Annotated in this window: 114 protein-coding genes and 1 pseudogene (2 of these 115 cut by a window edge); 66 read left to right on the top strand and 49 right to left on the bottom strand. The window is 68.1% G+C overall.

Features of this window, described 5'->3' with window-relative positions:
- The 4 genes from J2X58_RS05995 to J2X58_RS05980 all read right to left on the bottom strand — a co-directional run.
- Window positions 1-105, bottom strand: partial view of a carbohydrate-binding protein gene (locus tag J2X58_RS05995; protein WP_310046983.1) — the 5' portion only. 1,188 nt of this gene lie to the left of the window's left edge; the window shows 105 of its 1,293 coding nt (coding positions 1-105); it begins with the start codon at window positions 103-105; the stop codon falls past the left edge of the window.
- Window positions 106-448: 343 nt separating this feature from the next.
- Window positions 449-1,171: a DUF1080 domain-containing protein gene (locus tag J2X58_RS05990; RefSeq protein WP_310046982.1), complete on the bottom strand. Its 723-nt coding sequence runs from the start codon at window positions 1,169-1,171 to the stop codon at window positions 449-451.
- A gap of 217 nt (window positions 1,172-1,388) precedes the next feature.
- A complete protein-coding gene (locus tag J2X58_RS05985) occupies window positions 1,389-3,704 on the bottom strand; it encodes a YadA-like family protein (RefSeq protein WP_310046981.1) in 2,316 nt (771 codons plus the stop codon).
- 23 nt (window positions 3,705-3,727) lie between these two features.
- Window positions 3,728-5,602: a S8 family serine peptidase gene (locus tag J2X58_RS05980; protein WP_310046979.1), complete on the bottom strand. Its 1,875-nt coding sequence runs from the start codon at window positions 5,600-5,602 to the stop codon at window positions 3,728-3,730.
- Between the two features lie 314 nt (window positions 5,603-5,916).
- Here J2X58_RS05980 and J2X58_RS05975 point away from each other — a divergent pair, with 314 nt between their 5' ends.
- Window positions 5,917-7,686: an ATP-binding protein gene (locus J2X58_RS05975; protein WP_310046978.1), complete on the top strand. Its 1,770-nt coding sequence runs from the start codon at window positions 5,917-5,919 to the stop codon at window positions 7,684-7,686.
- On the opposite strand, the gene J2X58_RS05970 is transcribed toward J2X58_RS05975, so the two are convergent.
- The 6 genes from J2X58_RS05970 to J2X58_RS05945 form a co-directional block, all read right to left on the bottom strand.
- Window positions 7,676-8,407 carry a response regulator transcription factor gene (locus tag J2X58_RS05970; RefSeq protein ID WP_310046977.1) on the bottom strand — a complete coding sequence of 244 codons (732 nt, stop codon included), beginning with the start codon at window positions 8,405-8,407 and terminating at the stop codon, window positions 7,676-7,678. The two genes, J2X58_RS05975 and J2X58_RS05970, sit on opposite strands and share 11 nt — an antisense overlap.
- A gap of 69 nt (window positions 8,408-8,476) precedes the next feature.
- Window positions 8,477-9,370 (bottom strand): bestrophin family protein, encoded by an 894-nt coding sequence (locus J2X58_RS05965; RefSeq protein WP_310046976.1) that lies wholly within the window; start codon window positions 9,368-9,370, stop codon window positions 8,477-8,479.
- A gap of 9 nt (window positions 9,371-9,379) precedes the next feature.
- Entirely contained in the window at window positions 9,380-9,730 is a 351-nt protein-coding gene (locus J2X58_RS05960; RefSeq protein WP_310046973.1) for a 2-hydroxyacyl-CoA dehydratase, read from the bottom strand.
- Window positions 9,731-9,952: 222 nt separating this feature from the next.
- Window positions 9,953-10,471, bottom strand: a complete 519-nt coding sequence (locus J2X58_RS05955) for a hypothetical protein (protein WP_090053247.1) — start codon at window positions 10,469-10,471, stop codon at window positions 9,953-9,955.
- Window positions 10,472-10,487: 16 nt separating this feature from the next.
- Window positions 10,488-10,856 carry a BON domain-containing protein gene (locus J2X58_RS05950; RefSeq protein WP_310046971.1) on the bottom strand — a complete coding sequence of 123 codons (369 nt, stop codon included), beginning with the start codon at window positions 10,854-10,856 and terminating at the stop codon, window positions 10,488-10,490.
- A gap of 115 nt (window positions 10,857-10,971) precedes the next feature.
- Entirely contained in the window at window positions 10,972-11,709 is a 738-nt protein-coding gene (locus J2X58_RS05945) for a 2OG-Fe dioxygenase family protein (RefSeq protein ID WP_090178794.1), read from the bottom strand.
- Between the two features lie 147 nt (window positions 11,710-11,856).
- Between J2X58_RS05945 and J2X58_RS05940 the strand changes: the two genes are divergently transcribed.
- The gene (locus J2X58_RS05940; protein WP_090053251.1) at window positions 11,857-12,354 is read left to right on the top strand and encodes a YetF domain-containing protein; all 498 of its coding nucleotides are present in this window, start codon (window positions 11,857-11,859) and stop codon (window positions 12,352-12,354) included.
- A gap of 5 nt (window positions 12,355-12,359) precedes the next feature.
- Here the strand turns inward: J2X58_RS05940 and J2X58_RS05935 are convergent, their stop codons facing one another.
- Window positions 12,360-14,078: a L,D-transpeptidase family protein gene (locus J2X58_RS05935; RefSeq protein ID WP_310046970.1), complete on the bottom strand. Its 1,719-nt coding sequence runs from the start codon at window positions 14,076-14,078 to the stop codon at window positions 12,360-12,362.
- Between the two features lie 146 nt (window positions 14,079-14,224).
- Between J2X58_RS05935 and J2X58_RS05930 the strand changes: the two genes are divergently transcribed.
- The 4 genes from J2X58_RS05930 to J2X58_RS05915 all read left to right on the top strand — a co-directional run bounded on the left by J2X58_RS05930 (window position 14,225) and on the right by J2X58_RS05915 (window position 15,970).
- Window positions 14,225-14,947 carry a murein L,D-transpeptidase catalytic domain family protein gene (locus J2X58_RS05930; protein ID WP_310046969.1) on the top strand — a complete coding sequence of 241 codons (723 nt, stop codon included), beginning with the start codon at window positions 14,225-14,227 and terminating at the stop codon, window positions 14,945-14,947.
- A 52-nt stretch (window positions 14,948-14,999) separates the two neighbouring features.
- Window positions 15,000-15,338, top strand: coding sequence for a hypothetical protein (locus J2X58_RS05925; protein WP_090053254.1), 339 nt, complete (start codon window positions 15,000-15,002; stop codon window positions 15,336-15,338).
- Window positions 15,339-15,429: 91 nt separating this feature from the next.
- Window positions 15,430-15,660: a hypothetical protein gene (locus tag J2X58_RS05920; RefSeq protein WP_090053256.1), complete on the top strand. Its 231-nt coding sequence runs from the start codon at window positions 15,430-15,432 to the stop codon at window positions 15,658-15,660.
- A gap of 94 nt (window positions 15,661-15,754) precedes the next feature.
- Window positions 15,755-15,970, top strand: coding sequence for a hypothetical protein (locus J2X58_RS05915; protein WP_090053257.1), 216 nt, complete (start codon window positions 15,755-15,757; stop codon window positions 15,968-15,970).
- A gap of 5 nt (window positions 15,971-15,975) precedes the next feature.
- Here J2X58_RS05915 and J2X58_RS05910 read toward each other — a convergent pair whose 3' ends face one another.
- Both J2X58_RS05910 and J2X58_RS05905 read right to left on the bottom strand, forming a co-directional pair.
- Complete coding sequence (locus J2X58_RS05910; RefSeq protein ID WP_090053259.1) at window positions 15,976-16,365, bottom strand: hypothetical protein; 390 nt, start codon at window positions 16,363-16,365, stop codon at window positions 15,976-15,978.
- Between the two features lie 37 nt (window positions 16,366-16,402).
- Entirely contained in the window at window positions 16,403-16,807 is a 405-nt protein-coding gene (locus J2X58_RS05905; RefSeq protein WP_090053261.1) for a hypothetical protein, read from the bottom strand.
- 144 nt (window positions 16,808-16,951) lie between these two features.
- Between J2X58_RS05905 and J2X58_RS05900 the strand changes: the two genes are divergently transcribed.
- The 7 genes from J2X58_RS05900 to J2X58_RS05870 all read left to right on the top strand — a co-directional run bounded on the left by J2X58_RS05900 (window position 16,952) and on the right by J2X58_RS05870 (window position 21,726).
- Window positions 16,952-17,356, top strand: coding sequence for a hypothetical protein (locus tag J2X58_RS05900; protein ID WP_090053262.1), 405 nt, complete (start codon window positions 16,952-16,954; stop codon window positions 17,354-17,356).
- 71 nt (window positions 17,357-17,427) lie between these two features.
- Entirely contained in the window at window positions 17,428-17,667 is a 240-nt protein-coding gene (locus J2X58_RS05895) for a hypothetical protein (protein WP_310046967.1), read from the top strand.
- A 104-nt stretch (window positions 17,668-17,771) separates the two neighbouring features.
- Window positions 17,772-17,996, top strand: a complete 225-nt coding sequence (locus J2X58_RS05890; protein WP_090178820.1) for a hypothetical protein — start codon at window positions 17,772-17,774, stop codon at window positions 17,994-17,996.
- Window positions 17,997-18,064: 68 nt separating this feature from the next.
- Window positions 18,065-20,482 (top strand): DEAD/DEAH box helicase, encoded by a 2,418-nt coding sequence (locus J2X58_RS05885; RefSeq protein ID WP_310046966.1) that lies wholly within the window; start codon window positions 18,065-18,067, stop codon window positions 20,480-20,482.
- Window positions 20,479-21,357 (top strand): ribonuclease H-like domain-containing protein, encoded by an 879-nt coding sequence (locus J2X58_RS05880; RefSeq protein ID WP_310046965.1) that lies wholly within the window; start codon window positions 20,479-20,481, stop codon window positions 21,355-21,357. The genes J2X58_RS05885 and J2X58_RS05880 overlap by 4 nt, the downstream gene beginning before the upstream one ends.
- Window positions 21,358-21,403: 46 nt before the next feature.
- Window positions 21,404-21,562, top strand: coding sequence for a hypothetical protein (locus J2X58_RS05875; protein WP_175472758.1), 159 nt, complete (start codon window positions 21,404-21,406; stop codon window positions 21,560-21,562).
- 14 nt (window positions 21,563-21,576) lie between these two features.
- Window positions 21,577-21,726, top strand: coding sequence for a hypothetical protein (locus J2X58_RS05870; protein ID WP_175472759.1), 150 nt, complete (start codon window positions 21,577-21,579; stop codon window positions 21,724-21,726).
- A gap of 88 nt (window positions 21,727-21,814) precedes the next feature.
- Here J2X58_RS05870 and J2X58_RS05865 read toward each other — a convergent pair whose 3' ends face one another.
- Entirely contained in the window at window positions 21,815-22,396 is a 582-nt protein-coding gene (locus J2X58_RS05865; RefSeq protein WP_310046964.1) for an FMN-dependent NADH-azoreductase, read from the bottom strand.
- Window positions 22,397-22,525: 129 nt separating this feature from the next.
- Here J2X58_RS05865 and J2X58_RS05860 point away from each other — a divergent pair, with 129 nt between their 5' ends.
- The 3 genes from J2X58_RS05860 to J2X58_RS05850 are packed head-to-tail and all read left to right on the top strand — an operon-like array spanning window position 22,526 to window position 25,500.
- On the top strand, window positions 22,526-23,554 hold the full coding sequence (locus J2X58_RS05860; RefSeq protein ID WP_090053273.1) for a LysR substrate-binding domain-containing protein: 1,029 nt from the start codon (window positions 22,526-22,528) through the stop codon (window positions 23,552-23,554).
- Window positions 23,555-23,563: 9 nt separating this feature from the next.
- Entirely contained in the window at window positions 23,564-24,709 is a 1,146-nt protein-coding gene (locus J2X58_RS05855; RefSeq protein ID WP_310046963.1) for a pyridoxal phosphate-dependent aminotransferase, read from the top strand.
- The gene (locus J2X58_RS05850) at window positions 24,697-25,500 is read left to right on the top strand and encodes an amidohydrolase (RefSeq protein WP_310046961.1); all 804 of its coding nucleotides are present in this window, start codon (window positions 24,697-24,699) and stop codon (window positions 25,498-25,500) included. Before J2X58_RS05855 ends, J2X58_RS05850 begins: the two co-directional genes overlap by 13 nt.
- A 128-nt stretch (window positions 25,501-25,628) precedes the next feature.
- Here the strand turns inward: J2X58_RS05850 and J2X58_RS05845 are convergent, their stop codons facing one another.
- Genes J2X58_RS05845 through J2X58_RS05830 form a run of 4 tightly spaced genes read right to left on the bottom strand, consistent with a single transcriptional unit; the run spans window position 25,629 to window position 28,598 of the window.
- Window positions 25,629-26,666 (bottom strand): C13 family peptidase, encoded by a 1,038-nt coding sequence (locus J2X58_RS05845; RefSeq protein WP_310046959.1) that lies wholly within the window; start codon window positions 26,664-26,666, stop codon window positions 25,629-25,631.
- Complete coding sequence (gene mtnC / locus J2X58_RS05840; protein WP_310046958.1) at window positions 26,650-27,333, bottom strand: acireductone synthase; 684 nt, start codon at window positions 27,331-27,333, stop codon at window positions 26,650-26,652. The genes J2X58_RS05845 and mtnC overlap by 17 nt, the downstream gene beginning before the upstream one ends.
- 54 nt (window positions 27,334-27,387) lie before the next feature.
- A complete protein-coding gene (locus tag J2X58_RS05835; RefSeq protein ID WP_090178837.1) occupies window positions 27,388-27,957 on the bottom strand; it encodes an acireductone dioxygenase in 570 nt (189 codons plus the stop codon).
- On the bottom strand, window positions 27,954-28,598 hold the full coding sequence (locus tag J2X58_RS05830; RefSeq protein WP_090053283.1) for a methylthioribulose 1-phosphate dehydratase: 645 nt from the start codon (window positions 28,596-28,598) through the stop codon (window positions 27,954-27,956). The genes J2X58_RS05835 and J2X58_RS05830 overlap by 4 nt, the downstream gene beginning before the upstream one ends.
- Before the next feature lie 159 nt (window positions 28,599-28,757).
- On the opposite strand from J2X58_RS05830, the gene J2X58_RS05825 reads away from it, so the two are divergent.
- Window positions 28,758-29,084: a high-potential iron-sulfur protein gene (locus J2X58_RS05825; protein ID WP_090178839.1), complete on the top strand. Its 327-nt coding sequence runs from the start codon at window positions 28,758-28,760 to the stop codon at window positions 29,082-29,084.
- A gap of 316 nt (window positions 29,085-29,400) precedes the next feature.
- Here J2X58_RS05825 and J2X58_RS05820 read toward each other — a convergent pair whose 3' ends face one another.
- The 3 genes from J2X58_RS05820 to J2X58_RS05810 form a co-directional block, all read right to left on the bottom strand.
- On the bottom strand, window positions 29,401-30,840 hold the full coding sequence (locus tag J2X58_RS05820; RefSeq protein ID WP_310046957.1) for an amino acid permease: 1,440 nt from the start codon (window positions 30,838-30,840) through the stop codon (window positions 29,401-29,403).
- Window positions 30,841-30,934: 94 nt separating this feature from the next.
- Window positions 30,935-32,422 (bottom strand): amino acid permease, encoded by a 1,488-nt coding sequence (locus J2X58_RS05815; RefSeq protein ID WP_090053288.1) that lies wholly within the window; start codon window positions 32,420-32,422, stop codon window positions 30,935-30,937.
- Between the two features lie 215 nt (window positions 32,423-32,637).
- Window positions 32,638-33,594, bottom strand: coding sequence for a hypothetical protein (locus J2X58_RS05810; protein WP_310046956.1), 957 nt, complete (start codon window positions 33,592-33,594; stop codon window positions 32,638-32,640).
- A 153-nt stretch (window positions 33,595-33,747) separates the two neighbouring features.
- Here J2X58_RS05810 and J2X58_RS05805 point away from each other — a divergent pair, with 153 nt between their 5' ends.
- Window positions 33,748-34,308 carry an NUDIX hydrolase gene (locus J2X58_RS05805; protein WP_310046955.1) on the top strand — a complete coding sequence of 187 codons (561 nt, stop codon included), beginning with the start codon at window positions 33,748-33,750 and terminating at the stop codon, window positions 34,306-34,308.
- A 68-nt stretch (window positions 34,309-34,376) separates the two neighbouring features.
- Here the strand turns inward: J2X58_RS05805 and J2X58_RS05800 are convergent, their stop codons facing one another.
- Window positions 34,377-34,901 (bottom strand): 3-hydroxyanthranilate 3,4-dioxygenase, encoded by a 525-nt coding sequence (locus J2X58_RS05800; protein ID WP_090053293.1) that lies wholly within the window; start codon window positions 34,899-34,901, stop codon window positions 34,377-34,379.
- Window positions 34,902-35,084: 183 nt separating this feature from the next.
- Between J2X58_RS05800 and J2X58_RS05795 the strand changes: the two genes are divergently transcribed.
- Together J2X58_RS05795 and J2X58_RS05790 are read left to right on the top strand one after the other, a co-directional pair.
- Window positions 35,085-36,359 (top strand): FAD-binding oxidoreductase, encoded by a 1,275-nt coding sequence (locus J2X58_RS05795; RefSeq protein ID WP_310046952.1) that lies wholly within the window; start codon window positions 35,085-35,087, stop codon window positions 36,357-36,359.
- A gap of 1 nt (window position 36,360) precedes the next feature.
- Window positions 36,361-36,696, top strand: a complete 336-nt coding sequence (locus tag J2X58_RS05790) for a tRNA-binding protein (protein ID WP_090178851.1) — start codon at window positions 36,361-36,363, stop codon at window positions 36,694-36,696.
- Between the two features lie 26 nt (window positions 36,697-36,722).
- Here the strand turns inward: J2X58_RS05790 and J2X58_RS05785 are convergent, their stop codons facing one another.
- From J2X58_RS05785 to J2X58_RS05770, 4 genes are all read right to left on the bottom strand, one after another.
- A complete protein-coding gene (locus tag J2X58_RS05785; protein WP_310046949.1) occupies window positions 36,723-37,646 on the bottom strand; it encodes an MBL fold metallo-hydrolase in 924 nt (307 codons plus the stop codon).
- Between the two features lie 150 nt (window positions 37,647-37,796).
- Window positions 37,797-39,005 (bottom strand): acetyl-CoA C-acyltransferase, encoded by a 1,209-nt coding sequence (locus tag J2X58_RS05780; RefSeq protein WP_090053299.1) that lies wholly within the window; start codon window positions 39,003-39,005, stop codon window positions 37,797-37,799.
- A 50-nt stretch (window positions 39,006-39,055) separates the two neighbouring features.
- Entirely contained in the window at window positions 39,056-41,425 is a 2,370-nt protein-coding gene (locus J2X58_RS05775; protein WP_310046946.1) for a 3-hydroxyacyl-CoA dehydrogenase/enoyl-CoA hydratase family protein, read from the bottom strand.
- 33 nt (window positions 41,426-41,458) lie between these two features.
- Window positions 41,459-42,121 (bottom strand): TetR/AcrR family transcriptional regulator, encoded by a 663-nt coding sequence (locus J2X58_RS05770; RefSeq protein WP_090053301.1) that lies wholly within the window; start codon window positions 42,119-42,121, stop codon window positions 41,459-41,461.
- Between the two features lie 250 nt (window positions 42,122-42,371).
- Here J2X58_RS05770 and ndk point away from each other — a divergent pair, with 250 nt between their 5' ends.
- The 8 genes from ndk (at window position 42,372) to moeB (ending at window position 50,360) form a co-directional block, all read left to right on the top strand.
- Window positions 42,372-42,797, top strand: a complete 426-nt coding sequence (gene ndk, locus J2X58_RS05765; RefSeq protein WP_090178861.1) for a nucleoside-diphosphate kinase — start codon at window positions 42,372-42,374, stop codon at window positions 42,795-42,797.
- A complete protein-coding gene (gene rlmN, locus J2X58_RS05760; protein ID WP_090053304.1) occupies window positions 42,794-43,930 on the top strand; it encodes a 23S rRNA (adenine(2503)-C(2))-methyltransferase RlmN in 1,137 nt (378 codons plus the stop codon). The genes ndk and rlmN overlap by 4 nt, the downstream gene beginning before the upstream one ends.
- Entirely contained in the window at window positions 43,920-44,690 is a 771-nt protein-coding gene (gene pilW / locus J2X58_RS05755) for a type IV pilus biogenesis/stability protein PilW (RefSeq protein WP_090053306.1), read from the top strand. Before rlmN ends, pilW begins: the two co-directional genes overlap by 11 nt.
- Before the next feature lie 89 nt (window positions 44,691-44,779).
- Window positions 44,780-45,745, top strand: a complete 966-nt coding sequence (locus J2X58_RS05750) for a RodZ domain-containing protein (RefSeq protein ID WP_090053307.1) — start codon at window positions 44,780-44,782, stop codon at window positions 45,743-45,745.
- Window positions 45,746-45,896: 151 nt separating this feature from the next.
- Window positions 45,897-46,547: a tetratricopeptide repeat protein gene (locus J2X58_RS05745; protein ID WP_090053309.1), complete on the top strand. Its 651-nt coding sequence runs from the start codon at window positions 45,897-45,899 to the stop codon at window positions 46,545-46,547.
- On the top strand, window positions 46,544-47,743 hold the full coding sequence (gene bamB / locus J2X58_RS05740) for an outer membrane protein assembly factor BamB (RefSeq protein WP_090053310.1): 1,200 nt from the start codon (window positions 46,544-46,546) through the stop codon (window positions 47,741-47,743). The genes J2X58_RS05745 and bamB overlap by 4 nt, the downstream gene beginning before the upstream one ends.
- A 23-nt stretch (window positions 47,744-47,766) precedes the next feature.
- Window positions 47,767-49,164: a ribosome biogenesis GTPase Der gene (der, locus tag J2X58_RS05735; RefSeq protein WP_090178868.1), complete on the top strand. Its 1,398-nt coding sequence runs from the start codon at window positions 47,767-47,769 to the stop codon at window positions 49,162-49,164.
- A 26-nt stretch (window positions 49,165-49,190) separates the two neighbouring features.
- Window positions 49,191-50,360, top strand: coding sequence for a molybdopterin-synthase adenylyltransferase MoeB (moeB, locus tag J2X58_RS05730; protein WP_310046942.1), 1,170 nt, complete (start codon window positions 49,191-49,193; stop codon window positions 50,358-50,360).
- A 16-nt stretch (window positions 50,361-50,376) separates the two neighbouring features.
- Here the strand turns inward: moeB and J2X58_RS05725 are convergent, their stop codons facing one another.
- On the bottom strand, window positions 50,377-50,955 hold the full coding sequence (locus J2X58_RS05725; RefSeq protein ID WP_310046941.1) for a GNAT family protein: 579 nt from the start codon (window positions 50,953-50,955) through the stop codon (window positions 50,377-50,379).
- A 218-nt stretch (window positions 50,956-51,173) separates the two neighbouring features.
- Between J2X58_RS05725 and folD the strand changes: the two genes are divergently transcribed.
- From folD to guaA, 3 genes are all read left to right on the top strand, one after another.
- Window positions 51,174-52,028: a bifunctional methylenetetrahydrofolate dehydrogenase/methenyltetrahydrofolate cyclohydrolase FolD gene (gene folD, locus J2X58_RS05720; RefSeq protein WP_310046940.1), complete on the top strand. Its 855-nt coding sequence runs from the start codon at window positions 51,174-51,176 to the stop codon at window positions 52,026-52,028.
- A 100-nt stretch (window positions 52,029-52,128) separates the two neighbouring features.
- Window positions 52,129-53,583: an IMP dehydrogenase gene (gene guaB / locus J2X58_RS05715; RefSeq protein ID WP_090053318.1), complete on the top strand. Its 1,455-nt coding sequence runs from the start codon at window positions 52,129-52,131 to the stop codon at window positions 53,581-53,583.
- A 123-nt stretch (window positions 53,584-53,706) separates the two neighbouring features.
- Entirely contained in the window at window positions 53,707-55,263 is a 1,557-nt protein-coding gene (gene guaA / locus J2X58_RS05710) for a glutamine-hydrolyzing GMP synthase (RefSeq protein ID WP_090053319.1), read from the top strand.
- Between the two features lie 115 nt (window positions 55,264-55,378).
- Here guaA and J2X58_RS05705 read toward each other — a convergent pair whose 3' ends face one another.
- Window positions 55,379-55,945 carry a TetR/AcrR family transcriptional regulator gene (locus J2X58_RS05705; protein ID WP_310046938.1) on the bottom strand — a complete coding sequence of 189 codons (567 nt, stop codon included), beginning with the start codon at window positions 55,943-55,945 and terminating at the stop codon, window positions 55,379-55,381.
- 149 nt (window positions 55,946-56,094) lie between these two features.
- Between J2X58_RS05705 and J2X58_RS05700 the strand changes: the two genes are divergently transcribed.
- The 4 genes from J2X58_RS05700 (at window position 56,095) to J2X58_RS05685 (ending at window position 59,224) form a co-directional block, all read left to right on the top strand.
- Window positions 56,095-57,009: an SDR family oxidoreductase gene (locus tag J2X58_RS05700; RefSeq protein ID WP_310046937.1), complete on the top strand. Its 915-nt coding sequence runs from the start codon at window positions 56,095-56,097 to the stop codon at window positions 57,007-57,009.
- A 96-nt stretch (window positions 57,010-57,105) separates the two neighbouring features.
- Window positions 57,106-57,555 (top strand): MarR family transcriptional regulator, encoded by a 450-nt coding sequence (locus J2X58_RS05695; RefSeq protein ID WP_310046935.1) that lies wholly within the window; start codon window positions 57,106-57,108, stop codon window positions 57,553-57,555.
- Window positions 57,503-58,375, top strand: a complete 873-nt coding sequence (locus J2X58_RS05690; protein WP_310046934.1) for an NAD(P)-dependent oxidoreductase — start codon at window positions 57,503-57,505, stop codon at window positions 58,373-58,375. Before J2X58_RS05695 ends, J2X58_RS05690 begins: the two co-directional genes overlap by 53 nt.
- 117 nt (window positions 58,376-58,492) lie before the next feature.
- On the top strand, window positions 58,493-59,224 hold the full coding sequence (locus J2X58_RS05685; protein ID WP_310046933.1) for a DUF72 domain-containing protein: 732 nt from the start codon (window positions 58,493-58,495) through the stop codon (window positions 59,222-59,224).
- A 13-nt stretch (window positions 59,225-59,237) separates the two neighbouring features.
- On the opposite strand, the gene J2X58_RS05680 is transcribed toward J2X58_RS05685, so the two are convergent.
- On the bottom strand, window positions 59,238-59,990 hold the full coding sequence (locus J2X58_RS05680) for an SDR family oxidoreductase (protein ID WP_090053328.1): 753 nt from the start codon (window positions 59,988-59,990) through the stop codon (window positions 59,238-59,240).
- 136 nt (window positions 59,991-60,126) lie between these two features.
- Between J2X58_RS05680 and J2X58_RS05675 the strand changes: the two genes are divergently transcribed.
- Window positions 60,127-61,125, top strand: a complete 999-nt coding sequence (locus J2X58_RS05675) for an AraC family transcriptional regulator (RefSeq protein ID WP_310046931.1) — start codon at window positions 60,127-60,129, stop codon at window positions 61,123-61,125.
- On the opposite strand, the gene J2X58_RS05670 is transcribed toward J2X58_RS05675, so the two are convergent.
- Window positions 61,067-61,969 (bottom strand): LysR substrate-binding domain-containing protein, encoded by a 903-nt coding sequence (locus J2X58_RS05670; protein WP_310046929.1) that lies wholly within the window; start codon window positions 61,967-61,969, stop codon window positions 61,067-61,069. The genes J2X58_RS05675 and J2X58_RS05670 overlap by 59 nt on opposite strands.
- A 103-nt stretch (window positions 61,970-62,072) precedes the next feature.
- Here J2X58_RS05670 and J2X58_RS05665 point away from each other — a divergent pair, with 103 nt between their 5' ends.
- The 4 genes from J2X58_RS05665 (at window position 62,073) to J2X58_RS05650 (ending at window position 66,302) form a co-directional block, all read left to right on the top strand.
- Window positions 62,073-63,017 carry an amidohydrolase family protein gene (locus J2X58_RS05665; protein WP_310046928.1) on the top strand — a complete coding sequence of 315 codons (945 nt, stop codon included), beginning with the start codon at window positions 62,073-62,075 and terminating at the stop codon, window positions 63,015-63,017.
- 109 nt (window positions 63,018-63,126) lie between these two features.
- Window positions 63,127-63,909: an alpha/beta hydrolase gene (locus tag J2X58_RS05660; protein WP_310046927.1), complete on the top strand. Its 783-nt coding sequence runs from the start codon at window positions 63,127-63,129 to the stop codon at window positions 63,907-63,909.
- A gap of 86 nt (window positions 63,910-63,995) precedes the next feature.
- The gene (locus J2X58_RS05655) at window positions 63,996-65,216 is read left to right on the top strand and encodes an MFS transporter (protein WP_310046926.1); all 1,221 of its coding nucleotides are present in this window, start codon (window positions 63,996-63,998) and stop codon (window positions 65,214-65,216) included.
- Window positions 65,217-65,315: 99 nt separating this feature from the next.
- The gene (locus J2X58_RS05650) at window positions 65,316-66,302 is read left to right on the top strand and encodes an alpha/beta hydrolase (RefSeq protein ID WP_310046925.1); all 987 of its coding nucleotides are present in this window, start codon (window positions 65,316-65,318) and stop codon (window positions 66,300-66,302) included.
- A gap of 49 nt (window positions 66,303-66,351) precedes the next feature.
- On the opposite strand, the gene J2X58_RS05645 is transcribed toward J2X58_RS05650, so the two are convergent.
- Complete coding sequence (locus J2X58_RS05645) at window positions 66,352-67,101, bottom strand: glucose 1-dehydrogenase (protein ID WP_310046923.1); 750 nt, start codon at window positions 67,099-67,101, stop codon at window positions 66,352-66,354.
- A 76-nt stretch (window positions 67,102-67,177) separates the two neighbouring features.
- Here J2X58_RS05645 and J2X58_RS05640 point away from each other — a divergent pair, with 76 nt between their 5' ends.
- Complete coding sequence (locus tag J2X58_RS05640) at window positions 67,178-67,750, top strand: helix-turn-helix domain-containing protein (RefSeq protein ID WP_310046922.1); 573 nt, start codon at window positions 67,178-67,180, stop codon at window positions 67,748-67,750.
- 215 nt (window positions 67,751-67,965) lie between these two features.
- Window positions 67,966-68,883 carry an MBL fold metallo-hydrolase gene (locus J2X58_RS05635; RefSeq protein ID WP_310046921.1) on the top strand — a complete coding sequence of 306 codons (918 nt, stop codon included), beginning with the start codon at window positions 67,966-67,968 and terminating at the stop codon, window positions 68,881-68,883.
- Between the two features lie 10 nt (window positions 68,884-68,893).
- Here J2X58_RS05635 and J2X58_RS05630 read toward each other — a convergent pair whose 3' ends face one another.
- Both J2X58_RS05630 and J2X58_RS05625 read right to left on the bottom strand, forming a co-directional pair.
- Entirely contained in the window at window positions 68,894-69,310 is a 417-nt protein-coding gene (locus J2X58_RS05630) for a RidA family protein (protein WP_310046919.1), read from the bottom strand.
- Window positions 69,311-69,372: 62 nt separating this feature from the next.
- Entirely contained in the window at window positions 69,373-70,224 is an 852-nt protein-coding gene (locus J2X58_RS05625) for an SDR family oxidoreductase (RefSeq protein ID WP_310046917.1), read from the bottom strand.
- A 100-nt stretch (window positions 70,225-70,324) separates the two neighbouring features.
- On the opposite strand from J2X58_RS05625, the gene J2X58_RS05620 reads away from it, so the two are divergent.
- Window positions 70,325-71,224 (top strand): LysR family transcriptional regulator, encoded by a 900-nt coding sequence (locus J2X58_RS05620; protein ID WP_310046915.1) that lies wholly within the window; start codon window positions 70,325-70,327, stop codon window positions 71,222-71,224.
- A gap of 36 nt (window positions 71,225-71,260) precedes the next feature.
- Here the strand turns inward: J2X58_RS05620 and J2X58_RS05615 are convergent, their stop codons facing one another.
- Window positions 71,261-72,154 (bottom strand): SDR family oxidoreductase, encoded by an 894-nt coding sequence (locus J2X58_RS05615; protein WP_310046914.1) that lies wholly within the window; start codon window positions 72,152-72,154, stop codon window positions 71,261-71,263.
- A 92-nt stretch (window positions 72,155-72,246) separates the two neighbouring features.
- Here J2X58_RS05615 and J2X58_RS05610 point away from each other — a divergent pair, with 92 nt between their 5' ends.
- A complete protein-coding gene (locus J2X58_RS05610) occupies window positions 72,247-73,092 on the top strand; it encodes a helix-turn-helix transcriptional regulator (protein WP_090053346.1) in 846 nt (281 codons plus the stop codon).
- On the opposite strand, the gene J2X58_RS05605 is transcribed toward J2X58_RS05610, so the two are convergent.
- The gene (locus J2X58_RS05605; protein WP_310046911.1) at window positions 73,080-73,949 is read right to left on the bottom strand and encodes an aldo/keto reductase family oxidoreductase; all 870 of its coding nucleotides are present in this window, start codon (window positions 73,947-73,949) and stop codon (window positions 73,080-73,082) included. The genes J2X58_RS05610 and J2X58_RS05605 overlap by 13 nt on opposite strands.
- 116 nt (window positions 73,950-74,065) lie before the next feature.
- Here J2X58_RS05605 and J2X58_RS05600 point away from each other — a divergent pair, with 116 nt between their 5' ends.
- Window positions 74,066-74,950, top strand: coding sequence for a LysR substrate-binding domain-containing protein (locus tag J2X58_RS05600; RefSeq protein WP_310047895.1), 885 nt, complete (start codon window positions 74,066-74,068; stop codon window positions 74,948-74,950).
- A gap of 9 nt (window positions 74,951-74,959) precedes the next feature.
- Here the strand turns inward: J2X58_RS05600 and J2X58_RS05595 are convergent, their stop codons facing one another.
- Entirely contained in the window at window positions 74,960-75,877 is a 918-nt protein-coding gene (locus tag J2X58_RS05595; RefSeq protein WP_310046909.1) for a LysR family transcriptional regulator, read from the bottom strand.
- A gap of 195 nt (window positions 75,878-76,072) precedes the next feature.
- On the opposite strand from J2X58_RS05595, the gene J2X58_RS05590 reads away from it, so the two are divergent.
- The 5 genes and pseudogenes from J2X58_RS05590 (at window position 76,073) to tadA (ending at window position 80,204) form a co-directional block, all read left to right on the top strand.
- Window positions 76,073-77,083 carry an aldo/keto reductase gene (locus J2X58_RS05590; RefSeq protein ID WP_310046908.1) on the top strand — a complete coding sequence of 337 codons (1,011 nt, stop codon included), beginning with the start codon at window positions 76,073-76,075 and terminating at the stop codon, window positions 77,081-77,083.
- An 86-nt stretch (window positions 77,084-77,169) separates the two neighbouring features.
- Window positions 77,170-78,243: pseudogene (locus J2X58_RS05585) on the top strand (NADH:flavin oxidoreductase/NADH oxidase); the annotation flags it as partial.
- A 311-nt stretch (window positions 78,244-78,554) separates the two neighbouring features.
- A complete protein-coding gene (locus J2X58_RS05580; RefSeq protein WP_090053356.1) occupies window positions 78,555-79,016 on the top strand; it encodes a nuclear transport factor 2 family protein in 462 nt (153 codons plus the stop codon).
- Between the two features lie 77 nt (window positions 79,017-79,093).
- On the top strand, window positions 79,094-79,645 hold the full coding sequence (locus J2X58_RS05575; protein WP_310046907.1) for a DNA-3-methyladenine glycosylase I: 552 nt from the start codon (window positions 79,094-79,096) through the stop codon (window positions 79,643-79,645).
- A gap of 127 nt (window positions 79,646-79,772) precedes the next feature.
- A complete protein-coding gene (gene tadA, locus J2X58_RS05570; RefSeq protein ID WP_090055695.1) occupies window positions 79,773-80,204 on the top strand; it encodes a tRNA adenosine(34) deaminase TadA in 432 nt (143 codons plus the stop codon).
- Here the strand turns inward: tadA and J2X58_RS05565 are convergent.
- Both J2X58_RS05565 and J2X58_RS05560 read right to left on the bottom strand, forming a co-directional pair.
- Window positions 80,201-81,034, bottom strand: a complete 834-nt coding sequence (locus tag J2X58_RS05565; protein ID WP_310046906.1) for an NAD-dependent protein deacetylase — start codon at window positions 81,032-81,034, stop codon at window positions 80,201-80,203. The two genes, tadA and J2X58_RS05565, sit on opposite strands and share 4 nt — an antisense overlap.
- Window positions 81,031-81,867, bottom strand: coding sequence for a hypothetical protein (locus J2X58_RS05560; RefSeq protein ID WP_310046905.1), 837 nt, complete (start codon window positions 81,865-81,867; stop codon window positions 81,031-81,033). The genes J2X58_RS05565 and J2X58_RS05560 overlap by 4 nt, the downstream gene beginning before the upstream one ends.
- A gap of 92 nt (window positions 81,868-81,959) precedes the next feature.
- On the opposite strand from J2X58_RS05560, the gene J2X58_RS05555 reads away from it, so the two are divergent.
- The 9 genes from J2X58_RS05555 to J2X58_RS05515 all read left to right on the top strand — a co-directional run bounded on the left by J2X58_RS05555 (window position 81,960) and on the right by J2X58_RS05515 (window position 91,230).
- Window positions 81,960-82,598 (top strand): response regulator transcription factor, encoded by a 639-nt coding sequence (locus J2X58_RS05555; protein ID WP_310046902.1) that lies wholly within the window; start codon window positions 81,960-81,962, stop codon window positions 82,596-82,598.
- A gap of 190 nt (window positions 82,599-82,788) precedes the next feature.
- Window positions 82,789-84,432, top strand: a complete 1,644-nt coding sequence (gene pgm / locus J2X58_RS05550) for a phosphoglucomutase (alpha-D-glucose-1,6-bisphosphate-dependent) (RefSeq protein ID WP_090178960.1) — start codon at window positions 82,789-82,791, stop codon at window positions 84,430-84,432.
- A 62-nt stretch (window positions 84,433-84,494) separates the two neighbouring features.
- Window positions 84,495-85,058, top strand: coding sequence for an inosine/xanthosine triphosphatase (gene yjjX / locus J2X58_RS05545; protein WP_310046900.1), 564 nt, complete (start codon window positions 84,495-84,497; stop codon window positions 85,056-85,058).
- A gap of 155 nt (window positions 85,059-85,213) precedes the next feature.
- Entirely contained in the window at window positions 85,214-86,707 is a 1,494-nt protein-coding gene (gene zwf / locus J2X58_RS05540; RefSeq protein ID WP_310046898.1) for a glucose-6-phosphate dehydrogenase, read from the top strand.
- A gap of 107 nt (window positions 86,708-86,814) precedes the next feature.
- Window positions 86,815-87,273, top strand: coding sequence for a peptide-methionine (R)-S-oxide reductase MsrB (gene msrB, locus J2X58_RS05535; protein ID WP_090053369.1), 459 nt, complete (start codon window positions 86,815-86,817; stop codon window positions 87,271-87,273).
- Window positions 87,270-87,779 (top strand): peptide-methionine (S)-S-oxide reductase MsrA, encoded by a 510-nt coding sequence (msrA, locus tag J2X58_RS05530; RefSeq protein WP_310046896.1) that lies wholly within the window; start codon window positions 87,270-87,272, stop codon window positions 87,777-87,779. Before msrB ends, msrA begins: the two co-directional genes overlap by 4 nt.
- A 182-nt stretch (window positions 87,780-87,961) precedes the next feature.
- On the top strand, window positions 87,962-88,984 hold the full coding sequence (locus tag J2X58_RS05525) for a histidine kinase (RefSeq protein ID WP_310046895.1): 1,023 nt from the start codon (window positions 87,962-87,964) through the stop codon (window positions 88,982-88,984).
- Window positions 88,981-89,736 (top strand): LytTR family DNA-binding domain-containing protein, encoded by a 756-nt coding sequence (locus J2X58_RS05520; RefSeq protein WP_310046893.1) that lies wholly within the window; start codon window positions 88,981-88,983, stop codon window positions 89,734-89,736. The genes J2X58_RS05525 and J2X58_RS05520 overlap by 4 nt, the downstream gene beginning before the upstream one ends.
- Before the next feature lie 123 nt (window positions 89,737-89,859).
- The gene (locus J2X58_RS05515) at window positions 89,860-91,230 is read left to right on the top strand and encodes a serine hydrolase (RefSeq protein ID WP_310046892.1); all 1,371 of its coding nucleotides are present in this window, start codon (window positions 89,860-89,862) and stop codon (window positions 91,228-91,230) included.
- A 67-nt stretch (window positions 91,231-91,297) separates the two neighbouring features.
- Here J2X58_RS05515 and J2X58_RS05510 read toward each other — a convergent pair whose 3' ends face one another.
- The gene (locus tag J2X58_RS05510) at window positions 91,298-91,957 is read right to left on the bottom strand and encodes an HAD-IA family hydrolase (RefSeq protein WP_310046889.1); all 660 of its coding nucleotides are present in this window, start codon (window positions 91,955-91,957) and stop codon (window positions 91,298-91,300) included.
- A 27-nt stretch (window positions 91,958-91,984) separates the two neighbouring features.
- The gene (locus J2X58_RS05505) at window positions 91,985-92,674 is read right to left on the bottom strand and encodes a TetR/AcrR family transcriptional regulator (RefSeq protein WP_310046888.1); all 690 of its coding nucleotides are present in this window, start codon (window positions 92,672-92,674) and stop codon (window positions 91,985-91,987) included.
- Between the two features lie 109 nt (window positions 92,675-92,783).
- Here J2X58_RS05505 and J2X58_RS05500 point away from each other — a divergent pair, with 109 nt between their 5' ends.
- A complete protein-coding gene (locus J2X58_RS05500) occupies window positions 92,784-94,331 on the top strand; it encodes an MDR family MFS transporter (protein WP_310046886.1) in 1,548 nt (515 codons plus the stop codon).
- Here J2X58_RS05500 and J2X58_RS05495 read toward each other — a convergent pair.
- Complete coding sequence (locus tag J2X58_RS05495) at window positions 94,328-95,392, bottom strand: thioredoxin-like domain-containing protein (RefSeq protein WP_310046885.1); 1,065 nt, start codon at window positions 95,390-95,392, stop codon at window positions 94,328-94,330. The genes J2X58_RS05500 and J2X58_RS05495 overlap by 4 nt on opposite strands.
- Window positions 95,393-95,472: 80 nt before the next feature.
- A complete protein-coding gene (locus tag J2X58_RS05490) occupies window positions 95,473-95,811 on the bottom strand; it encodes a hypothetical protein (protein ID WP_090053385.1) in 339 nt (112 codons plus the stop codon).
- 177 nt (window positions 95,812-95,988) lie between these two features.
- Here J2X58_RS05490 and J2X58_RS05485 point away from each other — a divergent pair, with 177 nt between their 5' ends.
- Window positions 95,989-97,098: a histidine kinase gene (locus J2X58_RS05485; protein ID WP_310046883.1), complete on the top strand. Its 1,110-nt coding sequence runs from the start codon at window positions 95,989-95,991 to the stop codon at window positions 97,096-97,098.
- Window positions 97,095-97,880 carry a LytTR family DNA-binding domain-containing protein gene (locus J2X58_RS05480; protein WP_090178997.1) on the top strand — a complete coding sequence of 262 codons (786 nt, stop codon included), beginning with the start codon at window positions 97,095-97,097 and terminating at the stop codon, window positions 97,878-97,880. Before J2X58_RS05485 ends, J2X58_RS05480 begins: the two co-directional genes overlap by 4 nt.
- On the opposite strand, the gene J2X58_RS05475 is transcribed toward J2X58_RS05480, so the two are convergent.
- Window positions 97,877-98,719: an SAM-dependent methyltransferase gene (locus tag J2X58_RS05475; protein ID WP_310046880.1), complete on the bottom strand. Its 843-nt coding sequence runs from the start codon at window positions 98,717-98,719 to the stop codon at window positions 97,877-97,879. The two genes, J2X58_RS05480 and J2X58_RS05475, sit on opposite strands and share 4 nt — an antisense overlap.
- Before the next feature lie 113 nt (window positions 98,720-98,832).
- Window positions 98,833-99,882 carry an alpha/beta hydrolase gene (locus J2X58_RS05470; RefSeq protein WP_310046878.1) on the bottom strand — a complete coding sequence of 350 codons (1,050 nt, stop codon included), beginning with the start codon at window positions 99,880-99,882 and terminating at the stop codon, window positions 98,833-98,835.
- Window positions 99,883-100,087: 205 nt separating this feature from the next.
- Between J2X58_RS05470 and J2X58_RS05465 the strand changes: the two genes are divergently transcribed.
- Window positions 100,088-100,921: an SAM-dependent methyltransferase gene (locus J2X58_RS05465; protein WP_310046876.1), complete on the top strand. Its 834-nt coding sequence runs from the start codon at window positions 100,088-100,090 to the stop codon at window positions 100,919-100,921.
- A gap of 99 nt (window positions 100,922-101,020) precedes the next feature.
- Complete coding sequence (locus J2X58_RS05460; protein WP_310046873.1) at window positions 101,021-102,784, top strand: GGDEF domain-containing protein; 1,764 nt, start codon at window positions 101,021-101,023, stop codon at window positions 102,782-102,784.
- 34 nt (window positions 102,785-102,818) lie between these two features.
- Here the strand turns inward: J2X58_RS05460 and J2X58_RS05455 are convergent, their stop codons facing one another.
- The 5 genes from J2X58_RS05455 to J2X58_RS05435 all read right to left on the bottom strand — a co-directional run bounded on the left by J2X58_RS05455 (window position 102,819) and on the right by J2X58_RS05435 (window position 108,632).
- A complete protein-coding gene (locus J2X58_RS05455; RefSeq protein WP_310046870.1) occupies window positions 102,819-103,538 on the bottom strand; it encodes a 4'-phosphopantetheinyl transferase superfamily protein in 720 nt (239 codons plus the stop codon).
- 59 nt (window positions 103,539-103,597) lie between these two features.
- A complete protein-coding gene (locus tag J2X58_RS05450; RefSeq protein ID WP_310046868.1) occupies window positions 103,598-105,790 on the bottom strand; it encodes a TonB-dependent siderophore receptor in 2,193 nt (730 codons plus the stop codon).
- 729 nt (window positions 105,791-106,519) lie between these two features.
- Window positions 106,520-106,792, bottom strand: coding sequence for a DUF3325 domain-containing protein (locus J2X58_RS05445; protein WP_310046866.1), 273 nt, complete (start codon window positions 106,790-106,792; stop codon window positions 106,520-106,522).
- Window positions 106,789-108,342, bottom strand: coding sequence for a PepSY-associated TM helix domain-containing protein (locus J2X58_RS05440; protein WP_310046864.1), 1,554 nt, complete (start codon window positions 108,340-108,342; stop codon window positions 106,789-106,791). The genes J2X58_RS05445 and J2X58_RS05440 overlap by 4 nt, the downstream gene beginning before the upstream one ends.
- Complete coding sequence (locus tag J2X58_RS05435; RefSeq protein WP_310046862.1) at window positions 108,339-108,632, bottom strand: DUF3649 domain-containing protein; 294 nt, start codon at window positions 108,630-108,632, stop codon at window positions 108,339-108,341. Before J2X58_RS05435 ends, J2X58_RS05440 begins: the two co-directional genes overlap by 4 nt.
- 230 nt (window positions 108,633-108,862) lie before the next feature.
- On the opposite strand from J2X58_RS05435, the gene J2X58_RS05430 reads away from it, so the two are divergent.
- Together J2X58_RS05430 and J2X58_RS05425 are read left to right on the top strand one after the other, a co-directional pair.
- Window positions 108,863-109,402, top strand: coding sequence for a YaeQ family protein (locus tag J2X58_RS05430; RefSeq protein ID WP_090055706.1), 540 nt, complete (start codon window positions 108,863-108,865; stop codon window positions 109,400-109,402).
- 183 nt (window positions 109,403-109,585) lie between these two features.
- Window positions 109,586-110,318: the 5' portion of an epoxide hydrolase gene (locus J2X58_RS05425; protein ID WP_310046860.1), read on the top strand. Its footprint extends 593 nt past the window's final position; 733 of the gene's 1,326 nt are visible here — the first part of the coding sequence; its start codon is at window positions 109,586-109,588; its stop codon lies beyond the right edge, outside the window.

The raw sequence follows: 110,318 nt of genomic DNA, 5'->3' as shown, positions 1-110,318 counted from the left end.
CGCCTCGTGGACGGGAACGAAGGACGACAGCGCGATGGCGATGGCGACACCGAGCGTGCCGGTGCCGGCACGGGCCGCGATGCGGAACGATGGACGAGTGAACATGGGAGCGCCTCCAGATCGAAGTGAATGGAAGGGGCTTCTCCGGTACGCGTCGCGCGGATCCGTTCGGTCCCCTTGCAACCCTGCCGTACTGCCGACTGCGAAAGCGGCTCCGGTTTAATCCCGGGATGACAACGTTGTCTATCGGCTGCGAGGCGAAGTGTGACCGGCGGCGTGAATGTCCACTGGACAGGAAATGGCGCGTTGCGGTGCGGTTGACGAGTCGGATAGCCGACAGGCGATACATGGCGGTTGACGCGCCGCGACATGCGCGGCGCGTGCCATTTGTCCGCCGGTCGTCGTGAATGACAACGAAGGACAGGCGACTCCTGCCGAAAAGGTGCCCTTACGGCAGTTCCTTGATGCGCAGGTTGCGGTACACGAACGTGATCGGTTCGACGCCCTTGTCCTCGCCGCCCTGCAGCGCGATGTGGCCCTTATGGAAGCGGGCGAAGTCCGGCATCTTCGCGAACTTGGTCTTCGCGACGAGCGCGTTCCATTCCGGCGTCCACAGCGTCGTGTCCACCGTGGTGTGGCCGTTCTGGATGAAGCGGACGTGGCCGTGATCGACGATGATCTCGACCGCGTTCCAGTTACCGGCCTCCCTGACGTTTTCGATGTCCGAGGAGATGAGGTCGAAGAGGTCGCCAGAGCGTTCGTAGAGGGTGTAGCTGTCGGGCTTCGTGCAGACCAGGTCGGCGATCTGCATCTCCGGACCGGTCTCCCAGGTCTGGTGGTACTTCGGCGACTCCTGCACGTTGAACATGATGCCGGCGTCGGCGCAGGGGGTCATCTTCCATTCGAGCTTCAGATGGAAGTTCTCGTATTCCTTGTCGGTGACGAGATCCGCGACATCTTGCGCATCGGCCTTCCGGTTGCGCTGGAAGTGGATCATGCCGTCGACGACGGTCCAGCCCTTCGCCGCGCCTTTCTGCCCGAACGAATGCCAGCCGGTGAGCGTCTTGCCGTCGAAGAGCGAGGTGAACCCCGCTTCGTCGGTGGCGGCGTGGGCGGGCAGCGCGGCGATGCAGCAGGCGAGGACGATCGCTTTCACGTGAGCTCGAATCATGGCGGACTCCGGGGGCAAAGCCCCGAGGGTAGCGCGTTCCGTCATGGCAGCGACGAGACCATCGTCGATTCGTGACGCGCGTCGGGTCGTGCGTCCGGCCTCGTCGCGACGACCGACCGCCTCGCCGCGGGCACCGGCGTGCGCCGGTGCGACGTGAGGGGCTCGTGGAAACCCTCACCATCGCCCCGGCGCACGATGTCACCGCGTGCGAGCGGACTTACCAGCTCACGCCCGCGCCCACGCCGACCGTGCTTTCCGAGCCCGAGCTCGACGCGCCGATCGACACGCTCGCGCGGTTTCGGCTGAAAGCGCGTTGGTAGCCGATCGCGAGGGCCGACTGGCCGCCGTAGTTGCCCGCGCCCACGCCCAGACGGTTCTCGCCGGAAAGTCCCGACGTGTTCATGCTCATCTGCGACAGCGCGGTGCCCATCGCACCGACGCGGTCGAGGCGCTGGTTGACCTGGTGGAAGCGGTCGTCGACGCGGTTGCGGAACGTGTCGAAGTCGCTGCGGCTCACGCCGTTGTTGATCTTGCTGTCGGTGTACGCGTTGGCGCGTGCGAGGGTCTGCTGGTCGCCGTTGTCCGCATAGGACTTGGCCGTGGCGAGTGCCTGGTCGACCTGGCTGACGTTCGCGGCGTCGGTGGGAGCGGTGCCGGCGGCTACGTTCACCACGCGGCGCTGGTTCGCGGCCGTGCCGACCGACACGGTGTTCGCCTGGTCCGCGACGGATCCCGCACCGAGCGCGACGCTGTTGGTCGCGGTGGCCGACGCCGCCTGACCGATGGCCGTGCCCGATGCCGCGGTCACCGACGTGTCGGCTCCCACCGCCACGGCGTTCGTGGCCGACGCGGTGATCGTGGCGTTGCTGCCGACGGCGGTGCTGCCATCGGCGCCGATGGTGGCGTGATCGCCGATGGCCGTGTCGCGCGGATCGGTGGCGACGCTGCCGCCGCCGACCGCGAGGCCGTTGCCGCTGCCGGACGGTACCGACGGATTCCCCGGCTGGCCGCCGCCGGGCGCGTTGCCGAGTTGCTGCCGGATATCGTCGATGCCCTGCAGCGCGCTGGAGAGCACGCCGTCGACGGCGGCGAACGCGTCGCCCACGTTGTCATAGCTACCGCCCTGGATGGCGTACGTGGGCGGGACGAAACCCGCCATGCCCATCGAGGCGCCACCACCGAACGCGCTGGCGAAGGCGGCGTTGACCGCGGAATCGCCGACGGTGACCTGGCCGATCGCCGCCTGCAGCTGGCCGACGTTGACGGCGTCGTTGGCATCGACGCCGGCGCCGAGGTTCGTGATGCGGCGCGTGAACTGCGGGATCTTTTCGCCCCAGCGGTTCGTCAGCGTGCCGTCGCTGCCGACGGAAACCACGTTGCTGTCTCGCGTGGCGGAGTTGGTGCCGAGCGCGACGCTGTTGGTGCCGTCGTCGCTGACGGTGGCGAAGTGGCCGATCGCCACCGACTCGTCGCCCTTGGCCAGCGCGAGGTCGCCCATCGCGATGCTGTTCGTGCCGTACGCCCAGGTGGACGAGCGGTTGTCGCCGCCGATGGCGATCGCGTTGATGCCCGTGGCCGCGGCGTTGTAACCGATGGCCGTGTTGTTGTTCTCCTGCGCGTAGGCGTTGTTGCCGATCGCGATGGCCGCCACGCCCTCGGCACGCGCATGCGCGCCGACGGCGGTGGCGCTGTCGTTCAAGGCCATGGCGGCGGCGCCGATCGCGGTGGCTTCGTAGCCGGACGCCGTCGTGAGGTCGAACACGCCCGGGAAGACCTGCGACGCACCGCCGATCGCGGTGGCGCCTTCGGCGGTACTGTGCGCGCCGTTGCCGATGGCCGTGGAGTCGTCGCCCTGCGCGGTCGACTCGTTGCCGATCGACGTCGCGCCGAAGCCGTAGCTCGAGGTGAGCGAGCCCAGCGCGATGGCGCTGTCGCCGTTGGCCTGGGCGCTGCCGCCGATCGCCATGGCGAGATTGCCCGTGGCGGTGGTGACCTCATCGGACAGCGGCGTGCCGCCGCTGTCGACGGCGACGCCGCCGATCGCGATGGTGCCGGCGTTGGCGGCGGTGGCGCCCGTGCCGAACGCGATCGCGTTGGCACCCGACGCGGCGGCGCCGAAGCCGACCGCGGTGGCGTAATCGCCGGCGGTGTTGGCGGCCTGCCCGAGGGCGATGCTGCCGGCGCCCTGCGCGATGGCGGCAGTGCCGATGGCGGTGCTGCCGGTGTCGAGCGCGACGGAGCCCGAGCCGATGGCCGTGGCATCGTCGGAGGCGGCGAGCGCGCTCGCACCGATGGCGACGCTGTGGAAACCATCGGCGTAAGCATCGTCGCTGCCGTCGGACGCGCCGTTGGCGGCGAAGTAGCCGCCCGGCGCGATGTCGGAGGCGCTCAGCACGCGGTGCGCGGCATCGAGGCGCGGCGCGGTGGTCAGCGGCGCGGCCGCCTGTGCCGAGGTGCAGGCGACGCCAAGCGCGATGGCGGCGGCGATCGCGCGTCGCGCGGGGAGCAGGGTGGTGCGGGTGAAACGATTCATGGGTGTCTCCGTGGAGAAGTGGGTCAGGGGGCGACGAAGCTCGCCTGCACGCTGAGGTTCGGGGCGTCCTTGACGCCGAGGACGCGGAGGAAATACGTGCCCGCCGCCGGGCGGGCCAGGACGACGGACTCCGCGTTGCCCGCATGCGCGGACACGTAGTCGTAGGCGCCGTCGGCCGGACGCGCGCCGACCTTCACCTGGAGGGTGACGTCGCCCGAACCGCCGAAGGTACGGATGACGAGACTCTTCGCGCCGGCCGGCACGTCGATCTGGTAGTAGAGCGACGTACCCGCGTAGCTCGCGACGTTCGTGAGCAGGCCGCCGTTGGTCAGTTCCGGCGTGTAGTTGTCGCCGAGAAGGGCGAGCTTCACCGCCGCCGTCGCATCGACGATGCCCGCGCCGGCCGGCGTCGCGGTCGGGAACGGAACCTTCGGCTTGTGCGCCGTCTGCTTCAGCGCGCTGACCACCGCGGCGGGCGTCATCAGCGGCTGGCCCGCGGCGAGGCGCGCGCTCTGCATCAGCGCGACCGTGCCCGCGACGTGCGGCGTCGCCTGCGACGTGCCGGCGTAGCCGCCGTAGGTCGGTTCGGCCGGCACGGTCTCGCCGCCGTTGATCGCCTGGTAGACGAAGCCGCTCGTGACCGGGGAGCCGCTGGTACCGTCGTTGGCGTAGATGCCGCCACCGGGTCCCGCGATCGCCACCGGCTTGCCGTAGTTCGAATAGAAGGCCAGACGGCTGGTGATGCCGACCGAGGCCACGGTGATCGCACCGGGGCAGCTCGCGGGTGAGTAATACGCCGAATCGTCGCCGGAATTGCCGGCGGCGACGACGACGACCGCGCCGCGCGCGTTGGCCGCCGCGATGGCCTGCGCCATCGGGTCGTCGGGCACGCACTGGCCCTGGCCGCCGAGGCTCATGTTGATGACCTGCGCGGGATGCGTGTTGTCGGGCACACCGTCGACGTGGCCGCCCGCGGCCCAGACGATGCCGTCCGCGATGTCGCTGTCGTAACCGCCGCAGTGGCCGAGCACGCGGACCGGCAACACCTTCGCGCGGGACGCCACGCCGGCCATGCCGAGCCCGTTGTTCGTCAGTTCGGCGATGGTGCCGGCGACGTGCGTGCCATGCCACGAACTCGGTTCGGGCTGGCAGCTGTCCGACCACGGTGCCTCGGTCGTCCAGTCGCCGGTGTCCCATCCGCCCGGCGCGCGCCCGTCGCTGGCGCGGCCGGAAACGAACGCGTCGGTGATGAAGTCGTAACCGGCGTCGGCGAGCGAGGTGTCGAGGTCGGGATGCTGCGTGATGCCCGTATCCACGACGGCGACCGTGATGCCGTCGCCGTCGGCGAGGCTCCAGGCGCCGGGAAGGTTCGCGCCGCCCTGGTTCGGCACCGCGAGATCGGTATCGGGCGTGCCGTCGGGCGCGCGCAGGTGCCACTGGTCCTTGGCGTAGTACTCGTCGTCTGGAGTCACCACGTCGTCGGCGCGGAAGTCGCGCACGGCCTGGCGCATGCGGTCGGGCACGATCGACTTCACCGCCGGGTCGGCCGCCATGCGGGCGAGGAACGCGGCCGTCTCGTTGGCATCCAGCTTGCGCGACAGCTTCAGCACACGGCTGCCGATGGCGAGTTTGCGCAGGTGGGTCACCGTGGGCGGCGCCAGGCGCGCACCCTTCGCCGAGGCGAACGTCATGCGCGACAGCGCGACGCTGGCGGTCTGCGTCGCGGCGAGCGCATCGCCGTCGTTGCGATAGGTGACGATGAACCGGTCGAACGACGGCTGCGTCGTGGTGGCGACGTCGATGGTCCGAAGGGGATGTGACGCGGGCTGCGCGGCGAACGCCGGGACGGCGGTGGCCACGGCGAGGACGCCGATGAGGCGCAAGGACAGGCGAGGCATGGTGCGGGTATCTCCCCGGTGGTGTTGGCGTTGGCGGACGCGATGCATTCCCCTGCGTTTGCCCGTGATCCCCATGGCCGGTGCATGACCGGCCCTGCATCGCGTCGATGATCGTCGGCGTGTCGCACGACGAGCGGCGAACGTATGACAAACGCGTTGCAGGATCACGCACCGTCTCTGTCGGAATCTGTCAAAACCTCACGGTTGGGATGACGCGAGGCATGGCATGGCGTCGATTGACAGTTTTGGTGCGTGAATCGCGAAGCCATCGCGCCTATAAAGGTCGCCTGTCATGAAACTTCGCGGGAGAACGCGTGACGAAGACGATTTTCAGGCCGGCGATCGGCTGGCTGCGCGACATTCCGTTTGGCGACGAGACGTCGCGCGGCAACGGCGTCGCGTTGCAGCTCCTGCTTTTCATGATCGGCATCACACTTCCGTTGATCTGGCCCTACCGCATCGCGGTGCTGACCAACCCGCTGACCTTCGCCGACTGGATGGACCTCGGTGGCGACGTGCTCGTGGTGGCGGCTGCGTGGGCCGGTATCGTGAAGATCCGCCGGGGCAAGGTGGAGTCGGCGACGCGCCTGTTCGTGGCCACGATGCTCCTGTCGCTGTTCGTCACCTATGCCGACCGCGGCCTGATGAACGCCATGCTCGACCAGACGTACGTGGTGCTGAGCATCGTGCTCGGGGGACTCGTGCTAGGGCGCCGCACGCTGTGGCGGCTCTATGGCGTGCTCGTCGTGCTGTTCGCCGTGGGCGCCGGCTCTGATGTCCTGCGGTTGTCGGCGCACGGCGCGAACCATCCGCTGATGGGCGCGGTGAACCTGCTGCCCCTGGCCCTGAGCTACCTCGCCATCACCCTGGTGCTCGACCAGTGCGTGTCGACGTTGCGCGGCAGCGTGCAGAGCGCGGAGCGGCGCGGCATGCGCCTGGCCGAGACGAACCGGGTGCTGGAAGAGGAGATCGCGGCCCATCGCAAGTCGCGCGAGCAGCTGATCCATGCGCAGAAGGTCGAGGCCGTGGGGCGCCTCGCCGGTGGCGTGGCGCACGATTTCAACAACATCCTCAGTGTGATCGAAGGCTACGCCGAGGTGCGCGAGGACAGCGACGATCCGGCCGTGCTGCGGACCGCTCTGTACGGGGTGGCCGCGGCCGCGCGGCGCGGTGCCGCCATCAGTCGCAAGCTCCTCAGCTTCGGGCGGCGCGACGTCGCGCGCGTCGAGGTGATCGACCTGCGCCGGTCGCTGCGCGACGTGAAACACGTGCTGCGCCAGCTCTTCAGCCATGCGACCACGCTCGGTGTGGAGGTCGCGGACGACGCCCGGTACATCCGCTTCGATCCGGAGCAACTGGAGCTGATGATCCTCAACATCGCGGCGAACGCGCGCGACGCCATGCAACCGGACGGCCGCTTCGACATCCGCGTGGTGCCCGCCGCCGGCGGGCGCGTCCGCATGACGTTCCGCGACGACGGTCACGGCATGCCCGAGCGCGTGCGCCAGGAGGTGTTCGAGCCGTTCTTCACCACGAAACCCGCCCACGCCGGCAGCGGCCTGGGCCTCGCGGTCGTCCGCGATCTGGTGCGTGACAGTGCCGGCACCATCGAGGTGGAGAGCGAGGAAGGGCATGGCACGACGATCGTCATCGAACTGCCCGGTGTGCCGCGCCACGCGGGGGACGATCTCTCGCAGGCGCCGCTCGTGCAGACGCTGCTGGTGGAGGACGAGGACATCCTCCGCGAGATGTGGCGCAAGCGGCTCGAGGGCGACGGCTTCCTGGTGATGGAGGCGGGCAGCGCGGCGCAGGCGCTGCGGCTCGCCGCCGAGTTCGCGCACTCGATCGAACTGGTGATCACCGATCTGCGCCTCGGTGACAACGATCCTTCGGTATGGGTCGACGATCTGCGCCTGCTGATGCCCGACACGCCGCTGCTCGTGGTCTCGTCGCATTTCCCTCCGACGATCGCGCAGGTCGACGGCATCGCCATCCTGCACAAGCCTTGCTCACCCGACATGCTGGTTTCGGAAGCCACGCGCCTGCTGGAAGGTGTCCGGCGCGCGCCCGCGCTTACATCGTGAACACGTAGCCGCTGCCGCGTACCGCGCTGAGCGGGAGCACGACCCCGGCCTTCGTGCCGACCTTGCTGCGCAGCCGGTACACGAGCACCTCGATGCGGTGCGGGTCGAACTGTTCGTCGCCGCCGACCGCGGCGATGAGCGTCTCACGGCTCACCGGTTCGCCAGGCACGTCGAGCAGGGCGCGCAGCATGGCCCGTTCGTGGGCCTTCAGCGCGATCGACACGCCATTCGGCGCGACGAGGCACCAGCCCTGGCTGTCGAGTCGCCACGCGGCCGCAGTCACGCTGCGCAGGGGCGGTGGCCGCAGGCGGCGCATGAGATTGCGCAGGGTCGCGGCGAGTTCGTGCATCACCACGGGCTTGGCGAGGTAGGCATCGGCGCCGTTGCTGAGGCCGCGTACGCGGTCCTCCTGCGTGTGCCTTCCCGAGAGCATGACGATGCCGATGCGTGAACTCAGGTGAAGGCGTTCCGCTAGGGAGAATCCGTCGCCGTCGGGCAGGCCGACGTCGAGGACGACGATATCCGGCTCGTCGGTGCTCAGCACCTGCTCGAGTTCCTTGACCGTCCCCACCGCGGACACGCGGAATCCGAAGTCGCGGAGGCCGGGGGCGACCAGGCGGTCGCGCAGCAGGTGGTCGTCTTCTACGAGCGCGACATGCGGTGGCGGGACGTGGTCCGCGGCGGCGGCTCCGTCCTGCGCCTGCGGCTGTCGATTCATCATGGTGTACGTGGTCCGGAGCGATAAAACCCGCCATCGTTGATAGCAGGTCTTCCGCCCGATGGATAGGACTTAGTGTGCGTCGCCCTGGTCTTGCCGCCGCAGCGTCATGAGGTCGCGCTCGACGGTCGCGCAGTACGCGTCCAGCGGCAGGTCGTTCGGCATGAGGTCGAACGGGTCTTCGATCTGGTCGCCCAGCGCGTCGAGCCCGAAGAACGTGTACGCGAGCACGCCAACGACGAGCGGGGTGAACCAGCCCATGAGGCCGACCAGACAGAAGGGCAGCAGGAAACAGTAGATGTGCACGGTCCGGTGCAGGAGCAGGATGTACGCGTACGGTATGGGCGTGCCGTGGATCCGCTCGCAACCGCCGAGCACGTGCGACAGCGTACCCAGCTCGCGATCCATCGCGGCAAGAAGGATCGGGTCGTCGTGGCGCGCGCGCATGGCCTCGCCGAGCGCCGCGCCCGTTCGCGAAAGGATCGCGGCCGGTCGGTTGGGGGTGGCGAGGATCCCGGCTCGCTCCCGCTCGTCGCGGATCCACGTCGTGATCTCGTCGGCCGCGTCGGTGCCGCGAAGGTGATGTCGCAGGGCGTGCGTGAACGCGATCAGCCGGGAGGCCATGCCCTCGCGTGACGCGGCGCTTTCGCCGGGCAGGAAGGTGACCGCCTGACGGGCGAGGTTGCGCATGGCGATGATCAGCTCGCCCCAGAGCGTACGGGCCTCCCACCAGCGCTGATAAGCCACCGTGTTACGGAATCCCAGGAAGATCGCGAGGGTGAGGCCCATCAGGGTAAGCGGCGCGGCGTTGAGGCCGACCTTCATGGACACGACGTGGTAGTCGATCCAGACCACCGCGGCGGACAGGAGCATGGTGTAGAGCACGCGCGGCCAGATCACGGGAATGATCGAGCCCTGCATGGCGAACAGCAGCGATCGGACGCTGGGCGTGCGGGAACGATGCATGGCGCCGCCTCACTCGTCCGTGGGCGGGACGTCCGTGGCGGCGCTTTTCCGCCGTCGGCGGGGCTTCGGCTCGCTGGCCGCGATCAGGGACTGCAGGTAGGCGATGCCTTCCTCGGGCGGAAACCATGCGACCACGTCGGCGACCGAGAGGTTGTAGCGCTGGCGCAAGGCGTCGAACTCGGCGCGCGCAGGAGCGAGCGGATCGACCTTCGGCGGCCGGCCCCGGCGCTTCGGCGTGGCGGGCGCCGGCGCGGCGCTGGCCGTCTTCGGCGGCGCGGTCTCCGTCTTGCCGGACTGGCGATCGAGGGCGGCCAGCTCTTCCTGGAACTGCCTGAAATCGTATTTGCCGGACGAGTTCATCGCGGTACGTGCTACGGAGGGGTCACCATTGTGGCACGGTCGACGCGGAAGGGTTTGAGAATGAAGGACATACCCTTCCGCGAGCACCGATCGCGGCCGGGTGCGCTCCAACCGGTGGGCGGTGAATGTGTGACCAGTGAAACGCAAGTCCGCGCCGCGCAAGGCGGCGACGGACTTATCCACACGGTTATGCAGGAACTTTCCACAATCCCTGTGGATAGATCAGCGGACGCTTGCTTCCGAACCCGTCGAGATGTCGTCGGCGTTGTTGCGCTTGAAGATGTCGCGCGCGGCGTCGCGCTGGTTGCCGCTCTCGGTGTGGACAGAGATCAGGATGCTGCCGTCGCGAACCTTGGTGTCGAAGCGCTTGGCCTCGAATTCCGGGATGCCCATGCCGACCAGCGCGCCGACGATGCCACCCGTCGCCGTGCCGACGGCCGCGCCGCCGAGCGCGGCCATGATCGGACCGGCGGCGATGAACGGGCCGACGCCCGGAATGGCGAGCGCGCCGATGCCGGCGAGCCAGCCAAGGCCCGCGCCCAGGCCGAGCCCGACAACGCCGCCGGTGGTCGCCCCTTCCGGGGCCTTCGTGTTGTGCTCGTGCGCGAAATCGCGGGTGCCCCGGCGATCGGGCAGCAGCGCGGAGATATCGTCGCTGGTGAAGCCGGCCTGCTTAAGTTCGAGCACGATGTGCTCGGCCTGTTCCACGGTGCGGGCGGTGCAGTAAACGGATGCTTTCATCGGGGGCCTCGTCGGGTCAGTGCTTGGTGTCGAGCTGGTTCTGTACGGTGGCGACGCCGGGCACGCTCTTCGCGATCGCCTCGATGCGGGCTTTCTCGGCGTCGTCCTTCACGGGACCGCGCAGGGTGACGATGCCCTTGGCCGCGATCAGCTTGACGTTCTGGCCCATCGTCGAGAGGGAGTCGTCCGCGACGATGGCCTTGCGGACGGCGGCCGCGAGGCGGATGTCGGCGGCATCGTTCGGCTGGTCCATCGGCGTCGCGCTTTCGGCGTGGCGATCGCGCTGGTTGATGGCGGTGTTGTCGACCTTCGACGTGTCCTGCGCGAACGACGGCGATGCCGCCGCGACGGCCAGGAGGAGGAGGGCGGGGTAGCATGGATTCACGGGTGTTCACCGGTGGCTGCGACGATGCGCAGTACGCCGCCGGACCCGTGAACCGGCGGTGCAGGGTTAGCGACGGTGCATTCGCGAGACCGGCTGGCGGCTGAAGATCGCCGACTCAGCCCGTGGCCTGGCGGAACGTGACGACGAGCACGTCGCGATGCGAGGCCTTGCCCGGATCGGTGGGCGTCACCGGCGTCACGCCGTGGAAGACGCGGGGATCGTGTACCAGCGCGGCATCGAAGGGTTCGGTGAGGGTGAATTCGCCGAGGGGACGCCCTTCGGGCGAATGGATCGTCGTCGTTCCGCTGGCGATGTTCTCGCGATCGATGAGCAGGACCAGGACGTAGTCGACGCCGTCGCGATGACTGCCTTCCGGCGTGGGCTCACCTGCCGCCCCCGCGGTCGCCTCGATCCGGAACTGGTGCACCTCGATATGCCACTGCGCGATCTCCGGCGACAGGCCGCCGAAGAAATCGTGGCAATACTCGAGGATGGCGAGCATCGTCGGCCCGTGGGCGATCTCCTCCAGCACCGGCGCGAACCAGCGCTCGATGTCGCCCTGCAGGCTGTTGTAAGCCAGCGTCTGGTAGTGCGCCTGGTGCGGACGTGGCTCGACGCGGCCGAAGCGGCTGGCGGCGTAGGTCGCGTGGCGACGCCGGCGGAAACGGCCGGTCGCCGCCAGATAGGTATCGGGTTCCAGCGCGTTCCAGCTCGCCACGAAGGCGTCGAGGTCGCTCAGCCTGCCCGCGTGCTCGATCAGACCGCGCATCTCTTCGCCATGAACGAAGGCGAAGCCCTCGTCCCGGACCCGGTCGTGAAGGGCGCTGTCGTTCGGCTCGGCGGATGCGTTCATGGCCGCAGTATAAGGCCGCCATCGCACACGGCGGTGCGGCAAACCGCCCCGTAGGACATCCCGTCAGCGGCCGGAGGACGCCTTTCACTCCGTCGTTGCGGCCGCGCGGTCACAACGGGAGCAGGTGAAGGCGCAGAGGGTGCGGTCATGAGCGAGTGGTTCGAACTGTCGGAGCCGTGGTGGCATTTCGCCGGCCGCGGCGTGTTGACCTACCTCGGACTGCTGGTGCTGATGCGCCTGGCGGGCAAACGAAGCTTCGGGGAAATGTCGGCGTTCGACGTCCTGGTCATCGTGCTCGCCGGCGGCACGCTGCGTACGGCGATCATCGGCGACGACCACAGTTATCTGGGCGCTTTCATCGGCGTCGCGAGCATCCTCGTCACGAACAAGGCGCTTGGCTGGGTCTGCACACGCTTCCCGTGGTTCAACCGGCTCGTCGAAGGCATGCCGGCGATCCTGGTCCGCGACGGGCGTCGCGACGAGGCCGAGCTGCGTCGCCAGTCGGTGCCCGACGCCGCGTTCAACCGCGCCCTGCATGCGGCGGGCATGGAGCACGAGGGCAGCGTGGTGATCGCGCGGCTGGAGCCCAACGGCAAGATCACCTTCGTCCGGCGGGAGGACGCGTCGGTCCCCGGTCCAGGCTGAGACGTCTATGGCACCCGCAGCGGTTGCGGCCGGTCGAGCGCGGCGATCAGGCCAGGGTCGCGATCGTAGACGTCGGGTTTGTAGGTGAGCTTGCCGTCCGCGCCGATGTCGACGGTCCAGTAGGCGAGCAGCACGGGCACGGCCGTGGGCAGCGTGACGTTCTGGGTCTTCTTCGTCGCGATGCGTTCGTCGATCGCGCCACGGCTCCAGGTCTGCGGGTCGTTGAAGAGCAGCTCGACCAGTTCAAGCGGCTTCTCCACGCGGATGCATCCGGAACTCGTGTCGCGCTTGGCCTTCTCGAACAGTTCCTGGTGCGGCGTGTCGTGGAGATAGACGGCGAAGCTGTTGGGAAACCGGATCACCACCTGGCCCAGCGAGTTGCCCGGGCCGGCGTCCTGGCGCAGCGTGATGCCGCGCGGTCGCGACCAGTCCACCTGCGAGGGCGGGATCACGCGGCCGCTGCTGTCGAGCACGCGAATGCGGTTGCTCGCGAGGTAAGAGCCGTTGCGGCGGATCTTCGGCAGGACGTCGTTCTTGAGGATCGTGGGAGGAATCGTCCAGGTCGGGTTGAACGTGACGTAGGTGATCTGCGAACGGAAGATCGGCGTGCTCCGGTACGGCTTGCCGACCTGCACGCGCGAGGTCCACACCTTCTGGCCGTCCCGGTAATAGCTGATCTTGTACCCGGCGACGTCCACGACGACGAAGGTGCCCTGCAGCGAGTGCAGGAGCCAGCGGGCGCGCTCCAGGTTGGCGCGTACCTGACCGATGCGGGTGGCGATCGGGACGTTCAGCGCGGCGAGCGTTTCCGCCCCGACCGCGCCGTCGGCTTCGAGGTACTGATCGGCCTGGAAGCGCTTCACCGCGTCGGTCACGGTGTTGTCGTATCGATCGCCGTGGGCGAGGGTGGGTGCCAGGTAGCCGCCGGCGACGAGTCGCGCGCGAAGCGGGCCGACGCGCGGGTCGGTCATGCCGGGTTTCAGCGAGGGGCCTTCCGGCACCGACGGCCAGCCCCCTTCGGCGGCCGTCTTGCGCAACTGCGCGAGTGCGTCGCGCAGTTCCGCGTACAGCGGGTTCTGCGGGCGTGCCATCGCGAAGGCCTGTTCGACGCTGCGTTCGTCGATCGACGTCTGCAGCATGGACATGCCTTGCGCGGGATCGATGACGGCGGGATCGAAATTCCAGGTCGGGTCGAGCCGGGCGGGATCGACCTTGCCCCGGGCCAGCTGGACGAGCGCCGTGATGTACGCGCTGGTCGCGTCGATCTCGAAGTTCGCGCGCGCGACCGGGTCGTCCGACGCGTAGGCGTGCGAGTCGACCTGGGTCGTGAGTGCGGCGAGATGGTAGTCCTCGGGAAGGAGACCGTCGCCGTCCATCGAGGCCAGCCCCGCGAGCAACTGGCGTGCGTTCGCTTCGTCCGACCACGCGGCGGTGTAGTGGCGCTGCACGTAGAAGTCGGCCACCGCCCGTCCGATGGATGCGTCGGAACGGGGGAGGGGGCCGGCGCCTATTGGCGTCATCTGCTGCAGGCGCGCATAGATCGCCTGCGCGAGCGGATCGTCCAGCGCGGGCGGCGCCAGCGCCGCGCTCGCACTGCCGGCAGGGTCGACCGCGACGATCGGGGGTGGCGAGGCGGCCGAAGCCGCGGGGGAAGCGTCCTGCGCGGAGAGCCGACCGGTCGTGGCCGCGAGGGCCACCCACGCGACGATGCGAAGCGGCCTCATGTCCATAGTCATTCCCTATCAATTCCTTAATAACTTGCGATTTTGCTTAATGCTTCACGTATATGAATGGCACGGATGTGACGGCGTTGTGGTCAATAAATGATCAGCGCGTTAGCATGCCCCGGATACTTCTTCTGGCTGGTGGCATGATTCGACCGCTTCGCACGCTTTTCGCGTCCGCGCCGCTCCTTGGTGCCTTCTTCTTCCTTCCCTGTCCCGTCCATGCCGCCGACTCGCTCGGCGACGCCCTCGCGCGCCTGGCGCCGTCGGCGGACCCGAAAGTGATCGGCCTCGCCGTCCAGGCCGCCGAGTGCGCCCAGACGCAGAGCGGGCAGCCGTCGGACCGCCTCGCGGTGATCGACTACAGCAAGCCCTCGTCGCAGCCGCGCCTGTGGGTGTTCGACACGGTGAACCGCAAGCTGCTTTTCCAGGAACTGGTGGCGCACGGCAAGAACAGCGGCGACGCCAATGCGACCCGATTCTCCAACGCGCCCGAAAGCCTCGCATCCAGCATAGGCCTGTTCCGCACGTCGGATACCTACAACGGCAAGAACGGGTATTCCCTGCGCATGAACGGGCTCGAGCCCGGCGTGAACGACAAGGCGCTGGCCCGCGCGATCGTGATCCACGGCGCCGCCTACGTGAACGACGCGATGGCGAAGGTCGCGGGCCGCATCGGCCGCAGCTGGGGCTGCCCGGCGGTGCGTACGGCGATCGCCCACCAGCTGATCGACGCCCTGAAGGGCGGCCAGATGGTCTTCTCGTACTACCCGGACAAGAAGTGGCTCGCGTCGTCGAACTACCTGAAGTGCTCGAACGGCCAGCTTGCGAAGGCCGGGGCCAACACCATCGCTCGGGCCGGCGGCTGATTCGCCCCGGGCCTCGCGCTAGAATCCCCGGACTCTCACCGTGGAATCCAGCATGAAACACGTTCTTGCGATCGCCGCCTGCACCCTCCTCGCCGGGTGTGCCACCAGCGGCATGACCGACACCCTGCCCAAGCTCAGCAGCAAGACGGGCAAGAGCGTGACGGCCTATGTCCAGTGCGTGGAGCCGAAGTGGCAGGCGCTGACGAAGAACGCCAAGGGCGACGCGAAGGACGACAAGGGCCGCGTGACCGCGAACGACGACGGCAAGCACGAGCGCCTCGACGTCACCGCCAACGGCGCCGGCGCCCAGGTCGTCATGTACGAGATCCAGAAGGTCAAGGGTGGCGAGTACGACGATCGCTATCGTCAGGAAGCCGTTTCCTGCCTCTGAGGCACGATCCCGATTTTCCAACGCGCTTTTCGCGGTCCGTTTATGGCCGCCTTGGTTGCATCGGTATCCCCGATGCCAGCCGGAGCGTGCCATGGGACATGACCCTGACGAAGAAGACCGGATCGACGTGGAGTGCATGCGCGACAGCCGCGATGGGGAGGCACCCCGTTTCACCTGGGACTACCGCGTGTTCGCCCGCGACATGACCACGATCATCGACACCAGCGACAGCGGTGGCGTGAGCTACGACTCCGAAAAGATGGCGCTGTCCGAGGGCCGGCGCATGGCGCGCGAGGCGCTCGAGCGCCTCGATCGGCGGTGAATCCCGAACTGTGAACCGTGTCGCTTACTTGCGACGCGGTTCCGGGCATACATCGCGACAATCCGGCGCGTGCCGGGCGCTAGCGGAGGGACGCATGGAATCGTTGCGGTACCAGCGTAAGCAGGGCCTGCAGGCGACCTACCTGGTCGAGTATGGCCCAGAGGGTTACCAGATCAGCCGCGACGGACGGCTGCGAAGGGCGAAGGACCTGGGGCCCGCCTGCAACGCGATGGGACGCCGGGAACGCGAGCGGGTCGCGCGTCAGTTCGCGATCGACGACATCGAGAAACTCATCGGTATGGACGAGTAGGGCGCTCAGCCCGGGCTGCGCGCCGCACGCGCCTGGTCGATGGCCTCGAGCAGCCGCGCACGGTCGAACGGCTTTTCCAGGAACACGGCGCTGCGCGGGAAGGGCGCCAGGTCCTGCGGAAGGCGACTGGATACCACGACGATCGCGGTACCCGGGCGATCGCGGATGGCGGCCTGGAGCAAGGCGCCGCCCCGGCGCTCGCCGGGGGTGTCGGCGTGGACCACGAGCACGGACAGATCCGGCAATTCGTGAAAGCTCCGCTTCGCGTCGCGGTAGGTCACCGTCGGGACGGTGCGATACCCCTCCAGGTCGAGAACCAGCGCGATGGTCTCCGCCACGAAATGGGCGCGATCGAAGACGAGCGCGGTCGGGCGGGATGGGGAGGCGTCGGGCATGGGCGCAGTCTAGCCATTCGTGAGGGCGGCGTGTAGCTCAGGATGCCTGGCCGGTCGGGGGCCAGTGGGCGTTGATGTCCTTCATCCGCGCCATGAGTTCCTTGACCTCCTGGTTCCGGTCGGCGATGCGCTTTTCCTCGGCCGCCTTCTGGGCGGCGTAATCCTGGTTCGTCCCCTGCACGGCCTCGTGCACCAGGCGGCACGTCTCTTCGACGTGGGCGGCACGGGTGTGGAAGCCCAGCCGGTCGGCGAGGATCTCCATCTTCAGCCCAGGATGCGCCTGTTCCAGCGCGCGGGCCCTGACGAGGAAGTACTGTTGCCATTCGCGTTCGGGCGCGCCGGAGAGCACGGCCTCGACGCGGGGAATGTCGGGGCGGTCGAACTGCTCCGTGTCGTCGATGGCCTCGAACGATTCGATGTCGATCCAGTCGCGGCTCGCCATGGGGCTCGTATCCTTCCGGTGGGGTGGGTGGCGATTGTTGGCGCGGTCGTGTGCAGGAATAATCAAGCGGGAGCGCCGCCCGAAGGTTCACGATGCGTCCACGTCGCCGAACCAATGCTTTCACGTCCCCCGAGGAGTTCCCCCATGCGCCAACTCGCCATCGCCGCCGTCGTCCTGCTCGCAGGCTGCGCCACCCAGAACGAGCGCCACGTGGGCATCCACGACGTGCCCTCCAGCACCGTCTTCGCCCTGCAGGACCCGGCCGGCGGCGACGCCACGCTGAACATCGTCCGCGACCAGGGCCTGTGGGGCGCCGGATGCTCCAGCGCCATCTACGTCGACGACAAGGTCGTGGCGGACATGGAGATCGGCCAGCAGCTCGTGCTGCACGTCCCCGCGGGCACGCGGAAGCTCGGCATGATGCCGCATGGCGCGTGCAGCGCCGACCGGGTCGATGTCGACGCCAGCGTCGGCCAGGGCGAGACGAAGAACTTCTCGATTCCGGCAAGTGGTGAAGGATTGGCAGCACAAACGGCAACGAAGAGCTGAGTACGCTTGTCATCCTTCGGCGGGAGAGCAATGATCGGGTCGTCGCCGGCACCGGCGAACGGGAGTCCGATGTGCATCGTCGTACCGTTGGGCAATACTCCGTCGAGGTCCGGACGCTCAAAACGCCGACCGGGACCTGGAAGGCCGCGTACATCGTGGAGCCCGCCGCGGACGCCGGGCCCCACGATTTCGTGATGATCACGCTCCTGGATGAGTTCGACGTCGAGCGCGCGGCGGTCGACGCGGCGATGAGCCGGGGCATCCGCCATGCCGAATGGCTCGCCGATGCCCGCAGCGCCTATTCCGGTTGACGTGACCCGGGCGGCGACTCCGCCATGACGCGACGGCGACGGCACCGCACCTAGCGTGCCATCCGACGAGGGCCAAGGGGGCCCTTCCGCCGGAGTAAGCCCAGTTGCAGCGCACGACTCTCTACGTACCCTTCAACGCGTCGTCCCGTGGGCAATGGACGCTGCGTCGCAATGCCGAACTGGTCGGGCAATACCCCACGCGCGACGAGGCCTTGCGGCACGCTCACACCCTGACCGCCGCTATCCGCAGCCAGCCCGGACACACCGTCGAGATCAAGATCGAGGACGAGGCCGGCCTCTGGCATGCCACGGACCAGGACAAGGAGTGACCTCCGGTCGCAGCATCTGAGACGCAAGCCGGCGATAACGGGCGACCTCCCGTCGCCCGGTTTCCGCCATGGCCGCCTATCTGAAAGCACTTCGGGCCGACGAGTCCGATACCGTCCTCGCCAGCCACCACGACGGCCGGACCCTTGCCCACCGCCTGACCGATAAATACGGCGACCGCGTCTGCTCCGCCTTCACCGTGTTCGGTCGGGAAGGGAGCTTCGCGCCTCTTCCCGACGACCTGCCTCCCTCACTCGCCTCGGCGCTGACCGCGCGCGGCATCGAGCGGCTCTACAGTCATCAGCAGGAAGCCTGGGAAGCGGCTCGTGCCGGCCGCCACGTGCTCGTGGCCACGCCGACCGCGTCCGGCAAGACCCTCTGCTACACGATGCCGGTGCTCTCCTCGGTGCTCGAGGCCGGAGCCAAGGCGCTCTACCTGTTCCCCACCAAGGCGCTGGCGCAGGACCAGGTCTCCGAGCTGCTGGACATCAACCGCGCCGGCGACCTCGGGGTGAAGGCCTTCACCTTCGACGGCGACACGCCGGGCGATGCGCGGCAGGCGATCCGCCTCCACGGCGACGTGGTGGTCAGCAACCCCGACATGCTCCACCAGGCGATCCTGCCGCACCATACGAAGTGGGCACAGTTCTTCGAGAACCTGCGTTACGTGGTGATCGACGAGATCCACACCTATCGCGGCGTGTTCGGCTCGCACCTGGCCAACGTGCTGCGTCGGCTCAAGCGCATCTGCGCCTTCTACGGCGTCACCCCGCAGTTCGTGCTGTGCTCCGCCACCATCGGCAACGCCACCGAGCACGCGCAGGCGCTGATCGAGGACGACGTCGTCACCGTCAGCCGAAGCGGCGCGCCCAGTGGCGACAAGCACGTGCTGCTATGGAACCCGCCGGTGGTCAATCCCGACCTCGGCCTGCGCGCCTCGGCGCGATCGCAGACCAACCTGATCGCCCGCGTGGCGATCAAGGCGAAGATGAAGACGCTGGTCTTCGCGCAGTCGCGCCTGATGGTGGAGGTGCTCACCAAGTACCTGAAGGACGTCTTCGACCACGACACGCGCAAGCCCGCGCGCATCCGGGCGTACCGCGGCGGTTACCTGCCGACGGAGCGCCGCGACGTGGAGCGCCAGATGCGCGCGGGCACCGTCGACGGGATCGTGTCGACCTCCGCGCTGGAGCTCGGCGTGGACATCGGCAGCCTCGACGCCGTGGTGCTGAACGGCTACCCGGGTTCCATCGCCGCGACATGGCAGCGCTTCGGCCGCGCGGGGCGCCGCCAGCAGCCGTCGCTGGGCGTGCTGGTCGCGACGAGCGCGCCGCTGGACCAGTACCTCATGCGGCACCCCGCCTTCCTAACCGAGGCGAGTCCTGAACATGCGCGCATACAGCCCGATCAGCCCCTGATCCTGCTCGACCACATCCGCTGCGCGGCCTTCGAGCTGCCGTTCCTGGCCGGCGACCGTTTCGGCCCCGACGACGCCGAACCCTATCTGCAGGTGCTCGCGGAAGCGGAAGTGCTGCACCAGGAGGGCGAGCGCTGGGAATGGATCGCCGACAGCTATCCCGCGAACGCGGTGAGCCTGCGTTCGGTCGCCGACGGCAACTTCGTGGTGGTCGATCGCACCGAAGGCCGGCAGACGATCATCGCCGAGGTCGATTATTCGGCCGCCGCCCTCACTCTGTACGAAGGCGCGATCCACATGATCCAGTCCGTGCCCTACCAGGTGGAGCGGCTCGACTGGGAGGGGCGCAAGGCGTACTGCACGCGCACCCACGTCGATTACTACACCGACGCCATCGACTACACCAAGCTCAAGGAGCTGGAGTGCTTCGACGGGCGCAACGCGGGCGAGGGCAGCGCGCGCCATGGCGAGGTGCACGTCGTGCGGCGCGTCTCCGGCTACAAGAAAATCCGCTACTACACCCACGAAAACATCGGCTACGGTCCCGTGAACCTGCCGGACCAGGAGCTGCATTCCACGGCGGTGTGGTGGCAACTGCCGCAGACCGTGCTCGACGCGGCATTCCGCTCCCGCCAGCATGCGCTCGACGGCTTCCTCGGCGCGGCCTACGCGCTGCACACCGCCGCCATCGTCGCGGTGATGGCCGAACCGCGCGACCTTCAGAAAGCGGTGGGCTCCGGCGACGGCGGCTGGTCGGCCCAGGTGGACGCCGGCGGGCGAGGGCAGATCCGCGCGCCCGACGGGGGGCTGGCGCTGCCGGACGCCCTCGAACGATTCCTGCCGACGGTGTACCTCTACGACAATTTCCCCGGCGGCGTCGGGCTGAGCGAGCCCTTGTTCCAGCGGGCGCCGGAGTTGCTGAACCACGCGGCGGCGACGATCCGGGGCTGCGAGTGCAAGGGCGGCTGTCCGGGTTGCGTGGGTCCCGTGCTCGCGGCCGACGAGGGGCGCGAGGAAACGCCGCGCGCGCTGGCCCTGCGCGTGCTGACGTTGCTGGGGGCGTCCGCGTGAGCGATCTGGCGTCGCGCCTCGCGGCCCTGCGTCGGCAGGCCGGCGTCCGCGCTCCCGAGCCCGCGCCCACGGCGCGGGCACCCGCGGCTCCGGTCCCGAACCGGCCGGATCTCGCCTTGCTCCGCCGCATGGCCGGCGTGCGCGAACGCATCGCGCAACCGCGTTCGCCATTGCGTGCCGCGACGCGCGACGTGCCAGGCGAGGAGATCGCGCCAGGGCTGCGCTATCTCGAACGACGTTTTCAGGTCGCCGACGCGCCGGCGGAATTCGATCTCACCTTCGCGCGCCTGACCACGGCGCGGCGCGAACACCTGCTGCACTTCGACACGGAGACGACGGGCCTGGCCGGCGGCACCGGCACACGCGCGTTCATGATCGGCGCCGCCGACTGGCACGACGGCGGTCTGCGCGTCCGTCAGCTCTACATGACGACGATGGCGGCCGAGACAGCCATGCTCCGCGCGTTCACCGGGTGGATCGATGCGGACACGGTACTCGTCAGCTACAACGGAAAATCGTACGACGCGCCGTTGCTGGCGACGCGCTACCGTCTGGCGCGGATGCCGAACCCACTGCACGGTCTGACCCACGTCGATCTGCTGCACCCGATGCGCCGACGGTTTCGCCAGGTGTGGGAAAACTGCAGGATGCAGACGGCCGAACGGAAACTCCTGCGTATCGTCCGCGAGGACGATCTGCCGGGCTCGGAAGCGCCACGTGCCTGGCTCACCTATCTGCGCGGCGGCGCATCGACCGATCTCGTCCGCGTGGCGGAACACAACCTGCAGGACGTCCGCAGCCTGAGCGGCCTGCTGGTGGAAGCCCACGGCTGGGCGGAAAGCGACGCCGCTTCGCCCGCCGGTTACGAAAAATAGACGCCCGCCCGCGCAGGCTCACGACATGGCTGCGAGGTGACTATCGATGAACGAAGACCTGAAGCCCTGCGATCACGACGGGTGCAACTGCCGCGTTCCCGTCTCGCGCGATTTCTGCAGCGAAAGCTGCCGCATGGCGGCCGAGAGCCAGATCATGGGCAGCACGTGCGAATGCGGTCATGCCGCGTGCGAGCAGCGGCAATGAACGGAGCGACGGATATGACGAACGACGGTAAACAACAGACGCCCGGCTACCGGGAAGACAATCCCAAGCCGTCGCATGGCAAGCCGAAGGTGCCGGGGGAAGGGCACCCGCAGGAGTCCCAGAACATGCCGAAGGACAAGCCCGGCAAGCAGAATTCGCCGTAAACAGGGCCACGTAGGAGCGCACCTGGGCGCGATGGGGGCTAGCGGAGACCCCCGATCGCGCCCAGGTGCGCTCCTACGGTTTGTCTGATCAGGCCGCCTTGCGGATCAGGCCGGCGATGCCGGCGATGGCCTTGCTCACCGCCGAGGCCTTGTGCTCGTCGCCCATCGCGAGGCCTTCGGCACGGACGAACTCGATGTCCGTCACGCCGAGGAAACCGAACAGGGCGCGCAGGTAGGGCTCCTGGAAGTCCATGCCGGCCGCCGGACCCTCGGTGTACACGCCGCCGCGCGACGAGGCGATGATCACGCGCTTGCCGCCTGCCAGGCCCTCGGGGCCCGCGGACGAGTAGCGGAACGTCTTGCCCGCGACGGCGATGCGGTCGATCCAGGCCTTCAGGGTGCTGCTCACGCTGAAGTTATACATCGGCGCACCGATGACGACGACGTCGGCGGCGAGGAACTCGTCCATCACCCGGGCCGCTTCGATGTCGGCCGGATTGTCCTCGCCGACCGGCATGGACCAGGGGGCGAGCGGGGCGGCGTGCAGGTCGCGATAGGTGACCTCGGTACCCGGATGGCTCTGGACGAACTCGGCCACGATCGCCGCGGTCAGGCCGCGCGTCACGGAATAGGTACCCAGCGCGCTGGCGTCGATGTGCAGGAGTTTCATGGCGGTTCCTCGGTAAGGTGCGTCGCGTGCGGCGGCGGTATGAGTGCAACGATACGCCGCAGACAATCCCGCGATTAGTCCGCTTGGAGTAGACTGATTGTTTCGCGAGCGAAACGACGGGAGCCTCCGATGGACGGCGCGCTGCAGGACCTCAACGATCTGTACTTCTTCGCCTCGGTGGTCGAGCACGGCGGGTTTTCCGCGGCCGGGCGGGCGCTGGGGATCCCCAAGTCGCGCCTGAGCAAGCGTATCGCCCAGCTCGAAGACCGCCTCGGCGTGCGTCTGCTCCAGCGAACGACGCGGCGTTTCGTCGTCACCGAGATTGGCGAGCGCTTCTACCAGCACTGCCGCGCGGTGCTCGAGGAGGCCCGGGCGGCCCAGGATGCCGTCGACGAACTCCGGACGGAGCCGCGGGGCGTCGTCCGCGTCAGTTGCCCGATCTCCCTGGCGCAGAACGTCCTCGGACCGATGCTTCCGGCGTTCATGCTGGAACATCCCAAGGTGCAGGTCCGGGTCACGGCGACGAACCGCCGCGTCGATCTCATCGGCGAGGGTTACGACGTCGCCATCCGCGTCCGCGAAAAGCTCGACACCGACGCCACGCTGGTACTGCGCAGCATCGGTTACGCGCGCAGCCTCCTCGTGGCGAGCCCGAAATTCCTCGACTCGAACGGGCGCCCGAAGACCCTCAACGACCTGGCCCTGCTGCCGGCGCTGTCGATGTACGAACACGAGGGGGCGCAGGTCTGGGAACTGGTCGACGCCAGTGGCAAGAAGGCGGCGGTCGAGGTCAAGCCGCGACTGGTGAGTGGCGATTTTTCCGTCCTGATCGCGGCGGCCGTGCAGTGCTGCGGCGTGGCGCTCCTTCCCGAGGACTATTGCGGGCCGCTGCTGTCGAGCGGCGACCTCGAATGGGTGCTGCCCGAATACACCACGGCGCAGGGCACCTTGCATTTCGTCTATCCCAGCCGGCGCGGCCTCCTGCCGGCCGTCCGCAGCTTCGTGGACTTCCTCGCCGAGCGCCTGCCCAAGGCGCAGGCCGAGTTTCATAAGGACTGCCAGAAGGTGGCCGAGCATCCCGAGCAGGCCGGGGCGATCCGCCTTGCCCGCATGGTAGGATCGGACGTCTCGACGGCGTTTGGCCGTCCAAACGAATAAGGGCAACGCATGCAGCTCGAAACCAAGCTTCCCAAGGTCGGCACCACCATCTTCAGCGTCATGAGCCAGCTGGCCGTGGAGCACAAGGCGGTGAACCTGGGGCAGGGCTTCCCCGATTTCGAACCGCCGGAGGCGCTGCGCGAGTCGATCACGCGCGCCATGGCCGAGGGCAAGAACCAGTACGCCCCCGGCGTGGGCATTCCGAAGCTGCGCGAACAGATCGCGGCGAAGACCGAGCGCCTCTACGGCCACCGCGTGAGCCCCGATACCGAGGTGACGGTGACGTCCGGCGCGACGGAGGCCCTGTTCTCCGCCATCGCCGCGGTCGTGCGCGCGGGCGACGAGGTCATCGTGTTCGATCCGTGCTACGACAGCTACGAGCCCGCCATCGAACTGCAGGGCGCGCGCGCGGTGCACATCCCGCTGACGCTGCCGTCCTTCGCCATCGACTGGCAGCGCGTGCGCGACGCGATCACGCCGAAGACGCGCATGATCCTCATCAACTCCCCGCACAACCCGTCGGGTGCCGTGCTCTCGCCCGCCGACCTCGATGCCCTCGCCGCGATCGTGCGCGACACGTCGATCGTCGTGCTCTCGGACGAGGTCTACGAGCACATCGTCTTCGACGGCGCGGAGCATCAGAGCGTGCTTCGCCACGCCGAACTCGCCGCGCGCAGCATCGTGGTCTCGTCGTTCGGCAAGACCTACCACTGCACCGGCTGGAAGGTCGGGTACGCCATCGCACCCAAGGCCCTGACGGCCGAGTTCCGCAAGGTGCACCAGTACCTCACCTTCTGCACGTTCAACCCGGCGCAGTGGGCGTTCGCGGAATTCCTCGAATCGACGCCCGAGCACTACCTCGAACTGCCCGCGTTCTACCAGGCCAAGCGCGACCGTTTCCGGGCGCTGCTCGCGCCGTCGCGGCTGAAGCTGCTCGACGTGCCGGGCGGTTACTTCCAGCTGGTGGATTACGGTGCCATCCGCGACGTCGACGACATCAACTTCAGCGAGTGGCTCGTGCGCGAGGGCGGCGTGGCCGCCATTCCGCTGAGCCCGTTCTACGAGAGCGCGCCGGATACGCGGCTGGTCCGCCTGTGCTTCGCGAAGAACGACGCCACCATGGAAGCCGCCGCGGAGCTCCTGTGCAAACTCTGACCGTCTCCCTCGTGCAGGGCGCCACGCGCTGGCACGACGCCCCCGCCAATCGCGAGTATTACGGGCGCCTCGTTCGCGGCGCGGCGCGCAGCGACCTGATCGTGCTCCCCGAGACGTTCCTCTCGGGCTTCACCAACGACACCCTGGGCAACGCCGAGACCATGGACGGACCCAGTGTCGCCTGGATGCGCGCGCTCGCGACGGAAGTCGACGCCACGCTGACCGGCAGCCTCGTGATCCGCGAGGGCGACACGGTCTACAACCGGCTGATCTGGGCGTCGCCCGACGGCTCGCTCGCGTATTACGACAAGCGTCACCTGTTCCGCATGGCGGGCGAGCACACGCGCTACGGTGGCGGCCGCGATCGCCTCATCGTCGAGCTGAAGGGTTGGCGGATCCTGCCACAGGTCTGCTACGACCTGCGTTTCCCCGTCTGGCTGCGCAACGGCCGTCGCGAGGAAGCCGCCGGCGGCATGGACTACGACCTGGCCCTGTTCGTGGCGAACTGGCCGGCCCCGCGCCGCCAGCCGTGGCGCACGCTGTTGCGCGCGCGGGCCATCGAAAATCTTTCGTACGTGATCGGCGTGAACCGCGTCGGCATCGACGGCAACGATCACCCTTACGCGGGCGACAGCGCGATCATCGATCCGGTCGGCGAGCCGCTGGTGGAGCTGGGCCCGCAGGAGCAGGTGGTCACCGTCGCGATCGATCCGGCACCGTTGAAGGCGCACCGGGAACGTTTTCCCGCGTGGATGGATGCGGATCGGTTTTCGTTGGATGTGTCGGTCTGATGGCGTAGAAGCGCGTCCCGCGCAATGTCCTGTGGGTACGACATCTAGGGCGGCAAGCAACAGGTCCTGCTGCCCTACGCGAAAAGATGTCGCGCGCAGGGCGCGCTCCTACGTGGCTGCCGGGTGGGTCAACGTGCCGCGGTGAACGGTACCGCAGGGCCGATCGCGGCGCGCTTGCGCCAGGCGGCCAGTTTTTCCTCGATCCCCGCGCCGACGTCGATCTGCGGCTCCGAGGGTTCCAGCGCATCTTTCGTTTCCCACGCGGCGATCTCGCGCCGCGCGCGGCCGAACGCGTCGACGAAATCCGGTGTCGCGTTGAGCCCGTCGGCGAGCCAGGCGCGGCCGAAGTAGGTGATGTCCGAATCCGCGCCGCAGCCGAACGACGTGCGGTCCGCGCGCGCGGAAGTCAGCACCAGGGTGCCCGTACCCTTCAGCTTCGGCACGAAGCCGCCCGAGTAGCAGGCGTTCACCACGAGCACCTTCCACTGAAACGCATGCTTGCCGAGGATGTCGGCGAGGCCGTCCGGGTCCAGCTGGTCGAGCGGGATCGGGTCCATGTCGACCAGCAGCGAATGGTCGTCGCCTCCGTGCGTCGCGACGTAAAGCAGGAGGATGTCTTCCTTCGGATCCATGACCTTCGCCAGCGCGTCCAGGCCAGCCTCGAGGTTCGTCCAGCTCGCGAGCGGGCGGGTGCTCAGCGTGGCGGGATGGTTCTCCAGCACCAGCGTATGTCCCGGTGCGCCGAAACGTCGCGCCATGAGGGTGTCGAGATATTCCGCCTCGTTGCGGAAGACATCCTCCGAGCCGTCCGCCGCGAAGGCGAGGGCGTAGACGTTCGTCCTGCCCGGGGTGCGCGGCGCGAGCTTCGCGACGGCGCGGCGCATCGCCTCCGGCTGCGCGGAGAACACCTGCTCGGGCGTCGGGGCGTCGGTAGGCCAGGTGTCGAGGGCGGCCTCGTCGGCGACGCCTTCGTCCGCCGGCGCGACCGTGGCCGCCGAAGCGGGTGCGGCAGTCGCGACGGCCGCCGGCGCGGCCAGCGGTTCACGCCGCGCGGTCAGCGGTTCCGGGCCGAAACGCAGGACGCCGATCGTGAGCAGGACGCCCGCGGCGAACGCCGTCAGCGTCGCGATCGCGGTGCGCCGGCGGGGATCAAGGTGCGATGGCATCGAAATCCGCCACGGCGGGGTGACCGTTTTCGATGACCGGCTGCGGCGGGCGGATGAGCTGCGTGGTGCGCATGCCGGCCGCGCGGGCGGCGTCGAGTTCTTCGCGGATGTCGGAGAGGAAGAGGATCTGCGCGGGCGGCAATCCGATCGCCTCGGCGATGCGGGCATACGACTGCGTCTCGCGCTTGTGGCCGGTCTGCGTGTCGAAATAGCCGGAGAACAGCGGGGTGAGGTCGCCGCTCTCGCTGAAACCGAACAGCAGCTTCTGCGCGGGCACGGAGCCGGACGAATACACGTACAGCGACAGGCCGCGCGCGTGCCAGGCCTTCAGCCGCGCCGCGACTTCCGGGTACATGTGCGAGACGTACGCGCCGGCCTCGTAACCTTCACGCCAGATCATGCCCTGCAGGGCCTTGAGCGCCGTCGACTTGCGATCTTCGTCGATCCAGCGGATCAGCAGGTCGATGACTTCCGTGCGGGTCGCCTCGACGATCCCGGCTTCCTTCGCGGCTTCATGCAGCCAGTGCTGGACCTCGGGTTCGTCGGCATGGGTTTCGACGAACGCCGGCAGGTGCTTCCGGGCGTAGGGAAAGAGAACGTCCTTGACGAAATCGATCGAGCTGGTGGTGCCCTCGATGTCGGTGAGGATGGCGCGGATATCGGACATGCGGGGAGAAGCCTGCGGATCGGGGAGATCCGCAGGATAAACGACGGGACCCGCTTACGAAACGGTCGCCGCCGAGGCGTGCGGGTTCATGCGCGGAAACTGCTCGGCGATGTCCGTGCCCGTGAAGTTCGCGACCCAGCCTTCGGTGTTCGTGAAGAGGCGGATCGCGACGAAATAGGGCGATTCGCTCATGTCGAACCAGTGCGGCGTGCCGTCGGGAACGCCGATGAGATCGCCCTTTTCGCACAGCACCTCGTAGACCTTGCCATCGATGTGCAGCGTGAACTGGCCCGCGCCGGCGACGAAGAAGCGGACCTCGTCCTCGCTGTGCGTGTGCTCGTTCAGGAACTTCTGGCGGAAAGCCGCGCGGTCCGGGTGATCCGGCTTGAGGCTGATCACGTCCACGGACTGGTAGCCGTTTTCCGCCATCAGGCGGTCGATGTCCGCGCGGTACGCGGCGATGACCTCGTCCTGGCTCGCGCCGGGCGCGATCGGCTGGTTGGCCTCCCACTGCTCGAAACGCACGCCGACCGCGTTCAGCGCCTCGGCGATGGCGGCGTGGTCGTCGAGAACGGCGAGCGGGGTGTCGTTCCGGGTGTCGTCGTAGATACGCAGACGGCTCATGGGGAAAGCCTCCTCAGGTCGAGTTCGCAGCCCAGCAGGAACTCCAGGGCCTCGAGATGGCGCCGGGTCTCGGCCATGTCGCGGCCCCAGGTGTAGATCCCATGCCCGTCGATCAGATACGCGTAGAGCGGCTTGCCGGAGTCGATCCAGGCGTCCACCTGCGCTTCCAGCTCGGGCATGTGCTGGGTGTTCGGAAATACGGGGATGTCGAGCACGCTTTCGTGCGTTGTGTAGCCGGAGATGGCCTTTTGCAACTCCCAGCCTTCGAGGTGCACGCGCCCCGCGGCGGCGAAGAGGCGCGAAGCGACGCTCTGCGTGCGCGAATGCGTGTGCAGCACGACGTTGGCATCCGGGAAGCGGCGGTACACCTGCGTGTGCAGCCCGGTCTCGGCCGACGGCCGGTGGCTGGAACCGACCGCCTTGCCGTCCATGTCGATCAGCATGATGTCGTCGCGTCCCAGCCGCCCCTTGTCGCGCCCGGAGATCGTGATCGCGGCATGGTCCGCGTCGATCCGCATCGAGAAGTTGCTGCTGGTCGCGGGCGTCCAGCCGAACGCCGCGAGTTCGCGCGCGGCCTCCGCGATGGCGTCGGCACGCTCGGCCATCAGTTCGGCGGAAACGGGAAGGGAGGTATTCGACATGGGGATTTGGACGTCCAAACAGGCGGCGATCATACCATGCGGCCACGGATGGCCCCGAACTGTCTAATGCGAACCATTTGCTTTTCGCAGATGGCGGTAGGATGACTTCTTTCGCCGGCCGATCCCCGCCCGGCACGACCATCGACGGAGGTTGTACCCATGTCGCAGCACGATCCGAACATCGAGGCCCGGCGCCGATTCCTCAAGGTCGCCGCGGGCGGCGCGACCGCCGCGGCGGTCCTTGGAACCGTGGGCGTGGCCCGTGCCCAGGACCTGCCGCACCTCTCCCCGAGCGACCCCACGGCATCGGCGCTCAAGTACACCGAGGCCGCCACGGGCGGTCCGGGCCGCAAGCCGGGCGACAAGTGCGCCAACTGCAACTTCTTCAAGGGCGCCGCGACGGCGGCCTGGGGTCCGTGCGACCTGTTCCCGGGCAAGGCCGTGGCGGGGCCTGGCTGGTGCGTGTCCCATACCCCCAAGGCCTGATAACCCGGGTCGGGACGATCCGCCCCGGAAACGACAAAGGCCAGCCGCGAGGCTGGCCTTTTTCATGTCCGGGCAGAAAATGCAGCCCAAGCGCGCCAGGCCGAGGAGCTGACCCGCCTGACGCGCCGGGCGGCAATCCGGGGCCCACTGCCAAGTGATTTACCCGCGGACTGGGGATCATACTCCCCTCCACGGGCGCCCGGCCAATGGCAGTTAAATGACAACGAAGATTTAACACATTGTCATTGTGAATCAGAGAGTTACCAGTGGAACCTCCAGCCCGATCGAATCTCCGGCCGCTCGGGTCCGCGCCGCGTCAGCGGCTCTGTCGCAGACGGCTGTGACGGTAGCCGTAGGCGAGATAGATCAGGATGCCGAGCACCGTCCAGACGGCCATCAGAACCCAGTTACGCACGCCCATCGACGTCAGCAGCGCGATGCAGCTGAGGATGCCCAGGATGCAGGTGACGGGGGCGACGGGCACGCGGAACGTGCGCGGAAGATCCGGTGCCGTGCGGCGCAGGATCATCACGCCGGCGCACACCGCGCAGAACGCGACGAGCGTACCCATCGAGGTGAGGTCGCCGAGCACGTTGAGCGGAAACACGGCGGCGAGCGCGGCGATGCCGACGCCGGTGATCACGGTATTGATGTGCGGCGTGCGGTGCCTCGGGTGGATCGTGGTGAACACCTTGGGCATGAGGCCGTCGCGCGCCATGATCATGAAGATGCGCGGTTGCGCGATGATCATGACCAGCACGACCGAGGAGAGGCCGATCAACGCGCCGACTTCGACGATGCCGCGCAGCCAGCCGAGCTCCGGATGCTGGCGGATGGCAGTGACGACCGGCTCCGACGTGCCGAGTTGGTCGAACGGAACGAGGCCCGTCAGCACGGCCGCCATGGCGATGTAGAGCACGGTGCAGATGGCCAGCGAGGCGAGCGTGCCGATCGGCATGTCGCGCTGCGGGTTCTTGGATTCCTGCGCGGCCGTGGAGGTCGCCTCGAAGCCGATATAGGCGAAGAACACCATCGACGCCCCACGCAGGATGCCCGACCAGCCGTACTTGTCGCCGCCCTGGTTGGCGGGGATGAACGGGTGCCAGTTCGCGGTGTCGATGTGGCTCGCGCCGACCACGATGACGAGGACGATCAGCGCGGTCTTCAGCAGCACCATCGCCATGTTGATGCCGGTCGATTCCTTGATGCCGACGTAGCAGACCCAGGTCAGTGCCAGGGTGATGCCGACCGCTGGAAGGTTGAACAGCGCACCGGTGGCCACGAGGTGGCCGTCGACGAAGTCGACGGGCGCGTTGGTCAGCGCCGGCGGTATGTGTATGCCGACGTGGTCGAGCAGGCTGACGAAGTAGCCTGTCCAGCTGACGGCGACGGCCGATGCCGACACGCCGTATTCGAGGATGAGGTTCCAGCCGATGAACCACGCGGCGCCTTCGCCGAGCGTGGCGTATGCGTATGAGTACGCACTGCCGGAGATCGGGATCATCGACGCGAACTCCGCGTAGCACAGCGCCGTGAACAGGCTGCAGATGGCCGCGAGGATGAACGAGATGATGATGGCGGGGCCGGCGTGTTCCGCCGCCGCCACGCCCGTGATGACGAAGATGCCGCCGCCGATGACCGCGCCGATGCCCAGCGCCGTCAGACCCCACGGGCCGAGGGTGCGGCGCAGGGCCGGGCCGTGCGCGTCGTCGGGTTCGGCCTGGGGTGCTTTCTTGGCGAGTAACTGCTGGAGCATGGACTGCCTGGGCGTCGTAATGTCGTGGATAAGGATAGCTTCAAAGCGAAGGGCCGGCGGTGTGCCGCCGGCCCTTCGCGTGGAGCGGGTTCGATCAGCCGAGCGACTTGCGCAGCTTGCTGTGCGCGTAGCCGTAGCCGAAGTAGATGGCCTGGCCGATGACGATCCAGCCCACCATCAGGCGCCAGTGCTCTTCGAACGCCTGCCAGAACAGGTAGACGCAGGCCAGGGCGCCGGCGATGCAGATCGGCCACACGAACGGCACGCGGAAGCTGCGCTGCAGGTCCGGACGCGTGTAGCGCAGGATCAGCACGCCCACGCAGACCGTGGCGAACGCGAGCAGGGTGCCCATCGAGACGAGTTCGCCGAGCACGCTCACGGGGAACAGGCCGGCCATGGCGGCCGCGGCGACGCCGACGATGATCGTGCCGATGTAGGGCGTGCGGTGCTTCGGATGGATCTTCGCCATCGTCTGCGGCAGCAGGCCGTCCTTCGCCATCGAGAAGAAGATGCGCGGCAGGCCCATGAGCATCACGAGGATCACCGACGAGAGGCCCGTGATCGCGCCGAGGACGACGATCGCCTTCAGCCAGGACAGGTGCGGGTACAGGCCCAGCGCGGTGGCGACCGGCTCGGGCGTGTTCAGCATGCGGAACGGCGCGATGCCCGTGAGGACGAGCGCGACGGCGATGTACAGCACGGTGCAGATGGCCAGCGAGCCGAGGATGCCGATGGGCATGTCGCGCTGCGGATTCTTCGCTTCGCCCGCGGCGGTCGACACGGCGTCGAAGCCGACGTAGGAGAAGAACACGATGGTCGCGGCGCGGAAGATGCCGCCCCAGCCGAACGTGCCCGGGCCCTCGGCTTCCGGAATGAACGGATGCCAGTTGGCCGGGTTGATCACCTGGATCGCGAAGGCGAGAAAGAGCAGGATCACGGTGACCTTGATCGCCACGATGATCGAGTTGACGAACGCCGACTGCGTGATGCCGACGTAGCACAGGCCGGACAGCGCGGCGATGATCACGACCGCCGGCAGGTTGATCAGCGTGCCGGTGGCCTGGATGTGACCTTCGACGAACTGGAACGGCGCCGACGAAAGCGTGGCGGGTAGGGCGATGTTCGTGCCGGCCATCTGGCCGATGAGGCCGAGCAGCTCGTTGAAGTAACCCGACCAGCCGGCGGCGACCGTAGCCGCGGCGAACAGGTATTCGAGCACGAGGTTCCAGCCGACGAACCAGGCGACGTATTCGCCGAGCGTGGCATAGGAATAGGAGTAGGCGCTGCCGGAGACGGGAAGCATCGCCGCGAACTCGGCGTAGCAGAGGCCGGCGAGGGCGCAGGCGAAGCCCGCGATGAGGAAGCTGATGACCAGCGCGGGGCCGGCGTGCAGCGCGGCCGCCTGGCCGGTGATGACGAAGATGCCCGCACCGATCACGGCGCCAACGCCGAGCAGGATCAGGTGCTTCGCGGTGAGGACGCGCTTGAGTTCGCCTCCGTGCGCGCCGGTGTCGATGTGTTCACCAGCATCGACGTGCGGCGCGGCCTCGATGGGATGCGTCGCGAACAGGTGTTTCAACATGTGTCTCCCCTACTGCCGGAATGTAGCCTTTTATTGTTGGGACCGCCGCGTGAGCCACGGTGCGCACGCCGCTGCCCGGAAGCGCTGGCACGGCACCATAGCCCAGCGGGGCAAGGCCGTACAAGCTGCGATGCGAGGCGTTCCAATGCCTTGCATGCGAGCGGTGCGGGTGTCGACCATGACTTGCGGCGGTTGTGCATGCGTCGCCTGAATGCTCAGAAGACCATGTTCAGCGCGACCTGTGGCGCGACGTAATCGGCGGTGTTGCGACCGGCGACCGTGAACTGGACGCCGCCGATCAGGCCGACCGTCGGGCTGAAGTGATATTCCACGGCGGGCGCGAGACTGAACTCCTGGCTCGGCGCGAGGCGGCGCGCCGTGCGCGGGCCTTCCGCGGTGGCGCCCACCACGTCGACGGCGCCCGATCGGTTCCATATCGCCTCGCCCACGAGCACCCAGCGAGGGTCGAGCACGTACTCGGCGGCGACCGACGCGTTCCATGCCTGGCCGAGGCGCGCATAGCCGCGAAACCCGCGGGACGTGCCATAGACGCTGCCGTCGCGCACGTTGATGCGGCCGGGCGACGGACTCCAGGCCAGCTGCGCGCGCCAGCGCAGGGCGTGACCGTCGTCCAGCCAGTCGAGCTGCTGCGCGCCGAATGCCAGCGTCGTGCGCATCGCGCCGTTGCCCGTGCCGTTGAGCGGATTGGTGTCGAGGTGGTGGTACGCGCCCGTGGGCAGGCGCTGGGCGGCCGCGATCGCGAGAACGAGACCGCCACCGTCGGCATCCGGTGCGCGCAGGCGCTGCTGGAAGCGCACGGAGGTGTCGCCCATCCGCATTCCGTCGGTGTGCAGGCCATCGCCGGACGTGCGCGACGCGTTGAGCGTGAGCTGGACGAAGCTCGTGTCCGTCAGCGCGTAGGACATGGGCACGGCGAGCTGCCACTGACGGACGGTCGGGTCGCGCTCCTTGCGATCGCCGGCGTTGGTGTAGCTGCCACGCGTATTGGTATGGATAAGGTATGGCTCGATGTTCACCATGCCGGCGGGCATCGAATTGACGGCCGGTGTGACGAGGGGGCCAGTGAAGTTGGCCTCGCGGTCCGCCGCGATGGCGGGGCAGATGGCCAGGAGTGCGAGGGTGGCACCGAACGACTTCAGATTCTGCGACATGCGCGTTTCCTTGCGTTACGCAGCGCGACGCTGCGGACGGCGGAGCGCGTCGTGCGCCCCGGAACCATCGTAGGCAAGCCGCGCCCGCGTCCGACATCGGATCAGTCCTAAAATGACCTGCGAAAATGACTAGTCCCTTGAAGGTGATTTCCGATGGATCCGACCAGACAGCCCCTTGCCGATGCCCTCGCGTCCTACGCGGGGCGTTGGCCTGACGAAGAGGGAGTGGCCGAATTCGACGCGTGGCTGCGTGAGGCGGGACGTCCCTTCCATCGTGAGACGCGGGAGGGGCACTTCACGGGTTCCGCCTGGCTCGTCAGCGCGGACGGGCAACGCGCGCTGCTGATGCTCCATCGCAAGCTGGGCCGATGGCTGCAGCCGGGCGGCCATGCCGACGGCGACACGGACCTGGCGGCCGTGGCGCTGCGTGAGGCGGAAGAGGAAACCGGATTGCGGGGGCTGGACGTGCTCCCGGAGATATTCGATGTCGACCGCCATGCGATCCCGGCGCGTGGTGACGAGCCCGAGCACTGGCATTACGACGTGCGGCACGTCGTCGTGGCGCGTGGCGGGGAAGCCTTCGTCCTCAACGAGGAGTCCCTCGAACTGGCCTGGCGGCCGGTCACGGACATCGCGTCCGATCCGGCCTCCGACCCGTCGCTGCGCCGCATGGCCACCAAGTGGCTGGCCATGCGCGACGCGGCGCTCGGCTGAGAGGCCGTTCGCCCGCAAGGGTCGCTACCTTCGGGTGGGAGCCAGCTCGCGGGCGAAGGGTGCTCGCCTCAGTCGGCGTACTTCGCGGGCGCCGGGTGCACCGCGCCGCAGTTCCGGCAGGTGCGTGCATCCAGCGAGCGATAGAACTTCTCGAACACGGGCGGGAAATCGCTTTCGATGCTGCCGAGCGGGAAGTACTCCTCGAACAGCTTCTGGTTGCAGACCTGGCAGAACCACATCAGGCCGTCTTTCTCGTCCGCGAGCCGACGCCGCTCGATCACGAGGCCGATCGAATCGGGCATGCGCTGCGGCGAATGCGGGACGCGGGGCGGCAGGTAGAACACTTCCCCCGCGCGGATCGGGATGTCGCGGGCCTGCCCCTCGTCCTGGACCTTCAGCACCATCTCGCCCTCGAGCTGGTAGAAGAACTCCGGACCCTCGTCGTAGTGATAGTCGGTGCGTGCGTTGGGACCGCCGACGATCATCACGATGAAGTCGCCGTCGACGATGCACTTGTTGCCGACCGGTGGCTTGAGCAGGGCGCGGTTGTCGTCGATCCAGCGCTGGAGGTCGATGGGCGGAAGGAGGCTCATGGTCGGCGTTCGGTGGAAGATCGCCGCATGATACTCCCGGCGCCCCCGCCCGTCGGCGCGCTCGCGCGGGATCGCCGGTGCGATCGGCGCCCGCCGGGAATCGGCAGCGCGCCCCTGACGGCATCTTCCGCCGCGCGCCGCTCTGCCGTACAACGGTGGTTTTCCTGGCAGGAATCCGACCGCATGCCGTCGTGGTATCACGACCGAATCGCCGCACCGCCGTCGCGACCGCCGCCGCGGGGCCGTCGCGAGGCCGCGGTGGTGATCGTCGGCGGCGGCTTCGCGGGACTCAACACCGCGCTCGGCCTCGCCGCGCGCGGCGTACGCGACATCGTGCTGCTGGAGTCGAAGTACATCGGGTTCGGTGCGTCGGGCCGCAACGGCGGCTTCGTCTTCGCGGGCTACTCGCTCGGCGAGCGAGCCCTCCTGGAACGCGCCGGTCCCGATCGCGCCCGCGCGCTCTACGCGCGCACCGTGGACGCGGTGAACCTGATCCGCGAGCGGATCGCGGCCCTGTCGATCGATTGCGATGCCGTGGATGCCGGCGTCGTCTGGGCCAACTGGTTCCGCGACGCGAAGGTGCTGCGCTCGCGCCAGCAGCTGCTGGCCGAGCACTACGGCACCGAATGGCAGTGGATTCCCGAAGACGCGATGCATGAGTTCGTGCGGAGTCCGCGGTACCACGACGGCCTCTACGAACGGAACGCGCTGCACATCGATCCGCTGGCGTACGCGCGCGGACTCGCTTCAGCGGCGGAGCGGGTAGGCGTCGGCATCCACGAGGGCTCGCGCGTGCGCATGCTGGAGCGCAAGGGTCCCCGCTGGATCCTCCGCGTGGGCGACGCCGAGATCGAGACCCCGCAGGTCGTGCTGGCCTGCGGTGGCTACCTGGCGGGGCTCGATCGTTCCATCGACCGGGCGGTGTTGCCGATCGCCACGTACGTGATGGTCACGGAGCCGCTGGGCGACCGGCTGCGCGAGTGCCTGCGCACGCGCGCCGCGATCTACGACACGCGCTTCGCCTTCGATTACTACCGCCCGCTGCCGGATACGCGCCTGCTCTGGGGCGGACGGATCTCGGTCCGCGATCGCTCGCCCCGCGCGGTGCAGCGGCTGCTCAGGCGGGACATGGCGCGTGTCTTTCCGTCGTTGAAGGAGGCGCGCATCGAACAGGCCTGGTCGGGCATGATGAGCTATGCGCGGCACGAGATGCCCCAGGTGGGTACGCACGGCAACGGACTCTGGTACGCGCAGGCGTTCGGAGGCCACGGCCTGGCGCCCACGTGCGCGGCGGGCGAGGCGCTGGCCGACGCCATCGCCGCGGGAGAGACGCGCCTCGACGCGTACGAGGCCTTCGGCCTCGAGCCCGTGCATCGTCCGTTCGGTTATCTTGCCGCGCAGGGCACGTACTGGAAATACGAACTGGGCGACTGGTTCAAGTCACGACTGGAAGGATGAGATGAGCGAAGAGATCAGCTGGGCCGACTTCGAAAAGGTGATGCTCGTCGCGGGCACGATCGTGCGCGCCGAGGTCTTCCCCGAGGCGCGTCGGCCCGCGTACAAGATCTGGGCGGACTTCGGGCCGCATGGCGAGAAGAAGACCAGCGCGCAGATCGCGAACATCTACCAGCCGGAAGAGCTGGTCGGCCGGCAGATCGTCGGCGTGATCAATTTTCCGGAGAAGCAGATCGGTCCGTTCCGCTCGCAGTTCCTGCTCACCGGATTCCACACCGACGACGGCGTGGTGATCACGACCACCGAGCGGCCGGTGCCGAACGGGGCGCGGCTGGCTTAGTCGTGTCCCGTGGCGGGTGAGGCGACTCAGCGCGCGACGCGATCCATCCAGACGACGATGCCCTGCGCGTTCAGGCGGATATCGATCTTCATTAGTTTGAGAATCGCCTCCGTGCCCAGCGCGACACCGTGCTTCCGGGCGCGGGCGACGTACAGTTCCGCGAACGCCTCGGCGATGCGATCCTCCCGGTCCGCCGCGCCGGCGTGACGCCGGGCGATCGCGACCATGGCGTCGATCTGCTCGTGCAGGTCGTTCGCGAGGCGCTTCACGTCGGTCACGCGGTCGTAGTGCGTGAGGTACATGGCCTCCGGCTCGTAGCGCATCATGCGCTCGATGGACGCATGCGCCTCGTCGGGATCGAACTGCACGGGCGACGTGGTCGGGATGATGAAGGCCCCGGCAGCCGTGTCGAGTTCGCGATAGGACAGGCCGAAGATGTCGCCGGTGAAGAAGGCGTTCGCGCGTTCGTCGTGGATCGCGATGTGGTGCTTCGCGTGCCCGGGCGTGTCGAGGCAGAGCAGGGCGCGTCCGGCCAGGTCGACGACGAAGCCATCGGTCGCTTCGATCACACGATCCTTCGCCACCGGCACGATCTCACCGTAGTCGCGGCGCACCACGTCCTCGCCGTAGACCGCCGAGGCGCCCGCGATCAGCACCGACGGATCGATCATGTGACGCGCGCCGCGCGGATGCACGGCCAGCATGGCATGGGGCAGGTGGCGCATCAGTTCGCCCGCGCCGCCGGCGTGGTCGAGATGCACGTGGGTGAGGATCACCCAGTCGACGTCTTTCGGTTCGAGGTCGGCGGCGGCGATCGCGTCGAGGAACCGCGGCAGGGCGTGCGGCGTGCCGCTGTCGATGAAGGCGCCGCGCCCGCGTTCCACGACGAGGTAGGCGGCGTCGAAGTTCGGCCGGCCGAAGCCGGTATCGATGGTGTGGATGCCGTGCATGTCCGTAGCGTACGCCAGCGAGCGGCCGTCCGGGTGTAGGAGCGCGCCCTGCGCGCGACAGCTTTTGCAGCGGAGAGCATCGGATCCCTGGCTCTCACGCGAAAAGATGTCGCGCGCAGGGCGCGCTCCTACGAGTGCCGTGCCTGTGCGTCAGAGCGCCTCGAACACGCCCGCGGCGCCCATGCCCGTGCCGATGCACATGGTCACCATGCCGTACTTCTGCTTGCGGCGACGCAGGCCGTGGATCAGCGTCGCGGCGCGGATGGCGCCCGTGGCGCCGAGGGGGTGGCCGAGGGCGATGGCGCCGCCCAGCGGGTTCACCTTCGACGGATCGAGGCCGAGGTCGCGGATCACGGCCAGGGCCTGGGCCGCGAAGGCCTCGTTCAGCTCGATCCAGTCCAGCTGGTCCTGCGTGATGCCGGTCTGCTTGAGCGCCTTCGGAATCGCTTCCTTCGGGCCGATGCCCATGATCTCCGGCGCGACGCCGGCCACCGAGAAGCCCACGAACCGCGCGAGCGGGGTCAGGCCGTAGTCCTTGATGGCCTTCTCGCTGGCGATGAGCAGGGCACCCGCGCCGTCCGACATCTGCGAGGAGTTGCCAGCCGTGACCGAGCCGCCGAACTGGCCGTTGCGGAACACGGGGCGGAGCTTGCCGAGCACCTCGAGCGAGGTGTCCTGACGCGGGCCCTCGTCGGTGTCGATGACGCGGCGGTCCTCGCGGACGCTGTGGTTCTTGAGATCAGGGTAGCGGTCGTCGAGCTGGAACGGCGTGATCTCGTCCTTGAACTCGCCCGCGGCGATGGCCGCGATGGCGCGCTGATGCGACTGCAGCGCGAAGGCGTCCTGGTCCTCGCGGCTGACCTTCCAGCGCTCGGCCACCTTCTCGGCCGTGATGCCCATGCCGAAGGCGATCGCGCGGTTCTCGTCGTTCTCGAAGATCGCCGGGTTCATGGCGACCTTGTGGCCCATCATCGGCACCATGCTCATCGACTCGGTACCGCCGGCGAGCATGAGGTCGGCCTCGCCCAGGCGAATGCGGTCGGCGGCCATCGCGATGGCCTGCACGCCCGAGGAGCAGAAGCGGTTGATGGTGACGCCCGGGACCTGTTCCGGGAGACCAGCCAGCAGCACGCCGATGCGCGCGACGTTCATGCCCTGCTCGGCTTCCGGCATCGCGCAGCCGATGACGGCGTCCGCGATGAGCGACGGGTCGATGCCCGGCGCCTGCTCGATCACGCTGCGGATGACATGGGCGAGGAGGTCGTCGGGACGGGTGTTGCGGAATACGCCGCGCGGCGCCTTGCCGACCGGCGTACGGGTGGCGGCGACGATGTAGGCGTCTTGCACTTGCTTGCTCATGGATGGTTCCTCAATGGGGGAAGTCGTGGTGCGTCAGAGCGCGTGGCGCGTCAGTTACGCAACGGCTTCCCCGTCGTCATCGTGTGGGCGATACGGGCCTGGGTCTTTTCGGTCTGCGCCAGTTCCACGAAGTGGCGGCGTTCCAGCGCGAGCAGCCACGCCTCGTCCACCAGCGAACCGCGCTCGATCTTTCCGCCCGAGAGGGTGTCGGCGATGCGGCTGGCAATCTCGATGTCGTGCGGCGAGGCGAAGTAGCCCTCGGCCAGGTTCGCCAGCGACGCCTTGAACGTGGCGGTGGACACGTCGCCCGCGGCCGGGATGGCACGGGCCGGCAACGGCGGCCGGTAGCCCGACTCGGCCATGGCGCGCGCCTGCGCCTTGGCGACGTGCAGGACCTCGTAGCTGTTGAAGACCACGACGTCGTCCTTGCGCAGCAGGCCGAGCGACTTCGCCTCGAGGGCGCTGGCCGACACCTTCGCCATCGCGACGGTCTCGAACACCTTCTTCAGCGATTCGAACGGGTCGGCCGGGTTCTCCTGCGCGGCGCGGACCGCCAGTTCCTTCAGGCCACCGCCGGCGGGCAGCAGGCCCACGCCGGCTTCGACCAGGCCGATGTAGCTCTCGAGCGCCGCGACGGTGCGCGCCGCGTGCATCTGGAACTCGCAGCCGCCGCCGAGCGCGAGCCCGCGCACGGCCGCGACGACCGGAACCAGCGAATACTTGATCCGCATGCTGGTCGCCTGGAAGTTGGCCACCATGGCTTCGAACTGCGCGAGCTTGCCCTCCTTGAGCAGGCCGAGCGCGCCCTTGAGGTCGGCGCCGGCCGAGAAGGGCTCGGACGGCTGCCACAGCACCACGCCGCGGAACTGCTGCTCGGCCAGGCCGATCGCGTGCTGGATGCCGTCGAGCACGTGGTCGTTGACCGTGTGCATCTTGGTCTTGAACGAGATGACGCCGATGTCGTCGCCCGAGGTCCACAGGCGCACGCCGTCGTTTTCCCAGACCGTGGTGCCCTTGTCGAACGTCTCGCCCAGGATCGGATCGGGGAACGCCTGGCGGGCGTAGACCGGGTGGGCCGAGCGCGGCTTTTCGGCCTTCGCGCTGGCGGAATACGAGCCGGTCTTGCCGTGCACGCCGGTGCGGCCGTCCGTGACCCAGGCCGGCAGGGGCGCGCTGCTCATGGCCTTGCCCGCGGCGATGTCCTCGGCGATCCATCCGGCGATCTGCTGCCAGCCGGCCGACTGCCAGATCTCGAACGGACCGAGTTTCCAGCCGTAGCCCCAGCGAATGGCGAAGTCGACGTCGCGGGCGGTATCGGCGATGTCGGCCAGGTGATAGGCGGTGTAGTGGAAGAGGTCGCGGAACACCGCCCAGAGGAACTGCGCCTGCGGGTCGGACGAGGCGCGCAGTTTCGCGAACTTCTCGGCCGGGTCCTTGATGGCGAGGATGGCGGACACCTCGTCGGAGGCCTTCTGCTCGGAGACGCGGTAGTCCTGCTTCTGCAGGTCGAGCACCACGATGTCCTTGCCGGCCTTGCGATAGACGCCCGCGCCGGTCTTCTGGCCCAGCGCACCCTTCTCGATGAGGGCCTTGAGCCACGCCGGGGGCTGGAAGAACGCATGCCACGGGTCGTCGGGCAGGGTGTCGCTCATGGTCTTGACCACGTGCGCCAGGGTGTCGAGGCCGACGACGTCCGCGGTGCGGAACGTGGCGCTCTTCGGACGGCCGATGGCCGGGCCGGTCAGCGCGTCGACGGTGTCGAAGCCGAGGCCGAACTGCTCGGTGTGGTGCATGGTGGACAGCATCGAGAACACGCCGATGCGGTTGCCGATGAAGTTCGGGGTGTCCTTCGCGTACACCACGCCCTTGCCGAGCGTGGTGGTCAGGAACGCCTCGAGGCCTTCCAGCACGGTCGCGTCGGTCAGCTTCGTCGGGATCAGCTCGACGAGATGCATGTAACGCGGCGGGTTGAAGAAGTGCACGCCCGTGAAGCGGTGGCGCAGCGCTTCCGGAAGGGCCTCGGCGAGGCCGTTGATCGACAGGCCCGACGTGTTGCTCGCGAGCACGGCCGTCTTCGAGACGTGCGGGGCGATCTTCGTGTAGAGGTCGAGCTTCCAGTCCATCCGTTCGGCGATCGCCTCGATGACGAGATCGACGTCGGCGAGCTGGGCGAGGTCGTCCTCGTAGTTCGCCGGAATGATCGCGGCGCCGAGGCTCTTCTCGGCGAGCGGAGCCGGGGAGAGCTTGGCCAGGTTGGCGATCGCCTTGAGGGCGATGCCGCTCTTCGGACCTTCCTTCGCGGGCAGGTCGAACAGCACGGTTTCGACGTTGGCGTTCGTCAGGTGCGCGGCAATCTGCGCGCCCATGACGCCGGCGCCGAGTACCGCGGCCTTGCGAATGCGTAACGGTGTTGCGGTCATGGTGATCTCCGGGGTGCTCAAGGATCGCCTCGGTCAGCGGGTGGCCGTGGCGTTCGAAACGGAAGGGGCGCGCAGGCCGGCGGCGGCGAAGCGGATGAGCTGCTCGGCGGCGGTCTCGCGGTGGTCGCGCTCGGCGACGTCGGTCTTGCGCTGGATGATGCCGAAGTCGGCCATCGCGTAGGTCAGGGCGCCGGTGACGATGTCCAGGCGCCAGTAGATGTCTTCCTTGCCCAGGCCCGGGAGCAGCCGGCCGAACTCGGCGGCGAACTGGCGCAGGATGTGGCCGTAGTTGTCGGACAGGAAGCGGCGGAGGGTCTCGTTGTGCTCGGCGTAGGCGCGGGCGAGCACGCGGACGAAGGCGGCGCCACCGCCGTCGTTGCGCGACAGGTCGAGCGCGGGACGGATATAGGCGTCGAGGACGTCCTCGAGGCGGGTCGTCTCCAGCCCGGCGACCTTGCCCAGCGCGGCCAGGCGGCGGCTGTTGAGTTCGTCAAGGCGGCGGCGGAAGACCTCCTCGATCAGCTTGTCCTTGGATCCGAAGTGATAGTTCACCGCCGCGAGGTTGACCCGGGCCGCCGCGGTCACCTGACGGAGGGACGCGCCGGCGAAGCCGTGGGTGGCGAAGAGTGTCTCAGCGGCGCCGAGAATGCGCTCTTTCGTGGTGCGTTCGCGGGAAGCGTAGGGTGCACTCGTCATATCGGCGGACTCGGCTGGCGGACAGTTTGAATCAAACGATCGTTTGAGAGTACGCCCGCCAGCCCACGGTGGTCAATCTGCGACCGCACATGCCTGCAAACGGCTTGCGATTGAGCTAGAATCTGTCAAGATTTCGTGCGCTAAGTCAGTCATTCCGGACGGCTTTGGCCGCAAACTTCCATCAGGGTCCCCATGGGGCCCTGTCAGCACTTCTTGTCTTTCCTTGTCTTCACTTTCCCGGAGCACCCGTATGGCGCTGGAGCGCACCCTTTCGATCATCAAGCCGGACGCCGTCAAGAAGAACGTCATCGGCGAAATCCTTGCCCGCTTCGAGAAGGCCGGCCTCAAGATCGTCGCCGCCAAGATGAAGCAGCTGACCCGCGAAGAGGCCGAAGGCTTCTACGCCGTGCACAAGGAGCGTCCGTTCTTCGGCGCGCTCGTCGAGTTCATGATCTCCGGCCCGGTGATGATCCAGGCGCTGGAAGGCGAGGGCGCGGTGCTCAAGAACCGCGACCTCATGGGCGCCACCAATCCGAAGGAAGCCGCTGCCGGCACCATCCGCGCCGACTTCGCCGAATCGATCGACGCCAACGCCGTCCACGGCTCGGATTCGCTCGAGAACGCCGCGATCGAGATCAAGTACTTCTTCAACGACTCGGAAGTCGTTTCCCACTGAGAACCGCCGTGAACACGCCCGCCGAAAAGGTCAACCTGCTCGACTTCGACCGCAAGGGTCTGCGCGATTTCTTCGCCCAGATCGGCGAGAAGCCGTACCGCGCCGAGCAGGTCATGAAGTGGATATACCACCGTCTCGAAAGCGATTTCGGGAAGATGACCGACGTCGGCAAGGCGCTTCGCGAGAAGCTCGACGCCACCTGCTACATCGGGCCGCCGAAGACCGTGTTCGAAAAGGGCGCGGTCGACGGCACCCACAAGTGGCTGCTGGGCATGGATGGCGGTAACGCCATCGAGACGGTCTACATCCCGGAGCCGACCCGCGGCACGCTCTGCGTGTCGTCGCAGGTCGGCTGCGCCCTGAACTGCCAGTTCTGCTCCACGGCGACCCAGGGCTTCTCCCGCAACCTGTCCACCGCCGAGATCATCGGCCAGGTCTGGGTGGCGGCCAAACATCTCGGCAACGTGCCGCACCAGCAGCGCCGCATCACCAACGTGGTGATGATGGGCATGGGCGAGCCGCTGCTGAACTTCGACAACGTGGTCAAGGCCATGAGCCTGATGCGCGACGACCTGGGCTTCGGCCTGGCGAGCAAGCGCGTCACGCTGTCCACGGCGGGCCTCGTGCCGATGATCGACCGCCTCTCGGCGGAGAGCGACGTCTCGCTCGCGGTGTCGCTGCACGCGGCGAACGACGAGCTGCGCACAGAGCTGGTTCCGCTGAACAAGCGCTACCCGCTGGCCGAGCTGATGGGTGCGTGCGAGCGCTACATCCAGCGCGCGCCGCGTACGTCCATCACGTTCGAGTACACGCTCATGAAGGGCGTCAACGACCAGCCGGAACATGCGCGCCAGCTGATCAAGTTCATGCGCCGGCTGCCCGGCGCGAACAAGGTCAACCTGATCCCGTTCAATCCGTTCGAGGGCGCGCGTTTCGAGCGCTCGGGCCAGGAAGCCATCCGTAATTTCCAGACGCAGTTGCTCAACGCCGGCGTGCTGACGATGCTCCGTCGCACCCGTGGCGACGACATCGACGCCGCCTGTGGCCAGCTCAAGGGGCAGGTGGTCGACCGTACCCGCCGGCAGGCGGAGTTCCGCAAGAAACTCGGAGAGGGAGTGGTGAATGCGGCTTGAGCGGTGGGGGATGCTGGCGGTGCTCGCCCTGGCGTGCACCGGCTGCGTGGGGGATGGTTCGGGGCTGAAGCCTTCGACCGCCGCGGAAGACCGCGCCAAGGGTGCGGAAGTACATACCGAGCTGGGCCAGCGTTACATGCAGAACGGCGACCTCAAGGGCGCCATGGAAAAACTGCAGAAGGCGCTCCAGTTCGACCCGAAATACGTTCCGGCGCAGACGGTGATCGCGGTGCTCTACGAGCGCATCAACGATCCGGTCAACGCCGAACTGCACTATCGCAAGGCCGTCGAGTACGATCCGAAGAAGGGTTCGGTGAACAACAATCTCGCTGTCTTCCTATGCAAGCAGCACCGTCCGGCGGAGGCGAAGGCCTTCTTCGACCGGGCGCTCGCGGATCCATTCTACGAAACGCCCGATCTCGCGATGACGAATGCCGGCACCTGCCAGTTGCAGTCGCAGGATTACGCGTCGGCGGAGGATTATTTCCGGAAGGCGCTCGCGCGCAATCCGAATAACGCCGATGCCCTGTATCAGATGGCGCACGTGTTGTACCTTACGAACGATGCATTCCGGGCCCGCGCTTTCCTGCAGCGTTACGAAGCGGTGGGGGCACCGAGTCCGGATTCGCTGAAGCTCGGTCACGATATCGAGCTCCGTCTGGGCAACGGGGAGGGTGCCCAGGACTATGCAAAACGCCTGCGCGAAACGTTCCCGGATTCGGAACCCGCGCGCGCACTCGAAGTCGCCGCACGTCAATGACCCCAGTATCTTCGAATTCTTCCGGTCGGGATGGACGCGAGCAGGATTTGTTCGCCGGTCTCGAGCCGAATGCAGACAGGGAGAACGCCATGGATCCCCAGGTGGAAGCCAGCAGTGAAGAGGGGCGGGTACTGATCGATCTCGGCGGCCACACCGCCGGTTTCGGCGCACGCCTTCGCGCGGCCCGTGAGGCCCGCGGTTACACCATCGAGGCCTGCGGCCAGGCGTTGCGCCTGCCGACGCGCCTCCTTCGCCAGCTAGAGGCTGGCGAGTACGGCGGCATCGATTACCAGGTCTACCTCGCCGGTTACCTGACCAAGTACGGCACGCACCTGGGCATCGACGAGTCCGAGATCCAGGCCGAACTGGCGCGGCACACGCCCCGCCAACCCGAACTCGTGGTTACCGGCGGCGTCTCGCATTCGCGTTACCTGTTCGAGCGCTACCTCACGGCCGCCACCTATGTGGTGCTGACCGCGGTGATCGTCGTGCCGATGGTCTGGCTCGGCGTGCGCGGCACGCTCGATCGCGACATGGCGCGCCTCGCGCCGCTGGATGCCGCGCCCGTGGCCCAGCAGGACGCGCCGGCACCGGCGAGCAGCAGCGCCGCGACCAGCGTCGCCAGCACCGAGAGCCGGCCGGCGCCGGTCCAGGAGCCGCGTCCCGAGGAGCAGCAGCCGCTGCTCGCCTCGATGGCGATGTTCCCGCCGCTCGATCATTCGGCGACGCGGACGCCGCTCGCGACGGCCGCTGCCGCACCCGAAGCCGCCGCCAGCGGCGCGGGTGCCCACAGCCTCAGCCTGAACCTTCCGGCCGCCAGCTGGGTGGAAGTGACCGCCGCGGACGGTTCGCGCCTCGAATACGGCATCCTGCCCGCCGGCACGCAGAAGTCGTACCGCAGCGACAGCCCGCTCGACGTCCGCATCGGGAACGCCTCGGCCGCGCAGGTGACCGTCGATGGTCAGCCCGTGCAGCTCGATGCGTTCCGCCGCGCCAACGTGGCCCGGTTCCGCGTCGACATCCGCGACGGCAAGGCGGCACCGGTCGCCTTCTGATCGCCGGCGCGCCGCGCGTTGCACCGCGCGGCGCCGCCCGGCCCCCGTCTTTTCGGGTATCCTTGCCTATTGATCCGCGCCGCCATCCCCGATGGCCGGCACGGGCTCGTTCCCACCTTGGTTTGCTGCGCGGAGCGCAGTGGGTGATTGCATGGCTTTCGACATTTACGACGACTACGAGCAGGGCGAACGCGTACAGCAGTGGCTGCGCAAGAATGGCGTTTCGATCGCCGTCGGTGTCGCTCTCGGGCTGGTGCTGATCTTCGGCTGGCAGCAGTGGAAGTCGCACCGCGCGGGCCACGAGCAGGCCGCCGCCGCCGAATATTCGGCCCTGCAGCTCGCGGTCGCCCAGAGTCGTCAGAACGAGATCGACCTGCGCACCGATACCCTGATGAAGGACTACTCGGACACCGCCTGGTCGATCTTCGCCGCCGGCGAGCGCGCCCAGCGCAGCGTCCTGGCCGGGCAGGCGGACAAGGCCTCCGGCGACATCGAATGGGCCAAGGCCCATGCGAAGGACGAAACCCTCAAGGCCCTGGTCGAACTGAATGCCGCGCGCCTGCGCTTCGCGCAGGGCAAGCCGCAGGACACCATCGCGGCGCTCGACGCCATGCAGGGCAAGTCGTTCGTCGCGCTCTCGCAGGAACTCCGCGGCGACGCGCTGGTCAAGCTGGGACGCCCGGACGACGCACGCAAGGCCTATCAGGCGGCGATCGCCGCGATGGGCGACAGCGCACCGCAGCGCGGTGTGGTTCAAACCAAACTCGATGATCTGGCCGTGGCCGGGAAGCAGGGTGCATGAAACGTTTCGTGGCAATCGCGTTGACCTCTTCGCTGGCCGTCCTGGCCGGCTGCCATTCGTTCAAGAAGGAAAACGTCGAACCGCCGACCCCGCTCGACAAGAAATTCGAGCCGACGCTCAAGGTCGACCGCCTCTGGAAATCCAGCGTCGGTGACGGCGCCGCCGAGTCCGGCGTGCGCATGCGCCCGGCCGTGGCCGACGGCGTGCTCTACGCCGCCAGCACCGACGGCAAGATCCGCGCCTTCGACGCCAACACCGGCAAGACGCTCTGGTCGAAGAGCACGCGCCAGCACGGCTGGTTCGGCTGGGGCGACGCCAAGCGCGAGGACGCCCGCTTCTCGGGTGGCCCCGGCGTGGCCGGCGACCTCCTCGCCATCGGCACGCTCGACGGCCACGTCTACGGCATGAACGCGAAGGACGGCGAACGCCGCTGGGTCGCCGAGGTCTCGTCGGAGGTCATCACCGCGCCCGCCATCGTCGGCGAGTTCGTCGTCGTCCGCTGCAACGACGGCCGTGTCTACGGCATCGATGCGAAGACCGGCGAGCGTCGCTGGGTGTACGACCAGTCGCAGGTGCCGCTCCTCAGCCTGCGCGGCAACGGCCGCCTGCTCGTCGCCAACGGCGTCGTGTTCTTCGGCAGCGACGCCGGCAAGCTGGTCGCCGTGCGCCTCGACAATGGCGAGAAGCTCTGGGAGCAGACGCTCGCCAGCGGCGAAGGCCGCACCGAGATCGACCGTCTCGCGGACGCCGACGGCGCGCTCGTGCTGGACGGTACCTCGCTCTACGGCGCCGCCTACCATGGGCAGCTGACGTCGATCGACGGTCCGAGCGGTCGCCCGCTGTGGAACCATGCCTTCTCGACCTTCACCTCGCTCGATGTCCACGGCAACGCCATCTACGGTGCCGACGATCAGTCGCAGGTCTACGCGTTCGACAAGTCGAGCGGCGCCAGCATCTGGAAGCAGGACGCCCTGAAGTACCGTTGGGTCACGGGCCCGGCGGCCCAGGGCAACTACGCGGTGGTGGGCGATCTCGACGGCCACATCCACTGGCTCAACGCCAGCGACGGCAGCATCGCCGCGCGCGAGCGCCTGTCCAAGAAAGCCATTCGTGCCCAGCCCCTCGTGGTGGGTGACACCGTGTACGTCGAGGATGTCGAGGGCCACATCGGCGCCTACCGCATCCCGGCGAACTGATCCTCAGGAAAGATGTATCTCCCATGCTACCCGTCGTCGCCCTGGTCGGCCGCCCCAATGTCGGTAAGTCGACCCTCTTCAATGCGCTGACGCGTAGCAGGGACGCCCTCGTCGCCGATATGCCCGGCGTCACCCGCGACAGGCACTACGGTGTCTGTCGGCTCGGTCCGCGCCCCTTCGTGGTCGTGGACACCGGTGGTCTCTCCGGCAGCGACGAGGGCATCGAAGGCCTCACCGCGCAGCAGGTTCGTGCCGCGATCGCGGAAGCGAACCTGCTCGTGTTCGTGGTCGATGCCCGTGATGGCATCCTGCCGCTCGATGCCGCGATCCTCACCGAGCTCCGCCGTAGCGGCAAGCCCGTCATCGTCGTCGTCAACAAGACCGACGGCGTGGACGAGCTCGTCGCGCTGGGCGAGTTCAGCTCGTTCGGCGTGGCCGAGACGCTGCCGATGTCGGCCGCGCACAACCGTGGCGTCGACGTCCTCGTCGCCCGTGCGATCCCGCACCTTCCGGACGACACCGACGACGACCCGGCCCTCGAAGACCAGGGCATCCGGGTGGCCATCGTGGGTCGCCCGAACGCGGGCAAGTCGACGCTGATCAATCGCCTGCTCGGCGAGGATCGCCTCATCGTTTCCGATCTGGCGGGTACCACGCGCGATCCGATCCGGGTGCCACTCGAGCGCGACGGCCGGCGTTACACGCTGGTCGACACCGCCGGTGTCCGCCGTCGCTCGCGCGTCGAGGAGGCGGTCGAGAAGTTCAGCGTCATCAAGACCTTGCAATCCATTGCTGCGTCGCAGGTGACGGTCGTGATGATCGACGCGCGTGAGAACCTGGCCGATCAGGACCTCACGCTCATCGGCCACGCCATCGAGGAAGGTCGCGCCCTCGTCATCGCCGTCAACAAGTGGGACGGCATGGACAGCTACCAGCGCGAGCAGACCCAGAAGGCACTGGAGCGCCGCCTGCAGTTCGCCGAGTGGGCGAAGACCGTGTTCATCTCGGCGCTGCATGGCTCCGGCCTGCGCGAGCTGATGAAGGCCGTCATCCGCGCCCACGCCGCTGCCACCAAGGAACTGACGTCGAGCGAGCTGACCCGGACGCTGGAGAAGGCGTACGAGGCCTACCAGCCGCCGTTGGTCCGCGGCCACGCGCCCAAGCTGCGCTACGCGCATCCGGGTGGCTCCAACCCGCCGACCATCGTGATCCACGGCAGCCGCACCAAACACATCGCGCCAGCGTATCGTCGCTACCTGGAAGGCTTCTTCCGGAAGCGGTTCCGCCTGGAGGGCACGCCGGTGCGCATCGATTTCCGCGATGGCGAGAATCCGTTCGCCGGCAAGAAGAACGTGCTGACGGAAGGGCAGCAGCGCCGCCGCCAGCGCATGATCCGTAACGCGAAGCGACGCGAGAAGTAAGCGTCGCCCTCGTCGAGGAGCCTCGCATGACCGAAGACCTCAACCGTGACCGCTGGCTGGCCGAGCTTCGGTCCCGCGTTCCGGAAGTGACCGCCACCGAGGCGCTCGCCCGGCAACTGGGTGGCGCGCTGCTGGTCGACGTGCGGGAGGACAACGAGCGCGCCACGGGTTCCCCGGCCGGCGCGCTCGGCCTGTCGCGCGGTTATCTCGAACTCCGCATCGAACAGTCCGAGCCGGACCGCGGGCGCGACGTGCTCCTGCTGTGCGGCAGCGGTCAGCGCTCGCTGCTCGCCGCCGACACGCTGCAACGCATGGGTTACCGCCGGGTGTCGTCGGTCGCCGGCGGCATGGGCGCATGGAAGGCGGCCGGGCTGCCGGTCGCGGCCGGCGTGCTCGACGGCGACGCCGCCGAGCGTTACGCGCGCCAGGTGCTGCTGCCGCAGGTCGGCGAAGCAGGGCAGGCGAAGCTCGCGGCGGCGCGCGTCGTCGTCACCGGCGCGGGCGGACTGGGCGCACCCGCCTTGCTCTACCTCGCCGCCGCGGGCGTCGGACACATCACGGTCGTCGACGACGATCGCGTCGAGCGATCCAACCTCCACCGTCAGGTGATCCACGCCGATCCGCGCGTGGGGATGGGCAAGGCGGAGTCCGCGCGTCTGACCTTGTCGGCCCTGAATCCGCGGGTGAAGGTGACGACCATCGTCGATCGCCTGCGCGCGGAAAATGTCGAAGAGCTCATCCGGGATCACGACGTGGTGATCGACGGCGCCGACAACTTCGCCACGCGCTATCTGCTGGCCGCCGCGACGCGGCGCCTCGGCATCCCCATGGTCTACGCCGCCATCGAGCGGTTCACGGGGCAGGCGAGCGTCTTCGATCCGCGACGCGACGATTCGCCGTGCTATCGCTGCCTCTTCCCCGAGCCACCGTCGGCCGCCGACGCGCCGAACTGCAGCGAGGCAGGTGTGCTTGGCGTGCTTCCGGGACTCGTCGGGATGGTGCAGGCCACCGAGGCGATGAAGCTGGTGCTCGGCCTCGGTCAGCCGCTGGTGGGGCGCTTGCTCACTTACGACGCCCTCGGCACGCGCTTTCGCGAGCTGACCCTCCGCCGGGATCCGCATTGCCCCGGTTGCGGTCCGGACGCTCGGTTCGAGGGCTACGTCGACCTCGAGCGGATGTGCGCCGCGGCCGGCTGAGGGCGCTTGCGCAAGCCTACGTGCCGGCGCTGACCAGGTCACTCCTGATGACCGAATGCATCATCGCATCCACGGATGATCCGTTTACCACCAGTCGGTTACGCAATACTCCTTCGAATCTGCCTCCAAGTCGTTCAGCCGTCCTGCGGCTAGGCTCGTTGCCTACGGCGACCACGATCTCGAGGCGCTCGACCCGCACCCGGTCGAAGGCGAACCCGATCGCCAGGCGTCCGGCCCGCGTGGCGATGCCGCGCCCCTGTTCCGACTGGCGAACCCAGTAGCCGAGGTTCGCGAACCGCTGCTCCTTGTTTCGCTGGTTGACGCCCATGCCGCCGAGAAGGCGGTCGGTGCGCGCGTCCACGATCAGCATTTCGAAGCCGTCGGCCAGCAGCCAGTCGCGGCGGCACAGGTCGAGCCACCCCCGGGCGTCGTTCGCGTCGTAGCCGGCATGGCACCAGTCCTGCCAGCGACCGACGGTGTCGACCGACTCGCGAACCGCCTCGGCCAGTGGCGCCGCGTCGTCGGCACGGTGCGCGCGTAGCGAGACCACGCCGTCGGTGAGGTCGGTCGGGTAGGGAAGCGTCTCGATGGTCATGCGTCCATTCTAGGCAGGCGTCGACGTCACCCGCACGAGGCCCGCGCCGCGGGATCGCCGATGCGATCGGCTCCCACCGGCATACCGCACGGTGCACCTACCGAAGGAGTGGGAGCCGATCGTATCGGCGATGGGTGCTCGCCGCATCGCGCGCCATGCAGCCTGTCATCGGCACGCGCGATCGTCGATAATGCGGCGCTTTCCGCAGGGCGAATCCCATGACCGCACGCATCCTCGACGGCAAACGCATCGCCCAGGAACTGCTCGACCACATCGCGCGCCGTGTCGCCAAGCGCGTGAGCGACGGGCGCCGCGCGCCGGGCCTCGCCGTCGTCCTCGTGGGCGAGGATCCGGCGTCCGCGGTCTACGTGCGCAACAAGCGCCGCGCCTGCCAGCAGGTGGGCTTCGAGTCGTTCGGCTACGACCTCCCGGCATCGACGACGCAGGACGAGCTCTTCGCGCTCATCGACACGCTCAACGCCGACCCGGCCGTGCACGGCATCCTCGTGCAGTCGCCGCTGCCCGCGCACATCGACGAGGAGGCGCTGGTCGACCGCATCGATCCCCTCAAGGACGTCGACGGCTTCCAGGCCGTCAATGTCGGGCGGCTCGCGCTGCGCCGGTTCGGCCTGCGCCCCTGCACGCCCAAGGGCGTCATGACGCTTCTGGGCCATACCGACTACCCGGTGCGTGGCCGGCACGCGGTGATCGTGGGTGTGTCCAACCACGTCGGCCGCCCGCTCGCTCTTGAGCTACTTATTGCCGGCGCGACAGTGACTTGCTGCCACAAGTTCACGCAGGATCTCGCCGGATTCGTGCGCCAGGCCGACATCCTCGTCGTCGCCGCCGGCAAGCCGGGCCTGGTCATGGGCGAGTGGGTCAAGCCCGGCGCGGTGGTCGTGGACGTCGGCATCAATCGCCTTGAAGACGGTCGCCTGGTCGGCGATGTCGAGTTCGACGCCGCGGCCGAACGGGCATCCTGGATCACGCCGGTCCCGGGCGGCGTCGGCCCCATGACGGTCGCGACCCTCATGGAGAACACGCTGGAAGCCGCGGAAGCGCTCGACGCCTGAGTGTCCGCGAGAAGAATCGCGGTGGAACGCCCTTCGCGGTTCCTACACAAGTGTTGCAATGCAAGGTATAATGCCGCGATTTACTCGCGGGACTAATGCTATGCGCATCCTTGCCGAGGCACTCACTTACGACGACGTGTTTCTGGTTCCCGGCCACTCCACGGTTCTGCCGCGTGATGTGGACACCTCAACCCAGTTCACGCGCGGCCTCCGCCTGAATATCCCCATCGTGTCCGCCGCCATGGACACCGTCACCGAAGCGCGTCTCGCCATCACGATGGCCCAGAACGGCGGCATCGGCATCATCCACAAGAACCTCACCGCCGCTCAGCAGGCCGCTGAAGTCCGTCTGGTGAAGAAGTTCGAAGCGGGCGTCATCCGCAGCCCGATCACCGTGAGTCCGGACACCTCGATCGGCGAAGTGCTCCAGTTGACCCGCGCGCACAACATCTCCGGCGTTCCGGTGGTCGACGGCCAGAAGCTCGTCGGCATCGTCACCGGCCGCGACATGCGCTTCGAGCGCAAGCTCGACGACCCCGTCCGCAACATCATGACGCGCGAAGAGCGCCTCATCACGGTGCGCGAAGGCGCCTCGCACGATGAAGTCCTGCAGCTGCTGCACAAGAACCGCATCGAGAAGGTCCTCGTCGTCAACGACGATTTCCAGCTGCGTGGCCTGATCACGGTCAAGGACATCCAGAAGGCCAGCGACAACCCGAACGCCGCCAAGGACTCGCACGAGCGCCTCGTGGTCGGCGCCGCGGTCGGCGTGGGCGGCGACACCGAGCAGCGCGTGGAAGCGCTGGTCGAGGCCGGCGTGGACGTCATCGTGGTCGATACCGCCCACGGTCACTCGCAGGGCGTGATCGAGCGCGCCGGCTGGGTGAAGAAGCGTTACCCGCAGGTGCAGGTCATCGCCGGCAACATCGTCACCGGCGAAGCGGCGCGCGCGCTGCTCGGCGCCGGCGTCGACGCCGTCAAGGTCGGCGTGGGCCCGGGCTCCATCTGCACCACCCGCATCGTCACCGGCATCGGCGTGCCGCAGATCACGTCGATCGACCTGGTCGCCACCGCGCTGAAGGGCGAAATTCCGCTCATCGCCGACGGTGGCATCCGTTACTCCGGCGACATCCCGAAGGCGCTCGCCGCCGGCGCGTCGACCGTCATGCTGGGCTCCATGTTCGCCGGCACCGAGGAATCCCCGGGCGAGGTCGAGCTGTTCCAGGGTCGCTCGTACAAGAGCTACCGCGGCATGGGCTCCATCGGCGCCATGCAGCTCGGCTCGAAGGATCGCTACTTCCAGGACGAAGCCGACGCCGACAAGCTCGTGCCGGAAGGCATCGAGGGTCGCGTGCCGTACCGCGGCCAGCTGCGCAACATCATCCACCAGCTGATGGGCGGCCTGCGTGCCTCGATGGGCTACATGGGCACGGCCAACATCGAAGAGATCCACCAGAAGGCCCAGTTCGTGAAGGTCACCGGTGCCGGTGTGCGCGAAGCGCATCCGCACGACGTGCAGATCACGAAGGAAGCGCCGAACTACCGCCTGGACTGACGCCTCCGGGCGCTCGCTCCAGGTGACTTCAGGACGCCCGCCACAAGTGGGCGTTCTGCTTTTTCAGGGCCGCCGCGCCGCGCGCGAGGCCCGTTCCGATCAAACAAAACCGCAGGCCGCACGATGACCGACATCCACAGCGACAAGATCCTCATCCTCGACTTCGGCTCGCAGTACACGCAGCTCATCGCGCGCCGCATCCGCGAGATCGGCGTCTACTGCGAGGTCTGGGCGTGGGATCACGCGCCGGACGAGATCCGCGGCTTCGCGCCGCGCGGCGTCATCCTCTCCGGCGGCCCGGAGTCGGTCACCGAGGACAACTCGCCGCGCGCGCCGGAGGTGGTGTTCGACCTCGGCGTGCCGGTGCTCGGCATCTGCTACGGCATGCAGACCATGGCCGAGCAGCTCGGCGGCAAGGTCGAGGCCGGCCACCATCGCGAGTTCGGCCCGGCGACGATCACCTTCGGCAGCTGCGCGTTGTTCGAGACGGTCGTGGGCAACGGCGACGAGCTCGGTGTGTGGATGTCGCACGGCGATCGCGTCACGGCCATTCCGGACGGCTTCTCCGTCACCGCCTCCACGCCGAGCCTGCCGCTCGCCGCCATGGCCGACGATGCCCGTCGCTTCTACGGCCTGCAGTTCCATCCGGAGGTAACCCACACCAAGCGCGGCATGGAACTGCTGCGCCGGTTCGTCGTCGACCTCTGCGGCTCGGCCACCCTGTGGGACGCGAAGCACATCATCGACGACGCCGTGGAGCGGGTGCGCGAGCAGGTCGGCACCGATCGCGTGCTGCTGGGGCTCAGCGGCGGCGTCGATTCGTCCGTCGTGGCCGCGCTGCTCGAGAAGGCGATCGGCGACCAGCTCACCTGCGTGTTCGTCGACACCGGCCTGCTGCGCTACCAGGAAGGCGACCAGGTGATGACGACCATGGCGGAGCACATGGGCGTGCACGTCATCCGCGTCGACGCGAAGCAGCGCTACTTCGACGCGCTCGCCGGCGTCGAGGACCCGGAGGCCAAGCGCAAGATCATCGGCCGCCTGTTCGTCGAGATCTTCGACGAGGAATCCGCCAAGCTGGAAGGCGTGAAGTGGCTCGCGCAGGGCACCATCTACCCGGACGTCATCGAGTCCGCCGGCAGCAAGACCGGCAAGGCCCACGTCATCAAGAGCCACCACAACGTCGGCGGCCTGCCGGAGCACATGAAGCTCAAGCTGGTCGAGCCGCTGCGCGAGCTGTTCAAGGACGAGGTGCGCCGCATCGGCGTCGAACTCGGCCTCCCGCGCGAAATGGTCTACCGCCATCCGTTCCCAGGCCCGGGCCTCGGCGTGCGCGTGCTCGGCGAAGTGAAGGCCGAATACGTCGACCTCCTGCAGCGCGCCGATGCCATCTTCATCGAGGAACTGCGCAGCCACGGCCTCTACGACCGCGTCAGCCAGGCCTTCGCGGTCTTCCTTCCGGTCCGCTCGGTCGGCGTCGTCGGCGACGGCCGCGCCTACGAATGGGTCATCGCGCTGCGCGCGGTGGAGACCATCGACTTCATGACCGCCCACTGGGCGCACCTGCCGTACGACTTCCTCGACAAATGCTCGACCCGCATTATCAACGAGTTGCGCGGCATTTCTCGCGTCGTCTATGACATCTCGGGCAAGCCGCCTGCGACGATCGAGTGGGAGTGAGCCGACGTCCTTCGAGGACTACCGCCAGCTATCGTTTTCCCCGATCCGGATGCGGCAGCCGTGCCGCATCCGGTATCAATGTCCACCGCGAAACGCCCGATCGCCGTCGTTTCCCTTAAAGCTCCGTCCTCAAACTGTCGAAGGCGTCCCGCAGGAAGTTGGCCACCGGTTTGCGCTGGCCGGTCTGATCCCTCCACGCCTGGAGCGCGAGTCTCATCGCACCGACGGACACCACAGCCACCATCCGAAGGGCCAACCGCCTCTCAGGCTGCCGCCAGACCTCACACAGTGTGTTGAATAGCGCCTGCTCCTGCTCCGCGTAGTACGCCTGCTTGCGGGCAAGAAGCGATTCGCTCGAACGCATCAGATTGTCCACGGCCGTCATCTGCTCGGTCGTATAGCGAGCGATGTGCTTCACCATGACATCGCGAACAGCATCGAGTGGCGGCACATCGGGTGATGTCTTCAGCAGATCGGCAATCAGCATGGCCAAGTCGGCGTCCTGCCAGAATAGGATGACGTCTTCCTTCGACTTGAAATACGAGAAAAACGTGCGGCGCGAGATGCCAGCCGCAGCCGCGATGGCGTCAAGCGTCGTGCCTTCGTAGCCGTTGGCGAGGAACAGGCGCTGGCCGACCTCGGCGATACGCTGACGTGTTTCGCGACGCTTGCGTTCCCGCAAGCCTTCTGTGGGTGCTGTACCTGCGGGAGGCAAGATTCCTGACATTCCTATGCCCTGTTGCATGACTGCACTAAGTGCATTAAGGTTAGCACTCAGTGCATATTTACATGCACCTAGTGTATATTCCGTCTTCTCGGCAGGCAAGGATCATGACCTCCTGGACAGTTTCCGACATCCCCTCCCAACGCGGCCGTACGGCGGTCGTCACCGGTACTGGCGGCCTTGGCTTCCACGACGCGCTGGCGCTCGCCCGTGCTGGTGCGAACGTCATCGTCGCGGGTCGAAATCCGTCGAAAGGCGCGGCAGCAGTCAATCAGATTCGCCAAAGCGTTCCTACCGCGAATGTGGCTTTCGGGACACTGGATCTCGCCAGCCTCGAATCCATCGAGGCGTTCAGCGAAAGCCTGCGGAGTTCGCGCGACAGCCTGGATTTGCTGATCAACAATGCCGCGGTGATGACGCCGCCGAAGCGTCAGGTGACGTCCGACGGATTCGAATTGCAGTTCGGCACGAACTACCTGGGCCATTTCGCCCTGACTGCCAAACTGCTGCCCCTGCTGCGCAAGGGCAATGAACCACGCGTGGTCAGCCTTTCAAGCGTCGCCGCTCGAAGCGGCACGATCAACTTCGATGATCTGCAAGCTCAGCGCAGCTACAGGCCGATGCGGGTTTACGGTCAATCGAAACTCGCTTGCCTGATGTTCGCTCTTGAATTGCAACGACGCAGCGATGCTGCGGGTTGGGGCATCCAGAGTATCGCCGCCCATCCCGGCATTTCACGTACCGATCTACTGCCCAATGGCGCCGGCGCCTGGAGCGCCCCGGGTATGGTCCGTCGTTACATGTGGTTCCTGTTTCAGCCGGCATCGCAGGGCGCGTTGCCGACACTCTTCGCCGCGACTTCGCCGCAGGCTCAAGGGGGTGCCTATTACGGCCCAGACAAGCTCGGCGAAACGCGAGGCTATCCAACCGTTGCCAAGGTTCCCCCGCAAGCACTGGATACGAGCGTCGCTGCGAGACTGTGGAGCGAGTCGGAAGCACTCACTGAAGCGGTCTTTCGATGAAGCCCCCTAGCTTGGCTAAGCGAACCCGCGCTTGACACTTCGTCAGCTACCTTGCGATATTCGCAAGGTAGCTGACGAATGCATGGAGCGGGCCGTATGCCGGACGTGGAAAAGACCGAAAACCTGACGGTGGGGGCGTGGACGAAGCGGTGCTATTTCGCCGGCCGCGCGCTCATGGATGCGACCCTGCGGCCTTTCGATCTGGGTTCGACGCAGTGGTACGTGCTCTGGCATCTGGCGAATCAAGGCCCGTCGGTACAGCGCGACCTCGCACGCGCGCTCGAGCTCGAGCGGGCGACGTTGAGTGGAATCGTCGCCACGCTCGTGCGCAAGGGGCTGGTGCGGCAGACCTCGGACGGCGACGATCAGCGCCAGCGCCGCCTGGCCCTGACGCGCTCGGGCGAGAACCTCTGGCGCGAGCTTCCCGACCTCTCGTTCATTCAGCAGGCCGCGTTTGCCGGTATCGACGAGGCCGATCTGGCCACGACGATGCGTGTCCTTCGAACGGCGACCGAGCGGCTGCAAGCCCTCCTGCAGAAGGCATGAGCTCATGAGCATCCTGATTACCGGGGCGACAGGTCTCGTCGGTGAACGCCTTGTTCCGCGTCTGCTGCAAGCGGGATTCGCCTGCCGGGTGCTGCTGCGGGCCGGGAAACCGTGCCCGCCCGGTGCCGTCGCCGTGACGGGCGACATGCTCGACCCGTCGACGCTGACGGAGGCCGTTCGCGGTGTGTCGGCGATCGTGCATCTGGCGGCGGTGTTCCGTACGCAAGACACCGATCTGATCTGGAAGAGCAATCTCGAAGGAACCCGCAACCTGCTCACGGTGGCGCGGGACCACGCGCCGCGCGTCCGCTTCATCATGGCGAGCACGGGTCACGTCTACGACAGGCATGGCCCGCATCCTGGACGAGAGACGGACACCGTCCAACCGGAGCTGGCGTACCCCGCGAGCAAGGTCGCCGCGGAGAATGCGCTGCGCGAGAGCGGGCTGAACGGGACGATCCTTCGGTTGCCGTTCGTCTATGGCGATGGGGATGGCCATCTGCAGGCGTTGCCGAAGCACGTGGCGGCCCTCGGGTTTCATCCCGCCAACCGCATGAGCACGATCCATCACCGCGACGTCGCCGTCGCGATGGCCATGGCACTCGCCGGCGATTTCGATGGCCGGATCGTCAACCTGTGCGACGATGCACCGACGACGGTCTACGAACTGGTCAGGCTCGTCGGCGGGCAGATGGATGCCTCGGCCGAGCCCATGACGAACCCCTGGCACCTGCATATCGATGGATCGCTCGCGCGGCAGCTGGGTTTCCGGCCCACCGTGCGGACGGTGTACCAGGCGGCGCAGGAAGGGATCCTTTAGGCGGTCGCGCGCCGGTCCGCATCACCCACGACGGCATCGCCTCACGGAATCACTGCGTGGATCAGGTCATCGTCGCACCATGCATGCGCCGCGAGTTCGTTCGCCATGGAGCCATCGATGATCCGGATCGGATGTGCCGGCTGGTCACTGCCTGGCGACGCCGCGTCGCGCTTCGCGGGGCAGGGCAGTCATCTGGAGCGGTACGCGCGCGTTTTCTCCTGTGTCGAGATCAACAGTTCGTTCTATCGGCCGCATCGGCCCGAGACCTATGCGCGGTGGGCCGCGAGCGTGCCCGAGGCGTTCCGGTTCTCGGTCAAGATGCCGAAGGCCATCACGCACGAGCTCAGGCTGCGCAATGCAAACGCGGACCTTCGTCGGTTCTGTGACGACATCGCTGCCCTCGATGAAAAACTCGGCTGTCTGCTGTTGCAACTACCGCCCAGCCTCCCGTTCGAGCGAGCGACCGCGAGCCGTTTTTTCGCGACGCTTCGCGCAACGACAAGCACCCGCGTCGTGTGCGAGCCGCGCCACGCGACATGGTTCGGGGAGGAAGCAAAGCGGGCGATGCGGGATGCGGCGATCGGCTGCGTGCTGGCCGATCCGCCGCCGGTGCCCGGGATGCTTCCCCTCGGCGATGCCGCGACGCTGTACATCCGGCTGCATGGTTCGCCACGCATGTATTACTCGGCCTACGACGCGACCTTCATCGACGCGCTCGCCGGACGGCTCGTGGCCGTGCCGCCCGGGACGAGCGTGTGGTGCGTCTTCGACAACACCGCCGCGGGAGAAGCGATTCCGAACGCGCTGTATCTGCGGGAGCGCGTCGCGGCGTGCGACGCGGCTCCCTGACGATGACGCGCGATCAGATGTTCTGGCCACCCGACACTTCGATGCGCTGTGCCGTGACCCAGCGGTTGTCCGGGCCGAGCAGACTCGCGACCGCCGGGCCGATATCGTCGGGTAGACCGACACGGCCCAGCGCGATCATCGACGCGAAGGCGTCGTTGTACGCGGGCGTATCGCGAACGGCGCCGCCGAGGAAATCGGTCTCGATCGCACCGGGGGCGATCGTATTGGCGGTGATGCCGCGGCTGCCGAACTCCTTCGCCATGTAGAGGGTGAGGATCTCGACGGCGCCCTTGGCCGCCGAGTAGGCCGAGAATCCAGGGTAGGAGACGCGCGTCAGGCCCGTCGAGAAGTTCACGATCCGGCCGCCATCGGCAAGCAGCGGCAGCAGCGTTTGCGTCAGGAAGAAGACGCCTTTCACGTGGACGTTGAACAGCTGGTCGAACTGCGCCTCCGTGGTCTCGGCGATGCCCGCCATTTCACCGTGGCCGGCATTGTTGACCAGGTGGTCGAAGTCGCTTCGCCCCCACGATGCGAGGATCGCGCGCACCTTGTCGCCGAACGCGGCGAAGCTGGAAACGTCGGCGACGTCGAGCTGTACCGCGACCGCCTTGCGGCCGAGTGCTTCGATCTCGGCGACGACCGCCTGCGCCTGCTCGGCGCCGTGGCGGTAGGTGAAGATCACATCGCCGCCGTGACGGGCGATGCTGATGACGGTATTGCGACCGAGGCCCCGGTTGGCGCCTGTGACGAGAGAAACGGTGGACATGGAAGGCTCCTGCTGAGGGGTGTCTAAGCGACGGATCCAGTATCGAGCCGAGCCCCACGTACGGGTTGCCGGTTCCTCGGACGTTCTTGCCCGTTCCTCCGGAGCGGCGGCCGCATGGCGACTCCGGCGGTCTGCGGTGGATGGCGCGGAGCCCGGCGCATGTTTGCCTGATCCGACGGATTCGTTGCGCCTCGCACGGTTCGGGGACTACGCTCTGGCCATGACCGAGACCCTGCTACAGGCGGTCCGCTTCTACGCGGATTCCCACGCGAACGCGGACGGTGTCGCGATTACCCCGATCCCGGGTGTGACCGCGATCCGGGCAGGCACGCCCAGCGAGCTGCAATACGCGGTTTCGCGTCCCCTGATCGCGGTCGTCGTTCAAGGGCGCAAGCGCGTACTGCTTGGCAAGCAGGCTTTCGACTTCGGTGCCGGCGACTCCATGCTCATCACCGCCGACGTCCCCACGGTCAGCCAGATCACCGCGGCCGATGCGAACGCGCCGTACTACTCGCTGGTCTTCGATCTGGATCCCGCTGTCATCGAAGCGCTGGTTCTCGACATGAACATCGCCCAGGGCGAGTCGAGCGCCCCCGTGAGGGTCGACCCCACCGAAGCCGAGGTCGCCGACGTCGCGCTGCGATTGATGCGTCTCCTCAACCGACCGTCGGCGCTTCCGGTGCTGCAGGCGGACATGGTCAGGGAACTGCATTTCTGGCTGCTTGCCGGACGCCATGGGCCCGCGATCCGCAACCTGGGCATCGTCGAAAGCCACACGCGGCGTATCGCTCGCGCCGTCGCCTTGATCCGGTCGGAGTATGCGCGGCCGTTGCGGGTCGAGCGTCTGGCCGAGGCCGCCGGTATGAGTCCGTCCACATTCCATCAGCACTTCCGTGCCGTGACGCAACTGTCGCCACTGCAATTCCAGAAGCAACTGCGCCTGATCGAAGCGCGGCGGATGATGCTGTCGGAAGGCGCCTCGGCCAGCATCGCGGCGTACGCCGTGGGCTACGAAAGCGTGCCGCAGTTCACGCGCGAATACGGCCGCCTGTTCGGCGCGCCGCCCGTGCGCGACATCAGGTTCTCGAGGGCGGCGACCGAGACGTCTCCACGGACCAGCCGCGAAACGCGATGACCGGGCCGTTCGACTCGTCCTTGCGGGAGATCAGCAGCAGCGTGGCCTGTTCCTCGAAGTCGGCGAGCGGCATGTAGATCAGTCCCGGCACATGGATGTCGCGTATGGGCTGCGGCACGAGCACGAGGCCGAGGCCGGCCGCGGCCATCGTCAACACCGTCAGCGTGCTGGCGACGCGATGGCCGATGATCGGTTCGCCGCCTAGCGCTTTCCTCAACAGCTCGGCCTGGCTGCGATCGCCCGCGTTGGCGGCGTACGTGATGAAGGTTTCGCCGGAAAGGTCGCGGCAGCGCACGTCGCTGAGGCGCGCCAGGCGGTGGTCGAGCGCCATGCCGATGACCCACGGCCAGGCGCCTACGACCTCGCTGGAAAGCGTGTCGGGAATGGGCAGCCCGACATCGGGGCAATAGCCGATGTCGATCCGGTTCTCGACGATCGCCTGTATCTGGTCGGCGGACGGCATTTCTTCGAGCTCGATGCTCACCATCGCGCGGGTCGCATGGAACGACTGGATGTGTTCCGGAAGGCGGCCCGCCAGCGCCGCGTTGCCGGAGAATCCGACCCGCACCCGGCCGACCTCGCCACGCGCGGCGCGCTGCGCGGTCCGACGCGCGTGCTCGGCCTGGGCAAGCGTGCGCTCGGCTTCCACACGGAAGAGGCGACCCGCCTCGGTCAGTTCGACCCGGCGCGTCGTGCGCGTGAGCAGGGTGACGCCAAGGTCTTCCTCGAGCGCGCGGATCTGCATGCTGAGGGCAGGCTGCACGATGTGCAGGCGCTCGGCGGCGCGGCCGAAGTGGCCCTCGTCCGCAACGGCCAGGAAGTATCGGAGATGCCGGAGATCCATCGATTATCACCATGAATGATCAATCGGTCAGATCAATATATTTCGGTTTGAATGCCGCGCATCCATCCTTTTCCTCGTCCCCCAACCCCCCGAGGAAATCGACATGTCCGCCGCGAATCGCATCGATGTTCACCAACATGTGGTCCCGCCGTTCTGGTCGGACGCGCTCCCCGCGTTCGGCGGCGATCCGTCCGGCTGGAATAGCCCGGCCTGGAGCCCCGAAGCCGCCATCGCCTTCATGGATAGCCAGCAGATCGCCACGGGTGTCCTCTCCCTGACCGCGCCGGGCATCACCGGATGGCAGGGCACGGCACGGCGAGACATGGCGCGCCGCGTGAACGAGTACACGGCCTCGCTCGTGCAGAAGCGATCGGACCGGTTCGGCAACTTCGCCACGCTTCCGCTGCCCGACGTGGATGGCACGCTGGACGAGATCCGCCATGCCTTCGATGCGCTGAAAGCGGACGGCGTCGTGCTGCTCAGCAACTACCACGGCATGTACCTGGGCGATCGCTACTTCGACGCGGTGTGGGCGGAACTCGACCGCCGCGGCGCGGTGGTGTTCATCCACCCCAGCAAGCCCGCCATCCAGACGATCGATGGCATTCCCGGCCCGATCGTCGATTACCCGTTCGATACCACCCGTTGCGCCGTCGACATGGTGCTCAACGGCGTGATGGACCGCTACCGCAACGTGAAGGTCATCCTTTCGCACGCCGGCGGATTCCTGCCGTACGCGGCCTATCGGTTCGCGGAGCTCGCCAACGCCGTGCGCCCGGACGCGAAGCCGCCGGCCGACATCATCGAGTCCTTCCAGCGGTTCTACTTCGACACCGCGTTGTCTTCCGGTCCGTCCGCGCTGCTCGGGCTGAAGACGTTCGTGGGAACGGGGCGTGTGCTTTACGGCAGTGATTTCCCGTACGCACCCGCCCGGGTGGGCGCATCGTTCACGGCGATGCTCGACGCGTCCGACGCGCTCACCTCCGACGAGAAGGCCGCGGTGAACGCCGGTAACGCGCGGGCTCTGTTCCCGCGTCTCGATCGATAGGAGCGAAGCGATGGCCACGACATTCGCACACAGAGATCATGTTCTTCAGGCGCCGGACGGCGCGAGGCTATCCGCGCGGTCGTGCGGTCCCGAGTCCGGCGTCCCGGTAGTGCTGATCGCAGGCTGGCCGCAGACGCTGCATGCGTGGCGCGCCGTGCAGGCAAAGCTCGCCGATGCGGGCATCCGCTCGATCGCGCTGGACCCGCCCGGGCTCGGCGAATCCGATCCGATCGGTGCCGCGGCGAACTACGCGACGCCGGAGGTCGCCCGACGCATGGCCGCCGCGCTCGCCTCGGCCGGGGTCGATCGCTTCGTCCTCGTGGGACACGACGTGGGCGCCTGGATCGCCTACGCGTGGGCCAGCCTGATGCCACAGGGCGTCGCCGGGCTCATGTTGCAGGATGCCGCCATTCCGGGCGCGTTTCCGGACGGTTTCCTGTCGATAGGCAACGCCGCGCGCGTCTTCCAGTTCGCGTTCAACGCGGTACCCGAGCTCCCCGAGCGCCTGACGCGAGGCCGGGAGCGTGTGTACCTCGACTGGCTGTTCGAAACGAAGACGCGCGTGGCCGGCGCCGTCACCGCGGAAGACATCTCGGTCTACATGCGCTGCTATGGCCAGGCGGAACGCATGTCGGCCGGATTCAACTACTACCGCGCCGTGCCGGCGAGCATCGACGCGCTGAACGATGTCGCGCCGCTCACGATGCCGGTGCTCGCCCTCGGCGCGGAGTTCGGTGTCGGGGCGATGATGGGTAGGGTGCTCGAGCCGCGCTGCACGGACCTGAAAAGCGCCGTCGTGGCCGGATCGGGGCATTTCATTCCGGAGGAAGCCCCGGACGTCGTGTGTCGGGAGCTGCAGGCACTGATCGCGCGGACGTCGATGCCGGGTTGACGCATCGTGTCCGCGCATCGTCGTTGACAGTGCCGTCCGGCCGCCACTAATGTATCGAACAGTACATTAGTGGCGAGACCACCCCTGTGACGACATCCACCTCGATTCCGGCAGCCGCGGCTGCCGACGGCGAACGCTTGCCGTATTCCGCGCTGCTCGCACTCGCGATGACAGGCTTCATCTGCATCGTCACGGAGACGCTGCCGGCAGGGCTCCTGCCGATGATGGCCGCCGGCCTCGGCGTGTCGACCTCGTTCGCGGGACAGACGGTCACCGCCTATGCGCTGGGCTCGCTGCTGGCGGCCATCCCGCTCACGCTGGCCACGCGAGGCTGGCGGCGGCGCAACGTGCTGCTGCTGACCATCGTCGGCTTCCTCGTCTTCAATTCGATCACGGCGTTGTCGTCGAACTACGGGGTGACGCTGGTCGCGCGCTTCTTCGCGGGCGTGTCGGCCGGACTCGCATGGAGCCTTCTGGCCGGTTACGCGCGCCGCATGGTCCCCACGCACCAACAGGGCAGGGCGCTGGCGGTGGCGATGGTCGGCACGCCGATCGCGTTGTCGCTCGGCGTGCCGCTGGGCACATGGCTCGGCACCCTGATCGGTTGGCGCAGCGCGTTCGCCGTCATGTCGGCGCTCACGCTGGTGTTGATCGCATGGGTCGTGGCGAAAGTACCGGACTATCCGGGCCAGACCGGCCAGGAGCGGCTGCCGTTGCGACGGGTGTTCACGACGCCCGGTGTGCGTCCCGTGCTCGGCGTGGTGATCGCCTGGATGCTGGCGCACAACATCCTCTACACCTACGTCGCGCCGTTCGTCGCGCAGGCCGGTCTCGAGGCGCGCGTGGACGTGGTGCTCCTGATCTTCGGCCTGGCCGCGCTGGTGGCGATCGGCATCGCGGGCCGTCTCGTCGACCATCACCTGCGCGCCACGGTGCTGGCCAGCCTCGCGATCTTCGCGGCCGTATCGCTTCTCTTCGTCTGGCTCGCACGCGTGCCGGCCGCCATCTATGTCGGCGTGGCGCTGTGGGGACTGACCTTCGGCGGCGCGGCCACGCTGTTGCAGACCGCGTTGGCCGATACGGCCGGCGACGGTGCCGATGTCGCGCTGTCGATGAACGTGGTCGCGTGGAACGGCGCCATCGCCGGCGGCGGTCTCCTGGGCGGCGTGCTCCTGGAAACATGGGGTGCGTCGTCGTTCCCACCGGCGCTGGTGGTGTTGCTGGTCGTCGGTTTCGGCATCGCTGCGGCCGCGCGCACGCATGGCTTCCGGGCCGGCGCACGCCACGGGCATGTCGTGGGGCACTGAGGCCTCGACGCACCCGGGTTTTCGCATGCCGTTCCGCATCGATCGCGATCCCGTACCATGACGGGGATGACCACGCGCCGCCGGGACGAACCGACACCCATGACCGACACGCCTCCGAATCTCCGGCTCGCGGCGCGAGACGTCCCCTTTCCCTCGTCCATCAGCGACACCGCGCGCGCGTCGCTCGAGCGCCTCGTGGGCGCCGACGGCGTTCCGGTCAACGCGCGCTACGTGATGCCGCCGCCGGAGGATCGTGCGGCGTGGTCGCGGATGAAGACGGCCGTCGACGCGCAGTACGGCGCGGCCGCGCGCGAGGCGGCCGGAGCGCTGGTCTCGACGGTGGAGACGATCACGCTCGGCGACACCGTCGTGCACGTGGCGACGCCAGCCGGTGGCGTTCGCGCCGACCGCGCGTACATCGAACTGCATGGCGGCGCGCTCGTGTTCGGCGGCGGCGAAGCGTGCGCGGTCGGCGCACGGAAGCAGGCGGACCTGCACGGCGTGCGCTGCTATGGCGTCGATTACAGGACCCCGCCGGAACATCCGTATCCCGCCGCGCTCGACGATTGCCTCGTGACGTATCGCCATCTGCTCGAACGGCATGCACCGGAGCACATCATCGTGGGTGGCCGTTCCGCAGGAGGAAACCTCGCCGCGGCGATGCTGCTGCGGGCGCGGGACGAAGGCCTGCCGATGCCGGCGGCGCTGGTGCTCCTGTCACCGGAAGTCGACCTCACCGAATCCGGCGACAGCTTCGAGGTCAACCGCTTCGTGGACGTCGTGCTCGTCGGATCGCTGATGTCCAACAACCGTCTTTACGCGGACGGCGCGGATCTCTCGGCTCCGTATCTGTCGCCGCTGTTCGGCGACCTGGCGGGCTTTCCGCCGACCTTCCTGCAGAGCGGCACGCGGGACCTGTTCCTGTCGAACGCGGCACGCATGCACCGGAAGCTGCGCAAGGCGGGCGTGCACGCCGAGCTGCATGTGTTCGAGGCCATGCCGCACGGTGGTTTCGGTGGGCACACGCCCGAAGACGCCGAGCTGGCCGCCGAGGTGCAGGCGTTCGTCGCCTCGCACTGGGGATAGAAACCACGACGAAGCCGCGCGTCGGTGCGACGCGCGGCTTCGTGAACGGTCAGACGGCGACCATGCCGCCGTCGACGGTCAGTTCGGCGCCCGCGATATAGGCGCTTTCGCTCGACGCGAGGAAGAGCACCGCGTTGGCGACTTCCTCAGGGCGTCCGATGCGGCCGAGCGGGACGAGCTGCGTGAACGCTTCCTCGACGCCGGGGCGCACGTCGAGATAGTCGCGCATCATGCGCGTCTCCGTCGCACCCGGTGCGACGACGTTCACGCGGATGCCGCGGTCCTTGAGGTCCGCGGTCCAGCTGCGGGCGAACGACCGGACGGTCGCCTTGGTGGCGTTATAGAGCGACTGCCCCGGAAATCCCTTGCTGCCGGCGACCGATCCGTTCAGGACGATCGTCGCGCCGGCGCCCAGCAGCGGCAGGGCCTTCTGCACCGAGAACAGCAGGCCGCGGACGTTGAGACCGAACATGCGGTCGAAGTCGTCCTCGCCGATCTCGCCGAGCGGCTTCGCTCCGGTGTCCGCGATACCCGCGTTCGCGAAGACGACGTCCAGCTTGCCGTGATCCGCGCGGATGCGGTCGTACAGCCGATCGAGGTCGGCGAGATTCGACGCGTCGCCCTGGACGCCCACCGAGCCGGCGCCGATCTCCGCCACCGCGGCGTTCAGGCGATCCTGCCGGCGCCCGGTGATGTACACGTGGGCGCCTTCCGCCGCGAACGCCTTGGCCGTCGCCAGCCCGATGCCCTCGCTGCCGCCCGTCACGACCACGACCTTGCCTTCGAAACGCTTCGTCATACCGGATCCTTTAATAAGTGGAGAATTGCTCCACTTACTATATGGAGGCATCATCCACTTTGCAACCGGAGACCGCATGAGCACCGACAGCCCGCCGATCGAGGAAACCCCCTTACGCGCCGACGCCGCGCGCAACCGCGAGCGCATCCTCGAGGCGGCGGACGAGGTGTTCTCCGAACGCGGCGCCGATGCGTCGCTCGACGACATCGCCAGGCGGGCGAAGGTCGGCATCGGCACCCTCTATCGCCGTTTCCCCACGCGCGACGCGCTGCTCGCGGCGCTCTGCAACGACCGGCTGCTCGCGCTGTCGGCCCGGAGCCGCTCGCGCGACGACAGCATGGACCCGGGCGCATCGGTTCGCGCGTTCACGGTCGAGCTCGCGATCCATGCGGGTTACTACCAGGGACTCGCCACGATGCTCGGCGCGGTGCTGCAGAGCGATACCGCCGGATGCCGCGCGGGTCGCGCGGAGGGCATTCGTTTGCTGGAGCGCGCGAAGAAGGCGAAGGCCATCGCGGAGGACGTGTCGTTCGAGGACGTCCTCTGCGTGATCACGGCGACGTCGCTCGCGGCCGCGCAGGGCGGCTCGCTGGAGCCGCGCGTCACGCATCTCGTCGATCTGTTCTTCAACGGGATCAAACGGCGGTAGCAGCACGCCGGTCCTCGCGTCTTGCGAGGAGCGCGATGTGTTTGGTGCGCGGTGGACAACACGGCGACGCGTTCCATGGATCTACTGGGCCTTTTTCGAGCGGCCTACGATGCAGGCATGCGGTGTTCCACCGTATGCGCCGCGACGACGCCTGGCGTCGCGCGGCGACCTGCATCGCCTGGCGCGCGATCGCGCGCCTTTTCCGGAGATCCTTCATGTCCACCGTAGCCCGTTCCATGCCGTCCGCCGCTCCCGTGCTGGAAGAACTCGTCTCGTCGCGTTACGCGGTGAAGATCGGCGACATCGACGTGCTCGTCGTGAGCGACGGCGTGCTGCCGTTGCCGACGGTCACCATGGCCCATAACGCCAGCGCCGCCGAGTTGTCGGACTGGCTCGACGACCAGCGCATGCCGCCCGACAAATTCGACTGGCCGCTCAACGTGCTGGTCGTGCGCAGCGGGGAGCAGACGATCCTCGTCGACGCGGGCCTCGGTGTTCAGTTCCCCGACTTTCCGCGCGCCGGCCAGTTCCCTCATCGCCTCGAGTCGGCAGGCATCGATCTTGCGACAGTGACCGACGTGGTCGTCACGCACATGCACATGGACCACGTGGGCGGTCTGCTCGTGGACGGCGTGAAGGAGCGGTTGCTCGACGATGTCCGCATCCACGTGGCGGCCGCGGAACTGGCGTTCTGGGAGAATCCGGATTTCTCGCGCACGTCGATGCCCGAGGCGGTGCCGCCCGTGCTTCGCTCCACCGCGAAGCAATTCGCGTCGCTCTATCGCGACCGGATTCGCCCCTTCGAGGGCCGCTTCGAGGTCGCTCCGGGCGTCGTCGCACGCGTCACCGGCGGTCATACGCCGGGCCATTGCGTGGTGGAAGTCGCCTCCCGCGGCGAAAGCCTCGTGTTCGCCGGCGATGCCGTCTTTCCCGTCGGCTTCGATCATCCGGACTGGTTCAACGGGTTCGAGCATGATCCCGAAACCGCGGCGCGTGTTCGTTTCGACCTTTTCGACGAACTCGTCGCGAACCGTGGCCTGATGGTCGCGACGCACCTGCCATTCCCGTCGGTCGGCCGCGTGGCGAAGCAAGGCGACGCGTACCGCTGGGTGCCCGTGATCTGGGATTTCTGAGCGTTTATCTTCAACGTGACGCGCCGATATCCGCCCGAGACGGGATCCTCGCGATCACCTTGATCTCGAAGTCGAAGCCCGCGAGCCAGTTGACGCCGACGGCGGTCCACGTGGGGTAGGGGGCTTCGCCGATCTCCTTCTCGCGAACGGCCATCATCGCCTCGAACTGGTTCGCGGGATCGGTGTGGAACGAGGTGACGTCGATCACGTCGTCGAACGTGCAGCCCGCCGCGGCGAGCACCTCGCGCAGGTTGGCGAACGCGCGACGGACCTGGTCCTCGTAGACGGGCTCCGGGGACCCGTCCTCGCGGCTGCCGACCTGGCCGGCGACGAAGAGGAGGTCGCCCGCGCGGACGGCAGGCGAATACTTGTGCGCGTCGTAGAGGGCATGGCGTTTTTCGGGAAAGATGGCGGTGCGCTGGTTCATGATGCTTTCCTTGGATGGGTACGTGGTGTAGTCGCGGATGAGACGGCGCGCAGGGCGCGCTTCTAAGGAAGCGTCGCGAGCTCGTCGGCCGTGAAGTCCGCGGCGAGCGCGATGGCCTGCTGCCGTTCGAGTTCATCGAGGCGAGCCTTCAGCGCGTCGTGAACGTGCGTGTAGGCGTCGGCGCCGAGCACCAGACGCTTCGGCAGCGGCGCGTCCTGATCGGCGAGGCGGATCATCGCGTCGGTCATGCGGTCGGGATCGCCCTTGATGACCCACTCGCCTTCGAGCGAGCGACGCAGCTGGCCCGCGGGTGTCGCCTCGTATGCCGGCAGCGGCGTCGTGCGGGCGAGGTTGCCGCCGAAGTCGGTGCGCGCGGGGCCGGGTTCCACCAGCGTGAGCGCGATGCCGAACGGCGCCACCTCCTGCGCGACGGCCTCCACGAACCCCTCGATGCCCCACTTCGTCGCGTGATAGAGGCCGAAGGCCGGGTAGGCGATCTGGCCACCCTCGCTCGATACCTGCTGGATGCGGCCCCCGCCCTGGCGACGAAGGTGCGGCAGCGCCGCCCGGATCAGCGCGATGGAGCCGATCAGGTTGACGTCGACGATGTCGCGCACCTGTCGATCGCTGGCCTCCTCGCCCGCCCCGAGAAGACCATAACCCGCGTTGCTGACGACGACGTCGATCCGGCCGCTCGCGGCGAAGGCGTCGTCGACGGCGCGACGGACCGCCGCCTGATCGGCGAGGTCGGCGGCGACGATACGCAAACGGTCGGCGTGCCGGGAACGAAGGTCGGGCAGTGCATCGGCGCTTCGGCTCATGCCGACCACGCTATCGCCGCGGGCGAGGGCCTTCGTCGCCAGAAGGCGGCCGAGACCGGAGGAAACGCCGGTGATGAGCCAGTGCTTTGCCATGGGGGAGTGCCTCTCGTGGGGTGATTACGTCACGATAGGCCCGGGACGGTTGAACAACTAGACGTTGCAATCCGTATGGGTTGCTGCAGAATCGCCACCAATGGCACGCCCGTCCCTCAACGATCTCGGCGCTTTCGTGGCCGTCGCGACGCACCGGAGTTTCCGCCGTGCGGCCGACGAGCTCGGTACGGCGCCGTCCACGCTGAGCCACGCGATGCGCGCCCTCGAAGAGCGCATGGGCGTGCGTCTGCTCAACCGGACGACTCGCAGCGTCTCGCCGACGGAAGCCGGCGCGCGTCTTCTGGAGCACCTGCAGGGCGCGCTCGCGTCGCTCGACGCGGCACTGGACAGCGTGGCCGATTTTCGTGGGCGCGTGACCGGCACCGTGCGCATCAACGCCCCGCGTCTCGCGGCGTCGATGCTCGTGCGTCGCGTGCTGCCGACGATGGTCGAGCGCTTTCCCGAGGTCACGGTCGACCTCGTCGCGGAAGGCGAGCTGGTCGACATCGTGTCTCGCGGATTCGACGCGGGCGTGCGCCTGGTGGAGTCCATTCCGAAGGACATGATCGCGGTGCCCATGTCGCGGCCCATGCGTTTCGCCTGCGTTGCCTCGCCCGCGTACCTCGCGCAGGCCGGCACCCCCCGCGCGCCGGACGAACTCGCCCGTCACCGTTGCATCGGCCACCGGATGCCCAGCGGCAAGCTCTATCGCTGGGAATTCGCGCGCGGCGGCGAATCGCTCACGATCGATACCGCCGGGCCGGTCGTCCTCGACGACGAGGCGCTGATGGTGGATGCGGCCGTCGAAGGCCTCGGCATCGCCTACGTGCCGGAGCCCGCGGCCGCGGCGGACATCGCGGCGGGGCGGCTGCGCGAAGTGCTCGCGCCGTGGATGGGCGACGCGGAAGCGATCGCCGTTTACTACCCGGGCCACCGCGCCGTGCCGCCGGCGCTGCGCGCGTTCCTCGATGTGGTCAGGGAGATGAGCGACGCTCCCTGAGCCACGGCAGGAAGCGCGCTGCGCAGGCGGGTCGAATCAACCGGGGAAATAGGCGGCGCTGTCGATGTCGGCAAGGAGTCCCGGTTCGCGGGGTTCCCAGCCGAGCCTGCCGCGGGTGCGGTCGCTCGACGCTCCCATGTTCAAGCCCGTGAACTTCCCGAGCCAGCCGAAATGCGCGGCGGCTTCATCGCCCGTCTTCGAGACCACCGGAATGCCCAGCCGGCGACCGATGACGGTCGCGATGTCGCGAAAGGGCAGCGCGGCATCGGCCACCGCGTGATACGGACCGCCTGACGCTCCCGTTTCGACGGCAAGCCGGTACACGCGGGCGGCGTCGAGGCGGTGGACGCCAGCCCACGCGTTGTCGCCGTCGCCGACGTACGCGGAAACGCCGGTGCGCCGCGCGAGGTCGATCAGCATCGGCACGAAGCCATGATCGCCTTCGCCATGCACCGACGGTGGCAGACGCACCACGGCGGCGCGGACGCCGCGCCCGGCGAGCGCGAGCGCGGCAGGTTCCGACGCGCGCGGATAGTCGTCCGACGTCGGCAGCGCCGCGTCCGTCTCGGTCCCGAGTTCGCCGGCCTTCGCCAGGGCGAGGCCCGACGTGACGAGGAACGGCTTGTCGGTGCCCATCAGCGCCTCGCCCATGGCGTCGATGGCGCGGCGGTCGAGCACGCAGTTCTCGGCGAAACGCGAGAAGTCGTGATTGAAACCGGTGTGGACGATGGCGTCCGCGGACGCCGCCGCACGCCGCAGCCCGTCCACGTCCTCGAGCGATCCCCGCACGGGCTCGGCACCGAAGCTTTCGAGCCGCGCGGCGCCGTCGTCGGAACGGGCGAGACCCAGTACCCGATGGCCGGCCGACAGCAACTCGCGAACGACGGCAGAACCGACGAACCCCGTGGCACCGGTGACGAATACGCGCATGGCAGCACCTCCCTCGTTGGAATGGCGCTACTCTGGATCCGCCGGGTATCCGGGTGAAGTAGTGACGTTATACGGGTAAGAGGACTAACAGGATGAGCGAGTCGGCCGCCTTCGCGGACAACAGTCTCGGCGCGTATCTGCGCGACCGCCGCACGAAGCTGGATCCCGCCGCCTTCGGTTTTTCACTGACGCGGCGGCGCACGCCGGGTCTGCGTCGCGAGGAAGTCGCGCAGCGGGCGAACGTCAGCGCGACCTGGTACACATGGCTCGAGCAGGGCCGTGGCGGCGCACCCTCCGCCGACGTGCTCGACCGCATCGCGCGTGCGCTGATGCTCACGGACGTCGAACGGGAGCATCTGTTCCTGATCGGACTGGGGCGCGCGCCGGACGTGCGCTATCGGGCGATCGACGGCGTGTCGCCGCGCCTCCAGCGCGTGCTCGACGCACTCGAGCTGAGTCCCGCCATCGTCCGCACGGCCACCTGGGACGTCGTCGCCTGGAATCGCGCCGCGGCCGCCGTGCTGACCGACTACGCGACGCTCGCGCCGAAGGAACGCAACGTGCTGCGGCTGATGTTCGGCCGTCCGGACGTCCGCGCGCGGCAGCCGGAATGGGAAAGCGTGGCGCGCTTCGTCGTCGCCTCGTTCCGGGCGGATGCCGCCCGGGTCGGTGCGGGCCGTGAGATGCAGGGCTTCGTGGACGAGATGTGCCGGCTCAGCCCCGAGTTCGCGTCGATGTGGCGGGATCACGACGTGCGCGCGCAGGGTGAAGGCACGAAGGTGCTGCGTCACGGCGCGCTCGGCGACATCGCATTGGAATACTCGTCGTTCGCGGTGGACGGTCGGCCGGACCTGAGCATGGTGGTGTACAACGCGGCGTCGCCAGGCGACGCCGCGCGCATCCGCACGTTGATCGACGAAAAGCGTCAGGCGCGCTGAGCGATGCCGTCGAGCGTCGCCACCGCGTCGGCCGGTAGCGTCAGCTCCCCGGCCCGGAGGTTGTCCGTGAGGTGCGCCACCGACGACGTGCCCGGAATCAGCAGGATGTTCGGCGAGCGCTGCAGCAGCCACGCCAAGGCGACCTGCAAGGGGCTGGCGTCGAGCCGGCGCGCCACGTCGGAGAGGGCATCCGACTGCAGCGGGCTGAAACCGCCCAGCGGGAAGAATGGCACGTAGGCGATGCCATCCTTCGCCAGCGCATCGATGAGATCGTCGTCGCCGCGGTGCGCCAGGTTGTACTGGTTCTGCACGCAGACGATCTCGCAGATGCCGCGGCCTTCCGCCACCTGCGCGGGCGTCACGTTGCTCAGCCCGATGTGGCGCACCAGCCCCTGCTGCCGGAGTTCGGCGAGGACTTCGAGCTGTTGCCTGATCGAGCCCTCGGCCGGGCCGTGCACGTCGAACATGATGCGCAGGTTCACCACGGGGAGCACGTCCAGTCCGAGGTGGCGCAGGTTGTCGTGGACGGCCGAGCGGAGCTCGTCGGGAGAATATGCCGGGAGCCACGCGCCCTTGTCGTCGCGGCGCGCGCCGATCTTCGTGCACAGGGTCAGGTCGTCGGGGTAGGGCGACAGGGCTTCGCGAATGATCTGGTTGGTGACGTGCGGGCCGTAGAAGTCGCTGGTGTCGATGTGGTTCACGCCGGCCTCGATCGCGGCGCGCAGGACGGCGACGGCGGCGGCGCGATCCTTCGGCGGGCCGAACACGCCGGGGCCGGCGAGCTGCATGGCGCCGTAGCCGAGACGGTTCACGGTGCGGTCGCCGAGGCGATAGGTGGTCTGCGATGCAATGGTCATGATGGCATCTCTCGTTGGGGTGGGAGAACGATAGGCCCACCCGCGGCGTTCGATAACCCGGTACGATCCGCACACGTTGTGCGGAATGGCGGACAATGAAACTCGATCTGAATGACCTGAACGCGTTCGTCGTGGTGGCCCGGGCAGGTGGATTTCGCGAAGGCGCCCGGTTGAGCGGTGGCAGCGCGTCGGCGCTGAGCGAGGCCGTGCGACGCGTCGAGGCCCAGATGGGCGTGCGCCTGATGCATCGGACGACGCGGAGCGTCGCGCTGACCGAAGCGGGTCAGGGACTGCTCGACCGGCTCGCCCCGGCGCTTGGCGAAGTGGAATCGGCTGTGGACGCCGTGAACCGCTACCGCGACCGTCCGGCCGGCACGCTGAAGCTCAACGTGCCGCTCAGCGCCGCCCGGCTCGTCCTGCCGGCGATCGTGTCGCCGTTCCTCGCCGCGTATCCGGACGTGCGCCTGGACGTCACCGTGGACGAGAGCTTCGTCGACGTCCTCGCCGCGGGGGCGGATGCCGGCATTCGTTACGACGAGCGGCTCGAACAGGACATGATCGCCGTACCGATCGGGCCGCGGGTCCAACGCATGGCGGCTGCCGCGTCGCCGGCCTACCTCGCCGCGCATGGCCAACCGGCGCACCCGCGCGATCTGATCGGGCATGCCTGCCTTCGCGGCCGGTTCCCGAGCGGCAACAAGCCGCCGTGGGAGTTCGAACGCGACGGAGAGACCGTGGTCGTCGATCCCGGCGGCCCGTTGGTGGTCGGTCTCGGCGGTGCGGCCGATCTGGCGGTGGACGCGGCCATCGGGGGCACCGGCATCGTGTATCTGTTCGAGGACTGGCTCGCGCCACACCTGCGCAGCGGCGCGCTGGTTCCGGTGCTCGAGGACTGGTGGCCGGCCTTTCCGGGGCCGTACCTCTACTACCCGGGGCGGCGGCTGGTGCCGGGGCCTTTGAAGGCCTTCGTGGCCTTCGTTCGCGAACACGCGTCGTCCTGAGTCACGCCGTCAGGGCCGCCAGGCTTCCTTCGACGGAATGCGTTCGGCGATGAAGTCGACGAAGGCGCGAACGCGCGTGGCGAGGTGCTCGTGGCCGACGAAGACGGCGTGCACGACCTGCAGGTCGCCCGGGTTGTAGCGCTCCAGCACCGGCACGAGGTGGCCGGCCTCGATGTCGCGCTCCACGTGATAGGTCGACAGGCGTGCGATGCCGAGGCCCTCGAGCGCCATGCGGCGCATCGTCTCGCCGTTGTTCACCTGGAAGTTGCCGCGCACGGGGATCGGCTTCTGCTGGCCGGAGTCCGGATCGAGAAACGGCCATTCGTGGAACGTCCTGCCCAGGTTGAAGGTGAGGCAGTTGTGCCGGGCCAGGTCCGCCGGGACCTCCGGCACGCCGTGGCGCTCGAGATACGAAGGCGAAGCGAACGCGATGAAGCGCGCTTCGCCGATGCGCCGCGCCTTGAGGCCGGAATCGGGTAGCGCGCCCACGCGTATCGCCACGTCCGCGCGATGCTCCACCAGGTCCACCATGTTGTCGTTGAGCGAGAGGTCGAGCTCGACACGCGGGTAGGCGGCGAGGAAGGCGGGCACCAGCGGCACGATCCGCCGGACCCCGAACGAAACGGATGCGTTGACGCGTAGCTTGCCCGAAGGCGTCGCCGCGCCACCATGGGCGACGAGCCGTTCCGCTTCGTCGATATCGGCCAGGACGCGCAGCGCGCGCTCGTAATACGTGTCGCCTTCCGGCGTCAGCTGCAGCGTCCGCGTCGTGCGCACGATGAGGCGCGTGCCGAGACGCGCCTCCAGCCTCGCCACGATCTTGCTGATGGCGGATGGCGATAGACCAAAGCTTCGCGCCGCCGCGGCGAAACTGCCGGTCTGCACCACGCGCATGAAGGCTTCCATCTCCCCGGCCCGGTTGTCCATGGCGTGCCTCACTCATGAAAAAAAGGAAAGAGTGTCTATACGGGCGACGCGCTTGTCGCTCGGTCCTCCGCATTTCATATTAGTCCGCATCGGGTCGCCGGGGCACGTTCGCCTCGCAGGCATTCGCGATCGCCAGTATCGAATGGCCGCACCGAGCGCCCACCGTCATACCTAACGTCATCACCCGGAGCACCCATGAGCATTCGTCAGTTCCTTCCCCACGGCCCCCTCGGCTTCGGCACGGCGCCGCTCGGCAACATGTTCCGCGACATCCCCGAAGACGAGGCGCTGGCGACCGTCGACGCCGCCTGGGACGCGGGCACCCGCTTTTTCGATACCGCGCCCTTCTACGGCGCCGGCCTGGCGGAGATCCGTCTCGGCAAGGCGCTGGCGAAGCACAAGCGCGACGACTATGTGCTGGCCACCAAGGTCGGCCGCGTGATCCTCGACGAGGTCGACCCGAACCAGAAGCTGGGCCAGTCCGGCCAGCTGTTCGCCGCCGGTCTGCCGAACAAGGTGGTGAACGACTACTCGGAGAAGGGCACCATGCTCTCGATCGAGGGCAGCCTCAAGCGCCTCGGCGTCGACCACATCGACTTCGTCTGGGTGCACGACGTGGCACAGGATTTCTACAAGGACGAATGGCTGGCCATGTTCGAATCGGCCCGCACCGGCGCGTTCCGCGCGCTCGATCGCCTGCGCGACGAAGGCGTGATCAAGGGCTGGGGCCTCGGCGTGAACAAGACCGAGCCGGTCGAGATCCTGCTCGGCCTCGACGCGCCGCGCCCCAATGCGACGCTGCTCGCGGGCCGTTACACGTTGCTGGACCATGCGCACGCGCTGCAGCGCCTGATGCCTGCCGCGGCGGCGCAGGGCGTGGACATCGTCGTCGGCGGCCCGTACAGCTCCGGCATCCTCGCCGGCGGCAAGCACTTCGAATACGCCGAAGCCTCGCCCGAGATCATCGCGAAGGTCGAGAAGATCAAGGCGGCTGCCGAACGCTTCGGCGTGCCGATCAAGGCGGCCGCGCTGCAGTTCTCGCTGGCCAACCCGGCGGTTGCCGCGGTGATTCCGGGCGCGAGCAAGCCGGAGCGCATCCGCGAGGATCACGCCGCGCTCGCCGCGACCATCCCGGCCGACTTCTGGCGCGAACTCCGCGCCCAGGGTCTCGTCGCCCCGGACGCGCCGCTGCCGATCGACCGCTAAGTATCGCCAAGCGCCGGCACACCGTCATGGGCGAACCTGTGACGGTGTCCCCAAGCTCCCTCGCACTCATCCTCCAGGAGTCTCCCATGGCGCATCCCGCGCTGTTCAAACCGCTTCGCGTCCGCAATCTCGAACTCGCCAACCGCATCGTGATCGCGCCCATGTGCCAGTACTCGGCCGAGGACGGCCGCATGACCGACTGGCACCATATCCACCTCGGCCAGCTCGCCATGTCCGGCGCCGCGTTGCTGACCATCGAAGCCAGCGCCGTGCTGCCGGAAGGCCGCATCACGTGGGGCGACGTCGGCCTCTACGACGACGCCACCGAAGAGGCGATGCGTGTCACGCTGGAAAGCGTGCGCCGCTGGTCGGACGCCATCGTCGGCATCCAGCTCGGTCACGCCGGTCGCAAGGCCTCGACCGAAGTGCCGTGGGCCGGGGGTCATCAGATCGCGCCGGACGACGCGCATGGCTGGCAGACCGTCGCGCCGTCCGCGATTCCGTTCGAGCCCGGCACGCACGCTCCGGTCGCGCTCGATCGCGACGGCATGGTGCGCATTCGTGACGCCTTCGCAGCCGCCGCGAAGCGCGCCGCGCGCATCGGCCTCGATTTCGTGCAGATCCATGCCGCGCACGGTTACCTGCTGCACCAGTTCCTCTCGCCGCTGTCGAACCAGCGCACGGATGAATACGGCGGCTCGCTCGAGAACCGCATGCGCTTCCCGCTCGAAGTGTTCGATGCCGTGCGCGCAGCCTTCCCGGCCGACCGGGCGGTGACGGTCCGCGTCTCGGCGACCGACTGGGTCGAGGGCGGCTGGGACCTCGAGCAGACCCTCGCGTTCTCCAAAGCGCTCGAGGCGCGTGGCGTCGACGCCATCCACGTGTCGACCGGCGGCCTCCATCCGGCGCAGAAGATTCCCGTGGGCCCGAGCTATCAGGTGCCGTTCGCGCGCGCGGTGAAGCAGGCGGTGTCCGTACCGGTGGTGGCGGTCGGCCTCATCACGAGTCCCGAGCAGGCCGAAGCGATCGTCGCGACCGGCGACGCGGATCTGATCGCCCTTGCCCGCACCGTGCTCTACGACCCGCGCTGGCCGTGGCATGCCGCGGCCGAGCTGGGCGCCACCCTGCGCGCACCGAAACAGTACCTGCGCTCGCAGCCGTCGAAGCACCGTCACCTGTTCGGCGTGGACGGTCCGGTCGGCCCGACGCCGACCTGGGTGCGCGATGACGACGGCGCGTATCGCTGAGCTGTCGACGATGTAGGCAGGAGCGTGCCTTGCGTGACATCGTTCGAGGCCTCCACCTCTGGAGCTGGCGCGCCAGCGCCAAAGGTGGAGGCGAAGAGCTGTCGCGCGCAGGGCGCGCTCCTACACCATGACCGCGCGCCGATGCGTCGCCGCATTACGGAATTGTGCAAGCCTCCCCGGAGGCGTGTCGCTACCATCGGACTCCCGTCACTGGAGTTCCGGCCATGGCCGCACCGTTCCCGCCTTTCACTCACGAAACCGCCGTGCAGAAGGTTCGCCTCGCCGAGGACGGCTGGAACAGCCGGAATCCGGAGAAGGTGTCGCTGGCGTACAGCCCGGACAGCCAATGGCGCAATCGCGCCGAGTTCGCGACCGGGCGCGAGGAGATCGTCGCCTTCCTGACCCGCAAGTGGCAGAAGGAGCACGAATACCGCCTGATCAAGGAGCTCTGGGCGTTTACCGGCGATCGCATCGCCGTCCGTTTCGCCTATGAATGGCACGACGACAGCGGCAACTGGTTCCGGTCGTACGGCAACGAGAACTGGGAATTCGACGAGAAGGGCGAGATGCACCACCGCTATGCGTGCATCAACGACCTTCCCATCAAGGAAAGCGAGCGCAAGTTCCACTGGCCGCAGGGTCGTCGTCCCGACGATCATCCGGGTCTCTCCGATCTCGGCCTCTGACTCCCTTCGCAAGAAAGGGATGGCGCGGCGGTCGATCACGCGTGATCATGCCCGACCGACGGTTGGACACGACGATCATGAGCAAGGAACCGAAGCGCTGCGCCTGGGCCGGTAGCGACCCGCTGTACACGGCGTACCACGACGACGAGTGGGGCGTGCCGCTGCACGATTCGCGCATGCTCTGGGAACAGCTGATGCTCGAAGGCTTCCAGGCCGGGCTCTCGTGGATCACCATCCTGCGCAAACGCGAGAACTTCCGGGAGGCGTTCAAGGGATTCGATCCCGCCCGGGTCGCGCGTTTCGGCGAGAAGGACATCGCCCGGCTGCTCGACAACGCCGGCATCATCCGCTCGCGCGCGAAGATCGAGGCCACCATCAACGGGGCTCGCATCTACGAAGCCATGCGAGAGCGCGGCGAAGACTTCGACGCGTATTGCTGGTCGTTCACGGACGGCAAGGTCATCCGCGGCGACGGGCGCAGCGTTCCCGCACAGACGCCGCTATCGGTGACGATTTCGAAAGACCTCAAGAAGCGCGGCTTCAAGTTCGTGGGTCCCACGATCACGTACGCCTGGATGCAGGCGGTAGGGATCGTCGACGACCACGCCCTCGGGTGCTTCCGGCGCTAGCGCGCCCATCGACGGTGCCGCAGTGCCGTAGAATTCGCGCTTGCCTTCCCGGAACGCCGCCTTGCTCCCGCCCGACAGCCCGCTCCTCTCCGCCGCCCCCGTGTTCGACGACGCCGACCGCGCGTGGATGGCGCGCGCGCTCGAACTCGCGGCCCATGCGCGCGATGCGGAGGGCGAGGTGCCGGTGGGCGCGGTGCTGGTGCTCGATGGCGCGATGGTGGGCGAGGGCTGGAACCGCAACATCACGCTGAACGATCCCACGGCACACGCGGAGATCCAGGCACTGCGCGCCGCGGGGCAGGCGCTGTCCAACTACCGTTTCCCCGGCGCGACGCTGTACGTGACCCTCGAGCCCTGCGCGATGTGCGCGATGGCGATGGTGCACGCGCGCGTCGCGCGGGTGGTCTTCGGTGCCACCGATCCCAAGACGGGCGCTGCCGGCAGCGTGTTCGACACGCTGGTGTCCCCGCGCCACAACCATCGCGTGGCGGTGGCGGGCGGCCTCCAGGCCGAGGCGGCCGGCGACATGCTGCGCGCGTTCTTCCGCGCGCGGCGCTAGGCCCAGGGCGCGAGCGCGTCGGCGCAGGAACGCTCGACCTTGAGCGTGATCAGCGCGTCGGCCCGGGTGACCCCGAGGTTGACGGAGGCGATGGGCAGGCCACGGCGCGATGCTTCGAGCACGAAGCGGTAGCCCGAATACACCATCAGCGACGACCCGACGACCAGCATGGCGCTTGCGCGGGCAAGGTGCGCCCAGGCGGTATCGACCCGTGCGCGCGGCACGTTCTCGCCGAAGAAGACGACGTCGGGCTTCAGGATGCCGCCGCAGACGGTGCAGGGCGGAATGTGGAAGCCGGAGAAGTCGACGCCGTCGAGATCCGCGTCGCCGTCGGGCGCGATGGTCGCCTGCATCGCCAGCCAGTCCGGGTTCGCCTCGCCGAGCCGGTGCTGCATGGTTTCGCGCGTCGTGATGTCGCCGCATTGCATGCAGCGGACGCGGTCGAGGCGGCCGTGCAGGTCCACCACGTTGATGCTCCCCGCGCGCTCGTGCAGTCCGTCGACGTTCTGCGTCAGCAGGAGTTCGATCCGTCCCGCGCGCTCCATCGCGGCGAGCGCGCGGTGCGCGACGTTCGGCTGCACGGCGGCGAAATGGCGCCATCCGATCATGCCGCGCGCCCAGTAACGCGCGCGTGCCGGCGGGCCGCTCATGAACATCTGCAGGGTCATGGGCGGACTGCGCTTCCAGGCGCCCTGGTCGTCGCGGTAGTCGGGGATGCCGGAATCGGTGCTGATGCCGGCGCCCGTCAGCACGAAAAGCCGCGGATGGGCGTCGATGAAATCGCGCAGCGCGGTATCGACGGTGTCGGCAGTGGCGGAGAGCGTGGTCACGGTCCGGGACTATAGCCGATCGGTCCGGCGTGTTCGCGGAGCATCGAGAGCACCTCGGCCGCGTCTCCGGCGAAGCGGCGGATGGCCCGGTCCAGGTTCGGCTGGCGTCCGCGTTCGAGGTCGCGTTCCAGGGTCAAACCGGTGCGCGCGAGGTCGCTGGCTTCCGCCATGCCCAACGCCCCGGAGACCCGGTGCAGCCAGGCCTGGAGTTCGTCCGCGCCGGGGCGCGAAAGCAGGGCGTCAAGGTCGGCGAGATCGCGCGTGAGCGCATGGTCGAGCGCGACGATCACCTCGCGCAGCGCGGCGTCGCCGCCGAGGGTCGTGCGCAGGGCCTCCACGTCGATGCACGGGGACGGGCGGGGCAGGTCGAAGCCGAGTTCGACGATCGCCCGGTGGCCGATGTCGTCGCCGGTCTCCGTGTGCACGACACCGCCGAGCGCCGCGACCTGCGCCGACGCCTCGCGCAGGCGACGGTCGTCCGGCACCGGCGAGGTCTGCTCGTCCGCCACGGTGAAGTGCAGGATCTGCGATCCGCTGCCGTCTCCGACCACGTCGACATGCAGCGCGACGCGCCACGTTCGCCGCTCCAGCGCACGATCGAGCAGCAGGCGCAGGGCGTTGCCGAGCGGACCGAAATCGCCTTCGAGATCGGGAGCCAGCGCAGGGTCGACCTCGAGCTCCAGCCGGATGCCGCGGGCACGCGCTTCCGCCGCGTAATGCCGCCCGAGCCGCGCGAGGAGTTCGGGCAGGCTGGCACTCGCGCCTAAGCGCGTGCGGAAGCCGATCGCACGCACGGCGGAGCGTATGCGGACGATGCGCCGGCGTAGTGGCATCGGAAGTCGCGATGTGCTCAACTCAGGCCCCCGTCGACGGTGCCCCAGACCCGCCCGCCGCGGACTGGACAGGCAAGATAAGGATGAATCGCATGGTCTACCGCGTCATGCTGGCGGACGATCACCCGGTGGTATTGAAGGGACTCGGCCTGGCACTCGCGAGGAACGCGCTGGCGACGGTGGTCGGCGAGGCGCAGTCGCCCGAGGAACTGCTGGCGATGCTCGAATGCACGCCGTGCGACGCCGTCATCACGGATTTCAGCATGCCGGGGCTCGGGCACGACGGACTGGCGCTCTTGCGCGAGTTGCGCCGCCTCTATCCGGACCTCCCCGTCATGGTCATCACGACGCTCGCCAACCCGGCGCTGTACCGGGAGATCATGGGCACGGGCGTGCTCGGGCTGATCGGAAAATCGGGCGACGCGCGGGAAATCCCCGAAGCGCTGGTGCAGATCGTTTCGAACCATGTCTACCTGGGTGCCTCCGTACGCGAAGTGATCGGCGCGCCGCAGCGCGAACCGATCGGAAAGTCGGGCACGCTGGCGGACCTGTCGCCGCGCGAGCTCAAGATCCTGCGGCTGTTCGCCGCCGGGAACAGTGTGACGGACATCGCCCGGGCGACGGGCCGCGGTCTGTCCACCGTCAGTCAGCAGAAGAAGAACGCCATGCGCAAGCTGGGGCTGGAGACCGAGGCCGAGATCTTCGAGTACATCGATCGCCTGCGTCTGTAGTCCGTTTCCTCGACCTGGGTCACGATAACCATGCGGGGCGCCCGCGGACATGGAAGAAATCGGAAAACGCGTCGTATGCTTGGGGGCCGGGCGCGCCGTGCACGCGCGCTTGACAACCGTGGCCGGTCGCCCGGCCTACAATGCCGCGCCCGGCGTGAAGCCCGAACAAGAGCACGAGGAGTAACCATCGGTGAGTGCCAACATCAGCCCGCTCGCGGGCAAGCCGGCGACGGAAGGCAAGCTGGTCGACGTCGCCGCCCTCGTCGCGGCGTATGCGGACCTGAAACCCGATCCGTCAGTGCCGGAACAGCGGGTGGCCTTCGGTACCTCGGGCCATCGCGGTTCCTCCTTCGACCGCTCGTTCAACGAATGGCACGTGCTCGCCGTGGTCCAGGCCATCTGCGAGTACCGCGCGGAGCAGGGCATCGACGGTCCGGTCTTCGTCGGCATCGACACGCATGCCCTGTCGGGTCCGGCGTTCGAGAGCACGCTGGAAGTGCTCGCCGGCAACGGTGTGCAGACCCTGGTCTCGACGGGCGGCGAATTCACTCCGACGCCCGCGCTATCCCATGCGATCCTCGTCCATAACCGCGGTCGCGAGCGCGGCCTCGCCGATGGCATCGTCATCACGCCTTCGCACAATCCGCCCGACAGCGGCGGCATCAAGTACAACCCGCCCAATGGCGGGCCGGCCGACACCGACGCCACGGGCTGGATCGCGAAGCGCGCGAACGCCCTCATCGAAGGCGGTCTGCGTGAGGTGAAGCGGCTGCCGTACGCGCAGGCGCGCAAGGCGTCGACGACCCGCGACTACGATTTCCTGCAGCGCTACGTCGGCGATCTGGGCAACGTGCTGGATCTGGAGGTCATCCGTGCCAGTGGCGTCCGCATGGGCGTCGATCCGCTGGGCGGTGCCGGTGTGCATTACTGGGCGGCGATCGGCGAGCTCTACGGCCTGAACCTCACCGTGGTGAGCGAAGTCGTCGACCCGACGTTCTCGTTCATGTCGCTCGACTGGGATGGCAAGGTGCGGATGGATCCGTCCTCGTCGTACGCGATGCGCCGCCTGATCGGCCTCAAGGACGATTACGACGTGGCGTTCGCGTGCGATACCGACCACGACCGACACGGTGTGGTGGCGCCTGGCGCGGGCCTGATGCCAGCGAACCATTACCTCGCGACCGCGGCGTGGTACCTGTTCCAGAACCGTCCCGGCTGGCGGGCCGACGCGGCCGTGGGCAAGACGGCCGTCAGCACCGCGCTGCTCGACCGCGTCGCGAAGGACCTTGGCCGTCCGCTCCGCGAAGTGCCGGTCGGCTTCAAGTATTTCGTCTCGGGCCTGTTCGACGGCAGCCTCGGTTTCGGCTGCGAGGAGAGCGCCGGCGCATCGTTCCTCGCGAAGGACGCCTCGCCATGGTCGACGGACAAGGATGGCATCGTCGCCGCGTTGCTCGCCGGCGAGATGACCGCGCGCACCGGCTCCGATCCGGGGAAGCTCTATGCGGCCATCACCGCGAAGCTGGGCGAGCCCGCGAACGCTCGCATCGACGCGCCGGCCAACCACGCCCAGAAGGCGAAGCTGTCGAAACTGCAGCCGTCGCAGGTCACGTCGAAGACGCTGGCCGGCGATCCGATCGTCGAGGTGACCAACCAGGCGGGCGGGCAGGGCATCGGCGGCATCAAGGTGATCTCGGAGCAGGGCTGGTTCGCCGCGCGCCCGTCGGGCACCGAGGACATCTACAAGGTCTACGGCGAAAGCTTCCGCGGTGAAGCGCACCTGCGCGACGTGCTCGCCGAAGCCCAGGCCATGGTCGACCGCGCCCTCGCGGACTGATCGCGCGCGCTCGGCGGTCGCGGGCTGGTACCATCCCGCGATCGCCGCCAGGTTCTCCGCCGATGTCGCACGACACCTCGCCGATCCGCGTCATCGTCGGCTCGCGCAATCCCGTCAAGATCGGTGCCGTGCACAACGCACTGGCGCCGCTGTTTCCCGGCCGCCTGGTGCAATGCGAGGGCATGCATGCGCCGTCGGGCGTGCCCGACCAGCCGATGACCGCCGCCGAGACGCGCGAAGGCGCGCTCAACCGCATGAACTTCTGCCGGCAGCACGCCGAGGCGGATTTCCACGTCGCGCTCGAAGGCGGAGTCGACGTGACGCAGGATGGCCCGGGCACGTTCGGATACGTCGCGATCGCCCACGGCAGCGATGTCTCGGTCGGTTGCAGCGCATGGCTGCCGTTGCCCCCGGCGGTGTACGAGGCGCTGCTCGATGGCGAGGAACTGGGTGACGTGATGGACCGCCTGTTCGGTACGGTCAACATCAAGCAGCAGGGCGGCGCGATCGGCCTGGTCACCAACGGCCATGCCACCCGCGAGAGCGCCTACACGCAGGCGATGGTGCTGGCGATGGCGCCGTTCCTCCATCCGGAGCTGTACGGGCTGGATCCCTCGGCGACCTGATGCGCAGCGAGCGGAAACGATGCGCCTGCCGCACAACAGTTGTGCGTGCCGGTTAACGTTTTTTCCGCACTGCAACACTTGAATCGGCGAGGGGGCGCTCCATTGAGGATCGGGTACGACGGCGCGCCGTCCTTCCATCCCTGCCGGACTCCCCCATGAACGCCATCTCCCATTCCCTCGAACCGGTCGACTCCTTCGACTACGTGATCTTCGGCGCCACGGGCGACCTGACCATGCGCAAGCTTCTCCCGGCGCTCTACCGCCGTTTCGCGGAGGGGCAGGTGCCGGAAGACTCGCGGATCGTGGGCACCGCCCGTTCGCCGCTCGACGACGCCAGCTATCGCGAACGCGCGCGCAAGGCGCTCGGCGAACACGTGCGCGCCGATGAGCTCGACGACGCGACGGTCGACCGTTTTCTCGGCCTCGTCCACTACGTGAGCCTCAACGGCGCGGAATCGACGGGCAACTGGGACGCGCTGAAATCCCTGCTCGCCTCGGGCGCGCCGGCCGCGGACCGGGTTCGCGTCTTCTACCTCGCCACGGCGCCCGATCTGTACGGCGACATCGCGCGTAACGTCGACGAGAAAGGCCTGCGCACCGATACCTCGCGCATCGTGCTCGAGAAGCCGATCGGCACCGATCTCGACACGGCCCGCAAGGTCAACGAAGGCGTCGGTCGCCATTTCCCGGAAAACAGCATCTTCCGCATCGATCACTACCTCGGCAAGGAAGCGGTGCAGAACATCATCGCGCTGCGCTTCGCCAACCCGATGCTGGAACGCATGTGGGACCGCGACTCCATCGAGTACGTGCAGATCACCGCGGCGGAGACGGTCGGGCTGGAAGGTCGCGGCGGTTACTACGACGGGTCGGGCGCGCTGCGCGACATGATCCAGAACCATCTGCTGCAGGTGTTGACCGTGGTCGCCATGGAGCGCCCGGCTTCGCTCGACGCCGACGCGCTGCGCGACGAAAAGGTGCGCGTGCTGAAATCGCTCAAGCCGCTCGACCGTGCGAACCTGCGCGCCAACGTGTCGCGCGGCCAGTACGTGCAGGGCACCACCGGCGGCAAGCCGGTGCCCGCGTATCGTGAGGAACTGCCCGGCGAGACGCCGAGCAACACCGAGACCTTCGTGGCGCTGAAGGCGGAAATCGACACCCCGCGCTGGCAGGGCGTGCCGTTCTACCTGCGCTCGGGCAAGCGCATGCCCGAGAAGCTGACGGAAGTGGTGATCCAGTTCCGTGCCGGCGAGCCCGGTCTCTTCGGCGAAGCGCGTCCGGGCAGCCGTCTCGTGATCCGCGTGCAGCCGAACGAAAGCGTGACCCTCCCGCTGTTCGTCAAGCATCCGGGCAACAGCTTCGGCCTCGAGGAAGTCGATGCGCTCTCGCGTCTCGGCGAGCCGCGGCGCGTCGTCTTCCGCGATTCGTACGAGGGCCTGATGCTCGACGCGGTGAAGGGCAGCCCGGCGCTGTTCGTCCGCAAGGACGAGACCGAGGCCGCCTGGCAGTGGGTCACGCCGATCCTGGAAGGGTGGCGCGAGGACACGGCGGGCCCGGATACGTACGAGGCAGGCACCTGGGGCCCCGAATCGGCGCGCGAACTGCTCCGCCAGGCCGGTCACAGCTGGGTGGAAGACATCGCGGCCTGAGGCCTCCCATTGCATACAAGACGGCAGGCCACATTATGTGGAGAGTGCCGGCATGAGGGGTGTCGCACCCCCAGCCGGCTTCTCTCCTTTCCCCCCTGGAGGCCTCCATGACCGAGTATCGCAAGACGCCTGAAGCACTCGCGCGGCTGACCCCGGAGCAGTTCCGCGTCACGCAGCAGAGTGGCACCGAGCGCCCGTTCCACAACGAATTCCACGACAGCCATGCCGAGGGCATCTACGTGGACGTCGTGTCGGGCGAGCCGTTGTTCTCGTCGCTCGACAAGTTCGACAGCGGTTGCGGCTGGCCGAGCTTCACCACGCCGCTGGAAGACTCGCACGTGGTCGAGCACCGCGACACCACGCACGGCATGATCCGCACCGAGGTGCGCTCGACGCACGCCGACAGCCATCTGGGCCACGTGTTCCCGGACGGCCCGCGCGATCGCGGCGGCCTGCGCTACTGCATCAATTCGGCGTCCCTGCGCTTCGTCCCCGTCGCCGACCTCGAAAAAGAAGGCTATGGCCAGTACGCCAGCCTGTTCGCCAACAAGGGAGGTGCCGCATGAATGGCAATACCGAACGCGCCGTCCTCGCCGGCGGTTGTTTCTGGGGCATGCAGGACCTGATCCGCAAGCAGCCCGGCGTGATCACCACCCGCGTGGGTTACACGGGCGGCGACGTGCCCAACGCGACCTACCGCAACCACGGCACGCACGCCGAGGCGATCGAGATCACGTTCGACCCGGCGAAGCTCAGCTATCGCAAGGTGCTGGAGTTCTTCTTCCAGATCCATGATCCGACCACGCTGAACCGGCAGGGCAACGACCTGGGCCTCAGCTACCGCTCGGCGATCTACTACACGGACGAGGCCCAGAAGGCCACGGCCGAGGACACGATCGCGGACGTCAACGCCTCGGGCCTCTGGCCGGGCAAGGTCGTGACCGAGGTCGAGCCGGTGGGACCGTTCTGGGAAGCCGAGCCGGAGCACCAGGATTACCTGGAGAAGTACCCGAACGGTTACACCTGCCACTTCATCCGCCCGGACTGGGTCCTGCCGAAGCGGGCCGCCTGATCGCTTCCCCTGCCGGCTCTGGTATAAGGGCCGGCAGGGGACGTGCGTTCCGGCCGGTCGGGCCATCGACGCACGGATGAGGCGGGCGCCCGAGCCCGCCATGGCAGTCGGGGGTTCGAATCGACATGGATAGCGCGAATGCTGCGGACGCGCGTGGGTCTTTCTGGCATCGCCGGGGGCTCATGCTCTGGCTGGCGTTGCTGGTCGCCATCGCCGTGCTCCGCGCGACCAACCGTTACCTCGTGGACGTGGCCAACCACCACGTATCGCCATACCTGCCGAAGTTGCTCGAGGAGCTCACGGGCTCGCTCAGCTTCGGCGCCTTCCTCCCCGTCCTCTTCCTGATCCTGCGCCGGGTGCGCTGGACGTGGCTCACGCAACTGGCGATCTTCGCCGGTCTGTCGATCCTGCAGACGAGCGCGATGATCCTCCTGCGGCAGCTGGTGTTCGCTGCTGCGCGGCTCCCGGAATACGCATACGGCTTCGGTGTCTGGCGCTACCTGATGGAAGTGCCGACGCAGCTGTTCTTCTACGTCGTCATCGTCACCGGCTTCTGGCTCTTCGAGCGCTACCGCGAGGGCAGGGCGCGCGAGCTTCGCGCCGCGCAGCTGGAGTCGGCATTGTCGGAGGCGCGCCTCGAGGCGCTGCGGCTGCAGCTGAACCCGCACTTCCTCTTCAACACGCTCAACGCCGTTTCCGAGCTGATGTACGAGCGCCCCCGCGTCGCCGACGAAATGCTCTCGCGCATCGGCGCGCTGCTCCGCGCCACGCTGTCCGCAAGCGGGCAGGAGCACAGTCTTTCCGACGAGTGGCGGCTGGTGTCGCTGTACACGGACATCCAGCGCGTGCGCTTCGGCGAAGGCCTCGACGTGTCGCTCGACAATGATCCGTCGCTCGACGAACTCCGTATTCCTTTCCTCCTGCTGCAGCCTCTGGTGGAAAACGCCATCGAGCACGGCGGCAGCGGCGACGAACGACGCGTGCGGATCGACGCGTCGCGCCAGTCGGGACGGCTCACCGTGCGTGTGCGCGATTCCGGCGGCGACACGAACCGGCGCGGCGGTCACGGCATCGGTCTCGGCAACGTCGGAGCTCGGCTGCGTCATCTCTACGGCGACGACGCCGGCGTGCAGCTGGAGCCAGCCGCCGAGGGCGGGAGCGTGGTCACGGTCTGGCTGCCCGCGCGTCGTTGGGAGGCGGCATGACGTTGCGCGCGGTGGTCGTCGACGACGAGGCGCCCGCGCGGGCGAAGCTGCGTCGCTACCTCGCCGAGTGCGATGGCGTGCGCTGGGTGGGCGAGGCGGTCGATGGGCCGTCGGCCGTCGCGCTGATCCACAAGGAGCGCCCCGATGTCGTGTTCCTCGACATCAGCATGCCGGGCATGGACGGCTTCGGACTCCTGCAGGCGCTGGGCGATCCGCTGCCCGCCGAGATCGTGTTCGTCACGGCGCAGGACGACCAGGCGGTGCGCGCGTTCGAAGTGCACGCTTTCGACTACCTGCTCAAACCTGTCGGACCGGAACGGTTCGCGCGGGCCGTGCAACGGCTGCGCGCGACCGTGTCGCCCGCGCTGGGCATCGCCGGGCGGGTCGAGGGCCTGATCGACGGCGCGCCGCCGCCTGCCCATTACCTCGAACGCGTGCTGCTGCCCGCCGGCGAGGGCGCGGAGCTGGTGCGCGTCGAGCGGATCGATCGCATCGAGGCGGACCGCAACTACCTCGACGTGCATGTGGACGGTCAGAGCTATCGCCTGCGCGGCACGCTCGACGCGATGCTCGGTCGCCTGCATCCCGCGCACTTCGTCCGCGTGAACCGCTCGACGATCGTCCGCCTGGACGCCATCCGGCAGATCCAGCCCTGGCCCGACGGGGAACGCAGGCTCCTCCTGGTCGATGGTGCCCGGGTGACCTGGACGAAGCGGTACCTGGCGAACGTGCCGGAAGGTCTGGGCGTCTAGACTTCCCACAGCTGAGCTCATGTGTGTCGTTCGTCCCGGCCGTTGCGGCCTTCGTCCCAGCCGCACCTCGGAACCCCCGGCGGGCGCCGCATGCTCCGTCCCTACCCACGGCGGAGTTGGCCCATGCCTCGCAAACGCACCCTCATCGTTACCTGTGTCGCCGGAGCGCTCGCCCTCGCCATCGGCGTCGCCATCCCTCCCGCGCATGACGCGCTGCGGGTCGCCGCCGGCGTCGCCGCGCACCACGTCTGCTCGATGACCTTCGTCGCCGGGCAGGAGCCGCGGCGGACGGTCGACGAACTGGTCGTGCCCATGATCGGCCCGGTGGCCGCCGCGCTGCTGACACCGCACGTGTCGCGCGCGACGCGTGCCGTCGAGGTCTCCGGCCCGTTGACCGTCCTCGCCCGCGCGAGCTTCACGCCGGGGTTCGGGTGCCGGCTCGATCTACCGGGGAACACGGCGCTGACCGCCGATCCGACAACCCACCGCGCGGCGAACGACGCCCTGTCCCAGGCTGGCATCGTCCCCGCGTCGCGGCCGGCGCTGGCCGCCGCGCTGGACGCCGTGTTCGACGAGCATCCGGACAAACCGGTGAAACGCGTCAAGGCCGTCGTGATCGTGAAGGACGGGCGCATCGTCGCGGAACGCTACGCGCAAGGCGTCGACGAACACACGCCGCTACTGAGCTTCTCCGTCGCGAAGTCATTCACCAACGCGTTCCTCGGCATCCTCGCGCGCGACGGGGCGGTCGACATGACGCGTCCGCTCGACGCGCCCGAGTGGCGCGGTCCCGGCGACCCGCGAGCGACGATCACGGCCGAGGATCTATTGCGCATGCGCAGCGGGCTGGCGGCCGAAGAGGCGGAATCCGCGTTCAGCCCCGTCGCCCGGATGGAATTCCTCAACGCCGACATGGCGGGATTCGCGGCCCGCATGCCGTCGAAGGAACCGCCGGGGAGGACGTTCGAATACACCTCGGCGGATACCCTGCTGCTCGACCGGATGATCGGCGGGAAGGTCGGCGGAGGCGCCGCGGGGATGCGGGCCTTCGCGCGACGGGAACTGTTCGACCGGCTCGGGATGGGCGACGTGACCATGGAGTTCGACGGGCAGAGCACGTTCGTGGGCTCGACGTATGTGTACGCCAGCGCGCGCGACTACGCGCGGTTCGGCATGCTCTACCTCGACGACGGCGTCGCGCCGGACGGCGGGCGGATCCTGCCGGAAGGCTGGGTCGCGTGGTCGCGCACCTCGACGCTGGGTGCGCCGTACGGCGCCGGCTTCTGGACGAACGACGGACCGAGCGAACTGGCGGCCCTGCGCGTTTCGGCGGGCTTTCCGAAGGACGGCTTCTTCGCCAGCGGCACGATGGGCCAACGGATCTACATCGTGCCCTCGCAACGGCTGGTGATCGTCCGCTTCGGCTACTCCGCGCCGCCCGAGTACGGCATCCGCGACGACATCGCCCTGATCGCCGCGGCCATCGCGGAATGAAGAAGGCATTCGCGCCCGAGCCCGCCTGCCGTCGGGTGGGAGCGCGCTCGCGCGCGAACGGCGAGCCTCAACCTTTTCGCGTGACGCCGGTCAGGTCGGCGAACCGATCGATCACCGCGACCGCGCCGGCGCGATGGATGTCGAGTCCCTTGTGATAGCCGTAGCTCACGAACACGAGGTCGATGCCGGCGTCGCGCGCGGCGAGCATGTCGCTTTCCGAGTCGCCGACCATCAGGGTATCGGCGATCGCCACGCCCGCCTCATCCGCGAGATGACGCAGCGGCACGCCGCTGGGCTTGCGCTCGGGCAACGTGTTGCCGCCCACGATGCCGTCGATGTACGGCAGCATGCCGCGCGCTTCCAGCAACGGCCGGACGAATTCCTCGTTCTTGTTCGTGCAGACCGCGAGCTTCACGCCTTGCGCGTGCAGCGTCGCGAGCGTGTCGACCACGCCGTCGTACGCCACGGCATCGAGCGCCGTCTCGCCGTAATGCACGAGGAAGCCCGGCATCACCGCGTCGATGTCCGCGTCGCTGCCGGCGTGGCGGAACGCATAGGTGATGAGCTTGCGCGAGCCTTCGCCGATCCATTGCTCGATCTGCGCGTCGTCGTAGGTCGGCAGTTTCCAGTCGCGAAGGGTGCGGTTCACCGATTCGGCGATGTCCCTGACGCTGTCGACGAGCGTGCCGTCGAGATCGAAGATGACGAGGGAATACGGGAAGGCCAAGGCGGACGCTCCGGCAAAACAGGCATTCTAAGCCTTCGACGCCGCCACGGGCACACGCGGGGCGGGCGGCGCCAGGCCGTGTTCGAGCAACGCCACCGCGTGCCGCGCGATCACCTGCGCGTCGACGTGCCTGCGCAGTGGATCGTCGGCCCATTTGCGCAGGCCGGCCATCGGCAGGAAGGTGAGGGCGGAGATCGTGGTCATCAGCAAGGCGGGATCGAGGTCCGGATTGATCCGGCCTTCGTCCTGCCAGCGGCGGATGGCCGACAGCAGGGCGGACAGGCGCTGTGGATCGGTACGCGCGCGCAGGTGCTGCTTGAAGAGGTCGTCCTCCCGGAGCAGTTCGCTGATGAGCACGGGGCCCATCCAGGGCTCCTCGACCGCGACCTGCACGAACCGTTCGGCCAGTCGCGTGAAGGCCGCGACCGGGTCGTCGGCATGCTCCGAGAAGATCGCGTCGACCCGCGCGCGCATGGGCGCGATGCGCTCGTCGACGATCGTGGCGAAAAGCTGCTCCCGGGTCCGGAAGTAATAGTGCACCGCCGCAGGTGTCATGCCGGCCGCGCGGGCGATCGCGGCGAGGGTGGTCTCCGCGTAGCCGTTGCGCGCATAGAGTTCCAGCGCGATGCCGATCAGGCGTTCGCGCTGATCCGGCCCATCGGGCTGGCTGGGCGGGCGACCCGGGGGGCGTCCTCGTCGGGCTCTGGTCGTCGTCATGCGGGGTTCCTTCGATCGGCGCGGCCGGGGAGGCATTGTCGGACGATTGACGCCGACGCCAGCGGCCCATATATTAACTCAGCCATTAATTAATTACAGGTCCATTGGCGTGACCACCGATCTCGCGCGCAAACCCGCCGCCCCACGGCCCCATGTCGACACCGCGACGCCCGACGAGCGGCCGCGGCCACCGTCGCTGCGGCTGCTGTTCACCGCGCTGATGATGGTGATGCTTCTGGCGGCCCTCGATCAGACGATCGTCTCGACGGCGCTGCCGACGATCGTGGGCGACCTCGGCGGCTTCGACCGCCTCTCGTGGGTGGTCACGTCGTACCTGCTCAGCTCCACCGTGGTCGTGCCGCTGTATGGCAAGTTCGGCGACCTGTTCGGTCGCAAGATCGTGCTGCAGGTCGCCATCGTCATCTTCCTCGCCGGATCGGTGCTGTGCGGACTCGCACAGGACATGACGCAGCTGATCGTCACGCGCGCCCTGCAGGGTCTCGGTGGCGGGGGCCTGCTCGTCATCACCATGGCGGCGGTCGGCGACGTCATCCCGCCGGCGGAGCGCGGAAAATACCAGGGCCTGTTCGGCGGCGTGTACGGGCTGGCGACCGTGATCGGTCCGCTGCTGGGCGGCTTCATGGTCGACCACCTCTCGTGGCGCTGGATCTTCTACGTGAACCTGCCGCTCGGCGCGTTGTGCATCGCGGTCATCGCCGCGGTGTTCCATCCACACGCCCGCCATGTGAAACACACCATCGACTACTGGGGCGCGGGCTGGCTCACGCTCGCGCTGAGCTGCCTGATCCTGTTCACCACGGAGGGCGGCTCGACGCTGCCATGGGATTCGGCCGAGCTCTGGTGCTATCTCGCCGTCGCGCTCATCGGCATGGTGGGATTCGTCTACGAGGAAAGCGTGGCGGCGGAACCGATCATCCCGTTGCATCTCTTCCGTCACCGCACGTTCCTTCTCAGCTGTCTGGTCGGCCTCTTCGTCGGTGCCGCGCTGTTCGGCGCCACGACGTTCCTGCCGCTGTACCTGCAGGTGGTCAAGGGCGTCTCGCCCACGGGTGCCGGCCTGCAGCTGCTGCCGCTGATGGGTGGCGTGCTGACCAGCTCCATCGTCTCGGGGCGCCTGATCAGCCGCATCGGCCGTTATCGCGTGTTCCCGATCGCCGGCTGCGCCATCGCCACGGCGGCGCTGCTCCTGCTCGGTACCGTCGGCGACGGGGATCCGATCGCGTTGATCTACCTGTATGCGGGTTTTCTGGGGCTCGGTCTCGGCATGGTGCTGCAGGTGCTGATCCTTGCCACGCAGAACAGCGTCGAGGCGCGGCACATGGGCGTCGCCACCTCGGGCGTGACGCTGTTCCGCTCGATCGGCGGTTCCATCGGCGTCTCTGCCTTCGGTGCGATCTTCACCAACGGCTTGCGCTCGCGCATGCAGGATCTTTTCCGCGATGGCGCGACCTCGCCGCGCGCCTTTTCGCCCGAAGCCGTGCGCGCCATGCCGGCCGCGGTACACGAACGCTATCTGCATGCGTTCGGCGCGTCCCTGCACACGGTCTATCACGTCGCCGCCGTCGTCATGGCGATCGGCTTCGCGATCGCGTGGGGACTTCGCGACATACCGCTACGCCAGGCGGCCCGCGCCTAGCCGAACGTGAAGGCGTAAGCCTGCACGCCCGGGCCGTCGAAGACGATCTCGACGATGCGGTCGCCGATCTCGCCCTGCTGGCGTACCAGCTGGTACATGCGCGGCGTCGTGACGATGCCACGGCCCTCGGCGTCGACATCCACGCCGTGGTTGGCGCCCGGTGGCTTGCCGTCGATGAGGACGCGGAAGCGCACCGGCGTTCCCGGCGTCGAGGGCCCCATCACGAGGTGGACGTCGCGCGCGTGGAAGGCGAAGACGATGCGCGAGGACGCCGCCTCCGCACGCGCCGATTCCTTGCCGACGGTCCAGTCGCCCGCGAACGCCCAGTGATCGTCGTCGAGCTTTCCGGGCGCCGCATACGCGCGGCGGCGGTCGCGCGCGACGTCCTCCGTGGATTCGAAACGCTCCGCGCGCGCGTACCCGACGTACGTTTCCGGCGTCCGAAGATCCTGCCAGTCGGCCTGAACCTCCACGCCCGCCGTGGGTACGCTCGTCAGTGGCGGAGGAAGGCCGGTCTGTCCGGCCTCCGCCAGCAGCTGGCGGATGATCGCCTCGGTCTGTGCGTACTCGCCCTCGCCGAACACGTGGTGGCGGATGCGTCCCTCGGCGTCGACGACGTAGAGCGCCGGCCAGTACTCGTTGTCGAAGGCGCTCCAGACGCGATGGTCGCTGTCGACCGCGACCGCATAGCCCGGCGCGATGTCCCTGACCGCCTGGCGCACGTTGTCGATGTTCCTCTCGAACGCGAACTCCGGTGAATGCACGCCGAGGACGACGAGGCCGTGCTCGCCGTAATGCTTCGCCCACGCGCGGAGGAACGGCACCTGGCGCAGCGAGTTGATGCAGGAATACGTCCAGAAATCGACCAGCACGACCTTGCCGCGGAGCGAGGCCGGTGTCAGCGCGGCGCTGCCGATCCACGCCGTGGCGCCATCGAGCGACGGAAGACGGCCCTCGACGGGCAGGGCGCCGCGGACGGCGGGCGAGGGTGCGTTCTGGGCGCTGAGGTTCGACGCGCCGAAAGCCAGTACGAGGGAAGCGATGAGCAGGGTCCGGATCATGGCGGCGGTGGGTCGTGAGGCTGATGGGAGTCCTCCATCTAACTACGTCGCGCCGCGAAACGCTTGCACGACCCACGCTCTTACAAGGCATCCAGGCGCAGCCGATGGAACCGGCAGGTGTCGACGCGTTCGACGGTCGAGGAGCGGCCGTCGCGGAACGTGACACGAAAGCGGCGGAGGCAACCGCCCTCCGGCAGACGCAGCGTGGCCGTCGCCAGGCCGCCTTGCAGCGGTTCGCCCAAGGGAACGTCGACCCACGCCCCCGATCCGGCATCCGCCACCTCGAGCGAGGCGATGCTGGCGAACGACGCGTTGACCACGGTGAACAGCTTCGACGGCAGAGCCGTCCGGTCGGCCGCGTGGCTGACGAGGGGCAGGGTGGCGGCGAGGGCGATGAGGACGAGACGGGTGGCGTGCATGGATGTCGCTCCTTGGGATGGCGACACCATCGAAGCGCCGCGCCCAGCGCGCGGGAAGCGATCCGGGACGAATCGTCGGGCGAGCGGGACGAGTCGTAGCGCGCCGAGGTTTTGCTTGACGGCAGAACGCAGCCGTCCAAGCATGCGACCCATGGCTCACGCGAAAAGGCGCGGTGAATGAAGGTTCGGCTCGGCACGGCGGAGATCGGTCTCGGACGGTACCTTGGTCTGTGGACGGCGGTCGCGTTGGTGTTCGCGATCCAGCGCCACCTCCACGCCCAGCTCGGCGGCCCGGAGTTCGATGCCATCGATTACCTGCGCTGGTCGCTGATCGAGTGGTACACCTGGGCCGGGCTGGCACCGCTCGTGTTCCGTCTCGCCGAGAAATACCCGATCCGCGGCGAGGTGCGTCTGCGCGGGCTCGGCATGCAGCTGCCGGTAAGCGTGGGCGTCACCCTGCTCGCGATGGCGATCGGAGCTCTGGTATCCACCGTGTTCGAACCGAGCGGCTTCGGCGAGCAGCTGCGGCAGTTCATCGGTCAGCACTTCGCGACCGGTCTGCTGACCTACTGGGCGCTGTTCGCCATCCGTCAGGCGATGGCGCTGCATGCGGAGAAGGTCCAGCGCGAGATCGAGGCAGGGCGTCTCGCCACCGAGCTCGCCCAGTCACGCCTCCGCGCGCTGAAATCGCAGCTGCAACCACACTTCCTGTTCAACACCCTGCACGCGATCGCCACGTTGCTCAAAGACGACGCCCTGACCGCCGAGGACATGCTGCTGCGGCTGAGCGAGCTCCTGCGCGCCTTCCTCGAGGACTACGACGGCCAGGAAATCTCGCTGCGCAAGGAGCTCGTTTTGCTGGACCTGTATCTCGGCATCCAGCGTGTGCGCTTCAAGGATCGCCTGACGACGCGCATCTATCTCGATCCCGACACGATCGAGTGCGCCGTGCCCAGCCTGATCCTCCAGCCGATCGTCGAGAACGCCATCCGCCACGGCATCGGCGAGCGAGTCGGTGCCGACCACATCGAGATCGAAAGCCGCCGTGAGGGCGACAGCGTGCTCATCGAGGTGCGCAACCGGAACAGCGTCCTTGGCGACCGGAAGGCGCCATCCGGCCACGGCATCGGCTTGAGCAACACCGCGCTGCGACTGCGGGAGCTCTACGGCGACGCGGCCGAGGTCAGGCTCGACATGGTCTGGCCGGAAGGTGTCGTATGCCGGTTACGACTCCCGTTCCGCGAGGCCGCCGAGGTCGACGACGATCCGGAGTTCGTCGGCGCATGAAGATCGCCACCCTGGTCGTCGACGACGAACCGATCGCGCGCAAGGCCGTGATTCGCCTGCTGGAGCAGGACCCCGACATCGCGATCCTCGGCGAATGCGGCGACGGCCTGTCCGCCGTGAAGGCGATCCGCGACCAGTCGCCGGATCTCGTCTTCCTCGACATCCAGATGCCGGCGATCACCGGTATCGACGTCGTCGGTACCATCGGCGCTTCGCGCATGCCGGCCACGGTGTTCGTGACCGCCTTCGAGCAGTACGCCGTGCGGGCGTTCGAGGCGAACGCGGTGGACTACCTCGTGAAGCCGTTCGGCCGCGAGCGCTTCGCGGAAACCCTGCGTCGCGCGAAGGCGCGCCTCGGCACGCGCGTCGCGACGGATGCGGGCGGGGCCGCCATCGCGCAGGTGCTGGAAGCGTTGCGTCGCCGGGACGATTACCTCGAGCGTGTGCCCGTGCGGGTGGACGAGCAGGTGACGTTCGTGGACGTGGGCGACATCGTCTGGATCAAGGCGAACCGCAACGTCGTCGAGCTGCATCTCGCCGACCGCGTGCACGAGCTGCGCGAAACCATGGCCTCGCTCGCCGGGCGGTTGGATCCGAAGCAGTTCGCGCGCGTGCACCGCTCCGCGATCATCAACGTGCGCCGCGTCCGCTCGATCCATCCCTGGTTCAACGGCCACCACGTGGTGACGATGGATACCGGGCAGAAGCTTCGCATGAGCCGCTACCAGCAGGAGGCCTTCCTGCGGCTGGTGTCGACGAAGGGTGTGAAGGAAGGCGACTAGCGACGGGTCGCGAACACCCCGTCGAGCGCGAGCTCCGCGCGGAAACCCGCCTTCTCCAGTCGGCGCGCGACCTCGCTGGGCACGTCGCGTCCGCTGGTGAGCTTGTTCGGGCTGCCGGTGTAATGGAACAGGCGACCACCCTTGCGCAGCACCCGCGCCAGTTCGCCGTAGAACGCCTGCGAGTAAAGCTCGCCCGCGATGCCGAAGCGGGGCGGATCGTGCAGCAGCGCATCGAACGACGCGTCGGCGAGGCCAGCGATCGCCTCCGCGACGTCGGCGTGCTCGAGACGCAGCCGGCCAGCGGCTTCCGCTGAATCCGGATCGGGCGACCAAGGGTTCAGCGTGCGCAGCCAGAGCACGTCCGCGTTCTTCTCGAACGACTGGATGTGGGCGACGCCGGCGTCGAGGCAACACGCGGCGAAGTAGCCGAGGCCTCCGCAGGTGTCGAGCACGCGCTTGCCGCGCGGCTCCACCAGCGCCACCTTCCGGCGCGCGTCGTCCAGGGGGGATTCCTTCGACGTCGGCAGCATCTTGATGCCGTCGATCTCGAACGTCGGCACGCCCCACGTCGTGGGGACGAGCTTGATCAGCGAGCCGGAGAAGCACGACACGACGTCGAAGCCGTCGCCGTCCCAGGCGTAGATCGAGCGGTCCTTCAGCTTGCCGGGCCACGGGTAATCGACGTTCCGCCAGCGCCATGTGTCCGGTCCGAGCGATGCTTCGCCGGTCGACCTGCCCAGATCGAGGGAGCCGGTCCACGTGACGCCGCCGGCGTCGCGCGCGGCCGCCATGGCTTCGGCGACATCGCGGGTGAGCAGGGGGCCGGCATAGTGCGTCACGACAGGATCCTCGCGCCGCCATGAAGCGGCGCAAAGGAACCGATGGTACCAACTACGCGGCCTGACGCGTGAACACGTCGCGCTGGTTCCGCACCCGGACCGAAGGGCGAAGATCAGAACGCGTCGACGTCGATCACCGCCTTGGCGAACGCCTCGGGCGCTTCCTGGGGGAGGTTGTGGCCGATGCCGCCGGTGATCGTGCGGTGCTCGTACCTGCCCGAGAAACGTTTCGCGTACTGCGACGGATCCGGATGAGGCGCGCCGTTCGCGTCGCCTTCCAGGGTGATCGTCGGCACCGTGATCGTGGGCGATGTCGCCAGCTTCGCCTCCAGGGCATCGAACTTCGCCTCGCCCTGTGCGAGGCCGAGACGCCAGCGATAGTTGTGGATGCTGATCGCCACGTGGTCCGGATTGTCGAAGGCGGCCGCCGAGCGATCGAACGTCGCGTCGTCGAAGTGCCACTGCGGCGACGCGAGTTCCCAGATCAGCCGGGCGAAGTCGTGGGTGTACTTCGCATAGCCGGCCTCGCCGCGCGCGGTGGCGAAGTAGTACTGATACCACCATTGCAGTTCCGCCTTCGGCGGCAGCGGGGCGACATTGCCCGCCTGGCTGCCGATGAGGTAGCCGCTGACCGACACGAGCGCCTTGACGCGTTCGGGCCAGAGCGCCGCCACGATGTCCGCCGTGCGCGCGCCCCAGTCGTAGCCGGCGACGATCGCCTTGTCGATCTTCAGGGCATCCATCAACGCCAGCGCGTCGGCGCCGAGCGCCGCCTGCTGGGCGTTGCGGGGCGTGTCGGGCGAAAGGAACCTCGTGGCGCCGTAGCCGCGCAGATACGGAATGACGACGCGGTAGCCCCGGGCGGCGAGGATCGGCGCGACGTCGACGTAGCTGTAGATGTCATAAGGCCATCCATGGAAGAGGATCACCACCGGGCCCTTCGCGGGACCGTCCTCGGCGTAGGCGATCTCGAGCACATCGGTCTTCACGGTCTTCATCCGCGCGAACGACGTATGCCCACCGGTCGCCGGTGCCGGTGCCCCTTTTCGGCCCGCCGGCGCAGGCGCCGCCTGCGCCAGGTCGCCGAGGCCGAAACCGAACGAAGCGAGCGCCATCGCGCTGTTGCCCATGAATTGCCGCCGCCGCTTGTCGTAGGTATCCATCGTCTCTCTCCGGGGTCGTTGACGTGCGCGCCGGATGGCGCCTCGGTGACCACTCTAGGCCCCGGTTTTGTCGGGAAATTGCACGTGCTTCCGCCCTATTGAAACGTTCTGTAACCCCCACCGGCGCCGATACGTTCGGTTACAAATCGGCCCCGACGGGGTGGTCCATCACGTCCCGGGACCAGGGATGCCCTAAGATCGGCCCATGAACGAGGGGGCATCGGACATCGCGAATCCGCCGAGGCGCGGCCGCCTGGCATGCGTAGGCATGGGCATGACGCTCGGCTCGCACCTGACGCCGCTCGCGCGCAGCCACATCGCGCAGGCCGATGTCGTGTTCGCAGGGCTGTCGGACGCGATCGTCGAGGCCTGGCTGCGGGAGATGCATCCCGACGTGCGCAGCCTCCAGCCGTACTATCGCGAGGGGAAGTCGCGGATGCGCACCTATCGCGAGTGGGTGGACGTGATGATGACCGAGGTCAGGGCGGGCAGGCGGGTCTGCGGCGTCTTCTACGGGCATCCCGGCATCTTCGCGTGGTCGCCGCACAAGGCCGTCGAAACGGCGCGCGCCGAAGGCTTCGAGGCGCACATGGAGCCCGGCATCTCGGCAGAGGACTGTCTCTACGCGGATTGCGGCATCGATCCCGGTCGCTTCGGCTGCCAGCACATCGAGGCCAGCCAGCTCGTCCTCTACGAACGGCGCATCGATACCGGCGGCTATCTCGTGCTCTGGCAGGTCGGCGTGGTCGGCGACCGCTCGCTCGGTCGCTTCGCGACCGGCATGGCCTATCGGCAGGTCCTTGTCGACGTGCTGCTGGAAGACTATCCGCCCGAACACGAAGTCATCGTCTACCGCGCGGCCACGCTCCCGGTCGACCGGCCGCGCATCCGGCGTGCGCCGCTCGCCGACCTGGCCGCGCTGCCGCTCACCGCCGAGGAGACGGTCATCCTCCCGCCCTATCAGCCGCTGCGCAGGAACCTGCGCGTGGCCGCCAGGCTCGCCGCGATCGACGCGGCCGATCCCGCCGCCTCTTCGTAAAGCCACGGATGCGTCGGCCGTTAACGAATGCAGGGGCATGGTCGCGTGCCATGACCGGGAGGGCAGGGGACTTCATGTGGAAAAGGACGGATTGAACCGGTGAGGCGCTGGCTCGCCATCGCGCTGCTCGCCCTGTGTGGCATGCCGTCGCCGGCCGGCTTCGCCGCGGCGGTCGATAGCGTGTCGGCCATGTTCGCGCACGTCGAACCGCTCCGTTTCTCCGACCATCCCCGCTTCGTCGAAGGTCTCGCCCGTCTGCGCGCCATGCAAGCGTCGATGACACCCGCCGAGCGCTGGCATCTTCGCTATCTGGAAGCGTGGGAAGACACCTTCACGGGGAATTACGCGCACGCACAGGACGAGCTTCGGACAGTGGCGGCCGATTCCGGCGACCCCGTGCTCGCGACGAAATCGAACGCGCTGTTGCTGAGCAACCTGGCCGCGAACCGACAGTACGGCGACGCCTTCGCCCTGGCCAACCGGCTCGTGCCGACGCTGCCGACGGTGAAAGACGCCGAGGCCCGCTGGGCGTTGCTGTTCAACCTGTCGCAGATGTTCGTCCTGGCGGAACAGACGGACCTCGCGCTGCGCTACGCGGGCATGCTGGAGCCGGGAACGTCGCCGCAGCGCCATTGCGCGGTTCTCGGCCTGCGCATCGCGGCGCTCAGCAAGCGCAGCCTCGCGCTGCCGTCGTCGAACCCCGCCATCGGCGAGGCGATCGACGCCTGCGTCGCGGCCGATGTCGTCGTCACGGCGAACATGGTCCACCTCGTGCGGGTGGACCGTCTGCTCGACGAAGGTCGTCCCGAGGACGCGATCGCGGAGCTCGACGGGATCGACGAAAGCGTGCGGATGATCGGTTACAACCCCCACCTCGTCGCCACGGCGGAACAGCGCGCTCGCGCCCTCGAGGCCTTGGGACGATCGGGCGACGCACGTCGCGCGGCTCTGGCCGGTCTGGCCCACACGCGGCCCGGCGACGTCAGCGAATGGCTGAAGGAGCTCTACGGCGTCCTCTACCGCGTGGAGAAGGCGCGGGGCAACAACGCTGCCGCGCTGCGCTATTTCGAAGCGTACGCGGCGCAGGACAAGGGATACCTCAACGACATCACGGCGCGCAACCTGGCGTTCGAGCTGAGCACGCAGCACGCGGTGTTGCAGAAGCTCGAGACCGAACGCCTCGTCAAGGCGAACAACATCCTCCTCTTGCAGAAGGAACTGGAGACCAGCGCGGTAGCGAAGAGCCGGCTCTTCATCCTGCTCCTGCTGTGCGTGGTCGGCTCGGTGGTGCTGTGGCTCTTCCGCCTGAAGCGGTCGCAGATGCGCTTTCGGAAGCTCTCGCAGCACGACGGCCTCACGGGCGTCTACAACCGCCAGCATTTCATGAGTGAAGCGGCACGGCTCCTGCCGGCGCTGCAGCGGCGACGGGCACCCGCGTGCCTCGTCTTCATCGACCTGGATCACTTCAAGCAGATCAACGACACGCACGGACACGCGATCGGCGACGCGGTGCTGCGGCGGGCCGCGGCGCTCTGCCGCGGGCAACTCGGTCCGCACGACCTGTTCGGCCGGCTGGGGGGCGAGGAATTCGCCGTGCTGTTCGTGGACCGCGGCCGGGATGACGGCGTCGCCGCCGCGGAGGCGATGCGCGCCTGCATGGAGGCATCACCCGTGATCGAGGACGGACACATCGTCACGTATGCCTGCAGCGCGGGACTCGCCGCCACCGACAGCTCAGGCTACGACCTCCAGGATCTGTGCCGCGACGCGGATAAGGCGCTCTACCGCGCCAAACGCGCCGGTCGCAACCGCGTGAGCGCCGAGGTCCGCGACGACCGTCCGCTCACGATGAGGAGCGGCTGAGTGGCGCGGCTGCCAGGTCGCGACGCTGAAGCGCCTACCAGGCGAAGCTCGTGAGCCAGGTGCGCTCATCCAGCGGCGTCCACGACAGCGTGACGCGTCGCCCCACGTCGAAGCGCGCCGAAAGCGGCGCGGCGACTTCCGCCTCGATGACCCGCGCCTCCGGCGACAGCGCGAGGATACGTAGCGCCGCGAAATCGAAGAAGCGCCCCACCGACGCGGCGGTCGCTTTGTAGAAACTCTCCTTGGCCGAGAAGGCGAGGGTGAGGACGACCGGCCAGCCCAGGCTCGCGGCCGCGCGAGCCAGGGAATCGCGCTCCCCGCGGTCGATGACCAGCTCGCGCACGGAATCCAGAACGGCAGGCGCGATCTGCCGCTCGATGTCGATGCCGATGCCGGAGAGATCGCCGCCGGCGCGGGCCGCGACCGCCACCGCGACGTCGTCGGTATGCGACAGGCTGCCGAGAAAGCCCCGCGGCCACGCCGGAGCCCGGTCCGGCGCGATCGCGATATCGGTGGCGTCGCTGCCGGCGGCCTTCAATGCAGCGAGCGCGACGCGGCGGCCGGCGATGTACTCGGCCTGGCGCTTCGGCACGCTTCTTTCGATGGAGGGCGGAAGGGCGATGCCATACCGGTCGAAGTCGGCCAGCTCGAAAGCGGCGACGTCGAAGGCGAGCGCGAACGCATCCGGTAGCGCGGGGCGCCCTTCACCGAGAGGGATCCGCCGCCATGCACCGCCGTTGTCGGTTTCAGCCATCGACGAACCTCTGCGAGATGGACGGAAGGATAGCGCCTTCCGTCCGTCCGGATAGTCGTTCAGAGATCGAACGACGCCGACACGTAGAACGTGCGCGGCTGGCCCTGGGTCAGGTAGCCGCCATTGGCGGAGGCCCAGTAACCCTTGTTGGTGACGTTCTGGACGGTGAGGCGGAAGGTGACCGGTACGCCTTCCAGGTGCGTCGTGGTACGGGCGCCGATGTCATACGTCGTCCAGGCCGGGACCTTGAGGTCGTTGGCGTTGTCGAGGTACTGCTTGCCGGTACGGACCGCGCGGGCGCTCAGCGTGATGTCCGGGGTGTGCGGCACGTCCCACTCCACGCCGGCATTGGCCTGGAAGCGCGGCACGCCGATGGCGTCCTTTCCGTCCGTGAGGCCCGCCTGCGTCTTCACCTGTTCCGGACGCACGTAGTTCAGGCCACCCAGGAGGCGGACGCTCTCCACGGGCTGGCCGAAGAAGCTCCACTCGACGCCGCGGTTGCGCTGCTCGCCGTCGACGACGTACGTGTTGGTGGTGGCGTCGACGTAGGCGCTGGGCTGCTTGATCTGGAAGAGCGCGAGGCTGCTGCCGACGCTGCCGGCATCCCACTTCACGCCGACCTCGTTCTGCTTCGACTTGTACGGTGCGAACACCTGGCCGGCGTTGGTCACGGGCAGGCTGTTGAACGTCAGCGGCGCTTCGCCGCCCTGAGTCAGGGCTTCGATGTGGTTGGCGTACACCGACCACTGCTCGGCGAAGCGATAGTTCACGCCGATCACCGGCGTGGTCGCGTACTGCTCGTACTCCGAGTTCTTGGCTCCCGGGCTGCCGTAGTCGTAACCCAGTACGTGGAGCTTCTGGCGACGGGCGCCGAGGGTCACTTCGAGCATGTCGCCCATGAAGCCGAGCGTGTCGGACACCGCCAGGCTGCGCAGCTGCGTGCGCCCGGTCACGCCGGGATCGGCGATGGGCCCGATGTCGTAGATGAAACCCGGCGCCGGCACGTACGTCGGGGCGTAGATGTTCGTCTCGATGGCACCGAACGCCGACCCCGCGTACGCGGCCTTCTTGCGGAAGGTGAGCGCCGAGAAGCCGACGTTCACGCGGTGCGTGATCTCGCCCGTCTCGAATCGCGCGTTGAAACCGGCTTCGCCGGTGGCCGTGTCCGCGATGTACGGCACCGTGAACCGGTACTCGGTCGCCGCGCCGGCGACGTTCGCGAGCGTCGGGCTCACGTAGTCGCCGAACTCGTTGCCGTGGTGCGCGCCGGCGGCCACGTATCCCGTGAGCCAGGGCGCGAAGTCGTATTCGGCGCGTACCACGCCGAACGTGTCCTCGAGCGACGAGTTGGACCACGGCTGCGCGTAGTTGGTCTTCGCCGACGGAGCGCGCGGCACGCGGGTGATCGCTCCGGGATACACGACGGCGCGACCACCGGTGATCACCTGTTTCTGATAGCCGACGTCGGTGGTGATGCGCAGGTTCTCGCCGCGGTAGTCGAACGCGACGGAGGCGGCGGTGACACGGCGCTGTTCGCCGTCCACGGCCGTGCCGCCGTCGCGATGCACCGCGTTCACGCGGATGCCGTATTCCTTGTTGGCTCCGAAACGGCGGCCGACGTCGACGCTGCCGCCGACCTGGCTGTCGCTGCCCCAGTCGAGGCCGATGCGGGTGATCGGGGTGTCCTCGGCGCGCTTCGGTGCGATGTTGATGTTGCCGCCGATGCCCGAACCCGACGGCGTGATGCCGTTGAGGAACGCGCTGGCACCCTTGAAGACCTCGACGCGGCTGACGAGCTCCGGGGCGAGCAGCTGGCGGGGCAGCAGGCCGTAGAGACCGTCGAACGCGATGTCGTCGCTGAAGATCTGGAAGCCGCGGATCGTGAAGACCTGCGAGAAGTTGCCGTAGCCGTTGCCGACACGCACCGCCGGATCGTTGCTGACCACGTCGCCAAGCGAGCGTGCCTGCTGGTTGCGGATCAGCGTGTCCGTGTAGCTGGTGATCGCGAAGGGGACGTTCATCGCGTCCTGATTGCCCAGCACGCCGAACCGGCCGCCACGCGCCACCTGGCCGCCGGCATATGCGGCGGTGGGCGGCGCCACGTTCGCCTCCACCTGCACGCCCGAAAGGGTCGTCATATTGTCGCGCTTCTGCGGGTCGGCGACGTCAGGCGCCTCGGCGGCATGAGCGACGCAGGCGGCCGAAAGGGCCATGAGGACGGAAAGGGCGAGGGCGCTACGGCGAAACGTCATGGAAGATCCCAAGGGCAGCGAGGGCCCTGAATGCGAATGTAAATGAGAACCGGTCGCAAGTATGACGTAGATTTAACGTCGAGGCCACCGAATCCCGCGACGCACCGTAGGAGCGCACCTGGTCGCGACAGCCTTTCGCGCCAGTCCCGAATCTGGCGCGCCAGCCTGTGAACCGGGGCGAGAAGCTGTCGCGGCCGGGTCCGCTCCAACAGGTGTGGCGACGATGCCGCTGTGGGAGCGCACCTGGGCGCGACAGCCTTTCGCGCCAGTCCCGAATCTGGCGCGCCAGCCTGTGAACCGGGGCGACAAGCTGTCGCGGCCGGGTCCGCTCCCACCTGGCTGGCAAGGCGATGCCGCCGTGGGAGCGCACCTGGGCGCGACGGCTTTTCGCGCCAGTCCCGACTCTGGCGCGCCAGCCTGTGAACCGGGGCGACAAGCTGTCGCGGCCGGGTCCGCTCCCACACGATGGCCGCGATGCCGCCGTGGGAGCGCACCTGGGCGCGACGGCTTTTCGCGCCAGTCCCGACTCTGGCGCGCCAGCCTGTGAACCGGGGCGAGAAGCTGTCGCGGCCGGGTCCGCTCCCACACGATGGCCGGGATGCCGCTGTGGGAGCGCACCTGGGCGCGACAGCCTTTCGCGCCAGTCCCGAATCTGGCGCGCCAGCCTGTGAACCGGGGCGAGAAGCTGTCGCGGCCGGGTCCGCTCCCACAGGTGTGGCGACGGTCGGGTTACCGGCGACGGGAGAGGGCGGTGGTGCACAGCGCGACGACGAGCGCCGCGAGGGTCAGGATGCCCACCCAGTAGATCGCGCCGAGCGCGGCGCCTTCGCTGAGCAGCGCGATGACGAAGGAGCTGGCTAGCGCGAGCCATCCGGCGGCCTTCGCGAGCCAGGTGGAACGACGCGATAGCGATTTCCCCACGACATCGCGCTGGTGCCGCGACATCCCGAGGCAGAGCGCGGCGAAACCGGCGATGGCGACGAGCACGCTCGCGGCGATCACGCGGTCGCATCCCGTGCGATGCGCGTCTTGCGCGGAAGGGCGATGGGGCGTCGATCCGCCTTCCACGCGGCGAAAGCGAACAGCGCCGCCGCGACGAGCATGCAGGCGTCGAATCCCGCGAACACGAGGTCGCCGTCACGCAGGCTGGGAACCAGGCCACGTTGGGTGGTCACCGCGTTGACGACGGGTACGGCGAGGTAGGCCACCGCGACGAGGCCGAGCGACTCCACCCATGCGCGCCGTGGCGGACGCAGGAAGACGTAGAGGAGGAGCGCGCCCCAGCCGAGGAATAGGGCATCGCACTCCGCCGCGGCGCGCGCGACCATGCCCGACGGAAGAAGCCGGTTGGCGAGAAAGTAGACGGCGATGCCGAACGGCAGGCCCGAGATCGTCGCGATGTTCAGGCGCTCGACGAGGCGGAACCCGAAGTGCGGGCGCGACGGGTCGGGCAGGCGCTGGCGGCGCTTCGCCGTCCACAGCACGAGACCCGTGGCGACCATCGCGCAACCGCTCAGTCCCGCGAGGAAATAGAGCCAACGAAGCGCGGCAGGCGCGAAGCGGCCCGCATGCAGTCCGACCATCACGCTCTCGGTCTGCGCGGCGGCGCCCCTGGCCGGAGGCGGGACGTGCATTTTCCCGGTCGCGCCATCGAAGGAGAGCGTCTCGCCCCGCGTGCCGATCGCGGCACCGGTATCGCGCGTGATCTTCACGACCGAGTGGGCATCGCCCGGAAGCGCGATCGAGATGTACCCAGGCTCGGCGCCATGCCAGCGCTCGCGGGCCTGGCGGATCATGGCGGCGATGGGGGCGACCGGCGCGGGCCGACCCGAGCGCGTCGGTGACGTGTCCGCGCCGAACCGGTCGCGGGCGTAATCGACGGGTCGCTCGTACGCCGCCGCGACGCCCCACGGCATGTACTGGGACATGAGCGTCACAAGCCCCGTGTACGTGATCATGAAATGGAACGGCAACGCGAGCACCGCGCTGAGGTTGTGCGCGTCGAGCCACGAGCGCTGTCCCTTGCCGAAGCGCAGCGTGAAGAAGTCGGCGAACATCTTCTTGTGCGTGATGACGCCGCTGACGATCGCCACCAGCATGAACATCGCCGCGAGGCCGACGGCCCAGCGGCCCCAGAGCACCGGCACGTAGTGCAGGTCGAAATGCAGGCGATACAGCAGCCACCCTCCCGTGGTGTCGCGCGCATCGATTTTGCGGCCCTGGCCGTCGACCATGAACGCGTGGTCGCGCCACTGACGGAAGGTTTCGCCTTTCTCCTTCCAGTAGGCCATCGCGGCGACGGAGCGATCTCCCGGCAGCTGGATCGTCCACGTTTCCGCGCCCTGCGCATGCGCCTGCAGGTAGGCCATGGCGCCTTCCGCCGAGGCGACCGGATGCCGTTCGCCCCGGATCTCCGGCTGCATCCAGCGCGTGATCTCGTCCTGGAAATACGCCGTGGTGCCCGTGACGAAGACGGCGAAGAGAAGCCAGCCCAACAGCAGGCCCACCCACGTGTGCAGCCAGGCCATCGACTGGCGGAGGCTTTCCTTCATGCGGCACCGCCGTGCATCGACAGGTATAACGCGACGGCGGGCGGAACGCAGAGGGCGGCGAGCCAGAGCCATGCCCGCGTCGCGGTCGAGACGGCGAAGGCCATGATCGCCACGCCCGCGTAGACGGCGAACGAGGCGAGCGTACCGGTCATGACCGCCTCGACGCGCGGCATGGGCAGCCAGCGCGCCATCGTGGCGGCGGCGAGCGCGGCGGCGACGTACCCGCCCAGCGAGGCGACGACGATGCGCGATGCGACGTTTGCCGCGGAGGTGATCCGCGATGGGTGCATGGTCGTCACGACGGACGGCGAAGGCGATGGAAGCGATGCATGGAATCAGCCCGGGGAGTCGACGGCGAGCGCGGCGTCCGCGCGCGAAAGGGCCGACGTGGCTTGCGAGGGGCTGGCTGGTCGAGCGGCGAAAGTCTACACGAGTTGGCGCTACGGCGTGACCGGATCCGCTGCGCATGCCCCGCGTGGTGTACGCTTCGCGCCCGGCATCCGACGCGGATCATCCACGCATGGCTCTCAAATCCACGGTGTTCAAGGTCGAACTGCAGGTCAGCGACATGGACCGCCATTACTACCAGACCCATGCCCTCACCATCGCGCGGCATCCTTCCGAGACCGACGAGCGGATGATGGCCCGGGTGCTCGCGTTCGCGCTGAATGCGGACGATGCGCTGGCGTTCGGCAAAGGCCTCAGCGCCGACGACGAGCCCGATCTGTGGAAGAAGGATCTCACCGGCGAGGTCGACCTCTGGATCGAACTTGGCCAGCCCGACGAGGCGGACATCCGCAGGGCGGCGGGTCGCGCGCGGCGCGTGATCGTCTACACGTACAGCGGCCGCGGCGCCGAGGTCTGGTGGAAGAAGCTCGGCCCGGCCGTGGCGCGGACGCGGAACGTGTCGGTGATCGACATCGACACCGCCACGGTGCAGGCGTTGGCCGCCCTCACGGAGCGCACCATGCAGATGCAGTTCATCGTCCAGGATGGACACGCCCAGGCCATCGTCGGTGAATCGATGATTCCGGTGGAACTGAGCGTTCTGGCCGATTAGACGGCCATTCGCGGTGCGACGCCGCGACGAAAGGCGCGCGTTCCTGCAAGACGCTGCGTGTCGCCCGTTCCGATACTCGGCGTTGGCGCCGCCCGGCCATGGAAGAGCGGGCACCTCGAACCAGGACTCCCGAGTGATCGAGCGACCCTCGCCACCGTGGCAGGGTCACGGAGGGGTTTTGCCATGTCTTCTGCGATGTCGATCTCGTTACGGCGCCCATGGATCACGGCGGTTCTCGCCGCTGCCGTCGCCTTCGTCCCTGGGCCCGCGGCGCATGCCGCCACATCCACCGGTAGCCTGGCGGCCGACGCACCCGGAAATTCCGGCGACACGTCGATCCGTCCGTTCCCGAAATACCACGCCAGCGACGAGCAGCTGGCCGACCTGAAGCGGCGGATCGCCGCCACGCGCTGGCCGTCGAAGGAACTGGTCGACGACGCGACGCAGGGCGTGCAGCTGGCGACGATGAAGAAGCTCGCCGATTACTGGCAGCACGACTACGACTGGCGGAAGGTGGAGGCGCGCCTGAACGCGCTGCCGCAGTTCGTGACCACGATCGACGGCGTCGACATCCACTTCATCCACCTGAAGTCGAAGAACAAGAACGCGCTCCCGATCATCATCACGCATGGATGGCCCGGCTCGGTCATCGAGCAGATGAAGATCGCCGAGCCGCTGGCCAATCCGACCGCCCACGGCGGCAAGGCGTCCGACGCGTTCGACGTCGTCATCCCGTCGCTGCCCGGCTACGGATTCTCCGGCAAGCCCGAAGCGGTGGGCTGGGATCCGCAGCACATCGCCCGGGCCTGGACCACGCTGATGACGCGGCTGGGCTACAAGAAGTTCGTCGCGGCCGGTGGCGACTGGGGCGACGCGGTGACCGAGCAGATGGCGGTGCAGGCGCCTCCGGGCCTGC

Source organism: Luteibacter sp. 3190 (genome assembly GCF_031456385.1).
Classification (GTDB): Bacteria; Pseudomonadota; Gammaproteobacteria; order Xanthomonadales; family Rhodanobacteraceae; genus Luteibacter.
Note: the sequence above shows the minus strand (reverse complement) of the source record. Positions and strands in the feature narration are given on the sequence as shown.

What these genes read in the sequence shown, in the direction of transcription:
- J2X58_RS05990 (WP_310046982.1), bottom strand. Translation starts at nt 1,171, where the DNA reads ATGATTCGAGCTCACGTGAAAGCGATCGTCCTCGCCTGCTGCATCGCC.
- J2X58_RS05985 (WP_310046981.1), bottom strand. Translation starts at nt 3,704, where the DNA reads ATGAATCGTTTCACCCGCACCACCCTGCTCCCCGCGCGACGCGCGATC.
- J2X58_RS05980 (WP_310046979.1), bottom strand. Translation starts at nt 5,602, where the DNA reads ATGCCTCGCCTGTCCTTGCGCCTCATCGGCGTCCTCGCCGTGGCCACC.
- J2X58_RS05970 (WP_310046977.1), bottom strand. Translation starts at nt 8,407, where the DNA reads ATGATGAATCGACAGCCGCAGGCGCAGGACGGAGCCGCCGCCGCGGAC.
- J2X58_RS05965 (WP_310046976.1), bottom strand. Translation starts at nt 9,370, where the DNA reads ATGCATCGTTCCCGCACGCCCAGCGTCCGATCGCTGCTGTTCGCCATG.
- J2X58_RS05960 (WP_310046973.1), bottom strand. Translation starts at nt 9,730, where the DNA reads ATGAACTCGTCCGGCAAATACGATTTCAGGCAGTTCCAGGAAGAGCTG.
- J2X58_RS05955 (WP_090053247.1), bottom strand. Translation starts at nt 10,471, where the DNA reads ATGAAAGCATCCGTTTACTGCACCGCCCGCACCGTGGAACAGGCCGAG.
- J2X58_RS05945 (WP_090178794.1), bottom strand. Translation starts at nt 11,709, where the DNA reads ATGAACGCATCCGCCGAGCCGAACGACAGCGCCCTTCACGACCGGGTC.
- J2X58_RS05940 (WP_090053251.1), top strand. Translation starts at nt 11,857, where the DNA reads ATGAGCGAGTGGTTCGAACTGTCGGAGCCGTGGTGGCATTTCGCCGGC.
- J2X58_RS05935 (WP_310046970.1), bottom strand. Translation starts at nt 14,078, where the DNA reads ATGAGGCCGCTTCGCATCGTCGCGTGGGTGGCCCTCGCGGCCACGACC.
- J2X58_RS05930 (WP_310046969.1), top strand. Translation starts at nt 14,225, where the DNA reads ATGATTCGACCGCTTCGCACGCTTTTCGCGTCCGCGCCGCTCCTTGGT.
- J2X58_RS05925 (WP_090053254.1), top strand. Translation starts at nt 15,000, where the DNA reads ATGAAACACGTTCTTGCGATCGCCGCCTGCACCCTCCTCGCCGGGTGT.
- J2X58_RS05920 (WP_090053256.1), top strand. Translation starts at nt 15,430, where the DNA reads ATGGGACATGACCCTGACGAAGAAGACCGGATCGACGTGGAGTGCATG.
- J2X58_RS05915 (WP_090053257.1), top strand. Translation starts at nt 15,755, where the DNA reads ATGGAATCGTTGCGGTACCAGCGTAAGCAGGGCCTGCAGGCGACCTAC.
- J2X58_RS05910 (WP_090053259.1), bottom strand. Translation starts at nt 16,365, where the DNA reads ATGCCCGACGCCTCCCCATCCCGCCCGACCGCGCTCGTCTTCGATCGC.
- J2X58_RS05905 (WP_090053261.1), bottom strand. Translation starts at nt 16,807, where the DNA reads ATGGCGAGCCGCGACTGGATCGACATCGAATCGTTCGAGGCCATCGAC.
- J2X58_RS05900 (WP_090053262.1), top strand. Translation starts at nt 16,952, where the DNA reads ATGCGCCAACTCGCCATCGCCGCCGTCGTCCTGCTCGCAGGCTGCGCC.
- J2X58_RS05885 (WP_310046966.1), top strand. Translation starts at nt 18,065, where the DNA reads ATGGCCGCCTATCTGAAAGCACTTCGGGCCGACGAGTCCGATACCGTC.
- J2X58_RS05875 (WP_175472758.1), top strand. Translation starts at nt 21,404, where the DNA reads ATGAACGAAGACCTGAAGCCCTGCGATCACGACGGGTGCAACTGCCGC.
- J2X58_RS05870 (WP_175472759.1), top strand. Translation starts at nt 21,577, where the DNA reads ATGACGAACGACGGTAAACAACAGACGCCCGGCTACCGGGAAGACAAT.
- J2X58_RS05865 (WP_310046964.1), bottom strand. Translation starts at nt 22,396, where the DNA reads ATGAAACTCCTGCACATCGACGCCAGCGCGCTGGGTACCTATTCCGTG.
- J2X58_RS05860 (WP_090053273.1), top strand. Translation starts at nt 22,526, where the DNA reads ATGGACGGCGCGCTGCAGGACCTCAACGATCTGTACTTCTTCGCCTCG.
- J2X58_RS05855 (WP_310046963.1), top strand. Translation starts at nt 23,564, where the DNA reads ATGCAGCTCGAAACCAAGCTTCCCAAGGTCGGCACCACCATCTTCAGC.
- J2X58_RS05845 (WP_310046959.1), bottom strand. Translation starts at nt 26,666, where the DNA reads ATGCCATCGCACCTTGATCCCCGCCGGCGCACCGCGATCGCGACGCTG.
- mtnC (WP_310046958.1), bottom strand. Translation starts at nt 27,333, where the DNA reads ATGTCCGATATCCGCGCCATCCTCACCGACATCGAGGGCACCACCAGC.
- J2X58_RS05835 (WP_090178837.1), bottom strand. Translation starts at nt 27,957, where the DNA reads ATGAGCCGTCTGCGTATCTACGACGACACCCGGAACGACACCCCGCTC.
- J2X58_RS05830 (WP_090053283.1), bottom strand. Translation starts at nt 28,598, where the DNA reads ATGTCGAATACCTCCCTTCCCGTTTCCGCCGAACTGATGGCCGAGCGT.
- J2X58_RS05825 (WP_090178839.1), top strand. Translation starts at nt 28,758, where the DNA reads ATGTCGCAGCACGATCCGAACATCGAGGCCCGGCGCCGATTCCTCAAG.
- J2X58_RS05820 (WP_310046957.1), bottom strand. Translation starts at nt 30,840, where the DNA reads ATGCTCCAGCAGTTACTCGCCAAGAAAGCACCCCAGGCCGAACCCGAC.
- J2X58_RS05815 (WP_090053288.1), bottom strand. Translation starts at nt 32,422, where the DNA reads ATGTTGAAACACCTGTTCGCGACGCATCCCATCGAGGCCGCGCCGCAC.
- J2X58_RS05810 (WP_310046956.1), bottom strand. Translation starts at nt 33,594, where the DNA reads ATGTCGCAGAATCTGAAGTCGTTCGGTGCCACCCTCGCACTCCTGGCC.
- J2X58_RS05805 (WP_310046955.1), top strand. Translation starts at nt 33,748, where the DNA reads ATGGATCCGACCAGACAGCCCCTTGCCGATGCCCTCGCGTCCTACGCG.
- J2X58_RS05800 (WP_090053293.1), bottom strand. Translation starts at nt 34,901, where the DNA reads ATGAGCCTCCTTCCGCCCATCGACCTCCAGCGCTGGATCGACGACAAC.
- J2X58_RS05795 (WP_310046952.1), top strand. Translation starts at nt 35,085, where the DNA reads ATGCCGTCGTGGTATCACGACCGAATCGCCGCACCGCCGTCGCGACCG.
- J2X58_RS05790 (WP_090178851.1), top strand. Translation starts at nt 36,361, where the DNA reads ATGAGCGAAGAGATCAGCTGGGCCGACTTCGAAAAGGTGATGCTCGTC.
- J2X58_RS05785 (WP_310046949.1), bottom strand. Translation starts at nt 37,646, where the DNA reads ATGCACGGCATCCACACCATCGATACCGGCTTCGGCCGGCCGAACTTC.
- J2X58_RS05780 (WP_090053299.1), bottom strand. Translation starts at nt 39,005, where the DNA reads ATGAGCAAGCAAGTGCAAGACGCCTACATCGTCGCCGCCACCCGTACG.
- J2X58_RS05775 (WP_310046946.1), bottom strand. Translation starts at nt 41,425, where the DNA reads ATGACCGCAACACCGTTACGCATTCGCAAGGCCGCGGTACTCGGCGCC.
- J2X58_RS05770 (WP_090053301.1), bottom strand. Translation starts at nt 42,121, where the DNA reads ATGACGAGTGCACCCTACGCTTCCCGCGAACGCACCACGAAAGAGCGC.
- ndk (WP_090178861.1), top strand. Translation starts at nt 42,372, where the DNA reads ATGGCGCTGGAGCGCACCCTTTCGATCATCAAGCCGGACGCCGTCAAG.
- pilW (WP_090053306.1), top strand. Translation starts at nt 43,920, where the DNA reads ATGCGGCTTGAGCGGTGGGGGATGCTGGCGGTGCTCGCCCTGGCGTGC.
- J2X58_RS05750 (WP_090053307.1), top strand. Translation starts at nt 44,780, where the DNA reads ATGGATCCCCAGGTGGAAGCCAGCAGTGAAGAGGGGCGGGTACTGATC.
- J2X58_RS05745 (WP_090053309.1), top strand. Translation starts at nt 45,897, where the DNA reads ATGGCTTTCGACATTTACGACGACTACGAGCAGGGCGAACGCGTACAG.
- bamB (WP_090053310.1), top strand. Translation starts at nt 46,544, where the DNA reads ATGAAACGTTTCGTGGCAATCGCGTTGACCTCTTCGCTGGCCGTCCTG.
- der (WP_090178868.1), top strand. Translation starts at nt 47,767, where the DNA reads ATGCTACCCGTCGTCGCCCTGGTCGGCCGCCCCAATGTCGGTAAGTCG.
- moeB (WP_310046942.1), top strand. Translation starts at nt 49,191, where the DNA reads ATGACCGAAGACCTCAACCGTGACCGCTGGCTGGCCGAGCTTCGGTCC.
- J2X58_RS05725 (WP_310046941.1), bottom strand. Translation starts at nt 50,955, where the DNA reads ATGACCATCGAGACGCTTCCCTACCCGACCGACCTCACCGACGGCGTG.
- folD (WP_310046940.1), top strand. Translation starts at nt 51,174, where the DNA reads ATGACCGCACGCATCCTCGACGGCAAACGCATCGCCCAGGAACTGCTC.
- guaB (WP_090053318.1), top strand. Translation starts at nt 52,129, where the DNA reads ATGCGCATCCTTGCCGAGGCACTCACTTACGACGACGTGTTTCTGGTT.
- guaA (WP_090053319.1), top strand. Translation starts at nt 53,707, where the DNA reads ATGACCGACATCCACAGCGACAAGATCCTCATCCTCGACTTCGGCTCG.
- J2X58_RS05700 (WP_310046937.1), top strand. Translation starts at nt 56,095, where the DNA reads ATGACCTCCTGGACAGTTTCCGACATCCCCTCCCAACGCGGCCGTACG.
- J2X58_RS05695 (WP_310046935.1), top strand. Translation starts at nt 57,106, where the DNA reads ATGCCGGACGTGGAAAAGACCGAAAACCTGACGGTGGGGGCGTGGACG.
- J2X58_RS05685 (WP_310046933.1), top strand. Translation starts at nt 58,493, where the DNA reads ATGATCCGGATCGGATGTGCCGGCTGGTCACTGCCTGGCGACGCCGCG.
- J2X58_RS05680 (WP_090053328.1), bottom strand. Translation starts at nt 59,990, where the DNA reads ATGTCCACCGTTTCTCTCGTCACAGGCGCCAACCGGGGCCTCGGTCGC.
- J2X58_RS05670 (WP_310046929.1), bottom strand. Translation starts at nt 61,969, where the DNA reads ATGGATCTCCGGCATCTCCGATACTTCCTGGCCGTTGCGGACGAGGGC.
- J2X58_RS05665 (WP_310046928.1), top strand. Translation starts at nt 62,073, where the DNA reads ATGTCCGCCGCGAATCGCATCGATGTTCACCAACATGTGGTCCCGCCG.
- J2X58_RS05650 (WP_310046925.1), top strand. Translation starts at nt 65,316, where the DNA reads ATGACCGACACGCCTCCGAATCTCCGGCTCGCGGCGCGAGACGTCCCC.
- J2X58_RS05645 (WP_310046923.1), bottom strand. Translation starts at nt 67,101, where the DNA reads ATGACGAAGCGTTTCGAAGGCAAGGTCGTGGTCGTGACGGGCGGCAGC.
- J2X58_RS05640 (WP_310046922.1), top strand. Translation starts at nt 67,178, where the DNA reads ATGAGCACCGACAGCCCGCCGATCGAGGAAACCCCCTTACGCGCCGAC.
- J2X58_RS05635 (WP_310046921.1), top strand. Translation starts at nt 67,966, where the DNA reads ATGTCCACCGTAGCCCGTTCCATGCCGTCCGCCGCTCCCGTGCTGGAA.
- J2X58_RS05630 (WP_310046919.1), bottom strand. Translation starts at nt 69,310, where the DNA reads ATGAACCAGCGCACCGCCATCTTTCCCGAAAAACGCCATGCCCTCTAC.
- J2X58_RS05625 (WP_310046917.1), bottom strand. Translation starts at nt 70,224, where the DNA reads ATGGCAAAGCACTGGCTCATCACCGGCGTTTCCTCCGGTCTCGGCCGC.
- J2X58_RS05620 (WP_310046915.1), top strand. Translation starts at nt 70,325, where the DNA reads ATGGCACGCCCGTCCCTCAACGATCTCGGCGCTTTCGTGGCCGTCGCG.
- J2X58_RS05615 (WP_310046914.1), bottom strand. Translation starts at nt 72,154, where the DNA reads ATGCGCGTATTCGTCACCGGTGCCACGGGGTTCGTCGGTTCTGCCGTC.
- J2X58_RS05610 (WP_090053346.1), top strand. Translation starts at nt 72,247, where the DNA reads ATGAGCGAGTCGGCCGCCTTCGCGGACAACAGTCTCGGCGCGTATCTG.
- J2X58_RS05605 (WP_310046911.1), bottom strand. Translation starts at nt 73,949, where the DNA reads ATGACCATTGCATCGCAGACCACCTATCGCCTCGGCGACCGCACCGTG.
- J2X58_RS05595 (WP_310046909.1), bottom strand. Translation starts at nt 75,877, where the DNA reads ATGGACAACCGGGCCGGGGAGATGGAAGCCTTCATGCGCGTGGTGCAG.
- J2X58_RS05590 (WP_310046908.1), top strand. Translation starts at nt 76,073, where the DNA reads ATGAGCATTCGTCAGTTCCTTCCCCACGGCCCCCTCGGCTTCGGCACG.
- J2X58_RS05580 (WP_090053356.1), top strand. Translation starts at nt 78,555, where the DNA reads ATGGCCGCACCGTTCCCGCCTTTCACTCACGAAACCGCCGTGCAGAAG.
- J2X58_RS05575 (WP_310046907.1), top strand. Translation starts at nt 79,094, where the DNA reads ATGAGCAAGGAACCGAAGCGCTGCGCCTGGGCCGGTAGCGACCCGCTG.
- tadA (WP_090055695.1), top strand. Translation starts at nt 79,773, where the DNA reads ATGGCGCGCGCGCTCGAACTCGCGGCCCATGCGCGCGATGCGGAGGGC.
- J2X58_RS05560 (WP_310046905.1), bottom strand. Translation starts at nt 81,867, where the DNA reads ATGCCACTACGCCGGCGCATCGTCCGCATACGCTCCGCCGTGCGTGCG.
- J2X58_RS05555 (WP_310046902.1), top strand. Translation starts at nt 81,960, where the DNA reads ATGGTCTACCGCGTCATGCTGGCGGACGATCACCCGGTGGTATTGAAG.
- yjjX (WP_310046900.1), top strand. Translation starts at nt 84,495, where the DNA reads ATGTCGCACGACACCTCGCCGATCCGCGTCATCGTCGGCTCGCGCAAT.
- zwf (WP_310046898.1), top strand. Translation starts at nt 85,214, where the DNA reads ATGAACGCCATCTCCCATTCCCTCGAACCGGTCGACTCCTTCGACTAC.
- msrB (WP_090053369.1), top strand. Translation starts at nt 86,815, where the DNA reads ATGACCGAGTATCGCAAGACGCCTGAAGCACTCGCGCGGCTGACCCCG.
- msrA (WP_310046896.1), top strand. Translation starts at nt 87,270, where the DNA reads ATGAATGGCAATACCGAACGCGCCGTCCTCGCCGGCGGTTGTTTCTGG.
- J2X58_RS05525 (WP_310046895.1), top strand. Translation starts at nt 87,962, where the DNA reads ATGCTCTGGCTGGCGTTGCTGGTCGCCATCGCCGTGCTCCGCGCGACC.
- J2X58_RS05520 (WP_310046893.1), top strand. Translation starts at nt 88,981, where the DNA reads ATGACGTTGCGCGCGGTGGTCGTCGACGACGAGGCGCCCGCGCGGGCG.
- J2X58_RS05515 (WP_310046892.1), top strand. Translation starts at nt 89,860, where the DNA reads ATGCCTCGCAAACGCACCCTCATCGTTACCTGTGTCGCCGGAGCGCTC.
- J2X58_RS05505 (WP_310046888.1), bottom strand. Translation starts at nt 92,674, where the DNA reads ATGACGACGACCAGAGCCCGACGAGGACGCCCCCCGGGTCGCCCGCCC.
- J2X58_RS05495 (WP_310046885.1), bottom strand. Translation starts at nt 95,392, where the DNA reads ATGATCCGGACCCTGCTCATCGCTTCCCTCGTACTGGCTTTCGGCGCG.
- J2X58_RS05490 (WP_090053385.1), bottom strand. Translation starts at nt 95,811, where the DNA reads ATGCACGCCACCCGTCTCGTCCTCATCGCCCTCGCCGCCACCCTGCCC.
- J2X58_RS05485 (WP_310046883.1), top strand. Translation starts at nt 95,989, where the DNA reads ATGAAGGTTCGGCTCGGCACGGCGGAGATCGGTCTCGGACGGTACCTT.
- J2X58_RS05480 (WP_090178997.1), top strand. Translation starts at nt 97,095, where the DNA reads ATGAAGATCGCCACCCTGGTCGTCGACGACGAACCGATCGCGCGCAAG.
- J2X58_RS05470 (WP_310046878.1), bottom strand. Translation starts at nt 99,882, where the DNA reads ATGGATACCTACGACAAGCGGCGGCGGCAATTCATGGGCAACAGCGCG.
- J2X58_RS05465 (WP_310046876.1), top strand. Translation starts at nt 100,088, where the DNA reads ATGAACGAGGGGGCATCGGACATCGCGAATCCGCCGAGGCGCGGCCGC.
- J2X58_RS05455 (WP_310046870.1), bottom strand. Translation starts at nt 103,538, where the DNA reads ATGGCTGAAACCGACAACGGCGGTGCATGGCGGCGGATCCCTCTCGGT.
- J2X58_RS05450 (WP_310046868.1), bottom strand. Translation starts at nt 105,790, where the DNA reads ATGACGTTTCGCCGTAGCGCCCTCGCCCTTTCCGTCCTCATGGCCCTT.
- J2X58_RS05440 (WP_310046864.1), bottom strand. Translation starts at nt 108,342, where the DNA reads ATGAAGGAAAGCCTCCGCCAGTCGATGGCCTGGCTGCACACGTGGGTG.
- J2X58_RS05435 (WP_310046862.1), bottom strand. Translation starts at nt 108,632, where the DNA reads ATGCACCCATCGCGGATCACCTCCGCGGCAAACGTCGCATCGCGCATC.
- J2X58_RS05430 (WP_090055706.1), top strand. Translation starts at nt 108,863, where the DNA reads ATGGCTCTCAAATCCACGGTGTTCAAGGTCGAACTGCAGGTCAGCGAC.